Here is a 115343-nt window from a genome sequence, read left to right on the forward strand (position 1 = left end):
GACAAGGTCGTGAGCGCCCCTGCAGGCGTGACGGTGGAGGGTCTCGAGGCGCTCGCAGTCGAGACCGGGTTCTCGCGCTTTCCCGTGGCCAATGGCGACGGCTTCGTGGGCTACCTGCACATCAAGGACACGCTCTTCTCCAGGGCCACCGAGCGAGAGGAGCCCATCCATTCGTGGCGGGTGCGCGACCTCCCCGTGGTGGGCGCGACCGACGAGGTCGAGGACGTTCTTGCGCGCATGCGAGGCACCGGCGCGCACATCGCCCTGGTGGTCGGACCCGATGGTCCGGTGGGCCTGGTTTTCCTCGAGGACATCATCGAGGAGCTCGTTGGCGAGGTCAGCGGCACACTTTAGGGAAGTGTGAGATGTGCGACACCTGTAGTTATCTCGCCTGGCGCCAATCGTAACCATTCGGTTACCATTGTCGAGCCTTCCAGTTCGTGCGCTCGTGGCGGTTGCGCGCGCTGGCGGGTACTGAGGCGGATACGAGGCGAAACGGAGGTGGCATGAGTTCGCTCGTCGAAGCGCCGGTCACCTCCGGCGAGATCGCGGTAGGCACGCGCAGGGAGCGCCGCGTTGTGGAGACCCAGGAGATCCGGGTCCGTTCCACGCACCGCAGGCGCAAAGTACTTACCCGTAGCGGCGTGCTCGTTGGCTTCGCTCTCGCCATGGTGATCTACCCCGTTTACGGGACCATCGCACCGTACGCGGATGCCGCAGAAACGCTTCCGGGAGTAGTCAAGGGCCAGTCGCCGACAACGGCGGCGGCCCTTCTTGGTGGAGGGCCCCAGCTGCTCTCCGCGGACCTGCCCCTGCCTTCTGTTGACGAACTCTCGCAGGCGACCATCGCCGCCAACATCGACGTCCTCAACGTGCCGGGCACAACGTGCAACGAGACGGCTCCCATCAAGGGCTCGAACGGCCGGCTCGCGAAGTCTTCTCTGTGCGCCCTCCCGGAGAAGGGGGAGTCCCTGCAGGCCGAGGCCGCGGGAGCCTTCATCGCCATGAACCAGGCGTACAAGACGGTGTTCGGCCGCAACATCTGCCTCGACGACTCGTACCGCTCGCTCGCCAACCAGTACAGCGTCCGTGCGACCCGCGGCTACCTCGCGGCAACGCCCGGCACCTCGATGCACGGGTGGGGCCTCGCGGTTGACCTCTGCTCCGAAACGCTGCGAGGGGCCTCCGGCAAGTGGATCCAGTCGAACGCCCACGTGTACGGCTGGGAGAACCCGCCGTGGGCCAAGAGCTCCAAGTACGAGCCGTGGCACTGGGAGTACATCTCGCTCACCCAGAAGTACTACGACACGTCGTGGGGCAGCGGCAACTACTCCGACGGCGGCACCTCAAGCAAGTCGTCCTCGAGCTCGTCCAGCTCGTCGTCGAAGTCGACGACGACGACCAAGACGACGACCGAGGACACTGACACCGATACCGCTACTGAGCCGACTCCGGCTCCGACTGCGACTGCTGGGTCCTGACCCCGCGCGTCGTCGCGGGTTACGAACCCGCCGCGTCCACCCGAATCAGCACCACTTCCTCGGGATCCAGCCCCGGCGCCTGCACGCCATGAACGCCTAGCGCGCGCCCGGTGAGCTCAACGGGAGACCCGGCCTCAGCGTCGGACCACCAGGCTGGCTTGGCGCGCATTCCCGCCTCGCTCAGCCGCACCGGCCCGACCGGCGCCACGCGATAGGTGCGGTCGGGATCCAGGCCCGGCAACCGCAGCAGCCCCGTAGGCTGCTCCACCACGGAGTCGATCGACGCGAACGAGTAGACGGCCCGCGACCGGTCCCGCGCCACCACGCCCTGGAGGATGCGCCCGTCCACGGGCAGGTCGCTGCGCACCACGTCACCGGTGTGCAGCAGCTCGCGGAACTCCTTGTGCAGCGCCACCCACTCGGTGATCGCGGCCCGCACCTCCGGCGCGGACGCCTCCGGCCCCGCAACGTTCCACTCGATCCCCAGATGCCCCCAGAACGCCGTCCCCGCGCGGAAGTCCAGCGACGACGCGCGATGGGTGGTGTGCGCCACGGGAGGGCCGATGTGTGCGCCCATGTACTCGGGCGGCACGATGAGCGACGTCCACAGCTGCATGCGCTGCCGCTCCAGCGGGTCGTTGCAGTCCGAGGTCCACACGCGCTGCGTCCGCTCGAGCACACCCAGGTCAATGCGCGCCCCGCCGCCGGAGCAGGATTCGATCTCGAGGTCAGGGAACGCCTCGTGCAACCCGTCCAGCAGCCGGTAGAACGCGAGCGTCTGCTCGTGGCCGATCGGGCGGCCCGTGGCCGTGTTGGCGGCCTCCAGCAGATCCCGGTTGTGGTCCCACTTGATGTACGCGGGCCGCAGTTCGCCGATCACCGCATGCAGGCGCTCCTCGATGTACGCGAATGCCTCTGGATGCGTGAGGTCCAGCACCTGCTGGGTGCGCGCGCGAATCGGCAGGCGGTCGCCGCCCGGCCCCGCGATCCACTCCGGGTGCTCCCGCGCCAGGTCCGAGTCCTCGTTGATCATTTCCGGCTCGAACCAGATGCCGAACTCGAGTCCCTTGCCCCGCACGTAGTCCGCGAGCCACCCGAGCCCCTCGGGATAGATCTCCTCGTCCACGAACCAGTCGCCGAGCCCGGCGTTGTCCGCCCGGCGGTGCCGGAACCAGCCGTCGTCAAGCACAAAGCGCTCCGCGCCCACCGCCGCCGCGGCATCCGCGAGGGCGCGCAGGGCGTCGTGGTCGTGGTCGAAGTACGCGGCCTCCCAAGTGTTCACCAGGACGGGTCGTGGGCCCGACGGGTGCGCCGGGTGGGTGCGCAGCCACCGGTGGATTCGGGTAGAGGCCGCGTCGAGCCCGGCGGGGGAGTAGGACGCGTAGACCCAGGGGCTTTCGTAGGTCTCGCCGGCCGCGAGGCGCACCTCGCCGGGTAGAAGCAGCTCGCCGCCGCCGATCAGCCCCGTGCCGTCGTTGGCCCGCTCCGCGAGGTGCCGCGAGTTCCCCGACCAGCCAACGTGCGTGAGCCACACCTCGCCGGTGCGGAAGCCAAAGCCGCTGGTGCCGGCGGCAATGAGGAACGCCGAGTCGTGGCCCGGCTTGCCGCGCCGTGACTCGCGCAGGTGGGTGCCAGTCAGGAACGGCCCGCGCTGGGGCGTGCGCTCCCGGATCCAGCGGCCCGTGAAGTCCAGCAGTTCGGTGGCCTCGCGCGGCACGGGAAGCAGGAGCGTGAGCTGGTCGAGCTGGTAAGGCTCGTTGCCCTGGGTGCTCGTCACCGCCGCCTTGGTGCGCACCAGGCCCGTGCCCAGCATCTCAATGGTGACCGTGAGCGCCAACCCGGCAACGCCGTCGGCCGCCTCTACGACCACCCGGTCAACCGAGCTGTCCTCGTGACCCTCCCCCGAGCGCGCAACAGACGTCACCGTGAACCGCGTGAAGTTGTCGCTGCCGGCGCGGCTTCCGCTGAGCCCCGGCGTGTGCATCCAGCCCCACGAGTGCTCCGGCAACACGGACAGCGCGTGCCGCTCGTCGAGCTCGCCTCCAACACGCGGCTCCACTGAGGCACGGGCCACGCCGTCAAGCTCCCCCTCGCCAAGTTCCGCGCCCCAGTGCAGCACGCGAGGGAGACGGCCTTCGCCGACGTCGAGCAGCAGGGAGACTCCGGAGGCATGCAGGTGGATGAGGTCGCTCACGCGCCCAAGCCTAGAGCCGCCGCATGAGCAAAGATGGAGGCATGCTCATCACCATTCCGGCAGAGACGAAGGTGGCGGAGACGCGCGTGGCGCTCACGCCCGACGGCGCGCGGCAGCTGATCGCCGACGGACACGAGGTCTGGGTACAGGAGGGCGCCGGGGCGGCTCGGCGCTGCCGGACGGCGAGTACGTGGCCGCGGGCGCTCGGCTCGTGTCCGTGGATGACGCGTGGTCCGGCGAGCTCGTGCTCAAGGTGAAGGAACCCACCCCGGAGGAGTACTCGCGGCTCAGTCACAACACGTTATTCACATTCCTCCACCTGGCCGCCAACGAGCCGCTCGCTCGCGCCCTGATCGACGCCGGAACCACTGCCCTCTCCTACGACACCGTGCAGCTCGCGGACGGGTCGCTGCCCCTCCTCGCCCCCATGAGCGCGGTCGCGGGGCGGATGGCGCCCATCGTGGGCGCGTACCACCTGTTCAGTTCCGAGGGCGGGCGCGGAGTGCTCCTCGCCGGCGCACCGGGCGCGCCCGCAGGCGAGGTCGTGGTGATCGGCGCGGGCGTCGCGGGCTCCCACGCGGTCGAGGAGTCCGTTGGGCTCGGCGCGCACGTCACCGTGCTGGACCTGTCCGTGCCGCGCATCGAGGCGCTCGCGGCCCAGTTCGGCACTGCCGTCACCGCGGTCCCGTCAACGCCCGACGCCGTGGCCGAGGCCGTCGCGAACGCGGACCTGGTCATCGGTGCGGTTCTGCTCCCCGGACGCCCCGCGCCCAAAGTGGTCACCCACGCCATGGTCGAGGCGATGAAGCCGGGCTCGGTGGTCGTGGACATCGCGATCGATCAGGGCGGCTGCTTCGAGGACTCGCACCCCACCACCCACGCTGACCCCGTGTATATAGTCGCGGGCACGGTGTTCTACTGCGTCACGAACATGCCCGGAGCGGTTGGCGCGACCGCCACTGCCGCCTTGACCACCGTGACGCTGCCGTTCATCCTCGAACTCAGCCACGGCGTCGGGCCTGCTATTGAGGCGAATCCGGCGTTGGCGAAGGGAGTGAACGTCGCTGAAAGAACGCTGCGACACCCCGCGGTCGCGCAGGCTCATCCGGGGCTGCCGGCTCAACTGGCTCCGTAGCTGGACTCGCCGACTCCGGCCGCGGGTTGACGATCGGGTAGTCCGCGAGGGCGAGTTCGGCCGCCTCGCGACCCAGCTGCACCAGGCCCGGAAGGTCGCGCGCCACCCACTGTGAGCGGTGGCGCAACCGCGGCGTGATCAACGTGACGTCATCGCGGATCTCGTACTCGTGGACGCGCAACGCGGTGCGCATGCTTGGCAGGTAGTCCCACTCCGGCGCCAAGCGCACACCAATCACGTGCGTGGCGCCCATCGTGAAGGCAGCCTCGAGCGGGAGGTTCTGGATGACTCCGCCGTCCACGAAGGTGCGGCCGTCCAACTGCTTTGGCCGGAACAGGCCGGGCACCGCGATGGACGCGCCGATCGCCTCCACGAGGGAGCCGTGGTCGATGAGGACCGACTCCTCGGTGCCAAGGTCCGTGGCGACGGCCGCGAACCTGATGGGAAGGTCCTCGATCATCGAGTCGTGCCCGATGCGGTCCACGGTGTCACGGAGGCCCTCCGTGTCGAGCAGTCCGAGGCCCGGCGTCATGGAGAACGTGCCGAAGTCGCCCCAACTCGCCTGGATCACGAGCTCGGTGAGTTCGTAAGGGTCGCGGCCGTTCGCGTAGGCGCCCCCGGCTATCGAGCCCGCGGACGTGCCGACCACGATGGTGGGCACGATGCCGCGCTCGTGCAGCACCTCGAGCACCCCGCAATGCGCGGCGCCCAGCGCGCCGCCACCGCCGAGGGCGAGCCCAAGGTGCGGTTCGTAACGGAGGTCCGCCCCTGCCATGCCGTCATGCTACGCGTGCGGCCCACTGCCAGGCCCGACGTAGGCTTTACCGGTGACCCAGCCCCAGCCGGACGAGGCGCCCCGCACCTGGCTTCCCGTGACCATCGCCGGTTGCGTCGCGCTCCTGGTGATCGTCGGCGCCCTGATTGCGCACGCGGTGCGCGCGGACCTGTCGCCCGAGAAGCAGGCCGCAGCCGACGCGTGCGAGGCCGAGTACAAGGCCCAGCACCCCAAGGGACCCGGCATCACCGGCGGCGACATCTTCGCGGCCACCGAGTGGCAGGAACTCGACGCGCGCATGGTGAGTCTTGGCGTGGCGCAGGAGCAGACGCTTACTGGCGAGCAGCAGGACGCTCGCGATCGCGAGGCAGAGGACCTGGTCGCCTCGGGCGGCGAGAAGATGACCGTGGTGTGGCAGCTCAATGACGAGTCCCACGCGCAATGCGTTGCCGAGATGCAGGACGGCAAGGTCACCTCGGTGACGGTGACGTCCCTGGTAGAGCCCACCACTTCCCCATCCCCATCCCCAAGCCCAAGCCAGCCTTAAGGAGACACCATGCAGCAGCGTCGGATAGGCGACCGGACCGTCAGCGCCATAGGCCTAGGCGGCATGCCCATGTCGATCGAGGGGCGGCCGGACCGCGAGCGCTCGATCGCCACGATCCACGCCGCGCTCGACGCGGGCGTCACGTTCATCGACACCGCGGACGCCTACAACCGGGACGAGAATGAGACGGGGCACAACGAGATCCTCATCGCCGAGGCGCTGCGAACCTATGGCGCGGACACCTCCCACGTGCTCGTTGCCACCAAGGGCGGACTGATCCGGCCCGGCGACGGCTCGTGGCTGCGGAACGGGCATCCCGAGTACCTGAAGGCCGCGGCGAAGGCGTCCTGTTTGCGACTTGGGGTGGAGGCCATTGGGCTGTACCAGTTCCACCGCGCGGATCCCTCGGTTGCCTACACGGACTCGGTGGGCGCGCTCGCCGAGCTGCTTGACGAGGGCGTCATTCAGATGGCGGGCGTCTCGAACGCGGAGATCGCCATGATTGCCGCCGCCGATGAGGTGCTCGGTGGGCGGCTGGTGTCGGTGCAGAACCAGTTCTCGCCGCGATTCGCGACCACCTATGGCGAACTCCAGTACACCGTGGAAAACGGGATGGCGTTCCTGCCGTGGTCGCCGCTTGGCGGAATCTCGTCTGCCGGTGCTCTGGGGTCCCGGCACGCGGCGTTCGGTTCTGTTGCGACCGCGCACGGGGTCTCGCCCCAGCAGGTGGCGCTCGCGTGGGAGCTCTCGCTGTCCGATTCCGTGGTGCCGATCCCTGGGGCGTCGCGTCCGGAGTCGGTCACCGATTCCGCGCGTGCCGGTGAGGTGGAGTTGACGGCCGAGGACTTGGCCGCGCTCGATGCCTCGGTGGGGCTGACGCGCTAGCGTCACCCTGCGCCGCGTCGCTAGACCCCCCGCACCCACGGTTTAGGCAAGGTGCGCATACCGCGGAGGCGAACCCGGGCTCGTTTAGGCACGTTGCGCATACTTTGCGCGTGTGAATGGGTAGGCGGAGCCTCGCACGCCGCGGAGGGGATCGCTCGTGGGATCGGTCGCCGCCTCGGTGGGGGAAGGTATGCGTAGCGTGCCTAAACCAGGGAGATTGTGGCCCGGAGGTATGCGCAGCGTGCCTAAACACAAAGTGCCCCCGACAGGAATCGAACCTGCGACCTTCGGTACCGGAAACCGGCGCTCTATCCGCTGAGCTACGGGGGCATGCCGCACCGAAATGCGGCTCACCGAGGATACCAGCAGGCGCGGCGGTGCCATGATGTCCGTATGGCGCTCAGGACACCCGCGAAGATGCTCGCAGCCCTCACCATCGCACTAGCTCTTGCGGCCTGCGGCGGCGGCAAGGACGACGACGCCGTCACCCAGGAGGGCACCGTCTCCTCCGTGCAAGAGGGCGGCGACCCGCTGGTGTTCGTCTTCTCCACAGTGCCGCAGAGCAGCCTCAACAACGCGATCATCACGGTGGCAGCGCGGGACCTCGACGGCGCCAAGCCAGAGGAAGTTGAGCGCGGCGACGAGGTGAAGGTCACCGTGTCGGTCTGCACCGCATCGATCCCCGCGCAATGCACCGCGACGCACGTCGAGGTTACGAAGTAGTGGGCGTCGCAGCGTGGGCGTGACCGCTGTAACCGCCACCCTCGTCGGCGGCCCCACCCTCGTCTTCACCTACGCAGGCCTCACCGTCATCACCGACCCCACGTTCAGCGAGCCCGGCGAGTACGGCGGCCTCACCAAGACCCGCGGCCCCGCGCTGCCCGTGCAGCGCCTTGGAGCGATCGACCTCGCGCTCGTCTCCCATGACCACCACCCGGACAACCTCGACCCCGAGGGCCGCGCCGTCTTGGCGCAGGTGCCCGTAGCGATCACGACCACGGCCGGCGCCGCCCGCGTGCCAGGCACGATAGGCCTCGAGCCGTGGACGTCGGTGCAGGTTGGCGCCGCCACGGTCACCGCCGTGCCGGCGCTCCACGGCCCGCCGCACGTCGCCGAGCACACAGGCCCCGTCATCGGCTTCGTCCTTGAGGCCGACGGCGCGCCCACCGTCTACTTCTCCGGAGACAATTCTGAGGTTGCGGTGGCGAGGGAGATCGCGGCCGCATTCCCTGAGGTCGCGCTCGCGATCCTGTGCGCGGGAGCGGCCCGCGTGGCCAACCGCGGCCCGGACCCGCTGACTCTAGACGCGGCCCGCGTCTTCGAGGTCGCCAACCTGTGGCCGGACGTGCTCATCGTTCCCGTCCACACCGACGACTGGGCCCACTTCAGCGAGCCAGGGGCGACGTTGCAGGAGAACTGGAGCGGAGCGTCGGGCCGGCTGAGAATCCTTGAGCCGGGTGTCATAACCGACCTGGCGTGACGCTCAGTCCTCCGCAAGAACGATGATGAGGTCGCCCTCGTTGTAGACGCGCTCCTCCTGCTTGGCGGGGTTGATGCGAATGGTTGCGCGGGCGTCGCCCAAGCCCTCCGGTGTCACGTCGCGGTAGCCGATCGCCGTCTCGGAGCGCTTCGCGGCGCCCGCGGCAACCGTGAAGAAGTTCACCGGGACGCCCAGCTCGACGTACCACTCCGCAGGACGCAGGTAGATCTCAGGGCCGTCCGAGGAGAACAGCACTCCGTACACTTCGTTGAGCTGAGGGTTCTCGGAGATCTGGGCCATCATCAGGCTGATCAGGTTGTCGCTGACGATGAAGTCGTCTGCCTTGGTGACCTCGGCGAGGCGGCGATTCCTGTCGTCGAGCATCTCCGAGACGATATTGAAGTTGGTGCCCGCTTCCGACGCCAGCTCGCGTAGCTGAAGCAGCGTGACCAGGGTCCGGGAGTCCGCTGTCTCCATATCGAGGTGATCGCGGTACGCGAGCACCAGGATGTGATCGTAGGTCTCCGGCGCTAGGGCCTCAAGGGCGGCCCGGTTGGTCGTGTTGGCGCGCTTGATCTCCACCTCGAGCCCGGGCGTCTCCGCGAGCTTGGGGAGCTTGTAGTCCGTCACGATCGTCACCACTGAACCCGCGGGCGCGTACTCGTGAAGCTCGCCGACGATGAGCGGCAGCTGCGAGTGCGAGCCGAGAATGAGGGTCCGTTCGGGAGCCATCTCCACTGCGGGCAGACCCGTGACGTGGGCGTCGTTGGCGACGCCACGCTGGGCGGCGAGGGCGATCGTCGAGTCATCCTCCGCGATCACGATCAGCTGCTCGCCCTCACCCAGCGTGCGGTCGGCTGCCGGGTTCAGCAAGGCGCCTTCCTGTGTGATGACGCCGATCACGGTGGACGAGTCAAACCGCATCTGGCACTCGAGGTACGTGAGGCCAACGAGCGACGGCTGGTCGGTGAAGTAGATCTCGTCGCCGTCGAACTGGAGCAGCTCCGTGTAGACGCGGGACAGGCCCGACTGGCGGCAGGTCTGCACGGTCACCTTGGAGATCGTCTCGAGCGGGAGGATCCACTGGGCCTCGTCCTTGCCAACGAGCTTGGCGATAGGGAGGTTCTCCGGCCTATTGATCTCGCCGACCACCGTGATCTCGCCCTCCGGGCGCTCCGGGTGGTTGGTGAGGGCGAGTGCGGTCTTGATGGTGGTCGCGTCGGTGTCAGGGGCGTCCTCGTCGCCGAGCACGATGAGCGACTTCGCCTCGAACGGGTTGGCGCGCAGCAGCTCGTCCTGATCCAGAGGGTTGCCGGATCGACACACGACCTTGGTGTTCTTCAACTGGGGGACCTTCTCCGCGATGGCCTCTTCCATGTCCACGCGGTCGCGATCGGCGAGCACCACAACCACGGGCTTGCTCTCCGATTCGTTGGCGATGACCAGTTCCGAGATGATGGTGAAGACCTTGGAGTTCCACCCCAGGATCACGGTGTGGCCATTCTCGACCACCGCGGAACGGCCCTTGCGGAGAGCCGCGATACGGTCGTCGAACGCCGCGGACACGACACCGATGAGGCTCGCGACCACGAGCACACCGAACAGCGTGGTGAGGAGCGACAGCAGCCGCCACGGCCAGCCGATGTCACCCGAGAAGGTCCCGGGGTCCAGCGTGAAGGTCAGCTGTCGCCAGATGGCCTCGATGAACGTGTAGCCGCCGGAGTCGGAGGGAAACACGTTGAAGATGAAGGCGACGAGGCCGGCGACGATCACCCAGATGAGGCTGATCAGCCCCAGCAGTCCAATGACGGCGACGTTGCCTCGCGCCATCAGGTTGTCGAAGCGGTAACGCAACCGAGCGCTGATACCTGGCTTGGCCATGGGGGTCCCCTCGTTGGGCCGAAACGTTCCAGCGCATGCTAGCGGCAAGGCCTCTAGGAGGGAAGATGCCTGTGACGGGCTCGCGACTAGACTTGACGGGTGACCCCAGAGGAACTGACCGCAACCATCCTTGCCGCCATCGAGGCGGGCGTCGCCGACGGCACGTTCGCGATCGACGGCGACATCGGCGAGGTGCGCGTGGAGCGCCCGCGCCAGCGGGACCACGGCGACTGGGCAACCAACGTCGCCATGCAGCTCGGCAAGCGGGCCGGCCTGACTCCCCGGGAGTTTGCGGAGAAGCTCGCCGCGCTGCTCGAGGCCGAGCCCGGCATCGAGTCGCTCGAGGTGGCGGGCCCCGGTTTCCTCAACATCCGGCTCCGGGCCGACGCTGCCGGCGAGCTCGCGCGCGGAATCGTCGAGTTCGGCGAGGGTTACGGCTCGGGCGAGTCCCTGCACGGCAAGCACGTGAACATCGAGTTCGTCTCAGCGAACCCCACTGGCCCCATTCACCTTGGGGGTACCCGCTGGGCCGCGGTCGGCGACTCGCTCGCGCGGCTGCTCGAATTCCACGGTGCTCAGGTCACTCGCGAGTACTACTTCAACGACCATGGCGCGCAGATCGACCGCTTCGCCGCGTCGCTGCTCGCCGCGATCAAGGGTGAAGAGGCGCCCGAGGACGGCTACGCGGGCGAGTACATCCAGGACATCGCGAACGAGGTCATGGTGGAGGCGATGGCCGCGGGCGACGCGGACCCGCTGGAGCTCCCCGAAGACGAGGCCTTCGAGTTCTTCCGTGACCGCGGGGTCGGCCTCATGTTCGAGCAGATCAAGAAGTCGCTCCACGACTTTGGCGTGGACTTCGACGTGTACTTCCACGAGGACTCGCTGCACAACTCGGGCGCCGTGGACAAGGCGATCGCCCACCTCAAGAAGACCGGCGCGCTCTACGAGTCGGAGGGCGCCTGGTGGCTGCGCTCCACTGACTATGGCGACGACCGCGACCGCGTGGTCATCCGCTCCGACGGCCGTCCCGCCTATATCGCCGGCGACCTCGCGTACTTCCAGGACAAGCGCCACCGCGGCGCCGACCTGTGCATCTACCTGCTCGGCGCCGACCACCACGGCTACATCGCGCGGCTCAAGGCCGCGGCCGCCGCGTTCGGCGACGACCCCGAGAACGTCGAGGTCAAGATCGGCCAGATGGTCAACCTCGTCAAGGACGGCGAGCCGGTGCGGATGTCCAAGCGCGCCGGGACCGTGGTGGCGCTCGAGGACCTCGTGGAGGCCGTTGGCGTCGACGCCGCGCGCTACGCCCTGGTCCGCTCCTCGGCGGACTCGAACATCGACATCGACCTTGACCTGCTCGCGTCCCAGTCCAACTCCAACCCCGTGTTCTATGTGCAGTACGCGCACGCGCGCACGGCCGGGGTGGCCCGGAACGCCGCCGAGTACGGCATTCGCCGCGAGGACGGCTTCGCACCCGAACTGCTCACGCACGAGTCCGAGGCCGCCCTGCTGGGCATCCTGGGCGAGTTCCCGCGCGTCGTCACGCAGGCCGTCGAGTTCCGTGAGCAGCTCCGCGTTGCCCGCTACCTCGAGCAGCTCGCGGCGGCGTATCACGGCTGGTACGACCGCACTCGCGTGACCCCGCTCGGCGACGAGCAGGTCTCGGACCTGCACCGCACCCGCCTGTGGCTCAACGACGCCGCTGGCCAGGTGCTGCGCAACGGGCTCGCTCTGCTCGGGGTCTCGGCCCCGGAACGGATGTAGCGCGTGGAAAGCCCCTGGTCACACTCGGCGGTCCGGGGCGCGGACGGCGCCATCAGCGTCGGAGGCGCGGACCTTCGCGAACTCGCGGGCCAGTTCGGCACCCCGCTCTACGTCATTGACGAGGCGGACTTCCGCACGCGCGCCGCGGACTTCCGCGACCACTTCGCCGCCGCGTTCGGCCGCCACGGCGCCGAGGTGGACGTCTACTACGCGTCGAAGGCGTTCCTCTCGTCGCGCGTCTCGCGGTGGATGTTCGACGAGGACCTGCACATGGACGTCGCGTCCGGCGGCGAGCTGGAGCTGGCGCTGCGCGGCGGGATGCCCGCCTCGCGCATCGGCCTGCACGGCAACAACAAATCGGACGCCGAGTTGCGCCGCGCCCTCGAGGTGGGTGTGGGCCGCATCGTCGTTGACTCGTTCACGGAGATCGAGGTGCTGGACGCGATCGCGCGCGAGAAGGGGGTTACGGCACCCGTGCTTGTGCGCGTGACCACGGGCGTCCACGCGGGCGGCCACGAGTACATCGCCACGAGCCACGAGGACCAGAAGTTCGGCCTCTCACTCGCCGCGGGCGACGCGTACGAGGCGCTGCTCGCGTGCCACGACGCTCCGGGCCTGCGACTCCTCGGCATCCACACCCACATCGGCAGCCAGATCCTGTCGCTCGACGCCTTCCGCGAGTCCGCCGAGCGCATGATGCGCCTGCGCGCGGCCTTCACGGTGGAGACCGGCGTGGAGCTCCCCGAGGTGGACCTCGGCGGCGGCTACGCCATCCGCTACACGCCCCACAGCGAGGAGCTCGCTCCCCGTGACGCTGCCTTCGGCATGGCCGACGCTGTTGCCGCGGCCGTGGAGGCGTCAGGGGGTCGTGGCCTCACCTCTCCATCGAGCCTGGTAGAGCCATTGCCGGGCCTGCGGGCCTGACTCTGTACCGCGTCGGCGTGGTGAAGCACGTGGCGCTCGAAGACGGGGGCTCGCGTCAGTACGTGGCCGTCGACGGCGGCATGAGCGACAACATGCGCACTATCACCTACGGCGCCGAGTACACGGCGGCCATTGCCTCGCGTCTCTCGGAGGCCGAGCCGACGCTGTCGCGCGTGGTGGGCAAGCACTGCGAGAGCGGCGACATCGTGGTGCGGGACGTGGAGCTGCCCGCGGACATCGCGCGGGGAGACCTGCTCGCCGTGCCCGCCACGGGCGCCTACGGCCGGGTGATGGCGAGCAACTACAACGCCGTGCTGCGGCCCGCGGTGGTGTCCGTCAAGGACGGCGAGCCGACGGTGCACATCCGCCGCGACACCATGGAGGATCTGCTCAACTGGGACGTTTGGTAAAGCGTTCCCTAAGGAACGCCCAAGTTGCGCTTGCTACCAGCGGTCAGCGGGGCCATACTGTGGCCAAGCAAGGGAAAGGGGCCCTCCGATGGACTCGAACGACGACGACCGTCCCATCATGACGGACCTTGACTCCGCCGATGCCCCCGACGAAGTGACACTCACGCCGCAGCCATGGCTGCGGCGTTTTGCGTCCATCGTGGGATTCGCGTCGGCGGGTGTTGGCGGGCCGGGCGGCAACCAGTCAATGGTGTGACGCCCACTCCGGGAGCGGGCTCGCTCGTCGCGCGCGCCAGGGGTTGGCCCTGCCCCCGCTAGAGTTGGTGCCGTGTCTGAGCCTCGACCCCTTGCCCTGGCCGTCCTTGGCCCGGGCACGGTTGGGCGCGAGGTGGTGCGCCTGCTCACGGAGCACGCCGATGACCTCACGGCTCGCGTGGGTGCCCCACTCGAGTTGGCGGGCGTCTACGTTCGCGACGCGTCAGTGCCCCGGGAAGGCATCGACTCGAGTCTCCTGACGGAGGACGCCTTCGGACTCGTCGCCCGCGCCGACGTGGTGATCGAGCTCATGGGCGGCATCTCGCCCGCGCGCGAACTCATTCTCGCGGCTCTCGCCGGGGGAGCGTCGGTCGTCACCGCGAATAAGGCGCTCCTCGCCGCGCACGGCCCCGAGCTCTTCGAGGCCGCCGACGCCGCCGGGACCGACCTCTACTTCGAGGCCGCCGTCGCGGGCGCCATCCCCATCGTCCGTCCGGTCCGCGAGTCGCTCGCCGGTGACCAGGTGGAGCGCATCCTCGGCATCGTCAACGGCACCACCAACTTCGTCCTCGACGAGATGACCCAGCGCGGGCTCTCCTACGAGGTCGCGCTCAAGCAGGCGCAGGACCTCGGCTACGCCGAGGCGGACCCCACCGCGGACGTCGATGGCTTCGACGCTGCCGCCAAGGCCGCCATCCTCGCCTCGCTCGCGTTCCACCAGCGCGTCTCGCTCGCGGATGTCTACCGCGAGGGCATCTCTGGCATCACGGCCGCCGACGTCGCCTCCGCCCGCGACAACGGCCAGGTCATCAAGCTTCTCGCCATCGCGGAGAGGGCCGACGGCGCGGTCGCCGTTCGCGTTCACCCTGCCTTGGTGCCCGCCTCCCACCCGCTCGCTGGCGTCCACGGCGCCTACAACGCGATCTTCGTGGAGGCGGCAGCGGCGGGTGAGCTCATGTTCTACGGCAAGGGCGCGGGAGGGGGTGCCAACAGCGTCGGCCGTCTTGGGTGACGTTGTGAGCGTGGCCCGGCACCGCGCGTTGGGCGGCAAGGGTCCCCGCGAGTCCAACTATGCGGCGAATGCCGTGGTTCCCATTGATGACGTGTTTACCAGGTACTCCGTGCGGATGAACGTGCCCGACAGGCCCGGCGTGCTGCAGCGCGTTGCCGAGGTGTTCGCCGGGCACGGGGTGTCGATAGAGACCGTTCGGCAGGTGTCGGGGCAGGGGACCGCGGGGCTCGTGATCTCGACGCACCGAGCTCGTGAACGCGACCTCGCCGCGACCGTCGCGGACCTGCGCGGGCTTGACGCGGTGGCCGAGGTCACGAGCGTGCTGAGGATTGAAGGGGAGTAATGGCTCACCAGTGGCAGGGCGTTGTCCGCGAGTACCTGGACTTCATGCCGTTCGCGGCCGAGGACCGGGTGGTGACCCTCGGCGAGGGCGGCACGCCGCTCGTCTACGCCGAGTCCATCTCGCGCGAGGTTGGCGCGGAGGTCTTCGTCAAGGTCGAGGGGATGAACCCGACCGGATCGTTCAAAGACCGCGGCATGACGGCGGCGCTCACCCAGGTGGTGAAGGAGGGCGACCACACGGTCGTGTGCGCCTCGACGGGCAACACCTCCGCCTCCGCAGCGGCCTACGCGGCTCACGCTGGGTTGCGGTGCGTCGTGATGATCCCCCAGGGGAAGATCGCGGCCGGCAAGATGGCCCAGGCGATCATGCACGGCGCGGACCTGGTGCAGGTGGACGGCAACTTCGACGAGTGCCTCGACATCGTGCGGTCGCTCTCGAACGACTACCCCATTGCACTGGTGAATTCGGTGAATCCGTATCGGCTGCACGGGCAGAAGTCAGGTGCCTTCGAGATCGTCGACACCCTGGGCGACGCCCCTGATATTCACATGCTTCCGGTGGGCAACGCGGGCAACATCTCGGCGTATTGGATGGGTTTCCGCGAGTACGCCGCCGCTGGGGTCGCGACCAAGCTGCCCAAGATCTGGGGCGTCCAGGCGGCCGGGGCCGCGCCCTTCGTCGCCGGCCACCCCATCAAGGACCCGGAGACCGTCGCGACCGCCATCCGCATCGGCAATCCCGCGTCGTGGGACCTGGCCGTAGCCGCGAGGGACGAGTCCGGCGGCTGGATCCGCGCGGTCTCCGATGCCTCGATCCTCTCGGCGCAGGCGCGCCTCGCTGCCGACGTCGGCGTGTTCGTCGAGCCCGCGTCCGCGGCCGGAGTTGCCGGGCTGCTCGCGGCCGGCGCGCTCGGCGAGGTGCCGCGCGGGGCCAAGATCACGATCACCGTCACTGGAAACGGTCTCAAGGACACCGCGACGGCGCTCGCGGGGCGCGAGATCGAGCCCGTGGTGATCCCCGTTGATGTTGAGGCGGCGGCGGCCGCGCTGGGGCTGTAGCCATGCGCCTCGTCGCCGATCACGTCGTCGTCTCGGTCCCGGCAACGGCCGGCAACCTGGGTCCCGGCTTCGACGCTCTCGGCATGGCGCTTGGCGTTCGCGATGAGGTGGAGGTCAAGGCCGTCGCCTCCGGCGAGACCACCATCGAGATCTTCGGCGAGGGCGCTGAGACACTCGCTCGGGACGAATCGCACCTGGTAGTCCGCGCTTTGCGCGAGGCGCTCGACTCGGTGGGCGCGTCGCAAGTGGGTCTCGAGATCCGCGCCACCAACCGCATCCCGCACGGGAAGGGGCTCGGGTCGTCGGCGGCTGCCGTCGTCGCCGGCATCACGGCCGCGCGCGCGATGCTCGCCGAGCCGGAGGCCCTTGACGCCGCGGCAGCGCTGCGCCTGGCCACCGCCTTCGAGGGACACCCAGACAACGCGGCGCCCGCCATCTACGGCGGCGCCACGGTCGCGTGGGTGGATTCCGAGGGCGCGCACGCCTCGGAACTCGCGCTCGACCCCGCGATCGAGACCGCCGTGCTGATTCCAGAGTCGACGCTTCCCACCAAGGAGGCGCGCGCGGTGCTCCCGCCCCAGGTGCCGCACACCCATGCGGCGTTCAACGTCGGTCGAGCCGCGCTGCTCGTCAACGCCCTCGGCGGCCACCCGGAGCTGCTCCTGCCCGCCACCGAGGACAAGCTCCACCAGACCTATCGAGCGGACGTCATGGCGCCCGCGGTCGCGATGCTGCAGCACCTGCGGGCCCAGGGCCTTGCGGCTGTCGTCTCCGGAGCCGGCCCGTCCGTGCTGGTGCTGGGCACGGACCTTGCCGGCCTCACCTGGCCAGAGGGCATCGGCGAGCAAACGTGGGAACTGATCCACACCGTCGGGCCGGTTGCGGGGGCCAGGGCCAGGCGCCTCTAGCGGCGCGCTCGCCTACGGACTCGCCGTGCCCTCGCGGTTGGCGAAGCGCTGCTGCAGGATGACCGCGACCACGATGATCACGCCTTTGGCCACGAGCTGGACGGACGTGGACAGGTTGTTCTGCGTGAACACGTTGGTCAAGGTGGCGAAGAGGAGCACGCCGAGCACCGTGCCGCCGATGGTGCCGCGGCCGCCAACGAGCAGCGTGCCGCCAACGACCACCGCAGCGATCGCGTCGAGCTCATACAGCTGACCGTGCGTGGACGTGCCGGCCGTGGTGCGCGACAGCAGCATCGTCGCCGCGATTCCCGCCGCGCCTCCCGAGAGCATGTAGAGGTACATCGTGTGGCGCTTGACGTTGACGCCCGCGAGCCGCGCCGCGGTGGCATTGCCGCCGATCGCCACGGTGCGGCGGCCGAACGTGGTCCGGTTGAGCAGGAACCAGCCGGCGACGGCAACGGCCGCAAAGATCCAGATGACCCAGGAGATGCCCAGCAGATCGCCGCGGAAGAACTTCAGGAAGCCCGTGTTGCTGATCACCTGGGTCTGCCGCTGAGAGATCAGCTCCGCCGCGCCGCGAGCGGCGACGAGCATCGCGAGCGTCGCCATGAACGAAACCACCTTGCCGTAGGCGATGATGAGCCCGTTCGTGAGTCCGGCGACAATTCCTGTGGCAAGTGCGGCAAAGACCATCAATGGCCAGAAGCCCGACGCTGCGGTCTGGACCGCGCCGAGCGTCGCCACCACGCTCGACAGGCCGAGCACCGAGCCCACGGAGAGGTCGATGCCGCCGGCCGTGATGACGAAGGTGACGCCGATCGCCACTACGCCGATCACCGAGGCGAGGCGCAGAATCACCAGGAAGTTGTCCACCTGCATGAAGGTGGAGCCCGCGGTGATCCAGCCCACCACCACGAGGACCAGCAGCGCGATCACGAGGCCGGCGTTGCGGCCCGCCGAGGCGGGCACCCGGAGGCGGCGGCCTGACTCCGCAGGTGGCGAGTCGATGCCAGGGGTGTCGCCGGGGCCGTCGCTACGGGTCTTGATCTCCTCGCTCACGCGGCACTTCCTTTCATCACGAGGTCGAGCACGCCGTGCTCGTCTAGTTGGTCTGCTGGACGTTCATCGATCACGTGGCCGTCGGAGATGACGAGCACCCGGTCCGAGAGGCCAAGGACTTCGTCGATCTCGCTCGACACCACGAGGATCGCGGTGCCACGAGCCGCGAGCTCGCGGATCAGGCCGTAGATCTCGACGCGGGCGCCGACGTCCACGCCACGGGTGGGCTCATCCAGCAGCAGCACCTCGGTGCCGTGGATGAGCCAGCGGGCGAGCATGACCTTCTGCTGGTTGCCGCCGGACAGGGTGCGGGTGACGCGGTTCGGCTCTGCGGGGCGAAGGTGCAGCGCCTTCATCTGCTCCGCGGTCGCCTGGCGCTCGGCTGCCTCGTCGAGGAACGGCCCCTTGGCGAACCGAGAGAAGGTCGAGAGCGTCGCGTTCTTGAAGATCGGCTCCTCGAGGAGCAGGCCCTGACTCTTGCGCTCCTCCGGAGACAGGCCCATGCCCGCCTCGACGGCGCGCTCAACGGAACCGTGCGGGAGGTCAGTTCCCTTGACGCGCACCGTGCCGGCTGTGGCCTTGCGATAGCCGGCGATCGTCTCGAGGATCTCCGAGCGACCGGAGCCGACGAGCCCGGCCAGGCCCACGATCTCTCCTGCCCGAACCGAGAGGCTCACGCCGCTGAACAGGCGGCCGAGCGAAAGGTCCTCGACCTCGAGGACCTGGGGCGCATCCGCCGCGACGCCCGGTCGCGGGGGAAACACCTGCTCGATGGTGCGCCCCGTCATGAGCGCGATCAGCTCGCGGGTGGGAGTCGTCGCCACCGGGAGGTTGGAGGCGGTGCTCGCCCCATCCTTGAGCACCGTGATGCGGTCGCCGATCCTCTCGATCTCCTCGAGGCGGTGCGAGATGTAGATAACGGAGATGCCCTGATCGGTGAGCTCCTCGACGATTCGGAAGAGGTTGTCCACCTCCTCCGAGTCGAGCACGGCGCTGGGCTCGTCCATGATCATCAGCTTGATGTCGTGACTGAGCGCGCGCGCCATCGCCACGATCTGCTTGTTGGCGGGGGAGAGGCTGCCCACCTCGCGCGATGGTGTGAGGTCGGGGTGGCCGAGGCGAGCCATGAGTTCGCGAGTCGCCTTGTTAGCCGCCCTGCGGTTCAGCACGCCGCCGGTCGAGAGCTCGTGGCCCAAGTAGATGTTCTCGGCGACGGTGAGGCCGTCGACCACGTCGAGTTCCTGGTACATCGTGGCGATGCCGAGCTCCAGCGCCGCGACCGGATTGGCGATTGTGACGGCTTCGCCCTGCCAGCGGATCTCGCCCTCGTCCGGCTGATGCGCTCCCGAGAGCGTCTTGATGAGCGTTGACTTGCCTGCGCCGTTCTGCCCGAGCACGCAGTGCACCTCGCCGGGGCGCACGTCAAGGTCTACCCCCTTGAGCGCCTTCGCGGGGCCGAATGACTTGGTGAGGCCCCGCACCTCGAGTAATGACGCGGGGTGGTCGTCTTCGATCACGGACACAACATAACACACCAATCTTTTACCGGGCGAGTACCTGATTTCCCGCGATTGAGCCGTGTCCTGAGCGAGAAACACGTACAAATTGCGGCCTGAGAGAAGGCCGCGTCGTTGCAGAATCGTTATGTCGATGAACATGCATAAGTTGCGCGAGGGACATCACTTTCTGTTACATTGACCAGGTCAGTGTGGACATCGAAGGCCGACGGACCGAAGCGGCTCCACCTTGGGTGGCCTCTGATTGCTGGCAAAGACGACAGTGATTGATCGAGGAGAAACCATGAACACCAAGCTCTCGACTCGCAAGAGGCTCGGGATCGCCGCGGCATCCGCGGTGACCGTTGTGGCCCTGCTTGCGGGCTGCAGCAACGACAGCGGCAATGACGGCCCCGTCAACAGCGCCAACCCTGGAGACAATGCAGCCGCGGGTGACACCGTGGTGATCGGGTTCTCCGGACCCGCGGCCGACCACGGCTGGCTCGGCGCCATCAACTCGGCGGCGAAGGAGATGGCAGACAGCTTCCCCGACGTCGAGTTCAAGATGGCTGAAGGCACCAACGACCCGGCGCTGCAGATCAGCCAGGTCGAGACGTTCGTCAACGACGGCGTCGACGCCATCGTGCTGCTCCCAACGGACGGCGCGGCACTCACCGAGGCCGCAATCGCGGCGATGGACGCCGGCATCCCGGTCATCAACGTCGACCGCGAGTTCTCGTCTGACGACGCCGCTCGCGTCACGATCCTTGGCGACAACTACGGCATGGGCGTCAGCGCAGGTGAGTACATCTGCGGCAAGCTCGGCGGCAAGAGCGACGCCATCGTGGCCGAGATCGCGGGCATCGACTCGCTGCCCCTGACCCAGGACCGCACGCGCGGCTTCAACGACGCTCTCGCCGACTGCGGGCTCAAGGTCAGCGCCCGCGTGGCCGCCGACTTCACAGTCGCAGGCGGCCAGGCCGTCACGGAGCAGCTGCTCTCTGCCAACCCGCACATCGACGCCATCTGGAACCACGATGACGACCAGGGTGTGGGCGTGCTCGCTGCGATCGACGCGGCCGGACGCGATGAGATGTTCATGGTCGGCGGCGCCGGCTCGCTCAACGCGATGAACGCCATCAAGGCCGGTGACACCGTGCTCGAGGCGACGGTCATCTACCCGTCCACCCAGGCGGCGGACGGCGTTGCGCTTGCCCGACTCCTTGTCCAGGGCAAGAGCCTCTCCGACCTCGCATCCCCCGGGGTCCCTCACCGCATCGTGCTCGACGCACCCGTGGTGACCAAGGACAACGTCGACCAATACCTGCCGATCGGCTTCAAGTCCTAGCAGAGGAAGGAGGCGGCCGCGCCATCCGGTGGGCGCGGCCGCTCCTACTCACCCCTCTCACACAGACAAGGAGACTGAGCCATGCCTTCGCCACTCAAGGTTGCGATGATCGGCAATGGATTCATGGGGGCCGCGCACTCGCAGGGATGGCGGGTGGCCCCTCGGTTCTTTGAACTTCCCCAACAGCCCCAGATGAGCGTTCTGGTTGGCCGCGACGCGGCCAAGAACAAGCACCTGGCCAGCTCGTGGGGCTGGGAAGAGGCCAGCGAGGACTTCGCGGCGACGATAGCCCGTGACGACATCGACATCGTCGACATCGTCACGCCGGGAGACACGCACTGCGACATGGCGATCGCCGCCCTCGAGGCCGGCAAGCACGTCATCTGCGAGAAGCCGCTCGCCAACACGGTCGAGGAGGCTCGGCGCATGGCCGACGCTGCTACGGCCGCGGCGGCAAACGGCGTGCGGTCCATGGTTGGCTTCACCTACCGGCGCGTGCCGGCCGCCACGTTCGCGAGGGATCTCGTCAGGCGCGGCGCCGTTGGCAACATTCGTCAGGTGCGCGGGCAGTACCTTCAAGACTGGCTCATGGACCCCGAGGCCCCGCTCACGTGGCGCCTCGACAAGGCGAAGGCCGGGTCCGGAGCTCTCGGCGACATCGGCGCCCACGCGATCGACCTCGCCCAGTTCATCACTGGGCAGCGCCTCACGGATGTCTCTGGCGTCCTGCGCACCTTCGTCACCGAGCGCCCCGTTCTGGGTGAGGGCCACGGTCTGTCCGGTTCGGCGGGAGCAGAGCGCGGGCCCGTCACGGTGGACGACTACGCGGCCTTCAACGCCCAGTTCGACGGCGGCGCAGCCGGGCTGTTCGAGGCCAGCCGGTTCGCCACCGGGCGCAAGAACGCGCTCCGGATCGAGGTCGCCGGCGACAAGGGCGCGATCCTCTTCGACCTCGAGGACATGAACGCGCTCCAGTATTACGACGCAACCGCCCCGGGTACGGAGCAGGGCTTCCGCCGCATCTTCGTCACCGAGGCGGATCACCCCTACATGCAGGCGTGGTGGCCAACGGGCCACATGCTCGGTTACGAGCACGCGTTCTCGCACCAGGTGAAAGACTTCGTGGAGGCGGTCGCGGGCAACACGGATCCCACGCCATCCTTCGCCGACGGGTACCAGGTTCAGCGGGTGCTCGACGCCGTGGAGCGCAGCGCGGGCAACGGCAGCGCGTGGACCGGCACCGACTAGACGGACACTCAGCAACCGCGATCGAAAGGACTCTTCGCAATGGCGCGACCAATCACGCTCTTTACTGGCCAGTGGGCAGACTTGCCGCTCGAGGAAGTGGCGCGCCTAGCGTCGGGCTGGGGGTATGACGGACTGGAGCTCGCCTGCTGGGGCGACCACTTGGATCCCTGGCGCTGGGACGAGGACGGCTACGTCGAGGGCAAGCTCGAGCTGCTCGCTAGGTACAACCTCAAGGTCTTCGCGATCTCCAACCACCTCAAAGGCCAGGCGGTCTGCGACGACCCCATCGACCACCGCCACCAGGACATCGTCGGGTCTCGCGTGTGGGGCGATGGCGACCCGGACGGCGTGCGTCAGCGCGCCGCAGAGGAGATGAAGCACACCGCTCGGCTGGCGAAGAAGCTGGGCGTCGACACGGTCATCGGCTTCACCGGGTCCGCGATCTGGAAGTACGTGGCGATGTTCCCGCCCGTGAGCCAGGAGGCGATCGACGCGGGCTACCAGGACTTCGCCGACCGCTGGAATCCCATCCTCGACGTCTTCGACGAGGTGGGCGTGAGGTTCGCGCACGAGGTGCATCCAAGCGAGATCGCCTACGACTACTGGACCACGGTGCGGACCCTCGAGGCCATTGGCCACCGGCCCGCGTTCGGCCTCAACTGGGACCCCAGCCACATGGTGTGGCAGGACCTCGACCCTGTCGGCTTCCTGTGGGACTTCAAGGACCGCATCTACCACGTGGACTGCAAGGACACCCGCAAGCGCATGGTCAACGGCCGCAACGGGCGACTCGGCTCGCACCTCGCATGGGCGGACCCGCGCCGTGGCTGGGACTTCATCTCCACGGGCCACGGCGACGTGGCGTGGGAGGACGCGTTCCGGATGCTCAACCAGATCGGCTACACGGGCCCCATCTCGGTGGAGTGGGAGGACGCGGGCATGGACAGGCTGCTTGGCGCCCCCGAGGCGCTTGCGTTTGTGCGACGGCTCGCCTTCGATGCGCCCGACGCTGCATTCGACTCCGCGTTCAGCAGCTCCGACTGACAGCGTCGCGGCGAGGCGCGCGCTCGGCTTGCGGAGTGAGTGCTCACTCACTTACAGTGCGTAGGTGGCGACCCGGACCGTGCGAGCGACCCCGCTATCCCCTGAGGAGCGGCGGAATTCGATCCTCGACGCGGCCGTGCCCTTGTTCATGGAGCATGGCTCCGACGTCACCACGCGACAGATCGCGGACGCCGCGGGCGTCGCCGAGGGCACGCTCTTCCGCGTCTTCGAGGACAAGCAGGCCATCATCGACGCCGTCGTCTCGCGCTTCATGGACCCGGCGCCCACGGCGGCGGCGATCGCCGCGCTCGACCCCGAACTGCCGCTCGAGCGTCTCGTCGCGGAGCTTGTCACGCTCATCACGGCGCGCTTCCAGGGGGTCATGGGCATCATGAGCGCACTCGGCCTGCGCGAGCCACCGCAGGCGCCCACCCGGCCGCCGAGCGTCGGCGCTCACGGCGCCTCCCTGATCTTCGAGCATCACCGCGACCGCCTCCGCGTGGACCCGGCGCTCGCCGTCCAACTGGTCCGCATGCTGTGCTTCGCCAAGGCGCTGCCTGCGATCGAGACCATCTATCCCGTCACCAACGAGGAACTCGCCGAGTTCGTAGTGAACGGCATCACCAAGGAAGGGGCATAGCCCATGCTCTGGAATCTGCTCGTGGAGTCCGTGCGCCCGTACTGGAAACTCCTCACCGGGGTCGTTGTCTTCCAGCTCGCGCAGTCGATCGCCAACCTGTTCCTGCCGACCCTCAACGCGGACATCATCGACAACGGCGTGGCGACCGGCGACATCGGCTACATCTGGAAGACCGGCGGGACCATGCTCGTCCTCAGCTTTGCCCAGATCATCTGCTCGATCATCGCCGTGTACTTTGGCGCCAAGCTCGCGATGAGCGTTGGCCGCGACCTGCGCGGGGGACTCATGACGCGGGTCCTCACCTTCGCGGAGTCCGACGTCCAGAAGTTCGGCGCTCCCTCCCTCATCACGCGCTCGACCAACGACGTGCAGCAGGTGCAGATGCTTGTGCTGATGACCGCAACGCTCCTCGTATCCGCCCCGTTCATGGCCATCGGCGGCGTCATCATGGCCCTCCAGCAGGACGTCACGCTGTCGTGGATCATGGTGGTCGCCGTGCCGCTCCTGCTCCTCTTTGTCGCCTTCGTCGTGAGCCGGATGGTGCCCCACTTCCGCCGCATGCAGAAGCGCATCGACGTCATCAACAGGGTCCTGCGCGAGCAGCTCACCGGCATCCGCGTGGTGCGCGCATTCGTGCGCGAGCCGCAAGAGACCGCGCGCTTCGGCAAGGCCAACGAGGACGTCACCGAGTCCGCCTACAAGGCAGGCATGTACATGGCCACGATGTTCCCCGTGGTGATGCTGATCATGAACCTCGGCTCGGTCGCGGTGCTGTGGTTCGGCGCCCCGCGCGTAGAGTCCGGCGAGATGCAAGTTGGTGCCCTCACGGCGTTCCTCACCTACCTCATCCAGATCCTCATGTCCGTGATGATGGCGACCTTCCTCTTCGTGATGATCCCGCGCGCCGCCGTTGCGGCCGACCGCATCAGCGAGGTGCTTGGCACCGAGACGACGGTCAACAACCCGGCCACGCCACGCACTGAACGTGCCCGACGCTGGCTCACTTGAGTTCCGCGACGTCACCTTCTCCTACCCCGGCGCCGAGTATCCGGTCCTGTCGCACGTGAGCTTCACGGCGACGCCCGGAACGACGACGGCGATCATCGGCTCCACCGGCGCGGGCAAGACCACCCTCGTCAACCTCATCCCGCGCCTGTACGACGCGACGGGCGGCGAGGTGCTGCTCGGCGGCGTCAACATCCGCGAGCTCGACCTCGAGACCGTGTGGTCGCAGATCGGCCTCGTGCCGCAGCGTCCGTATCTCTTCTCCGGGACCGTCGCCTCCACGCTGCGCTACGGCGCTCCGGACGCGACGGACGACGACCTGTGGGAGGCGCTCACGGTTGCCCAGGGGCGCGACTTCGTGCAGGCGATGCCGGAGGGCCTCGAGAGCGCCGTTGCGCAGGGCGGCACCACCGTCTCGGGTGGTCAGCGCCAGCGCCTGTCGATCGCGCGCGCACTGGTGCGCAAGCCGCCGATCCTGGTCTTCGACGACTCGTTCTCTGCGCTCGACACCGCCACGGATGCGCGCTTGCGTGGCGCGCTCGCGAAGGCGGCGGCCGACGCGACGATCATCGTCGTTGCACAGCGCGTGTCGTCGATCATGAACGCGGACCAGATCCTCGTGCTCGAGGACGGCGTGGTCGTTGCCCGAGGCACCCATGAGGAACTGCTCGAGTCGAGCGAGACCTACAAGGAGATCGTCAGTACCCAGCTCCGAGCGGAGGAGGCGGCGTGAGCGCGCAGCCAACAGAGCGTCGGGTAGACGACGAGACCAAGCGGAACGCCCGTCCTATGAACCGCGGGCCGTTCGGCGGTGCCAACCTCCCCGCAGAGAAGGCCATGAACTTCAAGGGCTCGTCGAAGCGCCTCGCGGCACTTCTCAAGCCCGAGCAGGTGCTCGTCTATCTGGTCATCGTCCTGGGAGCCGCATCGGTGGGGCTCGCGGTGATCGGCCCTAAGGTGCTCGGCAACGCCACCACCATCATCTTCGAGGGACTCATGTCGGGAACCGGCATCGACTTCGGGCACCTTCACACGATCCTGCTGTGGGTCGTCGTGATCTACGTCCTCTCGTCGCTGCTGTCGCTTGCCCAGGGCTGGATCCTCAACGGCGTCACCCAGCGCACGGTGCTGCGGCTGCGCGCGCAAGTGGAGGACAAGATCCACCGGCTGCCGCTGAGCTACTTCGATCAGCACCCGCGCGGCGAGCTCCTGAGCCGCGTGACGAACGACATCGACAACGTGTCGCAGACCCTCCAGCAGACGCTCAGCCAGCTCTTCACGTCGATCCTCATGGTCATCGGCGTGCTGATCATGATGATCTACATCTCGCCGTGGCTCGCGCTGATTGCGGTGGTGTCCATCCCGTTGACCCTGGCGATCGTCACAGTGGTGGCCAAGCGCTCCCAGGTGATGTTCGTGGAGCAGTGGACCAAGACGGGGCAACTCAATGGACAGATCGAGGAGGACTTCACGGGTCATGCCCTCGTCAAGGTCTTCGGCCGTCAGCAGCGCTCGCAAGCGGAGTTCGACGAGACCAACGAGAAGCTCTTCAAGGCGAGCTTCGGCGCGCAGTTCGTGAGCGGGATCATCATGCCCGCGACGATGTTCGTCGGGAACCTCGTCTACGTCGGCGTCGCGGTTGTGGGCGGCATCATGGTGGCGCACGGCACGCTGCCGCTCGGCGACGTCCAGGCCTTCATCCAGTACTCGCGGCAGTTCCAGCAGCCGCTCTCGCAGCTCGGCTCGATGGCGAACCTCCTGCAGTCTGGCGTGGCGAGCGCGGAGCGGGTGTTCGACCTCCTCGACTCTCCGGATGAGACCGCTGACAGGCCCGACGCTCCCTCGCCTTCGGAGGGCAAGGGCAGGCTGGTCTTCGAGGACGTGAAGTTCTCGTACTCGGAGGACAAGCCGCTGATCGAAGACCTGTCCCTCACGGTCGAACCAGGGCGAACGGTCGCGATCGTGGGTCCGACGGGTGCGGGAAAGACGACGCTCGTCAACCTCATCATGCGGTTCTACGAGTTGAACGGCGGTCGCATCACCCTTGACGGGGTCGACATTGCGCACATGTCGCGACAGGACCTCCGGTCGCGGACGGGAATGGTGCTTCAGGACGCGTGGCTCTTTGGCGGCACCATCCGGGACAACATCGCCTACGGGAACATCGACGCGAGCGAAGAGGAGATTCTCGACGCAGCCAGGGCCGCGTACGTGGACCGCTTCGTGCACTCGCTGCCGGACGGCTACGACACCGTGCTCGACGACGACGCGACGAACGTCTCCGCAGGCGAGCGCCAGCTCATCACGATCGCGCGCGCGTTCGTGGCCAGGCCTCAGGTGCTCATCCTCGACGAGGCAACGAGCTCCGTGGACACGCGCACCGAGCTGCTGGTGCAGCACGCCATGGCGGACCTGCGCAAGGACCGCACGGCGTTTGTGATCGCGCACCGACTCTCGACCATTCGCGATGCGGACGTGATCCTGGTGATGGAGCACGGCGCGATCGTGGAGCAGGGAAACCACGCCGAGCTGCTCGCCGCCAAGGGTGCCTACGCGCGCCTCTACGAGGCTCAGTTCACCCAGCCGGTGGACGAGGTGGGCGCGGTCAGTTCTTAGAGCTCGGTCGCATTCGGGCGCTCGCTATTATGACTGCCATACCTGAGTGATGAGGCGAAGGGACAGGGATGCGCAAGCCGTGCTTGGTCGTAAGGGGAGGATGGGCCGGCCATGACCCGGTGGCAGCGACGGACGTATTCCTGCCGGCGCTCTACGGAGCCGGTTTCGCCGTCGACATCGAGGACACTCCAGAGATCTACGCGGACGCAGCGGCGATGGCCCGCTACGACCTCGTAGTGCAGTGCATGACCATGGGCAGCATCACCGTTGACGAGGTAGCGGGGCTCCGCCAGGCCATCGCCGCAGGAACGGGCTTCGGCGGCTGGCACGGCGGCATCATCGACTCCTTCAGGGCCCAACCCGACTATCTGCAGCTGGTGGGGGTCGAGTTCGCAGCACTCCCCCATGCCGCTAAGGACCGCGGTCGCATCGACGTCGAGGCTTACCGCGACTACACGGTGCACATCACGCCCGCGGGAGCGGGTCACGAGATCATCGGTGATGTGACGGACTTCGACGTCTCCACCGAGCAGTATTGGGTGCTCGCAGATGGGCTGAATGAGGTGCTCGCGGACTGTGAGCTCGTTCCCGACGACGGGGACGAGTGGCCGCGGGCCGTGACGATGCCCGTGGTGTGGACACGTCAATGGGGCAGGGGGCGCATCTTCGCGACCTCCCTCGGCCACACCGTGGACGTCCTGGAGCTGCCGGAGGTCCAAGGCATCATCGAGCGAGGGCTCGTCTGGGCCGCTCGCTGATCGCTACGCCGCCGCGTCCCTCACGAGAGCCTCCACCGACTCGACAGACAGCACTTGCTGGATTGCCATGGCGGACGCTCCGGACACGGCGGCCATCGCCGCTCCACGGGAACGAACGATCTGCAGATTGCTCGTCGACAGGGGCGCAGAGCGCGTGTAGATGATCTCGCGCGCGCCTGCGAGCAGGTGGTCGCCGGCGTTCGAGATGGGGCCGCCGAGCACGATGACTGCGGGATTGATGAGGCTCACGCACGTGGTGAGTACACGGCCGATGATGCGGCCCGCCTCGCGCACCTCTCGCACAGCCTCGATGTCGCCACGCAAGACGGCCGCGACGACGTCGCCGGTGCTCGTCGCGTCCATCCCATGGGCCTGGAGCTTGGCAGCGATGGCCGGTCCCGCGGCGATCGCCTCGAGGCAGCCGATTGAGCCGCAGCGGCACAGGACGCCTTCGGCCTCGGGCACCCACACGTGCCCGATGTCGCCCGCGATGCCCTGGGCGCCGCGATGCACACGGCCGCCGACGATCACGCCGGCGCCGATGCCCGTCGCCACCTTCAGCAGCAGCAGGTCCTCGACTTCCGGCCAGTAGTCGTGGTGCTCGCCGACTGCCATGACGTTGACGTCGTTGTCGACGAGCACGGGCACTCCGAGCGCGTCCGCGACCATGCCTGGCACGTCGAATCGATCCCAGCCGGGCATGATCGGCGGGTCAACCGGCCTGCCCGTGGCGTGCTCAACGGGCCCCGGAAGACCGATCCCCACCGCCCTGAGGCTGATGGACTTGGCGCGTTCTGCGAGCAAACGCGCGCCTTCGTCGATGACCCAGCCGAGCACCTTGTGCGGCCCCTCGGCGACGGACAGCTCCACCTGCGTGTCCACGAGCATCGTGCCGTGCAGGTCCGTGAGCGCTACGTGCGCGTGCGTGGCGCCGATGTCGACGCCGAGGACGCAGTGTCGAGTGCCGTCAAAGGCGAACTGGCGGGAGGGCCGACCCCCGGTGGAGGCAGCGTCGGCGACGGGAGAGATGAGCTTGGCGCGCAGCAGGGCGTCCACGCGGGCAGCCACCGTCGAGCGCGCGAGTCCGGTGAGGGTCGCGAGTTCTGATCGGGTTCGCGGCTGGCCATCGCGCAGAATCTGGAAGACCTCCGCCTGGGCCGCCCCAGTGAGGGTCTCCTGGCCTCGTGCGTCGATCATGGCAAAATCTTACCGCCCTGCTACGCACGGATCGGGCCGCGCCGGACGGCCATGTGCAACTTTTGCCTATGGCTCGTCAAAAGTGCGCCCGCTCAGTCCGCCAGGACTATCGAGTGCTCGGTCTCCTCGATCTCCGCGAAGACGGGCCGCTCGAGCGGCGTCTGATTCGGTTGGTGCAGGGTCACGAGCAGGCGCCCGTCTAGAGCCCTGACGATCATCCCGTGCCCGCCGTCGTCCGCCCACAGCGGCTCTGCCTGGTGTTCCCAGGGGCCAAGGACGTCGCCCGTGAGCGAGCGTGCGATGCCCATCGCATAGCTGCCGCTCGTGTTGCCGCTCGACCACAGCATGATGAGGGTTCCCGACGCGAGCCGGTGGAGCCACGGGCCGTCGGTCACGTACGCGGGCTCGTCGTACAGCCCGGCGGGATCGCCGGCGCCCACCCACGGCGCGGACGACGCGCGGAAGAGTTCGACGGGCTCGCCCGTGGTCTCGAGCAGATCTGGGGTGAGCCGCTGCGCGATCATGCGGCCGTCGACCACCTGCAGCCACTCGTGGCAGTAGACGATCCACGGCTCGCCATCCGGGTCCACGTAGAGGGTGCCGTCGAGGCATTCCCAATCGCGCGGGGTGACGGGCCCGTCCGACCAGGGCACGTACGGACCCGCGGGAGAATCGGCGGCCAGTACCGCGGTGCCGCGGGCGGCGTCGGTCGCCTTGAAGGACGCGAACATGAAGTAACGCCCCTGGTAGAAATGGACTTCCGGAGCCCAGAATTTGCGATCGGCCCAGAAGTCCGGGGAGGGCGGAAGGCCGCGATGGGACCCTCCCACTCCACGAGATCGGCGCTCCGCCAGCAGTCGAAGCCGAGGCCGGGCGGGTTCCATGGGTCCGGGTCGGTGCTGCCGAACAGGTACGTCACGCCCTCATCCGGGACGGGCAGCAGGAAGGGGTCGCGGAGGTGGATGCTGGACAGTCGCGGCACCCATCCATTGTGCGCTGGCACGCAAACGGCCGGGCGCCCGAAGACGCCCGGCCGTTGTGTCTGCTGCTAGGAGAGCAGCTTCGCCTTGGCGGCGGCGAACTCCTCTTCGGAGAGCACGCCGGCGTTCTTGAGGTCGGCCAACTGCGAGAGCTTCGCCATGAGGTCGTCGCCGGCCGGGGCAGCGGCAACCTGAGGCTGCTGCTGAGCCGCCTGCATCTGCGCCATCTGCTGCTGCATAGCGGCGAGCTGCTGGGCGTTGTAGTCAACCTGCTGCGCCTCGTAGGCGGCCTGGTCGGCGGCGGCCTGCTGGCCCGCCCACTTCTGCTGCTGACGGTGCTGCATGTTGCCGGAGACTGCGGTGGCGGTTCCGGCGACGACAGCGGTGCGAGCCATGGTGCCCACGAGCCCGGGGCGGCCAATGCGTCCAATGGGCATTGCTTACTCCTCTTCTTCGAGCTCGGCGAGTTCGTCGAGCAAAGCGTCAACTGCTGGTCCGGGAATCCGGACGGTGTCGAGCAACACGCCACCGGCGTTCGCAATCGCGTCGCGGACCGGGATGATCCACGTGTGCTCAAACACGAGCACGGCGGCGGCGCTTCCCACGGGGAGGTCGTCGGCGACGGCGTCGACGTCTTCATCCGAGATGAGGCCCTCGACGCGCGCGACGAGGCCAACGAGGTCCCCATATTCGGGGTCCTCTGACAGTTCCGCGATCTCGAAACTGTGCTCACCTGTCTTGTGAACAAACACTCCGTCGATAAGGGTGATGGTGCCTGCGCTGACCACCTTCGACAGCTCCTCGATGATGGAGCCGTCGAACTTCCCCTTCTCGAACCCGATCGTGACGATCTCTACGGGTCCTGCACCCACGGGCGCACCTCCTGTTGGAATAGGACGGGCCCGATGCCCGTTCTATTCGTGAGCGTAGGCCCCCACGGGGGTCTCGGCAATGGCTGGCGCGCATGGTCTCGGATTGTTCAGAATCCGACGCCGGTGCTACGCTGAATACGCTTCCCCCGGACGGCTAAGAATGCCCCGGCGGACAGCAATCCACGTTGAAGGCGCCCGCGGGCGATGAAGTCCTGCCGAGCGTACCCACGTGGACAATCTCGCACTTCTGGAGCCACCCGGGCTCGTGCGATGGAGGGAAACCAAGGTGACAGACACCACCACAGCGGCCGCGGACAAGAGCGCGGCCCTCAGTGCCATGAAACTTCCCCAGCTGCAGGCGCTCGCCTCAGAACTGGGCGTCTCTGGCACGGCCAAGATGCGAAAGAGCGACCTCGTGGAAGCTATCAAGAACGGCGGAGCGCCCGTAGTGACGCCCCAGCAGGTTCAGCAGCCCGCAGAGCAGCAGGCCGCCGAGCAGCAGCCCGCCGAGCAGCCGGCTTCCGAGCAGCCCGCCGCAGAACGCCCCGCCACCGGCCAGCAGGACCAGGAGGACGCGGCAGACCGCGCCCGTCGTGCCGCGCTCGCCGTGACGGAGGCCGCCGCGAACGACGGCGTGCGCGTCGAGGCGCCACGTGCCGAGGGCGAGCAGCAGCGCGAGCCGCGCCAGAACAACCAGCGGCAGAACAACCAGCAGCGCGGCCAGAACCAGGGCCAGAGCAATCAGGGCCAGACCAACCCGCAGCGACAGAACAACGAGGGCCAAGCGTCGGGCGGCGACGCCGACGACGACGACCGCTCAGGGCGCCGACGCCGTGGCCGCGGTCGCGGTCGTGGTCGCCAGGGTGAGCCTCGCCAGGCCGGGCAGATCGTGGACTTGCCGGATGAGGACGAGGTGCGCGAGGACGAGGAGCTGACCCCGGTCGGCGGCATCGTCGACGTGCTCGACAACTACGCCTTCATCCGCACCACCGGCTACCTGCCAGGCAAGTCGGACGTGTACGTCTCGATGAACCAGGTCCGCAAGTACGGCATTCGGCGCGGCGACGCCGTCACGGGCACCGCCCGGGCGCCCCGCCCCGGCGAGCGTGGCCAGCGCCAGAAGTTCTCTGCGCTCGGCTCGATCCTCACGGTCAACGGCATGGACCCGGAGGCCGCCAAGCTGCGTCCCGAGTTCGGTGACCTCACGCCGCTCTATCCGCAGACCCGCCTCCACCTTGAGACGGACTCGCGCAACATGACCAACCGCGTGATCGACCTCGTGGCCCCCATCGGCAAGGGTCAGCGCGGCCTGATCGTGTCCCCGCCCAAGGCGGGCAAGACGCTCGTGATGCAGTCGATCGCGAATGCCGTGGCGGTCAACAACCCCGAGGTTCACCTCATGATCGTCCTGGTGGACGAGCGTCCGGAGGAGGTCACCGACTTCCAGCGCTCCGTCAAGGGCGAGGTCATCGCGTCCACGTTCGACCGCCCCGCGGCCGACCACACTATGGTCGCCGAGCTCGCGATCGAGCGCGCAAAGCGCCTCGTCGAAATGGGCCAGGACGTCCTGATCCTGCTCGACGGCATCACGCGCCTTGGCCGCGCTTACAACCTTGCCGCACCAGCGTCGGGCCGTATTTTGTCCGGTGGTGTGGACAGCTCCGCGCTGTACCCGCCCAAGAAGTTCTTCGGTGCGGCGCGCAACATCGAGCACGGCGGTTCGCTGACGATCCTGGCGACCGCGCTCGTCGAGACCGGCTCCAAGATGGACGAGGTCATCTTCGAGGAGTTCAAGGGCACGGGCAACATGGAGCTCAAGCTCTCGCGCCAGCTCGCCGACCGCCGCATCTTCCCGGCCGTGGACGTCAACGCGTCCGGCACGCGCCGCGAGGAGATCCTCATCAGCCCAGACGAGCTCAAGATCTCGTGGAAGTTGCGTCGCGTCCTGTCCGGGCTCGAGACCCAGGCGGCGGCGGAGCTGCTGCTCGGTCGCCTCAAGGAGAACAAGACCAACGCCGAGTTCCTCATGCAGGTCGCCAAGACCACGCCTGACAGCTCGTTCGACGCAGACAAGTAGCCCGCGGCGGCACCGGCCGCGCTCGCGAACGGCCCGACGCGTTGCGTCGGGCCGTTTTGCGTGTTGCCGGGGAGTTCGCACGCAGCGGCGTGGAACTCACTGACGGACGAGGCCGCGACGACCGCGCGGTAGGACGAGAGTTTCTGAAGGAGGGTTGGGCGACTGAGTCCGCGGAGGACACCAAGGGAAGCGCTCGCGCCCAGCCGCCCCAGCGTCGGGCAGAAAGTGCGGAGTTAAGCGACGCGACAAAACGGATATCGCTCTCGAAATGCGCTAACAGCAAAAACTGTGCAAGATGGAGGAACCGTCGCGTCCGCAAGGACGTGGGGGTGAGCACATCACTGGGGACAGGGCGTTACGGCGCCCTGTCCCCAATGTGCGTCTTGGGCGCAACCAGCGCACCGGACGCTCAATCCAACGGGAGGAAACGTGCGCAGAACAGTAGTTGCAGTGACCACAGCGGCAGTGCTTGGAGCCGGGCTCATCGTGGCGCCCGGCGCGGCGGCGGCACCGACCGTCGCACCCAAGGCAGCGGAGGCTGGCTCCTCCGATAACCTGCCCAATCCGCTAGAAGACAAGCGCACCGCGCTTAGGCAGACAGCGATCACCGGTGTCCTCGGTGGCAACCTCGAAACCGAGCAGCGCGGGGACAGCACGGTCGTGAAGGTCGGCTCGGAGACCGTGAGTGCGGCCAACCCGAACGCTCGCGGCACGGCAAAGTCGAAGAAGCAAGGGCAATACGTGGAGCTCTCTCGCGAGACCACGGACCGGGTCTTCGTGGTCCTCACCGAGTTCGGCGACCAGGCGTCGCCATACCCACCGGCCGACAACGCTCAGCGCACAGAAGGGCCGCTGCACAACCAGATTCCCAAGCCCAAGAGGAAGGTCGACAACAGCACCATCTGGCGCGCCGACTACTCGCAGGCGTACTTCCAGAACCTCTACTTCGACGACAACGCCGAGTCCCTGCGCGCCTATTACGAGACGCAGTCCTCCGGCCGCTACAGCGTGAACGGCGAGGTCACAGACTGGGTGAAGGTGCCGTACACGGAGGGGCGCTACGGAACCGACGCGTGTGGAGACACGGTTTGCACGAGCGTGTGGGACCTCGTTCGCGACGCGGCAAACGTCTGGTACCAGGATCAATTGGCGCAGGGGCGTTCGGAAGCGGACGTCAACGCGGATCTTCAGTCCTTCGACCAATGGGACCGCTACGACTTTGACGGCGACGGCGACTTCAACGAGCCGGACGGCTACATCGATCACTTCCAGATCGTGCACGCGGGCGGCGACGAGGCCGACGGCGATCCCGTCTACGGCGATGACGCCATCTGGTCGCACCGCTGGTACGCCTACGTGAACCAGGTGGGCAGCACCGGACCGGACGCCAACCCCCTTGGAGGAACCGAGGTCGGCACGTCCGGGGTGTGGATCGGCGACTACACGATCCAGCCAGAGAACGGTGGGCGCAGCGTGTTCTATCACGAGTACGGCCACGACCTGGGCCTGCCAGACGACTACAACGAGATCAACGGCGGGGACAACAACAACGAGTACTGGACGCTCATGGCGCAGAGCAGACTCTCCGCCAAGAACGACGCCGGTATCGGTGAGCGCGGGGGCGACCTCGGAGCCTGGAACAAGCTCCAATTGGGCTGGTTGAACTACAAGTATCTCGATTCTGGCACCAAGGCCAAGGTGGACCTAGGAGTGTCCGAGTTCAATACCAAGCGCCCGCAAGCGCTCATCGTTGGCCTGCCACTGAAATCCGTCACCGTGGACCTTGGCAGCCCCGCATCTGGGGACAGCCAGTGGTACAGCGGCACGGGCAACGACCTCACGAGCACACTTACTCGCACTGTTGCGGTGCCAACGGGCAGCTCGGCGCTCACCTTCAAGACTCGCTACGACATTGAAGAGGGGTATGACTACTTCTTCGTCGAGGTCGACAACGGCTCCGGCTTTGTTCCCATCGCCGGCAGCATCACCAACGCGACCGATGTGGTGGGCACGGACGGGACCCAAGCAGACTGGACCACCGCTAACTACGACCTAAGTGCGTTCGCGGGCCAGACCGTGCAATTGCGGTTGCGCTATACGACCGACGGCGGCGTCGCGGGCAACGACCCCGACGTTGTGGACGGCATCTTCCTCGACGACATCGCCATTGACGGCGTCTTCGCGGACGGCGCGGAGGACGGCGACAACGGATGGACTGTGGACGGCTTCGCGGCCGTCGGCGACACGAGCACCTTGGAGTACCCCAACTACTACATCGCCGCATCGCGCTCATACACGTCGTTCGACAAGTACCTGAAGACGGGTCCGTACTTCTTTGGATACGCGAGCACCAAGCCCAATTACGTGGATCACTTCGCGTATCAGCAAGGGCTGCTCATCTCCTATTGGGACCTCTCGTACGAGGACAACGACACGATCGAGCACCCCGGCAACGGCCGGAACCTCTACATCGACGCCCACCCCAAGCCGTTCAAGGACGTCAACGGCAAGCTGTGGCGGGCGCGCGTGCAGGTCTATGACGCTCCGTTCAGCCTGAAGGGGCCTGACTCCCTGACGCTCCATGTCAACGGGGTCACGAGCCGCATCAAGGGAGCCAAGGCGGCGCCGGTCTTCGACGACACCAAGAAGTACTGGTACTCCGAACTGCCCAACCACGGCGTGAAGCTGCCGGCGGTTGGGGTGAAGATCCGCGTGGACGCGCAGTACGCGAACCACATGATCGTCGCGGTCTCGTAGGGTGTGCGGCGGCTCCCGGATCGCCGGGAGCCGCCTGCCGTCCGTTTAGGCAGCCCAGTCCTGTTCGCGCTTCCCACCCGACGCTCCACTGGCTCGTGCGTGAAACGTGCCGCAGCGTCGGGCACCATCAGGACTGGTTTGCCCAGAACTGGACCACAGCCCGAGAAAATCAGGACTGAGCCGCCTAAACCGCTGGGCCGGGGAATGCCGAAGCGTTGTACTAGGTGACAGGTGGAGTTAGGCCTCCAAACCTGGCACAATAGAACGCTGGCCAGCCGGTTCACCGACCCCGAAGTACGAGCAAGGACCCGGCGGCACCTTTAAGGGAGATCATGAAGCAAGGAATCCACCCCGAGTACGTGGCCACCACTGTCACGTGCACCTGCGGCAACACCTTTGAGACGAAGTCCACCGTGACGAGCGGCGCGATCAACGTCGAGGTCTGCTACAACTGCCACCCGTTCTACACGGGCAAGCAGAAGATCATGGACACCGGCGGTCGCGTGGCGCGCTTCGAGAAGCGCTACGGCGCCAAGAAGTAACACCGTCCTCACGTGGCCGAGGCCTTCGCGGCCGTCCAGCCACTGCTGGACGAGTACGCCGACATCGAGCGGCAGTTAGCCGACCCCAGCGTCCATGCCGACGCTGGGCGGGCTCGCACGCTCGGGCGCCGCTTCGCGGAGCTCGGCCGGGTTGTCGCCGCCCACCGCGCGTGGGCGGCGGCGACTGAGGACCTCGCCGCCGCGCGGGATATGGCCGACGCCGATCCCGAGTTCGCGGCCGAGGTTCCCGCTTTGGAGCACGCGGCCGACGACGCCACCGAGCACCTCCGCCGCATCCTCATCCCTCGCGACCCAGACGACGCCCGCGACGCGATCCTCGAGATCAAGTCCGGCGAGGGCGGCGAGGAGTCCGCGCTGTTCGCGGGCGACCTGCTGAAGATGTACCTCAAGTACGCGGAGAGCCGCGGCTGGAAGGCCGAGGTCCTCGAGGCCAACCACACCGACATGGGCGGCTACAAGGACGTCTCGGTGGCGATCAAGGCCCCCGGCACCGTCCAGCCAGAAGACGGCGTGTGGGCCCACCTCAAGTACGAGGGCGGCGTGCACCGCGTGCAGCGCGTCCCCGCCACGGAGTCGCAGGGCCGCATCCACACCTCGGCCGCTGGCGTGCTGGTCTTCCCGGAGGCCGAGGAGGTCGGCGAGATCGAGATCGACCCCAACGACGTCCGTGTGGACGTCTTCCGCAGCTCCGGCCCCGGCGGCCAATCCGTCAACACCACGGATTCAGCGGTCCGCCTCACGCACGTCCCCACGGGAATCGTCGTGAGCTGCCAGAACGAGAAGAGCCAGCTCCAGAACAAGGAGTCCGCCTTCCGCATCCTGCGCGCGCGCCTGCTCGCCGCGCAGAAGGAGGCCGCGGAGGCCGAAGCGAGCGACCTGCGCAAGTCCCAGGTGCGCACCGTGGACCGTTCCGAGCGCATCCGCACCTACAACTTCCCCGAGAACCGCATCGCGGACCACCGCACCGGCTACAAGGCCTACAACCTCGACCAGGTGCTCGCAGGCGACATCGGCCCCGTGATTCAGTCGGCCATCGACGCAGACGAGGCGGCCCGCCTCGCAGGCAGCGGCGCCTAAGTGCCCACGATTGGCGCGCGCGTTCGCGCGACCGCCCAAAGACTGGCCGACGCTGGGGTCGCCTCTCCCGAGGTCGACACCATCGAGCTCATCGCCCACACGCTCGGCTGGGAGTCGAGCGAAGTTCGCCTCGCGGCCGCCCGTGACGACGACTGGCCGGACGGCGCGGACCTCGACCTCCTTGAGGCCCGCGTTACCAGGCGCGTCGACCGCGAGCCGCTTCAGCACATCACCGGCAAGGCCCATTTCCGCGGACTCACGCTCGAGGTGGGTCCGGGTGTGTTCGTCCCGCGGCCGGAGAGCGAGACCGTGGCGCAGGCGGCGATCGACGCGGCCATGACGTTCCTCGCCGCGGAAGACGCCGCGAGCGGAAAGCCCGTGCGCGTGACCGACCTGTGCGCCGGCTCCGGAGCGATCGGCCTCGCGATCGCCAACGAGGTGCCGAATGCCCTGGTGACGCTCGTGGAGGCGAGCGAGGACGCGTGGGTGTACCTCCGTCGGAACGTGCGCGCGCAGCCGCCGGAGGTGCAAGAGCGGGTCCGCACGGTGCTCGCCGACGCCCGCAACTGCCTGCGCCATATGGACGCGTGCGCGGACGTCGTGGTCGCGAACCCGCCGTACATCCCGAGCGACATGGTTCCCGTGGACCCCGAGGTCGAGCACTACGACCCGCCGCAGGCCCTCTACGGGCTCGGGCCCGACGGGCTCCAGGTGCCCAAGGACATCACCGATGAGGCGGTGAGGCTGCTCCGCATCGGCGGCGTCCTCATCGTCGAGCACGGAGACCGGCAGGGCCTCGCGATGCGGGAGTTCGCCAGCTCCTCCGTGTACTGGGAGGGCGTGAGCACCCTCAAGGACCTCACGGGGCGTGACCGGATGCTGGTGGCGCGCCGCATCGGCGCCTGAAGCGTGTCAGAGGGCTCAGGTCTGGGACACTGGTCCCCGTGATCCTGCCCTGCTTCGACCCCGCAACCTGGGGGCCGTCATTGGACGCCGCCGTCCAGGCGGTCCAGAACGGCCAGGTCATCGTGCTGCCAACGGACACCGTTTACGGCGTTGGCGCGGACGCCTTCCAGCCCGACGCTGTGGCGGCAGTTCTTGCGGCCAAAGGCCGCGGTCGCCAGATGCCGCCTCCCGTTCTGATTCCTAGTGTCAGAACGGTCGACGGGCTCGCGAGAGATGTGCCGGACAGCGCGCGCAAGCTCATGGAGCGGTTCTGGCCAGGAGCTCTCACCGTCATCGTGCTCGCGCAGCCGAGCCTCGCTTGGGACCTCGGCGAGACCCACGGCACCGTGGCCCTGCGGGTGCCGGACCACGCGGCCGCGCTCGCGCTGCTCGAACGCACGGGCCCGCTCGCGGTGACGAGCGCCAACAAGACCGGTGCGCCCGCGGCCACTCGCGCCGAGCACGCTCGCGACCAGCTCAAGGACGCGGTTGCCATCTACCTCGATTCCGGGGACAGCCCGCTCGGGGTGGCGTCCACGATCGTGGACGCCACGGGCCCGCGCCTGCGCGTGGTGCGCGAGGGCGGAATCAGCAGGGACGAGATCGTCGAGACCGTAGGAGCGGCGGCGATGGAGCCTGCAGGGAACACAGGACCCACTGCGCAACCTGGAACTACTGCGTGAAGGTCTACCTCATCCTGATGGCGATCGCTGCGCTGCTCGCCTACGTGGCGACGCCGGCGATGCGCCATCTGGCCTTCCGCACCGGTGCGGTGACCGCGGTGCGAGCCCGAGATGTGCACACCACCCCAACCCCGCGCCTAGGCGGGGTGGCACTGTTCATCGGCATAGCGTCGGGCATCATCTTTGCCAGCGCGGTGCCCTTCCTCGACCCCGTGTTCAATGCCAGCCGCATGGCGTGGGCCGTCCTCGGCGGCGCGGCGCTTGTGTGTGCGGTGGGAATCGCGGACGACATCTGGGACCTCGACTGGATGGCCAAGCTCGCCGGCCAGGTGCTCGCGGCGCTGCTCATGGCGTGGGGAGGGGTGCAGCTCGTCACGTTCCCCATCGCGGGGCTCACGATCGGGTCGCCGTGGGTATCACTGATCGTGACCGTCGTCGTGGTGGTGATCGCGATCAACGCGGTGAACTTCGTTGACGGTCTCGACGGGCTTGCGGCAGGCATGGTCGCGATCGGCGGCCTCGCGTTCTTCACCTATACGTATGTGCTCGCCCGCTCGGCCTCACCGGGTGACTACTCGTCGTTGGCCACCCTGATCATCGCCGTTCTCGTTGGTGCCTGCATCGGCTTCCTGCCCCACAACGTGCACCCCGCGCGCATCTTCATGGGCGACTCCGGCTCGATGGTGCTCGGTCTCACGATCGCCGCGGCTGCAATCATCGTGACGGGCAGCATCGACCCCGAGCTCGTCTCCCAGCGCGAGCGCATCCCTGCCTTCATTCCCATCGTGCTGCCGCTCATGGTGGTGGCCGTGCCGCTCATCGACATGTTCCTTGCGGTCATCCGGCGCACGCTCAAGGGCCAGTCGCCGTTCGCGCCGGACGCGCACCACCTCCACCACCTGCTCCTGCGCCACGGTCACACGCATCGCTGGGCGGTTGGCGTGATGTACCTGTGGACGTTCGTGCTCTCGTTCGGGACCGTCTCGCTCGTCTTCCTGCCTGGGTGGGAGTCCGCGCTGCTCATAGGGTGCGGGATTCTGGTTGCGTGCCTCGTGACGTTCTCCGACCGCGCGCGCCGCGGCCTCACCGCGGTGTGGGGACTTGTGCTGCGAGGGGTGCGCGCGGCGTCGGGCAAACCAAAGGAGGAGGCGTGAGCCCCCAAGAGAAGGTGTTCCGGCGCGGCTTTGTGTGGTCATGCGTCGCCATCGCGATCGTCGCGGTAGTCGGGTGTGTGATCGCGTACGCGGTCTCGGGGGTGCCCGGCTTCTGGAGCGCGCTCGCGGGCGCGGGCCTCGCGGCCATCTTCGGCCTCGGTACCCAGGCGGCCGCACTGCTGACCGTGCGGCGCGATCCGCTCGTCTTTGTGGGGGCCACCGCGGCCTCATCCATGGTCAAGATTCTGCTGGTGATCGTCGCCGCGATGATCGCCCAGGGCATCGACGCCCTGGTACGCCCCGCGTTCGGTGCGACGCTGCTGGCGGGCTCGCTTGCCGCGATTATCATCGACATCATCGTGTTCCAGCGTGGACGCATTCCGTACGTCCAGCCGGCACCGCCCACGGACGGCGGCACCCCCGACGATGGGGTACGCTAGAGCCCGATCCAGACCATTTCTTGGCCTGCCTCCATGCGCGGCCCAACTTCCGGAGAGTGTGCTCTGAACGTCGCGCCGATCTCGCGCCTCGTCACTGACGACGGCAACGGCTTCCACGCGCCCTCGATCAACGATTTCTACCCTGACGCCCTCTTCGGCGACGGCACGTTCTACGAGTTCAACCGCGTGATGCTGGTGCGGATGATCGCGGCCGTGCTGCTCGTGGGAATCATGATCTTCGTCGCCCGCCGCGCCACGGTCGTCCCCACGCGCGGCCAGTCCGTGGTGGAGATCATCATCGACTACATCCGCCAGAACGTCGTGTACTCGACGCTCGGCGAGGTCGAGGGCAAGCGATACGAGAAGATGCTGCTGACGATGTTTTTCGGCATCTTCGCCTTCAACATCACGGGCGTCATCCCCGGCCTCAACATCGCCTCCACGGGCCTCATCGGCATCTCGATGGTGCTCGCCGCGACCACGTGGGTCGTGTACGTCGCCAACGGCATCCGCAAGCACGGCGCCGGCGGCTACGTGAAGCACTCGCTGTTCCCGCCGGGCGTTCCCGGTGCGCTCAAGCCGCTGATCGCGATCATCGACTTCCTGCAGGTGCTGATCATTCGCCCCGCAACTCTCGCGCTGCGACTCACGATCAACATGATCGTGGGCCACCTGCTGCTCGTCCTCACCTACTCGGCGACCACGTACTTCTGGTACCAGGCGCCTTCGGGATTCAACCTTGCCTACGGCGTCCTGACGTTCATCGGCATCCTGTTCATCACGTTGCTCGAGGTATTCGTCGCAACGCTCCAGGCGTTCATCTTCGCCATCCTCTCGGCCGTGTACATCAACATGGCCATCAGCGAGGACCACTAACCGTCCGGGCCGCAACCGGACACGAAAGGAATCACCATGGCAGACGTCACGACGCTTGCTGAGATGACCGGCAACCTGAACACGGTCGGATATGGCCTCGCGGCCATTGGCCCGGCCATCGGCCTCGGCATCCTGATCGGAAAGGTCGTCGAGGGCACGGCTCGCCAGCCCGAGATGGCAGGCCGCCTGCAGGGCCTCATGTGGATCGGCATCGGTCTCATCGAGGTGCTCGCGCTCATCGGCATCGCCACCCCGTTCTTCCTCCCGTAAGCCATGACGACGCTCGCAAGCCTGGTTCTTGCGGCGGCGGAGACTGAAGAGTCGCATAACCCGCTGCTGCCTGAGCCATTCGAGATCTTCTGGTCGATCGTCGCGTTGGCGATCGTGTTCGGCGCGTTCTTCAAGTTCGTGCTGCCCGCGCTGCTCAGCACGCTCGACAAGCGCGCCGAGCTCATCGAGGGCGGCATCACCAAGGCGGAGAAGGCGCAGGCAGAGGCCGCAGCCGCCCTTGAGGAGTACACGGCGCAGCTGACCGACGCTAGGGCTGAGGCCGCGCGCATTCGCGAGGATGCGCGTGCTGAAGCTTCGCAGATTCTCAGCGAATCCCGCGAAAAGGCCAGCAAGGAGGCCGACCGCATCGCCGTCGGCGCGCAGAAGGCCCTTGACGCGGAGCGCCAGCAGACGATCGTCGCGCTGCGTTCCGAGGTTGGTGCGCTCGCAACCGAGCTCGCCTCGCGCATCGTCGGCGAGTCCCTGGCCGACGACGCCCGTCAGCAGCGCGTCATCGATGCGTTCCTGACCGAGCTGGAGAGCACCGTCAAGAAGAGCAAGGCGGAGGCGTAAGCATGCGCGGAACGAGTCAGGCGTCGCGAGACGCGGTGCTGGAGACGTTCGACCCCGTGGCCACGGCCGCGGGCAAGGACGCGCTCTTGATTGCGGAGCAGCTGTACTCCGTCGTCGACGTGCTTGACTCGTCCGGCTCGCTTCGCCGCGCGCTCACCGACCCCGCCCGCCTCGGCCACGACAAGGCCGAGCTCGTCGACGCCCTGTTCGGCAAGCTCGATCCCCGCGCAGTCGACGTCCTCAAGGACTTCGTGCACGCACGCTGGTCCGAGGACAAGGACCTCCCGGAGTCGATCGAGTACGCGGGAGCACACGCGCTCTTCGCCTACGCGGACACCGCGGGCCAGCTCAGCGCAGTGGAGGAGGAGCTGTTCCGTGTGGAGCGGATCCTGACCGCGAACCGCAGCCTCCTCACGGCCATGAGCAACCGCTCGGCCACGAAGGAGGCGCGCCTCAGCGTCTTCCACGACGTGCTCGGCGGCAAGCTCTCCGAGGTCACCGACGCCATGCTTGAGCGCACCGTTGGCGTCCCGCGCGGGCGTCGGCTGGTTCCCACCATCAACATCCTGCTGGAAGCCGCGGCGCGTCGACGCAACCGCATCGTCGCCAACGTCACCGCTGCGGTGGAGCTGAGCGCGGCGCAGCGCACCCGCCTCGCCAAGGTCCTTGGCGAGGCTTACGGCCGCGACATCCAGATCAACGCCTCCGTGGACCCCGAGGTCCTCGGTGGCATTCGAGTTCAGGTTGGGGCGGAGGTCGTGGACGGCACCGTCCTGGCCCGCCTCGACGACGCACGACGACGCCTGGTCGGCTAAGCCGACGCCGCATTGACAGGAGATCCACTCATGACCGACGTGACGATCAGCCCCGACGAGATCAGGGCCGCGCTCGACACCTACGTGAAGTCGTACGAGCCCAAGGGCGCCGTTCGCGACGAGGTTGGCCGCGTGACCCTCACGGCCGACGGCATCGCGCAGGTCGAGGGCCTTCCCGGCTGCATGGCCAACGAGCTGCTGCGCTTCGAGGACGGCACGCTGGGCCTCGCGCTCAACCTCGACGTCCGTGAGGTGGGCGTCGTTGTGCTCGGCGAGTTCACCGGAATCGAGGAGGGCCAGGAGGTCCGCCGCACCGGCGAGGTGCTCTCCGTCGCCGTCGGCGACGGCTACCTCGGCCGCGTCGTGGACCCGCTCGGCACCCCCATCGACGGGCTCGGCGAGCTGGAGACCACCGGTCGCCGCGCCCTCGAGCTGCAGGCTCCCGGCGTCATGCACCGCAAGTCCGTGCACGAGCCGCTCCAGACGGGACTCAAGGCGATCGACGCGATGATCCCGATCGGCCGCGGCCAGCGCCAGTTGATCATCGGCGACCGTCAGACAGGCAAGACCGCCATCGCGATCGACACGATCATCAACCAGAAGGCCAACTGGGAGACGGGCGACCCCACCAAGCAGGTCCGCTGCATCTACGTCGCCATCGGCCAGAAGGGCTCCACGATCGCCTCGGTGCGCGGCGCCCTCGAGGAGGCCGGCGCGCTCGAGTACACGACGATCGTCGCCGCCCCCGCGTCGGACCCCGCGGGCTTCAAGTACCTCGCGCCCTACACCGGCTCGGCCATCGGGCAGCACTGGATGTACGACGGCAAGCACGTGCTGATCATCTTCGACGACCTGTCGAAGCAGGCAGAGGCCTACCGCGCCGTGTCCCTGCTGCTGCGCCGCCCGCCGGGCCGCGAGGCATACCCGGGCGACGTCTTCTACTTGCACAGCCGTCTGCTCGAGCGCTGCGCCAAGCTGTCCGACGACATGGGCGCCGGCTCCATGACGGGCCTTCCCGTCATCGAGACCAAGGCGAACGACGTGTCGGCGTACATCCCCACCAACGTCATCTCCATCACGGACGGGCAGATCTTCCTCCAGTCCGACCTCTTCAACGCCAACCAGCGTCCCGCGATCGACGTGGGCATCTCGGTGTCCCGCGTCGGTGGCTCCGCGCAGGTCAAGGCCATGAAGCAGGTCTCCGGAACGCTCAAGATCGACCTCGCCCAGTACCGCTCGCTCGAGGCCTTCGCGATGTTCGCATCCGACCTCGACGCGGCCTCGCGCCAACAGCTGACCCGCGGCGCGCGCCTCATGGAGCTGCTCAAGCAGCCCCAGTACTCGCCGTACCCCGTGGAGGAGCAGGTCGTCTCCATCTGGGCGGGCACCAAGGGCAAGCTCGACAAGATCGCGGTGGCCGACGTGCTCCGCTTCGAGCGCGAGCTGCTTGACCACCTGCGACGCAACACCTCGATCCTCACCGACATCGCGTCCTCCGGCGTGCTGTCGAAGGAGGCCGAGGCGGAGCTCGAGGCCAACGTCGACGACTACGTCTCCACGTTCCTCGCCGGAACGGGTACGGAACTCAGCACGGCGTCGGCCATCGAGGGCGGCGGCGACGCCGAGGTGGAGCAGGAGCAGATCGTCACGGGCAAGAAGAAGTAGCCAATGGGTGGACAGCAGCGCGTCTACCGGCAGCGGATCCGGTCGACACAGTCGCTGAAGAAGATCTTCCGTGCGATGGAGCTCATTGCGGCTTCGCGCATCGGGAAGGCGCGAGCGCACGTCGCGGCGGCCGCGCCGTACTCTCGCGCGCTCACGCGTGCCATCAGCGCCGTCGCCACGCACTCCTCTGTGGACCACCCGCTCACCACGAAGCGCACGGACACCAACCGCGTAGCGGTGCTCACCGTCGCCGCCGACCGCGGCATGGCGGGCGCGTACACGGCCAACGTCCTGCGCGAGGCCGAGAGGCTTCGCGAGCGGCTCGAGCGTGACGGTCACGAGGTGGTGCAGTTCGCAGCGGGCCGACGCGCGGTGGGCTATTACGGCTTCCGTCGCCGCGCGCTTGCTGGCCAGTGGGTTGGCGGCTCTGACGCGCCATCGCACGCCACGGCCAAGGACATTGCGCGAGTGCTCTTCGCCGCCTTCACGGCGGCGCCGGAGGACGGCGGCGTGGCCGAGCTGCACGTGGTCTACACGCACTTCACCTCGATGGTGTCGCAAGAGACCCGCGTTGTCCGGATGCTGCCGCTCGAGATCGTCGAGGGGGTGCCCGAGCCCGGCGAGGGCGTGGCGCCGCTGTACGACTTCGAGCCCAGCGCGGAGGACGTGCTGGACGCGCTCCTCCCGCGCTATATCGAGGCGCGACTGTACTCGGTGCTGCTGCAGGCGGCGGCATCCGAGCTCGCGAACCGGCAGCGCGCCATGAACACCGCGGTGTCCAACGCCGAAGAGATCATTCGTAACTACACCAGGCTCGCCAACTCGGCGCGCCAGGCCGAGATCACCCAGGAAATCAGCGAGATTGTCTCGGGCGCCGACGCGCTCGCGGCCGCCTCGTGATCGGAGAGACCATGACCCCCACCAAGACCGCAAAGGCCCCCGCGAAGGAAGCCACGCCCGACGTCGTAGTCGGTCGCGTTGCGCGCGTCATCGGCCCCGTTGTGGACATCGAGTTCCCTGCGGACGCTCTGCCGGACATGTACAACGCGCTCACCACGGAGATCGACCTGTCGAGCCAGGGCGAGGACGAGGGCGTGCTGCGCATGACGCTCGAGGTCGCTCAGCACCTGGGCGACAACATGATCCGCGCCATCGCGCTCAAGCCCACCGACGGTCTCGTCCGCGGCGCTGTCGTCACGGACACGGGCGCCCCCATCTCGGTGCCCGTCGGCGACGTCACCAAGGGTCACGTGTTCAACGTGACGGGCGAGGTGCTCAACCTCGAGGAGGGCGAGAAGCTCGAGATCACCGAGCGCTGGCCCATCCACCGCAAGCCCCCGGCCTTCGACCAGCTCGAGTCCAAGACCACCATGTTCGAGACGGGCATCAAGGTCATCGACCTGCTCACCCCGTACGTGCAGGGTGGAAAGATCGGCCTCTTCGGTGGTGCCGGCGTCGGCAAGACCGTCCTCATCCAGGAGATGATCTACCGCGTCGCCAACAACCACAACGGCGTCTCGGTGTTCGCCGGCGTTGGTGAGCGCACCCGCGAGGGCAACGACCTCATCGCCGAGATGACCGAATCCGGCGTCATCAAGCAGACCGCACTCGTGTTCGGCCAGATGGACGAGCCGCCGGGCACGCGTCTTCGCGTCGCGCTCTCCGCGCTCACGATGGCGGAGTACTTCCGCGACGTGCAGTCGCAGGACGTGCTGCTCTTCATCGACAACATCTTCCGCTTCACTCAGGCGGGCTCCGAGGTGTCGACCCTGCTGGGCCGCATGCCTTCTGCCGTGGGCTACCAGCCCAACCTCGCGGATGAGATGGGTCAGCTCCAGGAGCGCATCACCTCCACGCGTGGCCACTCGATCACGTCGCTCCAGGCGATCTACGTGCCCGCGGACGACTACACCGACCCCGCGCCGGCCACCACGTTCGCGCACCTCGACGCGACCACGGAGCTCTCCCGCGAGATCGCCTCGCGCGGCCTCTACCCGGCCGTGGACCCGCTGTCGTCGACGTCCCGCATCCTCGACCCGCGCTACGTTGGCCAGGACCACTACACCACCGCGAACGACGTCAAGTCGATCCTGCAGCGCAACAAGGAGCTCCAGGACATCATCGCGATCCTCGGTGTTGACGAGCTCTCCGAAGAGGACAAGATCATCGTGGCCCGCGCCCGCAAGATCCAGCAGTTCCTCTCGCAGAACACCTACATGGCCACGCAGTTCACCAACGTGCCCGGCTCCACCGTCCCGCTCTCCGAGACGATCGAGGCCTTCGCCGGCATCGTGAACGGCAAGTACGACCACGTGTCCGAGCAGGCCTTCTTCAACATCGGTGGTATCGAGGACCTCGAGAAGAACTGGGATCGCATCCAGAAGGAGATCGGCTAAGCCATGGCCGACGCCCTCACCGTCGACATCGTCGGCCCGGACCGCGTGCTGTGGTCCGGGACGGCGGACCGCGTCATCGCACCCTCGGTCGAGGGAGACCTCGGCTTCCTCGCCAACCACGAGCCCGTGCTGTCAGTGCTGCGGCCGGGGGTTGTGCGCGTGCACGGCGCTGCGGGGGACACGAGCGTGGAGATCCAGGGCGGCTTCGTGTCCTTCGACCACAACGTCATCACGATCGTCGCGGAGCCCGTGGAGCTCGACACGCCTTCGGCGGAGTAACGCGTGAGAGTGGTCATCGCCCAGTGCGAGGCCCGCTACACCGGCAGGCTCAACGCGCACCTGCCCCTCGCCACGCGCGCCATCATGGTCAAGGCGGACGGCTCGGTGCTGCTTCACTCCGACGGCGGCTCCTACAAGCCCCTCAATTGGATGAGCCCGCCGTGCACCTTCCGCACCGCAGTGCCCGACGCTGAGGCGGGTTCTCGCGGCGTCACGGCCGTGTGGGTGGTTCAGCACGACAAGACAGACGATCGCCTCGAAATCGAGCTCTACCAGGTGCTTTCCGATACCGAGCACGAGCTCGGCGTGGACCCGGGCCTCATCAAGGACGGCGTGGAGGCGCACCTGCAGGTGCTGCTCGCGGAGCAGATCACGCTGCTCGGCGCTGGGCACACCCTTGTCCGCCGCGAGTTCCCCACCGCCATCGGGCCGGTGGACATCATGGCGCGCGACTCTGGGGGAGCCTCCGTGGCCGTCGAGATCAAGCGCCGTGGGGACATCGACGGCGTGGAGCAGCTGACCCGGTATCTGGAGCTGCTCAACCGCGATCCGCTCTTGGCGCCGGTCGCCGGCGTGTTCGCGGCCCAGGAGATCAAGCCCCAGGCGCGGGTGCTCGCGGAGGACCGCGGCATCCGCTGCATCGTGCTGGACTACGAGGCGATGAAGGGCGAGGACGACGCGGACAAGCGGCTGTTCTGAGGCGCGCCGCGGCACCCAGGCCCGACGCGCAGGCAGGGATAGAATTGCGCGGGGCCAGTGGCCGCCGGGGCACCAAGACTTCAGGAGAATTCCAGGGTGAATAAGCAGATTCGTCTGAACTTGATCTTCCACACCTCCGGCAGGCACGACGCTGGCTGGAAGACCTTCGAGGACCCCACCAAGCTCGTCGACGACATCGACCACCAGATCGAGTACGCGAAACTCGCGGAGTCGGCCCTGTTCGACGCGATCTTCCTTCCCGACACCCCGGGTTCGCTCGGCAACATCTTCCTGCGCAAGCCGCGCCGCGGGCTCGACCCCGCCGTGCTGCTCGCGGCGATCGCCATGGAAACCAAGCATCTGGGACTGATCTCAACAGCGTCGTCCATCCACGGCGACCCCTATCTCGTTGCGCGCTCCATTGCGAGCCTGCACCAGGTCAGCAAGGGGCGCGCGGGCTGGAACATCGTCACCAGCCAGGACGACGAGACGCTCTACGCGCTCGGCAAGCCCTTGGACTCGAAGCTGGACCGCGAGACGCGCTACGAGAAGGCCACGGAGTTCGTCGAGATCGTGACCGGGCTGTGGGACTCGCTGCCCGACGAGGCGATCACCGCGAACAAAGAGCACGACATTTACATCGACCCCGCGCTCACCCACCCCATCGACGCCCACGGCAAGTACTACAGCTCCACCGGCGTGCTGCAGATGCGCGGCCGCTACGAGGGCGAGCGCCCCGTGCTGTTCCAGGCGGGAATCTCGCCGCGCAGCCGCGAGTTCGGCGCCAAGTACGCCGACGCCCTCTTCACCTCCCAGCCGCACCTCGAGGCCGACCGCAAGTTCTACGCCGAGGTCAAGGACCACGCGGCGAGGTTCGGGCGCAATCCCGACCACCTGCTGGTGCTCCCCGGCCTCTATGCGGTGGTGGGCGACACCGAGGAGGAGGCGCGCCAGCACAAGGCCGAGGTGGACGAGCTCATGGACCTCGATTACCTCGTCAACCACCTCGCAAACCAGGTGGGACTGCCGGCCGAGGAGCTGGACCCCCACCAGCCGCTGCCGGTTGAGCTGTTCGAGACCATCCCTTCCGACGACGACGTCATCAACTACCGACGCAACGACATCGGCGGCGTGGCGCAGGCGAACAATTTCACCGTCAAGCAGCTGGTGCACCACAACCTCACGCGCGGGCAACGCACGATCTTCGGCACGCCGGAGCAGATCGCGGACACGATCATCGAGTGGCACGACACCGGCGTTGGCGACGGCTTCAACGTCAACGCGCACGTGCAGCCGTTCGGCGTGGAGCGCTTCAAGGACGTGATCGCGGAGCTCCAGAACCGCGGCCGGTTCCGCACCGAGTACGAATCGACGAGCTTCCGCCAGAACTACGGGCTGCCCGCTTAGGGGCGCCCCAGACGGCGTACCCTTGAGGCGTGGCCAACAACCTCAAGCCTTTGCGCAGGTCGGTACCTCAGTTTGAAGAGGGAGCCTTCCTCTACGCGCAGTTCGGCGTGCACTGGCGCGCTGGGGCCGCGAGCCTCATCCCGTTCGGGATCATCTACTTCACCACCCAGCCGTTCGGCGCCGCGATGCAGACGCTGACGATGGGCGGCTACGTCGTCGGGCCCGCGATTCTGGGCATCTTCGCGACCCTCTGGGCGCTCATGAGCTTTGGCCTGCTGCACTTGCTGCGCCACGACACTCGCACCTGGGTCCACTACACGGTGTACGCGGTAGCAGGGGCGATAGGGCTGTGGCTGCTCGCGATGCTCTCGCTCGTCGCCGTCCAGGCATACAACACCAGCGGGCAGCTCGACTTCTGGAACCACGCGTCCTTCACCGGCTTCGCGTGGGCCACGCCGCTGCTGGGAGCGATCAGCTCCATCGTGGGCCGGCGGGTGCTCGCGAGCGGCATTCGGTGGACCATCCTGATCGAGCGCGGCCCGCTGCCGAACGTCTTCGACTACGTCGAGGGCAAGCACGACCGCGACGAGTTCCAGCGGATGTAGAAACGTTTCGCACGCACGCCTACCGGGCGGTAGGCTACCCCGCATGACCTTCCCCACAGACTTCCTCTTTGGCGCCTCAACGGCGTCCTACCAGATCGAGGGCGCCGTCCACGAGGGCGGCCGCGGACCGTCCATCTGGGACACCTTCAGCCACACGCCCGGCCGCACGCTCGACGGCGACACCGGCGACGTCGCGTGCGATCACTTCCACCGCTACGCGGACGACATCGCGGCGATGGCTGAGATCGGCCTCACCGCCTATCGCTTCTCGCTCGCCTGGCCGCGCATTCAGCCCGACGCTGCCGGCGGCTTCAACGCTGCAGTTCAGTTCAACACCGAGGGCTTCGCCTTCTACCACCGCATCCTCGACGAGCTCGAGAAGCACAGCATCGAGCCCATCGTCACCCTCTACCACTGGGATCTGCCCCAGTGGCAGGAGGACAACGGCGGCTGGCCGGATCGCAGCACGGTGGACGCGTTCGTGGCGTACGCGCGCGCGTGCGCGGCCGAGTTCGGTGACCGCATCCGCCACTGGACCACGTTCAACGAGCCGTGGTGCACGGCGTTCCTCGGCTACGGCTCCGGGGCCCACGCTCCCGGCCGCAGCGACCACGCGGACTCGCTCGCGGCCGCGCACCACCTCAACCTCGCCCACGGCCTCGCCTACCGGGCCATCAAGGAGGTCGCGCCCAACGCCAAGGTCAGCATCGTGCTGAACTCGCACCTGCCGCGCCCGTGGAACGTGGCCGACCCCAAGGATCTTGAGGCCGCCCAGCTCATCGACTCGCTCGCGAATCGCGTCTTCCTTGAGCCGCTCGCCAAGGGGACGTACCCGGAGAACCTGCTGGCAGCGTCGGGCAGCATCACCGACTGGTCCTTTGTGCACGAGGGCGACCTCGACGCCATCAAGGGCACCGTCGACGAGATCGGCGTGAACTACTACTCGAGCCACTCGGTGCGGCACAACGACGGCCCGCGCCACGACACGGGCCAGGACGGGCACAAGACCACGCGCTTCAGCTGCTGGCCCGGCGCGGACCACGTGGAGTTCATGCCGCTCATCGGCAAGCGCACCACGATGGGCTGGAACGTGGACCCGAGCGGCTTCCACGCGCACCTGCTGCGCGTGTGGCGCGAGCTTGGGGTGCCGATGATCGTCACCGAGAACGGCGCCTCCTGGCCCGACGAGGTGAGCGAGGATGGGCGCATCCGCGACGTCGACCGCTACACCTACCTCCACGATCACCTGGCGGCGCTGCAGCTCGCGCGCGCCGAGGGCGCAGACATCCGCGGCTACATGGCGTGGAGCCTCATGGACAACTTCGAGTGGGGCTGGGGCTACTCCAAGCGCTTCGGCATGCTGCGCGTGGACTACGACACGCAGGCGCGCACGTGGAAGGACTCCGCGTACTGGTACCGCGAGACCATAGCGCGGCGCGCTCTCACGCCGGTGGACGCGATCGAGTCGCTCGTGGAGACGCCGCCGCGCAGCTTCTAGGCGCACTCGCCGGCCACGTGTCCGCACCCCTCGCGGGCTCCGCACGGAACGTGTGACTGTAGTGACGGTTGGGACTCAGATCAGGCTGGATCCGTGGTTTTGAGTCACACGAGTCACACCATCCGTGCGGAGCTGACGGGGTGGGGCGCGCCTAAAATGGTCACCATGCCCTCCGGTCGCCGATCCAACAAGCGCCCCTACGGCAAGCCGCACGAGGAGTTCGACGCCGACCGTGCCCTGGGCGGCGCCGCACGCGTCGAGACGGGGCCGCGGGGCGAGCAGTACTACGTGGCCACGCCAAGGCCCACGGACAAGACCTATATCTGCCCAGGGTGCAACCGCGAAATAACAGGGGAGACGCAGCACATCGTGGCGTGGCCGGTGGAGCACATCCTGGGTGAGGACGCAGCGGCGCAGGCCCGACGCCATTGGCACTCCGGCTGCTGGCGCGCCTTTGGCAGGGGTTGAGTGTGGCAGGGGTTGAGTTGGGCGACGCAGAGCTCCGCTCCATGACCGTGCTCCCCGCACACCGCGACGAGATCGAGCTGCGCACCGAGGACGGCCTCACGCTCGTCGGCGAGCTGGCGACGCCGGTCAGCGGCCCCATCGAGGCGACGCTCATCACGCTTCACCCGCTGCCCACGCACGGCGGATTCATGGACTCTCACGTCTACCGCAAGGCCTCCTGGCGGCTCCCGTACCTCGCGAACATCGCGGTGCTGCGGTTCAACACGCGCGGCACGCACTCGCCGCGCGGAACCAGTGCAGGGGAGTTTGGGGGAGGGCTGCCGGAGGCGGCGGACGTCCGCGCGGCCGTTGACTACGCGGTCACGCATGACCTTCCGAACCGGTGGCTCGTCGGCTGGAGCTTCGGCACCGAGCTCGCGCTCATGCACGGAGCGAGCCTCGATGTAGAGGGCGCCATTCTGCTCTCGCCGCCCCTGCACCGCGCGGGCGAGGAGGACCTCAAGGCGTGGGCGGCGTCGGGCAAGCCCGTGACCGTGCTGGTGCCCGAGTTTGACGACTACCTGCGGCCCGAGGCCGCCCGGGAGGCCTTCGCGCCCCTCACCCAGGCCACCGTGATCGGGGTCGATGGCGCTAAGCACCTGTGGGTGGGCGAGCCCTACGTGCGCCGCGTGCTGGACGAGATCGTGGCCGTGGTCGCGCCCCAGAAGGCGCCGCTGCCCACCCACGTGGACGCGTCCGTGGTCGAATAGAGCCGTGACCACTCCTCCAAACGGCACGCCCCTCGTCCTCCTGAATGCCTTCCCCGTGGACCGTAGCCAGTGGGAGGGGCTCATCGGTGTCTTCACGGGCGATGCCGCGGACTTCGACATCATCGCCTTCGACATTCCCGGCATCGGCGAGATGCCGATGACCCACGAGGAACCCTCGCTCGAGCTCATCGCCGACGCCGCCGTCGTCGCGATGCGCGAGGCCACGGGTCACGAGGCGGCGATCTGGGTCGGCTCGTCGATGGGCGGCTACGTAGCCATGGCGGTCGCCGAGCGAGAGCCGACAGCCGTGGCCGGCTTGGGGCTCATCGGCACCAAGTCTGTGGCGGACACCCCTGAGGCCGCGGCGAAGCGGCTCGAGATCGCGAAGACCGTCGAGGAGGCCGGGCGGCATCCCAACCCCCGGCTGGTCGCCGAGGACCTGATCGGCACCCAGGGGGACGAGCGCGAAACCCTAGTGAGTGCGATTACTGAGAACGTTGCGGCGCACTCCGGGGCCGGCATCGCGTGGGGTCAGCGCGCGATGGCGGCGCGCCCGGATCGCACCGAGGTACTGCGTTCCGTCGATGCGCCCGCGGTGGTGATCATCGGCGAGAACGACGCCCTGGTGCCACGCTCGGACGCCGAGGCGATGGCCGCCGCTCTCGGGGTAGAACTCATTGTCCTTCCTGGTATCGGCCACCTTGCGGCCTTCGAGGACCCTCACGCGGTGGCGCGGGCCCTCGCGCCGCTGTTCGCTTAAGGACCCGTCATGACTCGCCGCCGCCTCGTCGCCCGCGTGCCGCTCGAGCCCCTCGAGCCCACCTTCCGCGCGATCCGCGCGCGCCACGGCGTGAACGAGAACTACCCTGACGACGCGGTGAGCGAGGCGCGAGAGGCGGGCGCAGCGTCGGGCGAACTGGCGCACGTGCGAGGGGAGCGCGCGGACCGAACGGACCTGGAGCTCGTCACGATCGATCCACCTGGCTCGCGCGACCTCGACCAGGCGCTCGCCGTGGAGGCGGACGGGACCGGGTGGCTCGTGCACTACGCGATAGCCGACGTCGGCGCTCACGTCTCCCCGGGCGGCGCCCTCGATCGCGACACGTGGTCGCGCGGGGAGACCATCTACTGCCCAGACATGCGTGTTGGCCTCCACCCGCCCGGGATGTCCGAGGGCTTCGCCTCGCTGCTGCCGGGGCAACGCACCAAGGCCGCGCTGTGGACCATCTCCGTGCGCGCCGACGGGGCGCTCGGCGATGCCCGGGTCGAGCGCGCTTGGGTGTCCTCGCGGAGGCAGTACTCGTACGACGAGTTGCGCGGCGCGCCGCCGGAGGACGCGAAGCCGCTCGTGGCCGCGATGCGGGCACTTGGCGACGCGCGCCGAGAGCACGTGCGGCTCGCAGGCGGCGTGACGCTCCCGAAGCCCAGCCAAGAGGTGGATTCGGAGGGAGGGGAGCTGCGCCTGGTGTTCCGCGCCGCGACCGGCATCGAGGACGACAACGCGCAGGTCTCACTGCTGACAGGAGAGGCAGCGGCCCGGATCATGCTCGAGGCGGGCGTTGGCGTGCTGCGCACCATGCCGCCCGCGGCTGCGCAGGACGAGGAGCGATTGCGCAGGCAGGCGCTCGCTATCGGCGTGGCATGGCCGGCGGGCATGACCTATGGAGAGGTGCTCAAGACCCTCGACCCCGAATCGCCGAGGGCCGCGGCGTTCCTCACGCAGGCCACGCGACTGTTCCGCGGCGCGGCGTGGGAGCCGTTCGACGTACCGGGGCTCCCTGTTCCCGAACACACCACTCACGGCGCGCTCGCGCGCCCGTACGCCCACGTCACCGCCCCGCTGCGGCGACTCGTCGATCGCTACGGCACCGAGGTGTGTCTCGCACACTGCGCCCGGCAGCCCGTTCCCGCATGGGTGCACGCGGCGTTGCCCACGTTGGCGTCCGCGCTGACCGCGGGGGCGCGCACAGCGTCGGCCGTCGATCGCGAGTGCATCGACGCGGTGGAGGCCGCGGTGCTCGCGCCGCACGTCGGCGAGACCTTCAACGCCGTGGGACTGGACGACAGGACCATCCAGCTTGAGGAGCCCGCGGTCGTCGCCGCGTGCGCCGGCGACATCAAGGTGGGGGAGCGCCAATCGGTGCGCCTCACGCGGGCCGACGCTGCCGGCGCCGAGGGAGCGAAGGTCGAGTTCGCTACGGTCGGCTAAGCGGCCCGCCAGTCGTTCCCGGCGGCGAGGCGGCCCGCGAGGGCGTCCGTGAGCGGCATTGACTCGCCGTCGCGCGCCCCGCGACCGAGCTCGAGCATGGGCTCTCCGGGCTCGACGGTGACGCCCTTGAGTCGCGCGCCGAATCCGCCGGCCGTGGACAGCACGTAGAACACGCCGTCCGTCGAGACGCCAAGCGAGCGATCGCGCTTGAGATACCAGCCGGTGATCTGGGTCTTATACCTGGTAGATCCGTTGTATGCCCGTGCGGTGAGGCGCTCGGGGCGCAGCCCGGCCGCGATCGCGTCGCGGGCGAACTGCTCCACGAGAACCCTGGCCTTCGCGACCTCCGCATCGCGGGCGCGGGCCATCGCCTGCGCCTTGCGGAGGTGCGGGTTGTCCGTCACTGCAGTTCAATCACTGCTGCTCGGCAGGCTCCTCGGCGATCTCCGGCGCCTTGAGCTTCGCCGCGGCCGCGAGGTTGCCGATGGGGTCGTTCGACAGGAGCGAGCGAAGGTCGTCGAGGTAGCCGGTGATGGACTCGCGCTGACGGTTGAGCTCCTCGACCTCCTTCTGCGCGTTCGTGCGCTCCCGCTCGGCGTCGGCGACGGCCTCGGAGATGATGCCCTCCGCGTGAACGCGGGACTCGGAGACGATCTCGTCCGCGTTGTTGCGCGCGTTCGACAGCAGCGTCTGCGAGTGGACCTCGGACTCGCGGCGCACCACCTCGGCCCGCTCGAGCGTCGCGGCGAGCCGCTCCTCCGCCTCCTCTGCGCGCGCCTGGGCGTCGGCGACGAGAGCCTGCATCTCCGCCTGCACCTCTTGGTTGCGGCGGGTGAGCTCGCGCTCCGCGTCCTCGCGCTTCTTGGCAATCTCCATCTGGAGGTCCTCGCGGGCGCGACGCGCCTCCTCCTTGACGGCCTCCGCCTCCGCGGCGGCGGCGGAGCGCTCGCTAGCGGCGGCCTCTCGCGCCTCCACGAGGTGCGCGGTGGCCTCCTCGCGAGCGGCCTCGAGTGCCGCAGCCCCGTCGCGCTCGGCGTCCGAGCGAACGCGAGCCGCCGTGGCCGTGGCGGCCTCGAACGCGGCGGTCGCCTTGGCCTTGAGGCCGGCGACCGTCTCGTCCGTCTCCGCACGCAGGGCGGCGGTGTCGGCCTCCGCGCTCGCGCGCAGTTCGCCGGTCTCGCGCGCCGCCGCGTCGCGGAGCTCCGCAACCTCGGCGTCGACCTGCGCGCGCAGCTCTTGCGCATCCCGCTTGGCCTGCTTGAGCGCCGCGGACGCGTCGGAACGCTGAGAGGCGACGAGAGCGTCGTGCTCCCTGCGCTCGTTCGCGATCTGGGCCTCATGCGCCTCGCGGGCCGACGCGATGGTCGCCTCGTGCTCCGCCTTGGCCTTGGCGATGTCCGTGTTCGCTTGCGCGAGCGCGGCGGCCGTGGCCGCGCGCTGACCCGCAATGAGCTCGTCGTGCTCCTGGCGCTCCTGGGCGATCCGCGCCTCGTGAGCCGCGCGCTCGTCTGCGATAGCCGTCTCGTGCTCGCCGCGCTCCTGCGCGATGCGTGCGTCGTGCTCCTTGCGCTCCTGCGCGAGCTGTGACTCGTGGTCCTGACGGGATTCGGCGATCAGCGCGTCGTGCGCGGCGCGCGCCTTGGCGATCTCGCTCGCGCTGCGTTGGCGCTCCTGCTTGATCACGGCGTCGTGCGCGGCGCGCTCCTGGTCCACCTGGGCCGCGGCAGAGGCGCGCATCTCCGCGACCTCCTCCTCGGCGGCAGCGAAGGCCTCCGCGCTGTCGGCGCGCAGGCGGGTCGCCTCGGCGTCCGCGGTCGACCGCAGGTCCGCGGCCTCGGCCTCCGCCAGTGTGCGGATCTTCGCCGCGTCCGCCTCCGCGTTCTTGAGGAGCTCGTCCGCGTGGTCTCGCGCCTCCGAGAGCCGACGCTCCGCCTCGCTGGTGAGGCGCGTCGCCTCCGCCTGGGTCGACGCGGACAGCGTCTCCGCCTCGCTGTGGGCCGCGCCCAGAATCGCCTCGGCCTCGGACTGCAGCGCGTTCGCGTTCTCGGTGGCCTCGGCGACGAGGCGCTCCGCCTCCGCGCGCGCGGCCTCCACGCGCTCCTGAGCCTCTCGCTGGCTCGTCACGAGGGCCTCTGTCGTCTCGCGCTCTGTGCTCGCCCGTAGCGTGTGGAGCTCGCGCTCGGCCGTTGCCTTCTTGTCGGAGATCTCGGCGTCGGCGTTCTGGGCGTTCCGCTCGGCCTCGCGCTTGGCTCGCTCGAGGGTCTCTTGGGCCTGGCGCTCGCTCGCTTCCTTGAGGGCGGCGGCCGCGTTCTCGGCCTGGGTCTTGATCTCATCGGCCTCGCGACGGCTCTGCGCGAGGATCTCGGCGACCTCATTGTCGGCGCGGGCGCGCAGCTGCTGCGCCGCGACAGTCGCGCGCGCGACCGTGTCCTGCGCGTGCGTCGTGGCGCGGGCGAGAACGTCGGACGACTGCTCCTCGGCGGACCGCAGCAGGTTCTCGACGCGCGCGCCGAGGCCCTTGTACGTGGGCTTCTCCGCCTCGCCGAGCGCCTTGTTGGCGTCCTCGAGCGCCTTCGCTGCGCTCTGAGCCTTCTCGGCATTCTCCGCAGCCGCCTTCTTGGCGCTCGCCACGTCCGCCTCGAGTCGAGCGATGTGCGCTGCGACCGCATCACGGTCGTAGCCCCTCATCGTGACGGGGAAGGCAAGGTTCTCTTCGGACATGCGCGCTCCTTAAGTAACGCCGCGAAGGGCGCCGGTAACAGGGTAGTGCGCGCCAGGAGGAGGAACAAAGTGACGGTTGGCCCTGTTCGAGCGTTACTCCTAGAGTGTCTTGACGAATGTAAGGAGATCTACCTGTGACGTTGCGGACAGCCGGCCTCATTGCCGGCGTGCTCGGCGTGATCTTGCTGGTGGTGGGAGTCATCGCCAACCAGGTCAAGCCCGCCGCTATCGGCTCACCGAGTGCGAGCCTCGATACGACGGTCCTCGTGGTGCCCCCTGAGGTTCTCGCGATTTCCCCCGACGCTGTGCTCACCGTGGCGACGAGCGGCGCCTATGCGACGCACACGGCGCGCACGCAGGACGTCGATGCCTGGACCGAGGGCCGTGGCGCGATCACGCTGACGGGTATCTCCGACTGGGAGAGCCTCACGTACGACGATGCTCCCGCCGCGGTGGTGCCGTCGGTTTCGCCGATCCCGTCCGCAAGCGCCTCCGCAAGCAACTCGCCCAGCTCCTCGCCGAGCGCGTCGCCGTCGGCAAGCCCAACCGCCTCGGTAAGCCCGAGCGCTAGCCCCAGCCCCAGCGTCGGGCCTACGCCGCTTGGTTCCCAGGACATCTGGCGCGAGACGGCGCAAAGCGACGCGACGTACACGATCGAGACGGCGAAGGTCCCCGCGGGGCTAACGCTCGTGGTGGAGGCGCTCGGCGACACGAAGCTCACCAACGCATCGATCACGATTCCGCGCACGATCGACGACGACTGGATCACGCAGATCCTCTGGTGGGGAGCCGCGCTCGCGATTCTTGGCCTGATCGCGCTGATCGCGCTGTTCATCGACGTGCGGCCCGCGCAGACCAAGGGCGAGGAGTGGCTCGCGCACCGGTCCGGCATCGGCTCGGGCAAGGAGGAGCCAAGGCCGGGCAGTCGGCGCGCGCGTCGGCAGGCCGGCGCCGCCATCCCCGTGGTCGAGATCCCCGCGGAGCCCACGACCGGCCCGATTCCCGTGGTCGCCGAGCCGTCGGCACCGAGCGAACCGACGCCGATGATCGCGATCTCGCGTCCCGGCCAGTCATCGCCGCAGACGCCACCGGAGACCCCCGTGCCGCCGGCGTCGGCGTTCGAACCACCTGCCAAGGACGAGCGAGAGGAGGAGCAGTCATGAGACGAACCGTTGCCATAGCCGCTGCCCTCGCCGTCGCCCTGGGCGTCAGTGCCTGCACCCCTCCGGTGCCGGAGGTCTCGGCCGCGCCGTCGCCCTCGGAGGCGGCCGCCGTCGTCGACTCGCAGGCCGAGCGCATCCTTCCGGAGACGTTCGCCGAACTCGCTACGGCCGACGCCGCCAAGGACGCCTCCCTGCTCACCAACCGCGTTGGCGGAGATGCAAAGACGGTGCGCGCGGCAGAGTACAAGCAGGAGAAGGCCGACGCGAAGACCGTCCCCGACGTGCTTCCGGCCGACGCGCAGGCCGTGTACGTCTCCGCCGCCGACACGTGGCCGCGCGTGCTCGTCGCCGTGAGCGAGCAGCCGGCCGAGGACCTCACCCCCGTGGTGATGCTGTGGATTCAGGACTCGGTGGACGTCGACTACCAGCTGCGCGCCTGGGCGCACATGATCCCCGGGGCCACCCTGCCCGCGATGGCCGGTCCCGCGACGGGAGCCGCGCAGCTCGCGCTCGACGACCCCGACATGTCGCCCACACCCGGTGAGGCCCTTAAGAACTACGTGACGCTGCTGCAGCAGGGGACCGAGAGCGAGTTCAACGACGACTTCGCCCCTGACACGTATCGCGATCAGCTGTTCACCGCCCGCAAGGTGCTCACCGCGGCCGCGAAGAAGGCGAAGGGCTCCTACACGGACACGATCACCTACGACGAGAGCGGGGCGTACGTGCTCCAGACCGCCGACGGCGGCGCGCTCGTGTTCTCGCCGCTGACGATCCAGTCGACGTTCAAGGTGAAGGGAGCGAAGGTCTCCGTGCCCGCGGCGGACAAGGCGCTGCTCACCGGCGGCAAGCTGACGACGCAGGTGGTGCACACGTACCGCGACTTCATCGTGCTTTACCTCCCTGGACCCGCCGTCGGCTCCAACCCCGGCGTGGTCGCGGCAGACCACAACCTCGTGAAAGTGAGCCCTAAGTGAGCATTCCCCCTGTGCGAGGCGCCATAGACCTCGCCGCGCTCGCCGCGCAGGCCCGACGCTCGGAACGGGGGCCGCCTTCCGGCACCATCGAGATCACGGAGCAATCGCTCCAGGAGTTCGCGCAGCGGTCGCTTCAGGTTCCGGTGCTCATCGTGTTCGTGGCCGCGGCCTCGCCCGCGTCGAACGACCTTGCCGCCCGGCTCGCCAAGGTGAGCGCGGACGAGGGCGGCGACATCCCCGTTGGCGTGTGCGACGTGGACGCCCAGCCTGCGATCGCGCAGGCGCTGCAGGTCAACGCGGTGCCCACCGTCGTTGCGCTCCTCGGGGGCGTCCCGCGCCCATGTTCCAGGGCTCAGCCGACGACGAGCAGCTGCGTGGCGTCATCCAGCAGCTGCTGCAGGTGGCGCGCGAGGCGGGTCTCGCCGTGAGCGGTGCCCCTGCAGAGGCGGAGCCCGTTGAGCCGCCGCTCCCGCCGCTCCACCAGGAGGCGTACGACGCGATCGAGCGCGACGACCTTCCCGCCGCGATCTCGGCGTACGAGAAGGCGCTCAAGGAGAACCCGCGGGACGCGGAGGCGAAGGCCGGGCTCGCGCAGGTGCGCCTCATGTCGCGGACTCACGACGCGGATCCCCAGGTCGTGCGCTCGGCCGCCGCGGCGTCGGGCGGGAAGTCTGATGCCGACAGCGTGGCCGCGCAGCTCGCCGTTGCCGACCTCGACGTGCTCGGTGGGGCGGTGGAGGACGCGTTCGCGCGGCTCATCGACGTGGTCCGGGGCACGAGCGGTGACGAGCGGGACGCCGTCCGTGAGCGCCTCGTGGAGCTCTTCGACATCGTCGGCGCCGAGGACCCTCGAGTGGTCGCCGCCCGGCGCGCGCTGGCGGCGGCCCTGTACTAGGAGGGCCCGACGCTGTCGCGGCTTAGGCCGACGGCCGCAGGATGACGGCGCCGAGCGGGGGCAGGCGCAGCGTCGCCGCCGCGGGCTGGCCCTTCCACCCTTTGCCGTCGCCTCGACTCGGCCCATGTTGCCAACGCCTGATCCGCCGTAGATCTCGGAGTCGGTGTTGAGTACCTCGTCCCACGCTCCCGCGCGCGGCAGGCCAAGTCGGTACCCCTCGTGCGGCACTCCAGCGAAGTTCACGGCGATCACAACGGGCGACCCTGCCGAGTCGTAGCGGACGAAGGCGAGCACGTTGTGCTCTGCGTCCTCCGCGTCGATCCACTGGAAGCCGCCTGGGTCGCTGTCGCGCTCCCACAGGGCGGGGGTGGAGCGATAGAGCGCGTTCAGGTCCCGCGTCAGGTCCTTGAGGCCAACGTGTAGGCCGTCGTCGAGGTGCCACCAGTCGAGAGACCGCCCCTCGGACCACTCGGCCTCCTGGCCGATCTCGCAGCCCATGAACAGCAGCTGCTTGCCGGGGTGCGTCCACTGATAGGCGAGCAGCGCGCGCACACCCGCGACCTTCTGCCAGTGGTCGCCGGGCATGCGGTCCATGAGAGAGCCCTTGCCGTGCACCACCTCGTCGTGGCTGATGGGCAGCATGAACTGCTCGGAGAAGGCGTACATCAGCGAGAAGGTCAAGGTGTGGTGGTGGTAGGAGCGGTTGATCGGGGCTTCCTGCATGTAGCGCAGGGTGTCGTTCATCCAGCCCATGTTCCACTTGAGGCCGAACCCGAGCCCGCCGGCGTTGGTTGGCGCGGTGACGCCCGGCCATGCCGTTGACTCCTCGGCGACCATCACGATGCCCGCATTCGCGCGGTACGCGACCGCGTTGGCCTCCTGGAGGAACGCGATCGCGTCGAGGTTCTCGCGGCCGCCGTGCACGTTCGGGCGCCACTGCCCGGCCTCGCGCGAGTAGTCGAGGTAGAGCATGGACGCGACCGCGTCGACGCGCAGGCCGTCAGCGTGGAACTCATCCAGCCAGTACGAGGCGTTCGCCACGAGGAAGTTGTGGACCTCCGGCCGGCCGAAGTCGAAGATGAACGTCCCCCAGTCCGGCTGCTCTCCTCGCAGCGGGTCCGGGTGCTCGTACAGGGGAGTCCCGTCGAAGCGCCCGAGCGCCCACTCGTCCTTGGGGAAGTGTCCGGGCACCCAGTCGAGGAGCACGCCGATTCCCGCCTGGTGCAGCGAGTCGACGAGGAAGCGGAAGTCGTCCGGAGACCCGAACCGGGAGGTGGGCGCGTAGTAGGACGACACCTGGTAGCCCCAGGACCCGCCGAACGGGTGCTCCATGACCGGCATGAACTCCACGTGCGTGAAGTTCAGCTCCTTGACGTACGCGACGAGCTCGCGCGCTAGGTCGCGATACGACAGCCCCTGCCGCCACGATCCCAGGTGCACCTCGTAGACGCTCATGGGCGCTTGGTGCGGCTGGTGGTGGGGCCGGTCCTCCATCCACGCGCCGTCGCCCCACGTGTACGCAGACTCGGTGACGACCGACGCCGTCTGCGGTGGGCGCTCGGCGGACTTGGCCATGGGGTCGGCCTTCTGACGCCACCGCCCGTCCTTGCCGAGGATCTCGAATTTGTAGGTGGTGCCAGGGCCGATGCTCGGGACGAACAGCTCCCACACGCCGGAGGCACCGAGCGACCGCATGGCGTGGCTCGCGCCCTGCCACATGTTGAAGTCGCCCACGATGCGCACCGCGCGCGCGTTGGGGGCCCACACCGCGAAGGCGGTGCCCGTGACGTCGCCGAGCACGGAGGGGTAGCGCTTGATGTTCGCGCCGAGCACCTCCCACAGCCGCTCGTGGCGCCCCTCGCGGATGAGGTGCAGGTCCAGCTCGCCGAGCGTGGGCAAGAAGCGGTAGGGATCGTCCATCGTCACCGGCTCCGCGTCGTAGGTGACGTGCAGGCGGTAGTCGGGGGCGTCCGTGCCCGGCAGCTCGGCAACCCAGACCCCGTGGTGCTCGTGCGTAGCGGGGTACTTTCCGTCAAGCGTCTCGATGGTGACCGCAGAAGCGAGGGGACGCAGCACGCGAATGGTGACAACCCCGTCGGCCACATGCGGGCCCAGGATGGAGTGCGGCTGGTAGAAGGTGCCGGCGGCGACCTCCGCGAGGACCGACTTTTCGACACTAGCCACGGCGCACCACCAACCAGTAGAAGGAGTGCGGGGCAAATGTCAGCCGGAGCGTGCCATCTTCCGACACGTCCTGGAAGGGCGTCTTGTGCACGATCGTGCTCACCTTCCTTCCCGCATGTTCCGGCAGAGAAAGCAGGCCGGATGCCTGCCGCGACGAGAAGTTCATCGCGACCAGCACCGACTCCTCCGGATGTGTTCTAAGAAATGAGAATACTGACGGGCTGTCGCACGGGACGTCCTCATAGCCGCCATCGCTGAACGCGGGGTGCTGCGCGCGGGCAGCGAGTTGCCGCCGCAGCCAGAACAGGAGCGACGTGTCCTGCGCGAGCGACGACTCCACGTTGACGCCGTTGTAGTGGTGCACGAGCGACTGCACGATCGGCAGGTACAGCGCGCCGGGGTCGGCGTCGCTGAAGCCGGCATTGCGATCCGGGGTCCACTGCATGGGGGTGCGGACGGAGTCGCGGTCCGGCAGCCAGACATTGTCTCCCATCGCGATCTCGTCGCCGTAGTACAGGCACGGCGTTCCGGGCAGGCTCAGGATCAGCGCGTGGGCGAGCTCTAGGGCGTGGCGGGAGTTGCCCAACAGAGGGGCAAGCCTGCGGCGGATGCCCGAGTGGGCCTTCATCTGCGGGTGCGGCGCGTACCACTCGAGCATCTGGTGCCGCTCCTCGGGAGTGACCATCTCGAGCGTCAGCTCGTCGTGGTTGCGCAGGAAGGTTGACCACTGGCCGTTGGCTGGCGGCACGGGGGGTGTCGTGGAGGACGGCGCGAAGATGCGTCGCGTCCTCGGCCTTGATCGAGTAGAAGATGCGCGGCATGACGGGGAAGTGGAAGCACATGTGGCACTCGGGCTCCTCGTCGGTGCCGAAGTACTCCGCGGCCTCGTGTGGCGGCTGATTCGCCTCCGCGAGCAGCACCGCTCCGGGAGCCTCGCGATCCACGAGCGCGCGCAGCTCCCGCAGGAACGCGTGGGTGCGGGGGTCGTTCTCTCCCGCGTTGCCGTCGTCCTCGAACAGGTACGGCACCGCGTCGAGGCGGAAGCCGTCGATGCCCTTCGCGAGCCAGAAGCTCGCGACGTCAAGCATCTCCTTGCGCACCGCGGGGTTCTCGAAGTTCAGGTCCGGCTGGTGCGAGTAGAAGCGGTGCCAGAAGTACTGCTCGCGCACCGGATCCCACGCCCAGTTGGTGGTCTCCACGTCGGTGAAGATCACGCGCGCATCGGTCCACTTGTCGTTCGTGTCCGACCACACGTAGTAGTCGCCGTACGGCCCGTTGCGGTCGTGGCGAGACGCCTGGAACCAGGGGTGCTGGTCGCTCGTGTGGTTCATTACGAGGTCGATCGTGATGCGCATGCCGCGGTTGTGGACCTCGTCGATCAGCTGCTCGAAGTCGGCCATGGTGCCGTAACGGGGATCGACCGAGCGGTAGTCGGCCACGTCGTAGCCGCCGTCCCGCAGCGGAGACGGGTAGAACGGCGGGAGCCACAGCGCGTCCACGCCGAGCCATGCCAGGTAGTCGAGGCGCTTGATGAGACCGCGCAGGTCGCCGAGCCCGTCGCCGTCGCTGTCCCTGAAGCCCCTGACGAGCACTTCGTAGAAGACTGCGGTGCGGTACCACAGCGGGTCCTTGGTGAGGTCGCGCTCTCGCTTGGGGAGGGCCCTGAGCAGCTCCTTCACGGCGCCACAGTCCCCGGCCGCACCGCGGCCGCGTGCGCCAAGGTGACCCATGGCTCGAACTTCACGAAGAACTCGCGACCCCACTGGAACGTGGCTCCGGTGACCGCGTCGTCAACGGTGAGCAGAGCGTCTTCCGTGTACCCGAGCGAACCAAGGTCAAGCCACACGACGCCCTCCTGGACGTTGTGCGGGTCAAAGCTCACGGCGGTGATCACGGTGTCGGCGCGCCCGGTTGGCGACTCCTCGGCGCTGAGGTGGCGAGAGAAGCACAGGACGTTCGGGTTCGAGCTGGAGTGGACCGTGAGGCCGCGGAGCCGGCGCAGCGCGGGATGGCGGGAGCGCAGGCGGTTGAGCGTGGTCAGCAGCGTCTCGATGCCGTACGTGTCCGCCGTCGCCCAGTCGCGGGCCTTGAACTCGTACTTCTCGTTGTCGATCTGCTCCTCGACGCCGGGCCGCGGCACGTTCTCCACGAACTCGTAGCCGGTGTAGATGCCGTAGCTGGGGGAGCCGGTAGCCGCGAGGACGGCGCGCATTCGGTACAGCGGCACGCCGCCGTGCTGCATGTCCGGCGTCAGGATGTCGTGCGTGGTGGGCCAGAAGTTGGGTCGCATGTAGAAGGACGACGGCCCGCTCACCTCCGTGAGGTACTCCGCCATCTCGGCGGCGTTCTGGCGCCAGGTGAAGTACGTGTACGACTGGTGGAACCCGATCTTCGCGAGCGTGTGCATCATGGCGGGCCGCGTGAACGCCTCCGCGAGGAAGATCACCTCGGGGTGGTGCTCCGCGAAGTGCCGCAGCAGCCGCTCCCAGAACGTGAGCGGCTTGGTGTGCGGGTTGTCCACCCGGAACAGGGTGACGCCGGCCGACACCCAGTGCTCGAGTATGTCGCGAATGGCCTCGTAGATGCCCTCCGGGTCATTGTCGAAGTTGAGCGGGTAAATGTCCTGGTATTTCTTGGGAGGGTTCTCCGCGTACGCGATGGTGCCGTCGAGTCGCGTGGTGAACCACTCCGGGTGCTCGGTCACCCACGGGTGATCCGGGGAGCACTGCAGCGCGAGGTCAAGGGCCACCTCGAGGCCGAGCTCGCGGGCCTTCGCCGTGAAGTTCTTGAATTGGCGCAGGGTGCCGAGCTGAGGGTGGATCGCGTCGTGGCCGCCGTCAGGAGATCCGATCGCGTAGGGGCTGCCCGGATCGCCGTCCTCGGCCTTGAGGGAGTTGTTGCGCCCCTTGCGATAGGTGAGGCCGATGGGGTGGATCGGTGTCAGGTACACGACGTCGAATCCCATGGCGGCGATGGCGGGCAGCCGCTTCGCCGCGGTCGTGAAGGTGCCGGACGTCCACGTGCCCGTTCGCTTGTTGAGTTTCGCGCCCTCGGAGCGCGGGAAGATCTCGTACCAGGCCGACGCTAGGGCGCGTTCTCGCTGCACCTCGAGTGGGTAGTCGGGTGAGGTGGTGACGTAGTCGCGCAGCGGCGCGTCGTTGAGCACGGCGCGGACCTCGCGCGACAGCGCAGGGGCGAGACGCGACTCGGGGTCCTGCCTGCCGTCCTGAAGCGAAGCGATAGCGTCCCGCAGAAGCTGCTGCTTGGCGTCGGGCCTGCGAACCTCCGTGACGGCGCGGGTGAGAACGGCGACGCCCTCGTCGAGCATGAGCTGCACGTCCACGCCCGCGTGGATCTTGACTCGCGCTGCGTGCGCCCACGTGCCGAACGGGTCCGACCAGGCCTCGACCCTGAAGGAGTGCGAGCCCTCGGCGGCGGGGATGAAGGTGGCCTCGTAGAGGCTGTTGCCCCACTCCTTGATGGGCATGGGGATCACCTGGGTGCGGCCGCTCGGTCGGGTGATGACCACGTTGGCGCCCTCGGCGTCGTGGCCCTCGCGGAAGATCGTCGCGGTGATGGGGACGGCCTCGCCGACCACGGCTCGCGCTGCCCAGCGTCCCCCTTCGAGCACCGGGCCCACTCCCACGATGGGGATGCGGCCAACGGACAGTACCTGGGGCGCTGGCATACACCGAAACTACTAGGGATTCCGTTGCAGGGGTACTGGGCACCACGCCGCACGGCCCGACGCTGTGGCTCAGTTGCGCGGCCCCGACGACTTGGAATGGGGCCTGGTGGTCGCGAAACTCTGATTTCGCGACCACCAGAACCCATTTCGGACAGGCGGCCGCGGGATGACGTCAGGTGCTCTGACGCACCACGAGCGACGTGGGCAGCACCACGGAGGGAGGCTCCTTGCCGTCGATTACGTGGAGCAGCACCTCGACCATGCTGTCCGAGACCTTGTCGAAGGGCTGGCGCATGGTGGTGAGCGGCGGCTCCAACGTCGCCGCGAGGCCGGAGTCGTCGAAGCCTGCGACCGCGACGTCGTCAGGTACACGCTTACCGTTTCGACGCAAAGTCGCCATCGCGCCGGCCGCCATGAGGTCGGAGGCCGCGAAGACGGCGTCGATGTCAGGGGCGCGGTCGAGCAGGCGTTGCATGGCGTCGGCACCCGACTCCGTGGTGTAGTCGCCGGCCTCGACGAGGGCGGGGTCGAAGCGCTCGCCGAGCTCCTCCTGGAAGCCGACGAGGCGGTACCGACCACCAGGCGTGTCAGGGGGCCGGTGATGGTCGCGATGCGCGTGTAGCCGCGATCGAGGAGGTGTCGGGTCATGATCCGCGCCGAGCCGATCTCGTCCACCTGGACGCTCGGCACGTCGTCTTCGCGGCCCAGTACTCCACCACACGCGACGGTGGGCACGCCGGCCGCGACGAGCAGGTCAAGGAGCGGCTCGGACTCGTGAGAGGAGACGAGCATGACGCCGTCGACGTGGCCTCCGGAGACGAACTGGGCGACGTTTTCCCGCTCAGCGCCGGTTCCGGCGACCAACAGCACGAGTGTCATGTGACGGCGGGCGAGGGACTCCGCTGCGCCGCGCAGGAGGATCGAGAAGGTGGGGTCCGCGAAGAGCAGGTGCTGCGGCTCCGTGAGGAGGAAGGCGAGCGAATTGGCGCGCCCGGTGGCGAGCGAGCGGGCGTGGTGGTTGGCGTGGTAGCCGGTGGATTCAATCGCCTCTTCTACCGCGCGCCGCGCATCCGGCGACACCCAGTGGCCGCCGTTGATGACGCGAGAGACGGTGCCGCGGGAGACGCCGGCCGCCGCGGCCACGTCGCGGATGGTGGGCTTGCGCTGCTTCGTTGGTGACGCCACAAGTGCCAACAGTAGCGGTCGAATCGATGCAGAACGTGATTTCGACTGGGAACGGTCACAGATCGATAACGGGACATGTATCAATTTGGCAACAAATCGATGTAACCGTTTACACTGGGACCGGTCACAGTGATGTGATGTGACAATGAACTGCCCGGGTGATCGGTCGATCGCCCCCGGACTCAATGGAGTGTCATGACCTCGCCAGCAGCGTGGCCTGCCGTCTCGGGCATCGCCTATGGAGGCGATTACAACCCTGAGCAGTGGCCGCGCGAGACCTGGCTTGAGGACGTGCGGCTCATGCGCGAGGCCGGCGTCAACCTGGTGTCGGTCGGCATCTTCTCGTGGGGGCTCATCGAGACCTCCGAGGGAGTCTTCGACTTCTCCTGGCTCGACGATCTCCTCGACCTGCTGCACCAGCACGGCATCGCCGTAGACCTCGGCACCCCAACCGCGTCGCCGCCTGCGTGGTTCTTCACGAAGTACCCGCATGCGCGCGCGGTCAACAAGGACGGCGTCCCCATGGGATTTGGGTCCCGAGGCATGGCGTCACACAGCGCGGGCGAGTACACCAAGGCCACCGCGAACCTCGCGGGCGAGCTTGCCCGACGCTACGGTCACCACCCGGCCGTGGTCATGTGGCACGTGCACAACGAGTACGGCGTCCCCGTTGGCGAGGACTACTCGGAGGCGGGAGTCGGCGCGTTCCGCCAGTGGCTGCGCGCTCGCTACGGCACCTTGGACGCGCTCAACGAGGCGTGGGGGACCGCCTTCTGGGGCCAGCACTACGAGGAGTGGCTGCAGATCGGTGCCCCGGCGGCCGTGCCCTCGGCGATCAACCCCGCGCAGAAGTTGGACTTCATGCGCTTCACCGACGCCCAGCTGCGCGAGTGCTTCGTGATCGAGCGCGACGCCATCCGCGCGTACGCGAGCCAGCCCATCACCACCAACTTCATGGCGCATCAGTCCTTCAGCACTGAGTATTGGAAGTGGGCGGAACTCGTCGACATCGTCGCGAACGACCACTACCTGACCGCCGCGGACCCCGAAGGCGAGATTGGCCTTGCGCTGGCGGCGGACTACACCCGCTCGCTCGCGGGTGGCAAGCCATGGATCCTCATGGAGCACTCGACGTCGGCCGTGAACTGGCAGCCGCGCAACGTCGCGAAGCGCCCAGGGGAGATGGCGCGGAACTCGCTGAGCCACTTCGGCCGCGGAGCCGACGCCATCCTCTTCTTCCAGTGGCGCGCATCGCGTTCGGGAGCGGAGAAGTTCCACTCGGCGATGGTTCCGCACGCGGGAACCGACTCACGCGTCTGGCGAGAGGTCGTCGACCTCGGGGCCGCGCTCGGCAAGTTGGGCGAGGTCAAGGGCTCGGAGGTCATCGCCGACGTCGCTGTCCTCTATGACCTGGAGTCCATCTGGGCCCAGGAGCTCGAGTGGCGGCCGTCGGAGGACCTCGACCCCCGCGAGCGGATTCGCGCTTACTATGAGCGGCTGTGGCTCGACGGGATCACCGTCGACCTCGCCCACCCGAGCGCAGACCTGTCCGCTTACAAGCTCGTGGTGGCCCCAGCGTCGTACCTCCTGAGCACGGCGGATGCCGCCAACCTCACCACCTACGTCGAGAACGGCGGGACCTTGCTGGTCTCATGCTTCTCCGCGATCGTGGACGAGCACGACGCTGTGCACGAGGGTGGCTTCGGGGCCCCGCTGCGCGACGCGCTTGGCCTCACGGTCGAGGAGTTCCTCCCGCTGCGCGAGAACGTCACGGTGACCGCGACGCTCGACGATGGCGCCGAACTGGCGCCGACGGTGTGGCAGGAAGACATTCGACTCGAGGGGGCCGCGGTGGTCGCCACCCATACGGACGGCCCCGGTGCGGGTGAGCCGGCCGTGACCCGCAACGTGTTCGGCGAGGGTCAGGGATGGTACGTCGGCACCGTGCTGTCCGTCGCCGATCTCAAGCCTGTGCTAATCCGGGTGTATGCAGATGCGGGCGTGACAGCGTCGGGCCTGCCAGAGGGCGTGGAGGTCATCACGCGCCACGGTGAAACAGAAGACTTCGTCATCGCGATCAACCATCGCGACGACGCCGTGGCGCTCGGCGTCACGGGTGAGGACTTGCTCTCCGGTAATCCGGTTGCCGGGGAGTGGGAGCTCGGGGCGGGCGAGGTCGCGGTGATCCGCAGCGAACCCGCCTCCGAAGGGGGTGGTCGCTGATCGACACCACCGCGTTAAGAGCGTCAGCGCTCGGCAGGAAACCACAACTGAAGCGGGAACACAGCCCGCACACCAACGTCGCAGTGACGCGGACCACCAAGGCCGTGCAATGTGGCACAACCCCTGGAAGGAACATTCCATGATCAAGAAGATCGGCATTGGCGCCGCGGTTGTCGCGGTCGCCGGTCTGCTGGCAGCGTGCAGCTCCAGCGAAGAACCGACGTCGGCGGCCCCGTCGGCGTCCCCGACCGAAACGGGCATCGACGGCACGGGCGCGACCCTCACCATCTGGGTCGACGAGAACCGCCAGCCCGCCATCCAGGCCGCCGCGGCGACCTTCGAGCAGGAGACCGGCGCGAAGGTCGAGCTTGTCGTCAAGAACTTTGAGGACATCCGCTCCGACTTCATCGCCCAGGTTCCCACCGGCGAGGGCCCGGACATCACCATCGGCGCCCACGACTGGCTGGGTGCGCTCGTGACCGCCGGTGTTGTTGCGCCGGTTGACATCAGCGCCGTGGCCGACCGGTTCGAGCCCGTCTCGACCGCGGCCTTCACGTACTCCGGCCAGACCTATGGCCTGCCGTACGCGACCGAGGCCGTTGCGCTCATCTACAACACGGACCTTGTTGGCACCGATGCGCCCACCTCGTGGGACGATATGATCGCCAAGGGCAAGGCCGCTGCAGGTGTTGAGCGTCCGTTCGTGATCAACGTCAACGCTCCGACCGGCGACGGCTACACCATGTACCCGTTCCAGACGTCGTTCGGCGCTCCCGTGTTCGTTCAGTCCGCTGACGGCTCGTACACCAACGAGGTCGGCATGGGCGGTCCCGAGGGCATCGCGTTCGCGAAGTGGCTCGGCGAGAACGGCGACAAGGGCACGAAGATCATCTCGAGCTCGATCGACTACGACACGAACAACACGCTGTTCGCCGACGGCAAGGCCCCGTACACCGTGGCCGGACCCTGGGCGATCGCGGCGCTGACCGCCAATGGTGCGAAGATCGCGGTTTCCGCGGTTCCGTCCGCCGGTGGTGAGGTTGCGGCTCCGTTCGTGGGTGTGCAGGGCTTCTACGTCTCCGCACAGTCCAAGAACGCGCTGCTCGCGCAGGCGTTCCTCACGCAGTACATGGCCACCCCCGAGGCGCAGATGGCGCTCTACGAGGCTGACCCGCGTATCCCCGCCATGATCTCGGTCGAGGATGAGGTTGTTGCCTCCGACCCGATCGTTGGCGGCTTCGCTGCTGCTGCCAAGACCGGTGTTCCGATGCCGTCCATCCCCGAGATGGGTTCGGTGTGGGACCTCTGGAACGCTGCTGAGATCAAGATCATCACCGGCGCGGACCCCGAGTCCACGTGGACCAAGATGATCGACGACCTCAACGCCGCGATCGGCGCCTCCTAATCCGAGGCTGGTGGGGCGGGACCCGAGCTCTTTGGGTCCCGCCCCACCAACACCCGCTCTACGGGGCACAATGAGTTTTGGGACACCGAGTCACCTCGGACACTGAGTTCTTTGAACTACCGCAGGAGAGCAACGATGCCATCCACCGCAGTTGAGACGCCGGCCGCACCCCCTCCCACAACGTCGCACGCCCGACGCTGGAGCGGAGTCGGCTGGGGGTTCCTGGGCAAGCTCGCGCTGATGATGATCGTCAACGCGTTCGGCATCGCGGCGATCCTGTCCGCTGTCAACGCGGAGGCGTGGGGGATCCTCGTCGCGCTCGTGGTGTTGTTGGTGGTCGCGGACTTCGTGTACTTCACCAAGCGCTCCGTCCCGCTGAAGTACATCCTCCCCGGTCTGATCTTCCTGCTGGTCTTCCAGCTCTTCACCATGGCGTACACGGCCTACGTCGCCTTTACCAACTACGGCACGGGGCACAACCTCTCGCAAGAGCAGGCCGTGGACGCGATCCTCATTCAGAACGAGAAGAAGGTCGACGGGTCTCCCACCTTCCCGTTGACGATCATCGAGGCGCGGGGCGAGCTCGGCTTCGCGATCGTCGATGAGGGCGTGGCGAAGGTTGGCACCGTGGAGCAGCCTCTCGAGGAGAGGCCCGACGCCACAATCGCCGACGGGAAGGTCACGGCCGTCCCCGGCTACGAGGTCATCCCGGTGACCAAGATCTACACCGACCAAGCGCTTCAGGCCCAGGTCGTCGTGCTCCGGGTGCCGGTGTCGGAGGACGCGGACGAGGGTTCCATCAGAACCGCGGACGGCACCACGGGAGCCATCTACCAGTCCACGATCGTGTGGGACGAAGAAGCTCAGACGATGACCGACGTTGTGACCGGCACTGTCTACCACGCCGACCAGTCGACGGGCAGCTTCGTAGCCGACGACGGCTCAACGCTCAACGTCGGCTGGCACGTCGTGATCGGCTTCCAGAACTTCACGCGAGCGATCACGGACCCCAACTATTCAGAGCCGCTGCTCAAGGTGACCGCGTGGACGTTCGGGTTCGCGATCCTCACCGTGCTCTCGAGCTTCTTCGTTGGCCTTGTGCTCGCGATCATCTTCAACGACGATCGCATTCGCGGCCGCAAGGTCTGGCGCACGCTCTTCATCCTCCCGTACGCGTTCCCCGCGTTCATGTCCGCCCTGCTGTGGAAGGGCATGCTCAACCCTGAGTACGGAATCATCAACAAGTGGTTCTTCTTTGGCCAGGACATTCAGTGGCTCGGCGACCCGTGGCTCGCGCGCTTCTCCGTGCTCGCCGTGAACCTCTGGCTCAGCTATCCCTACTGGTTCCTGGTGTGCACCGGTGCGCTGCAAGCGCTATCCACGGAGACGATCGAGGCCTCGAAGATCGACGGCGCAGGCGCCACGCGCCAGTTCCGCTCGATCACGCTGCCGCTGCTCCTGATCTCGACCGCCCCGCTCGCTATCGCGTCGTTCGCCTTCAACTTCAATAACTTCACCATCATCTGGATGCTCACGGGCGGCGGACCGCCAATGGTCGACAGCAGTACGGGGCTCGGCTACACGGACATCCTGATCTCCGCGATCTACCGGATCTCCGGTGTCCAGGGCGGCAAGGCTGATTACGGCCTAGCGTCCGCGCTGTCGATTCTCGTGTTCATCATCGTCGGCACAATCTCGGCGATCGCCTTCCGACAGACCAAGAAGCTGGAGGAGTTCTAGCCATGACGACCGTAGAAGAAGTCGCGCAGGCGCCCCGCAAAGTGCGTACGCCCACGAAGCGCTCCCGCTGGTTCATCGAGGTCGCATGGAAGTACGTCCTTGCGGTGGTCGTGGTCTTTATCGCCGCATTCCCCTTGGTGTTTGTCCTCTCGGCCTCGTTTGCGTCGCGGGGCTCGCTCTCGGGCTCGTCTCGGCTCTTCTCCGACCTGAGCCTCGTGAACTACCAGGCCCTCGGGGACACGCTTTATTGGACCTGGGTGGTCAACACGCTCGAGGTGTGCATTGCCACCGCCATCGGCGCCACGTTGATGGGCGCCGCCGCGGCCTACGCGTTCAGCCGCTTCCGCTTCCGCGGCCGCCGCACGTCGCTCACGAGCCTGCTCATCATCCAGATGTTCCCGCAGACGGTCGCGTTCATCGCCGTGTTCCTGCTGCTCATCGCGCTCGGCAACGTGATCCCAGCCTTGGGCCTCAACTCCAAGATCGCGCTGGTCTGCGTCTATCTCGGTGGGGCGCTCGGTGCCAACACCTTCCTGATGTACGGGTTCTTCAACTCGATTCCCACGGAGATTGACGAGGCCGCCAAGATCGACGGCGCCACCCACGCCCAGACCTTCTGGCGCCTCATCATGCCGCTCGTGACCCCGATCCTCGCGGTGGTGGGGCTGCTCGGCTTCATCAGCGCCTTCGGCGACTTCATCCTGGCGCGCATCGTGCTTGTCAAACAGGAGAACTGGACCCTCGCCGTCGGCATGTATGGATGGGTCTCCGATCAGCTCGTCGCCAAGTGGGGACTGTTCGCGGCCGGAGCCGTGATCGCATCGCTCCCGATCCTCGTGCTCTTCCTCGCGCTCCAGCGCTACATCGTCGGCGGCCTCTCCTCCGGATCGGTCAAGGGGTAGGGCGATCGCACGTGAACACCTTCTGGCGTGGAGCCGCAGCAATCCTGGGAGCGGTCACAGTCGTGGCCGCTGCCGCGGGGTGCAGCGACGACTCCGGTCCCGTTGAGGCCGGGATCGTGGTGAAGAAGGTGGAGAACCTCCCGGAGGACTTCGCGGCGGGCGTTGACGTCTCCACGGTGCTCTCGCTCGAGGAGTCCGGGGTGGTGTTCAAGGACGACGCAGGCAAGCCGGCGGACCTCTTCACCGTTCTGAAGGACCACGGGATCACGCACGTGCGCGTGCGCGTGTGGAACGACCCGTTCGACGCCGAGGGCAACGGCTACGGCGGCGGCAACGTCTCGCCCGAGCGCGCCACCGAGATCGGCAAGCGCGCAACGGACGCGGGCCTCAAGGTGCTCGTGGACTTCCACTACAGCGACTTCTGGGCCGATCCCGCCAAGCAGATGGCGCCCAAGTCGTGGAAGGACATGTCCAACGCCGAGGTGGCCAAGGCCGCTGGGGACTTCACCAAGCAGACGCTCACCCAGATGAAGGACGCCGGGGTGGACGTGGCGATGGTGCAGACGGGCAACGAGACCAACAACGGCGTGGCGGGCGTCACCGCATGGGACGGCATGTGCGCGATCTTCAACGCGGGCGCCGCAGCGGTCCGCGAGGTGTTCCCGAAGGCGCTTGTGGCCGTGCACTTCACCAACCCCGAGCAGGCCGGCTCCTACGAGCGTATCGCCCAGATCCTCGACAACTTCGACGTGGACTACGACGTCTTCGCGAGCTCCTACTACCCCTACTGGCACGGGACCACGGACAATCTCACGGCCGTGCTCAAGGACATCGCGGACACCTACGGCAAGAAGGTCATGGTCGCGGAGACGGCGTGGCCGAGCACTCTCGAGGACGCGGACGGCTACCCCAACACGATTGGCTCCGCCGAGGACGCGACGCAGTTCCCCATTTCCGTGCAGGGCCAGGCCGACGCAGTGCGCGCCGTGATCCAGGCCGTCGCCGACGTGGGGGAGGCCGGGATAGGCGTCTTCTCCTGGGAGCCCGCGTGGCTGCCCGTGGGGCCCCCGGACCAACTCGCGAACAACCAGAAGCTGTGGGAGCAGTTCGGCTCCGGGTGGGCGACGAGCTTCGCCGGATCGTATGACCCGGCGGATGCGGGCGCGAACTTCGGCGGCAACTCATGGGACAACCAGGCGCTCTTCGCGCCAGACGGCACGCCCCTCGAGTCGCTCAACGTCTTCGAGTACGCGCGCCGGGGCGCCACCGCCCCGCTCGCCGTCTCGCAGATCGATTCTCCGCAGCTCAAGGTGCAGGTTGGCGGCACGGTGGAACTGCCGGCGACCGTCACGGTGCACTACAACGACGGCACCAGGGCGGACGTCCCCGTCGCGTGGACCGAGATCGGCGTCGACACCTCCAAGGAGAGCACCCAAACGGTGAGCGGCACCATAGCCGACGGCACCCAGGTCACGGCGACCATAGCCGTCGGGCCTATAAACGTGCTGGCAAATCCCGGTTTCGAGGATGACGACCTCTCGATGTGGACACTCACCTCGGATGCCGCGACGTTCCGCGTTGTCGACGACAACGTGCCCGCGGCGATGGACCAGCGGGTGCTCAACTTCTGGAGCGACAAGAACTTCACCTTCTCCGTGGCGCAGACCGTGACCGGGTTGGAGCCCGGAACGTACAACGTCAGGGTCTCGGTGCACGGGGAGGACAAGGACCCGGCGGGCGCCCAGATTGCGCTCAACGTCAAGGGTTCGGAGGGGCAGTGGAACGCGCCGCTTGAGCTGAACGGCTGGCAGGCGTGGTTTGAGGGGGTCATTGAAGGCGCGGTTGTTGGGGCCGACGGCACGCTCACCGTGAGCGTGGACGGCACCGCGGGCGCGGAGGACTGGGGATTCATCGATGGCTTCGTCCTGGAGCCGGTCGACTAGATAAGGGAAAGGAACGAAGCAATGAGGCTTCGCAACAAACTGGGAGCGGTCACAGGCCGATCCTGCGTGGCGGCTGCCGCGGCGGCGGCGACGGTAGCGACCGTTCTCGTAGCGGCGCCGGCCGTCGCGGACGATGACGGGCCCGTGGACGCCGGCATCACCGTCCACAAGATCGACGGGCTTCCCGCCGACTTCATCAACGGTGTGGACATCTCCACCGTTCTGTCCGAGGAGGAGAGCGGGGTCGTCTACCGCGACTTCGCGGGCAACCCCGCCGACATCTTCGACGTGCTCGCGGACGCCGGCATCAACTACGTGCGCGTGCGCGTGTGGAACAACCCGTACAACGCGGGGGGTGACGGCTATGGCGCGGGCAATGTGGACGTTGCGCGGGCAACGGAGATCGGCGAGCGCGCGACCGCGGCAGGCATGAAGGTGCTGGTCGACTTCCACTACTCGGACTTCTGGGCGGACCCCGGAAAGCAGAACGCACCAAAGGCGTGGGCGGGCTATGACCTCGCGCAGACCACAACTGCCGTTCACGACTTCACCGAAGACGCGCTCCAGCAGATGGAGGACGCCGGCGTGAACGTGGGCATGGTGCAGGTGGGCAACGAGACCAATGGCGCCATGGCGGGCGTGACCGGCATCGCCAACCTGACGGGCCTGTTCTCCGCCGGTTCCGAGGCGGTTCGCGACGTGTTCCCCGACGCGCTCGTGGCCGTGCACTTCACCAATCCCGAGACCGCGGGTCGGTATGCGGGCTACGCCGCGGCGCTCGACGCGGCTCACGTGGACTACGACGTCTTCGCGTCGTCGTACTACCCGTACTGGCACGGAACCACGACGAACCTCACCAACGTGCTGAGCGACATCGCCACCACGTACGGCAAGAAGGTCATGGTCGCGGAGACGTCTTGGGCGTACACCAACGCGGATGGCGATGGCACCACCAACACCATCACGTCGTCGAGCGACACGTCGATGTATCCCGTCTCCGTGCAGGGTCAGGCGACCGAGATCCGTGACGTCATGGCGGCCGTGAATGCGGTTCCGGGCGGCGCGGGGCTTGGCGTCTTCTACTGGGAGCCCGCGTGGATCCCGGTTCCCGGCACGGCCGAGCAGAAGGAGGCCAAGTGGGCCGAGTTCGGCTCTGGCTGGGCCACCTCGGCGGCTCACGAGTACGACGCCGGCGCGCCCACGAGCGGGGCCGAGGGCTCCGGCTGGGACAACCAGGCGCTGTTCGACTACACGGGCAAGCCGCTCGAGTCGCTGCTCGCGTTCACGTACGCGCGCACCGGCGCTCAGGCTCCCCTCGCTGTCGAGACCGTTGAAAGCCCAACCGTGACGCTCAACGAGGGTGACGCGGTCACGCTTCCCTCCACGGTTCAGGTGACCTACAACGACAGCTCAACGGCGAATGTGGCCGTTACCTGGGATGACGTACTGTCCTTCATCACATCGCCCGGAACCTACACGGTCCACGGCGTGACCGTGGACGGCGACAAGACCACCGCGAAGGTCATCGTCAAGGCGCACAACTACCTGGTGAACGGGGACTTCGAGACCGGCGACAACTCGGGCTGGAGCTTCTCTGCCAGCCCGTGGCCAAGCACGTTCTGGATCTTCGACTCTCCGGGCAACAACGCACAGGGCACGTATGCGGTCAACGCCTACGACGCCGCGGCGTTCTCGTTCCACTTCCAGCAGACCGTCACGGGACTCGAGCCGGCCACGTACATCGCCACGGGTCAGGCCCACGGGCAGAACGTGACGCCCGAGTTCTTCGTGACCACGTCCGACGGCACGCAGACGCAGACGCCCACGCTCACCGGCTGGCAGGCGTGGAAGAAGCCCCCAATCACCGTCACGGTTCCGGCCGACGGTGCTGTCACCGTTGGCGTCAACGGCACCGGTGCCGCGGCCGGCTGGGCGTGGTTCGACGAGTTCACCCTGGTGAAGGCTCCGGCCAGCGCGGCCGATACGAGCGACCTTGAGGAGCTCGTGGACCAGATGAACGGTCTCGTTCGCTCGGTGTACTCGAGCGAATCGCTCGCGGTGCTCGACTCGGCGCTTGAGATCGCGAACATCGTGCTCGCGGCCTCGAACCCGACCGAGGGCCAGGTTGATGCCGCGACCACGGCGGTGAGCGACGCGTTCGACGCACTCGTGGTCGTCGGCGACGTCCCGGACCCCACGGTCAACGCCGTGGCGATCACGGTCACGGATGGCAACCCCATCCTGCTGCCGGAGACCGTGACGGTCACCGCCTTCGACGGCCGCACTCACAGTGAGTCGGTGACGTGGACCGAACCACTGTCGTACATCGACGGCACCGGCACGTACACGATTCACGGGACCAGCGAGAATGGCTACCCGGCGATCGCGACCGTGACGGTCACCCAGCGCAACTGGGTGGTCAACGGCTCGTTCGAGGCCGACGACACCTCGATGTGGACCGTTGACGGCGCGGGCGCCGCGATCGGCTGGTCGGGCGACAGCTCGGACGGCGACAAGTCCGTGGCGTTCTGGCTCGGCAGCGACTACACCTTCTCCGTGTCGCAGCAGGTCACGGGCCTCCCGGCTGGTCGGTACGTGCTGTCCGCGACCACGCAGGGCGACGGTGAGTCCGGCAGCGACACCCACGAGGTGACGCTGTGGAACGGCGAGACCGGTCAGTCCGCTGTGCTGGGGCTCGACGGGTGGCAGGCGTTTGCCACCGCCACCACCGAGCCCGTCGAGGCCGCGCCCGACGGCACCCTCACGGTCGGCGCGGAGTTCACGCTGACCTCGGGTGCGTGGGGAACGGTCGACGACTTCAGGCTGGTGAAGGCGGAGAACAACGCCGACCTCACGGACCTGAACGCCGCTGTCGCGGAAGCGAACGCCATTGACCGCTCGCTCTATGAGCCTGCGTCACTGGTGGACCTCGACAACGCGCTTGGGGCATACGCCCTGGTCACGCAGGCCGACGACCCAAGCCAGGCGACGGTGGACGCGGTGACGCACTGGATCCGGGACGCCCTGAGCGCCCTCGACCTCATCGACGTGCCGTTCACCACCGCTCCCACGCCCACGATCACCGGCACCGCCAAGTACGGAGCCACGCTCACGGCGAACGCGGGCACCTGGGTGCCAACGCCGTCGGGCATCGCCTACCAGTGGAAGCGCAATGGTGCGGCGATCGCGGGAGCCAACGGCACGACCTACTCACCGGTCTATGGCGACATCGGCGCCAAGATCACGGTGACGGTCACGGCGACGAAGGCGGACTACATCACGGCGTCCAAGACGTCGGGGTCGGTCACGATCGGCAAGGGTGTGTTCACCACGCAGCCGACGCCCAAGATCAGCGGCACACCCGTCGCGGGCAAGAAGCTGACCGTTGTCACCGGCACGTGGTCGCCCAAGGCGTCGGCGTACCAGTTCCAGTGGTACCGCGACGGCAAGGCGATCTCCGGGCAGAAGGGCAAGACCTATACGGTCAAGTCCGCGGACACGGGCCACAAGATCACGGTCAAGGTCACGGCGCTCAAGACCGGGTTCACCTCGGCGTCCAAGACGTCGGCGTCGGTCACTGTGGTGAAGAGGTTCTGGAGCACGGGCTACGCGACGATCTCAGGTGTCGCGAAGTCTGGCTCCACGCTGACCGCTCACCGCGGGCTGTGGAACCCCTCACCCACGTCCTACTCCTACCAGTGGTACCGGAACGGGGTGGCGATTCCGGGCGCCACCCACGCCACCTACAAGCTCACGTCCGCGGACAAGGGCAAGAACGTGGCGGTCAAGGTGACTGCGAAGAAGTCGGGCTATCTGCCGACCTCTGACATGTCGCCGGCGAAGAAGGTGGCAGCGAAATAGTCCCAGCGCCGCCATGACGCTGCGGCCCGGGTTGCCTTGAGGCGACCCGGGTCGCTTGCGTGCTGGCGGTGCGTCCTAGAACCCGCCGGAGATTCCGGCCAGCGAGACGCAGCGCGTGGGATCGAATCCTGGCGGCGCGCTGCCTTCTTCCGCGGAGTCGAAGCCAGCCCAGATCGCAGCGCTAACGTCGTCTGGAGTGGGGTCGCCGGTGAGGGGTAGCAGTCCTTCCTCGCGCAGGCACGCAATGAGTACGGGTTGGGCCGCTAGGAACGCGCGCTCGAGCGCCTCGGTTGAGGCAGGCTGAGCCTGGTAAAGCTCCGCGACGAAAGCGGAGTGCGCCCGCTCGCAGTCGGTGGCTTCCGGCAGCGGTCCCGACTCGGGACCCGCGATGCTGTAGTCGATCCAGGGGAACCCGCGGCTGTTGTCTACGCCGTTGCTGCGATAGTCGATGCCGTGTTCACGGAAGCACTCGAACGTTGCTTCAACGGCAGCCTTGTAGGGCTCAAACTCGAGGACGCCTTCTTCTTGGGCCGCGCGGAGAATTGCCAACTGCGCGTCGCTTGCGCCACCCGCCTCCGCCCCCGCGATGGCTGATGCGACACGAGTTGAGAATTCGGCGTCAGCGGAGGACGTGGGTTCAGGTGCTTCTGAACTGCACCCTGCGATCAATAGCGCGCACGTCAGTGCGACGACCGCCGCCCCCACTCTCATGGCATCAGGATGACACGGGCTGGCTGATATACAGCCGGATCGTCATGGGCCGCAGCTCTTGGGTGTCGCCCGGCTTGACCTCGCCCTGCGGAATCTGGTCCGGGCGGTCCACGGCCGAGTCCCACACGAGCGTCCACGGTGCGCCGTCATCCTGCGGGATGGTGACCGATGCCGCCTCGCGGGAGCCGTTGATGACCAGCAGGGCGTCGGCCTCGTCCTCTTCGGACAGCGACCGCATGAACTGCACCACGCGAGTCTTGGGGTCCTCCCACCAGTCCTCGTCCTCGTGCTCGCCGTTGGCCTGGAACCAGGCGGAGTCCGCGCGGAACAACTCGTCGCGGGGGTCGTCGTCCACCCCGTCGTAGAAGCGGCTTGGCCGCAGCACCCTGTGCGCGCGCCGCAGCTCGATGAGCCGAGCGACCGAGGCTCGCAGGTCCAGCTGCCACTGCTCCAGGTTCCAGTCGATCCACGCGATCTCGTTGTCCTGGCAGTACGCGTTGTTGTTGCCGCGCTGGGTGCGCCCCATCTCGTCGCCGCCAAGCAGCATAGGCGTCCCCGCGCTGAGCAGCAGGGTCGCGAGCAGGTTGCGGCCCGACCGCAGGCGCGCACGCCGCACCTTGGGATCGTCCGACGGCCCCTCGACCCCGTGGTTGAAGGACCGGTTGTTGTCGGTGCCGTCGCGGTTGTTCTCGCCATTCGCCTCGTTGTGCTTGTTCGTAAACATCACCAGGTCGCGGCCCGTGAAGCCGTCGTGCGCGGTGATGAAGTTGACGGAGGCGAACGGGCCGCGCATGCCGTATGGGTCCGAGTGGCCGAACATGTCGCTCGATCCGGCGATGCGGGTCGCGAGTTCCGGCGCCGTGGGGTGGTGCCGTTCGCCCACCTTGCCGGAGCCCCACTCAAGCCAGAAAGAGCGCGCGTAGTCGCGGAAGCGGTCGTTCCACTCACCCATGGGCTGCGGGAAGTTGCCCACCTGCCAGCCGCCCAGGCCAACGTCCCACGGTTCGGCGATGAGCTTCACGGCGCCAAGCACGGGGTCCGTGGTGAGCGCGGTGAGGAACGGGTGGTTCGTGGAGAAGCCCTGGCCGGTGCGCCCCAGGGTTGCCGCGAGGTCAAACCGGAAGCCGTCGACGCCCATGGACGTGGCCCAGTACCTCAGCGAGTCGAGCGCCATCTTCACCACCGTGGGATGCGTGAAGTCGAGGGTGTTGCCGGTGCCCGTGGTGTCGTCGTACTGGCCAGGATTGTTTGGATTGGAGCGGTAGTACGTGCGGTTGTCGAGGCCCTTCCAGCTGAGCACGCGATCGGTCGCCGATCCCTCGGCCGTGTGGTTGTACACAACGTCGAGGATGACCTCCAGGCCGCCGCGTGCAGCAGGTCCACCATGCCGCGAAACTCGTCCTGGACGGCCTGCGCGCCCTTGGCCCTAGCGTCGGCCGTTGCGTACGCAGGGTGCGGCGCAAAGAATCCGAGGGTCGAGTATCCCCAGTAGTTGGTGAGTCCAAGGTGCTCAAGGTGAGGCTCGGAGGCGAACGCGTGGATGGGCAGCAGTTCCACGGCGGTGATGCCGAGCGAGGTCAGGTTCTCGATGCTCGCCGGATGGGCGAGGCCCGCGTACGTGCCGCGGAGCTCCTCGGGCACGCCAGCGAGCTGCTTGGTGAAGCCCTTGACATGGATCTCGTACAGGATCGTGTCCGTCCACGGAGTGCGCGGCTTGGGAGCGGGCAGGGGATCGGTGGGCTCGACCGTCACCACCGAGCGCGGCATGAACGGCGCGGAGTCGGTTCCGTCCCGCGTGGACAGCAGGGCCGACGCCCCGGTATCGGTGGCCTTGGCGAGGTTGCCTTCGAGCCCGCGCGCGTAGGGATCCAGCAGCAGCTTGTTGACGTTGTAGCGCAGCCCCTGCTTGGGCTTCCACGGGCCCGACGCTCGGAAGGCGTAGCGCTGACCCTCCGTGATCTGGGGCACAAAGGCGTGCCACACCCCGTTGATGGGGCCGTTCAGCAGGTGCCGGGTTTCCTTGCCCGCGTCGTCGAAGAGGCACAGGAAGACGCCGGTTGCGTGCGCGGCCCAGACGCCTACGGTGGCGCCGCCGTGGACGAGGTGAACTCCGAGCCTGTGGGGGGTGGGGGACTCGGCAAGTGCGCTCTTGGCCATGGGCCCATTGTGCCGGAGCGATGTGTCAGGGGGATTGCGGGGTGGCCGAGTGGCGCTGGCTACGGGAGTGTTGTCACCAGCCGCTGTGCGAGCCGAGCGAGAGGCTCGCTCATTCGAGATGCGAGTTCTTTGGAGTCAGCACTCTTCACCTGCGAGAGCGCGGAGAGGATCGCCTCCGGCGCGTGGCTCGCGAAGTACGCGACGCGCTCACTCACGTAGTCGATATCCAGGCGAGTGTCGCGCGCAAACGTGCGCCAGGAGTCGGGCGTGATCTGGTCGAGCGCGAACTGGTCGCCGATCGCCATTGCGACCTTGGGTGACGCACCGCCGGCGCGGGGGTACGGCGCGCCCGTCGCAGCGTCGTACATCGGGGCTAGGGTCACCGAGTCGCGAGCAAGGAGCACTGCATAGTTGCGCGCATGGGCGTCCGGCGCAGCCACAACGGTGTTGAAGACGACCATGTCGGCGAACCTGGCTACGGCGTCCTCCGCCTGCGCTGAGGTTGCAGCGTGTTCGCGGAACAGTCGGGCAATCTGCCCGACGCTAGGGCCGCCTTGGTCTTCATACTTCTCGGAGATTCCAAGGGCTTGGCACACGTCTTCCTGGTGGGTGCGCCGCAGCCCGCCGTCCGGTGTCGGCGCGCGATCAAAGCGTTCGACGACGAGAGCCGTCTCGGAGAGGAACTCCCGATACTCGGTTCGTGCAGCCGCGATGCCGAGGCTCGCTGCGGCAGCCATGGTGACGTGTTCGGCGAGCGCCTGCAACCTCATCCGCCTGATGCCGGGCTTGACGATGTGGCTCGTAGGCTCCGCGCCGTGGGCGGTGAACCAGTGGCCGTTCTGCTGACGCAACGCGAATTTCTGCTGAGTGCCGCCGAGAGACCAGTGTTCGTCGGGCATGGTCCAAGACGCGGCCTCGTCCATGTCCAGTGCTGCGAGCCGCGCCTCGATGTCCGCGTCGGTGCAGGGTACTAGCGAGCCCGATCTGGCGAGGGTCTCATCGACTTCGCTTTCGAGGCAGAACTGGACGGCCCCTGCGCAGTCCTTGCCGATCGCGTGGAGCAGGCCCATGAGGTTCGACGGCTCGACGCCATGCTGGCGAGCGATCGCCGCGCGTGCGTTGGCATCCTCAGGCAGAAGACCGCTCACGAAGCGCGAGACGCGGGCGCCGGTGTATGCCGTCCCGCGCGCAAGCGCCAGCGACAGGGGGGTGTCATGAGATGCGTCGTCCAGGTACTCGAGACGAAAACTGGCTCTAGTCTGTTCGAGCGTGGCGACGTGATCGCCTTCCAGGAGGACTGCGAGCCGTTTGGGGCTGTTCACAGGGGACTCCGGTCGTCGCGGATCAGGAGCGAAGCGTCGAGTGCGTTGAGCACTGCGAGGAGAGCGCCGAGCTCGGCGTTGTCCTTAGCGCCGTTCTCCAGTTGGTTGAGCCATGTCCGTGACACTCCCGCAGCCGAAGCAAGTTCTTCCTGGGTGAGTCCTCGCCGCGTGCGCAGGAGGCGTACCGACTGACCGATGCGAGTCATGGAGCGGGCGGGCAGGAACTCATCCATGGTTGTTACCGTACGTGAACACCGCGACGATGTCAACGTACATGAACATTGCGACCATGTTCATGTACGTTAACAGGGAACTAGAATCCCGCGTTCATCATGCAGGTGCGGACGGGTCCCAGCGAGCCGTCTGGGAGGAAGCCCTCCTCGCTGCCCATCTCATGGAGTTTCGTGGCGATCTCATCTGCGCTCAGGCCCTCAGGGTCGAACGGGATGCCGGCTCCCTTAAGGCATTCGGAAATCTCGGGGACGGCGTCCAAGATCATCTGATTGCCGGCATCCACCGACGAGGGTTGCATCTGGTAGAGCGCCTCGACGGCTTCGGAGTTCTCCCGGATGCACGCTTCCGCGGTGGGGTTGCCGCTCGCGGGGCTTTCGTAGCTGTACGAGATGAACGGAAAGCCGTATGACTGGTCGTTCATGTCCACTTGGGTGCGGATGCCCGCCAAGTTGATGCACTCGAGCGAGGTCGTGACCGCGGTCTTGTAGTCCTCGAAATCAACAGCGCCAGTGTCGAGCGCCGACTTGAGCAACGCCACCTGCTCGGCGGAGTAGCCGGAGTCTTTGGCTTTGCCGATGTACCCCTTCACGAGGAGCTGGAACGCCCCCAGTTCGCTTGTTGGGGACATGCTGGCCGACGAACCCCCATCGCATCCCGTGAGTGACGCTGCCGCCACGACAAGGCAGATGAGAGCGATGCCGACTCTCGTATATCCCGTCGCCGTCACCGGTCCTTGAGCGCATTCAGCAGCGTGCCGGTGGGCCTGAGTCCAAGCAGGATCACCACGATGGACGCCCCGAGCACGGTCAGCAGCGCGTGCGCGGTCACCTGCGTCAGCGCCTGTTCCACGCGCGCGCCCATCGCGACGGCGCCCACCACGCCAAGCGACCAGCCAACGAGCAGCCCCACCAATGCGACGACGCCCCACTCGGACGCCTGCGCCATCAGGCGCGAGGGCGCGCGCATTCCGAATGTGGCATAGATCGCCACGTGGGAGCGGCGGAACCACTGCAGCATCGCCCACAGCAGGCCCAGCAGCGCGGCGGTTGCCACCCACAGGTAGCGCAACTGGCGGTCCTCGTAGGCGTGGGTGTAGTCCACGGTGAAGTCGGACTCGAACAGGCGAGGGTTGGGGATCGCCGGCAGCCCGTTGTATGCCAGGTAGGAGGGGAGTGCCGCCTCCACGGCGCTGTGGTGGGCCGCGTCGGTGCGCACGTAGCACGTGTCTGCGGTGTCGGTCAGTTGGGAGGGCATGAGCATGGCGCCGTCGAACTCCTCTCCCATCACGGCCGAGTCGGCGACGCGCAACGTCAGGGGGTCGGACTCGCCGGCTGGCGCGGAGAACGACGCCCGCTGCGTCACGCGCACCACGTCGCCGTCGTGCGCGCCCGTGCGCTCCGCGAAGCCCAACGTGCCGATCACGATGCCGTTCGTTGCCGGAGCCACACCAAGGAACGTCGAGACCCCGGAGGACACCGCGTAGATGGACGCCCGCCCACCGGGGATGTACGACAGCGACCCGTTCGCATCTCCGCGCGTGAGCGCGAACGAGCCGTCGATCCCGTCAACCCTTGCCAGCCGGTCGCACACGTCCGCGGGCACGGGGTTCTGCATGCCGTCCTGCCGCGCGCCGGTCACCACGAACACGTAGCCGCCTGCGTCGATCCACGCCTTCTCGCCCTCTACCAGGCGCGTAACGCTCACCGCGTCCGCGGCGCCCGCGGCCACGGACCACGCCACGGCGACAGTCAGTAGCAGCGTTGTCCACCGCCCGGTGCGCGCGGTCGCGACGCCTTCGCGCGCGGCGAGCGACAGCGGCCACACCCGCCGCCGACTCATGCGCGCGCCCTTTCGTGGATCACGCCGTCTCTGAGCTCCAACACCAGATCGCAGCGCTCGGCCACCTCGGGGTCATGCGTGACGACCACCACGGTGCGCTCTCCATGCGAGCCGATCATCGCCTCCAGCACGGTCGCCGAGGTCTTCGCGTCGAGCTGCCCGGTGGGCTCGTCGGCGAGGATGATGGGCCGCCCACTCGCCAGCGCGCGGGCGATCGCCACGCGCTGCGCCTCGCCGCCGGAGAGGATTCGCGCGGGCTCGTCCTCTCGCCCAGCCAGCCCGACGCTGTGTAGGGCCTCCCGCGATCTCGCCGCAGCGTCGGGCCGGGAAGTCCCTGCTGAGTAGGCGCCGATCATCACGTTGTCCAGCGCGGTGCGGTCCGGGAGCAGGGAGACGGTCTGCAGCACCCACGAGGCGACGTCCTCGAGCGGCCGCTCGGTGGCGGAGTCGTCGATGGCGTGAATGGAGCCTGCCTGCATGGGCAGCAGGCGGCCCATGAGCGACAGCAGGGTGGTCTTGCCGGATCCCGACGGCCCGATGATCGCCGCGGACGTGCCGGGCGGGATGTCGAAGTCCACGCCGGCGAGCACCTGGTGATCCCCGTGAGGGTAGGTGTAGGCGACGCCGGTGGCGACTAGCCGCACGTGAGGTCCTGACGCACGTCGCGGGGGTTGATGAGCACCGCCTGACCCACGAGGGACTGGTCAAGGTCGACGGTGCCGAGCGTGCCGCCCGTCGGGGTGACGGCGACTGGCGCGCCGTCGACGCTGGGGAAGATGCAGGTGGCGCCGGTCTCGTCGCTGAAGACCGCGGAACTCGGGACAGTGCCCACCACCTGCGGGTCCACGAGGGCGACCGTGCCCACGCCCTCCGTGGTGGTGCCCATCGTCGCCGCGATCTCGGCCACAGCGTCGGGCTCCGTGACGGCACCCGAGCCGACCGTGTACGGAACCGTAACGCCGGAGACGGTAAGAGTGGTGTCGCCGCCAGTGGGCAGGTTGGGCGTCTCGGTGACCGCGATCGCCGCGAGTCCCGCGGTGGTCTTGAACAGTTCAGTGCCGGGGCTGACGGACTGGCCGAGGGTCACCGACAGCTCCGCGACCGTGACCGGTCCCTGCCCTACCCACACCAGGGACGCCAGAGACAGCGTGCCGTTGTCCTTGCCCCAGCCGTAGTGCTTGTTGAACGCCTTGATGGACTTCTCGGTGGCCGGGCCCGCGTCGCCGTCGACGGTGCCCGAGTAGAAGCCCAGCTCCTTGAGCAGCTGCTGCGCGGTCTTCACGTCCGAGCCCTTGAGCCCACGGTAAATGTCCTGGAACAGCGGCGCCTTGCTCGCGTAAGCCACGAGCTTCGCGTTGTTCACAGCACCGACGACGGTGCCCGTCTTGACGTCGCTCGTTGGCTCGATCTTGAGCGCGGTCAACGTGCCCGACGCGTTGGTTGCGGGGGCCAGCGCCGTCGCGAATTCCACGGTGATGGCCACGGTCGCCTCTTGATAGCGCTCGGCCCGCTCCACGGCGCCGACGAGCGGCGCAACCTCAGAGGCCGACTCCAGTGGGGACTCTCCCGACTTAGCGATGACCAGCGCGATACCTGCGGCGAGCGGTGCAATCAGCGCGAGCGCGACGGCGATCGCGAGCCCGCCCGAACGTGTCTTGCTTGGCATGCTGCCTGATCAGCCCCCTTTGACGGCGCGACGATGCGTTGAGTGTGAGTGTACTGACACGTCAACCTCTGTCTCCGTCAAGGCACACCTGGACCGCGCCTAGCGGTTCGTCGTTGGAAGCGCGAGACCTTGCATACAGTCGGTTGCCGGGTAGATCTCGAAGTCGCCGTACTGGTTGTACAGCCTTACGGCTGCCATCACGATTTCCTCAGTGCTCTCGCCAATCAAGTCTTCGGGTATGTCGTGATCGCGCAAGCACTGGGCGATCGAGGAAGCCTTCTCGTCGGCGGCGAGCCAGTAGGACTCCTTGGCCTGCGGCTGGAAACTGTAGACGCGACTGATGTACTTCACCGTCTCCGCGTCGCACGACTCGATGATCGCGGACTGCTGGTTGGTGTCCATTGTCGCGGGACCAGTGATGTACTCAATGCGCGGGAACGGCGGATACCAGGTGTCGTCCGCGATGACGGTTCCCGTTGTGAATCCGGCGTCACGAAGGCACTGCTGGTTGTCTCGCTGTGCGTCCATCATGTCCGTTATGGTTACTTCCCCGCGCGCATCGGCGGCATCTAGTAGCGCCAGTTGAGCCTCGTCGACGCGGTAGTCGGCGGCAGCCATCTTCTGGGTCTCCGCCATTACTTTCGCGAAGAGTTCCTTGGTGCTGGGGCTAGGGGAGGGTTGGGCGCTCTGTGCGGAACAACCGACCAAGGCAGTGGCCAACACTGCTAGTGCTACGGCTGTTGCGATGCGACTCATGGAGTGTTCCCTTCCGCACATGCAGGAGGAGCCGTCGCAACACGGCTCCTCCTGCCGTGGCTAGTGTGCGATGAACGCGAGGTACGAGGTGGGAGCGGCCGTGCTTGAGTACTCCACGTTGCTCTTCGAACCGTCGAGGTTGACACCGCCGATGGACTTCGGCGAGTACGAGATGATTGTCTGCTGGTCGATGAGGTTGTCGGACCATGGGCCGTATCCGGTCCATGTTTCGCCGCCTACGTAGTCGTAGCGCCCGTTGCTCCGGGTCTCGATGCATCCCTTCTTGGTGTACACCGTCGCGATTCCTCCAGAGTCCTTCGAGCCGGGGCTATACGCACATGTTGCTGCCTCGGCGGGGCTGCCGAATGCGAACACTGCTGCCATCACCAGCGCGGCGATGCTCGCGCCGACTCCACCCTTCTTGGTAACTGCCATGGTCACCCTCCATATTTGGTTGTGGACCCTCGTTGGTCCGCTCGTAACGTTATGAGTGAGGGAGGGGGGGGGCGTCAAGCCCCCATTTATGGGGACACGGCTAACCCCGAGCCAAACGTGGAGCTGTTGCCGACGTCGGGCATGGGTGGTCAAGCAAAGAAGCCCGACGCGTAGGTTGCGGGGGCGAGCGCCGTCGCGAGTTGCACGGTAATGACCACCGTGGCCTATTGGTAGCGCTCCGCGCGCTCGAGAGCGCCCTCGTGAGGCTCAACCTGGGACGCGAACTCAAGTGGAGACTCGCCGGACTTGGCGATGACGAGAGCGATTCCCGCGGCGAGCGGGGCGATGAGCACGGTCGCCGCTATCGCGGGCCGTTCTGAGCGGCAAGGAACCCCGTGGACATGACACACGGTTGTGACGTGGGATCATTGAGAGCGTGGAACGCGTCGGAGTCCACCCGGACGATCTCGTCTATCGGCGCTGCGGGATCAACGTCCACGCCTGCATTCTCGAGGCAAGCGATGAGTTTGTCGCGGTACTCAGCAGCGAGCGTGTTGTACGCCTCTATTGCCGAAGGTTGCGAGGTGTAGAGGTCGCTCACGAGTGATACTTCGCTCTGGTAGCAATTCTCTCTCACCACCTCATCGCCTTCTGTACGTCTTCGCCCTCGGGCATGACGATGCCAACTTCGATGATCGGCAGGCCGAGTTGTTCGTACTGTTCACTAAAGTCCACCCGGCCTTGGATCGAGCCCTCCAGGCAGGCAACGTAGGCCTGCATTCTCTCCTTGTAGTCCTGATACGTGACTTCGCCGGATTCAAGGGACTGCCTAAAGATAGCGAGCTGAGCCTCGTTCGCCTCGGGGTAATGGGGGAGAGTGGATTGCGCGTCCGTCTGCCATTGTTTCGTGATCTCTTCGTGTGAGGGCCCAGATGCTGTTGAGCATCCCGCGACCAACACGCAAGACGCTGCCACGAGCAGTCCAGTGCGGAATCCGTTTTCCACGCCGCCTCCCGTCGAGGTGGGAACCTGCGCGCGAGCGTACACCGAACTCCGATATTCTGGCTGGTGTTACCAGTCGGTAAGCGAAGAGTTGAAGGATCTCGATGGAGAGCATCACCAAGAACCGGCAGTCGCTGGATACCCTGCGCGCGATGGTCGCGCGAGCCTACGGTCCGGGCGCGGTTCCCGGCGGCGACGACTTCGCCGAGGAACTCGGCCACGGCTGGTTCAACGTCGCCTACGCGATCACGCTCGCGGGTGGCCGCAGGGTGGTGCTCAAGATCGCACCGCCCGCCGGGGTGCGCGTCATGACCTACGAGCATCAGATGATGCGCATCGAGCTCGCGGCGCTGGACCTGATCCGCGCCCAGACCGCCGTGCCGGTTCCCAAGGTGGACTTCGCGGACACGACCGGCGAGATCATCGAGGCCGACTGGTTCTTCATGGACTTCATCGACGGCGACAACCTGGGGATCGAGTCGCAAGAGGGGCGCATCTCGGACGCGGAGCGTGCCGACTATGCCCGCCAACTGGGCGCGCTCAACCGCGAACTCAACCGACCCGTCGGGCCGTGGTTTGGGCCGCTCGCCGGACCCGGTTTCGCCACGTGGCGCGAGGCGTTCCTATCCATGATCGAGGACGTGCTGAAGGACGGCGAGGCCCTGGGCGTGGACCTGGCCCGCGACTACGCCGAGATCCGTGCGGCGATCGCTCGCGACGCCGGTGCCCTGGACGCCGTCGCCGAGCCGCGGTTCATCGAGTGGGACCTGTGGGACTCCAACGTGATGATCCGTGACGGCCGAATCGTGGCGATCATCGACCACGAGCGCGCGTTCTATGGGGACCCTCTCATGGAGGCGTGCTTCACCGCTCTCGACCTGCCGGCGTTCGGCGACGCGACCGCGTTCCGCGAGGGCTACGGGCTGGGCGCGCTCGATGCCCCGGCGCGCACGCGACGCCGCCTCTACACCCTTTACCTGGTGCTCATCATGATCATCGAGACCCGCTATCGCGGCCACACCGACGACGACGCCTACGACTGGGCGCGCGAGCGCCTCACCGAGATCCTGTCGCTGCTCGGCGAGCCGGCCGGAGACCCGGCGTGACCGCCCAAGCCGCCCCAGCGTCGGGCATCGCGCGCGCCCGCAACGCCGACTTCGTGGTCTTCGGCATGAGCGGCTTCGCGTTCGCCACCTGGATGTCGCGCGTGCCGGACGTCAAGCAGATGCTCTCGCTGACCCCGGGCATGCTTGGCGTGATGCTCCTCGCGGTGTCGGTCGGCTCGCTTGTTGGCCTGCCAACGGCCGGGCGCATCGCCCACCGCTGGGGAGCTGCCACGGCCGTCCGGCTCGGCGCGCTCGTGTCTCTGCCAGGGCTGATGCTCGCCGCGATCGCGGTTCAGTACGGCGACACCATGTACTGGGTGATGCCGGGCCTGTTCCTGCTTGGGCTTGGCGTTGGCGTGTGGGACGTGGCGCAGAACCTCGAGGGCACCATCATCGAGCAAGGCCTCGGCCGCGCGATCATGCCGTGGTTCCACGCGGCGTTCAGCGGCGGCACGGTCGCGGGAGCGCTCATCGGCGCCGGTCTGGTGTGGGCGGGGGTGCCGCTCGTGCCGCACCTCGTGGCCGTTGCGGTGGCCGCAGGGCTCGCGGTGCTGTGGGCCACGCGCCGGTTCCTGCCCGCATTCGACGAGGGCGGCCACGAGCCCGACGCTGCGGCCGGGTCCGCGGCGCCGGTCAAGCAGCGCTCGGCCTGGCTTGAGCCGCGCACCTTGCTCATTGGGCTGGTGGTGCTCGCGGCCGCCTTCACGGAGGGCACGGCCAACGACTGGATGGCGGTGGCATTCGTGGACGGGCACGACGTCTCGAACGCGTTCGGGGTCGTTGCGCTCGCGGTGTTCCTGAGCTTCATGACGGCGGGGCGCATCCTCGGAACCGGGCTGCTGGACCGGTACGGACGCGTGATGGTGCTGCGGGTCCTCTTTGGCGCCGCGATCGTCGGCTGCCTGCTGGTGGTGTTCGGCAACGTGTGGGTGGCGCTCATGGGATCCGCCGTGTGGGGGCTCGGCGCGAGCCTCGGCTTCCCCGTTGGCATGTCCGCCGCCGCGGACGACCCTCGCCGCGCCGCCATGCGACTGTCTGTGGTCTCGACCATCGGGTACACCGCGTTCCTGGCTGGGCCGCCGCTGCTCGGGTTCCTGGGCAACCACGTCGGAGTGCTCGACGCCCTGCTGGTCGTCGGCGTCGTCTCGGTGCTCGCTCTCGCCGTAGTGCCGGCCACGCGGCCGCTGGAGCCCGACGCGTAAGCCGGCCGCAGCGTCGGGCCGCGCCCCGTCCCGACCTGCTGAAATGGGTTCTGGTGGTCGCGAAATCTGCGCTTGGCGACCACCAGGCCCCATTTCAGGTCGCCGCGGAAGCGGGACGCAACCGCGAAGCGGCGGGGGCACGGGAAGTAGCCAACCCGGGCCCCGCTAGGCTTTTCCCATGCGCGTCCTCGTCACCGTCAAGTTCACGCCCGACCTCCAATCCCACCGCTCGTTCACCGACGGCGCGGTCACGCGCACCGCCGACGACGGCTCCATGAACGAGCTCGATGAGAACGCGGTCGAGGCCGCGCTCCAACTGGTCGAGGCCGCCGGTGAGGGCGAGGTCATCGCGCTCACCGTTGGTGGGCCCGACGCTGTGGCCGCCGTGCGCAAGGCGCTTCAGTTGGGCGTGGGGCGGGCCATTCACGTTTCGGACCCGGCCATCGCGGGCTCCGACGTGTTCGGCACCGCGCGGGTGCTCGCCGCCGCGATCCGGACGGTGCACGAGGACACGCCGTTGGACCTGGTAATCACGGGCATGGCCGCGCTCGACGGGCTTACCTCGATGCTGCCGACCGCGCTCGCGGTGGAGCTGGACTGGGCGCAGCTGACGCTCGCTTCCACGCTCACGGTGAGCGACGGCGTGGCGACCATCGAGCGCCACCTGCCCGATGCGCACGAGACGGTTCAGGCGCCGCTTCCGGCCGTCGTGTCCGTGACCGACGAGGCCAACAAGCCCCGCTACCCCAACTTCAAGATGATCATGGCCGCGCGCACCGCAGTCATTCCCCAGTGGTCTCTTGAGGACATCGGCGTGGTGCCGTCCACGGTGGGCGCGGGCGCGGCGCGCGTGAGCGTGGTCGAGGCGGCGCCGCGAGAGCCGCGCACGCCGGTCATCGTCACTGACACGGGGGAGGGCGGCCGCCAACTTGCCGACTTCCTGCTCGAGAGGGGGCTCGCATGAGCGACGTGGGGCAGAACACTGTTGCGGTGCTCGCGGAGCGGCATGGCGAGCACGTGTCGCAGCCGACGCTCGAGGCGCTCACGCTGGCGGACACGCTCGGCACGCCGGTCGCGGTGTGGCTTGGCGGGGCGCCGTCGAAGAGGCGGTGCAGCAACTGGGCGACTACGGCGCGGTGCAGGTGCGCGTGATCGATGCCGACGTGCGCGTTCCCTCGGTTGCGGCCGCGGCGCTCGCGGCCGCCGGGCATGACGCCGAGGTGTTCATCGTCGTCTCGACGTTCGTCAACAAGGAGATCGTGACCCGGCTGGCGCTCGCGACGGGGGCGGGCGTGGTCGTGGACGCGGCCGGCGCCGAGGTCGTGGACGGTCGCGTGGAGACTACCCAGACAGTCTTCGCGGCCACGTGGAACGTGCGCTCGCGGATCAACAGGGAGCTCGCCATCGTCGCCGTGCGGCCCAACACGACCAACGCGGTCCTCATCGAAGACGCCGCGCTGCCGGCCGTCGTGGACGTTCCCTTCGAGCCTCCGACGGCGCGCGAGACGGTGGTGCACGTCGAGGCCGTGGAGGAAGAGGAGGGCGTGCCTCTGGCCGAGGCGCCCGTGGTGGTTTCCGGCGGACGTGGAACGGGAGGCGACTACACGCTCATCCGCGAGTTCGCCGAACTGCTCGGCGGCGCCGTTGGAGCCTCGCGTGACGCGACGGACGAAGGCTGGATCAGCCACGAACACATGGTGGGCCAGACCGGCACAACGGTGACCCCGGCGCTCTACGTCGCCGCTGGTATCTCAGGGGCGGTGCACCACCGCGGGGGCATGCAGGCGTCGGGGACCATCGTCGCCGTGAACCTGGACCCGGACGCGCCGATCTTCGAGATCAGCGACTTTGGGGTTGTGGGGTCGCTGTTCGACGTGATACCCGACGCGATCGCGCGCATCCGCGAGGTGCGAGGGGCGTAAGTACGGCAGGAGCCGTAGGCAACCCGCGTCCCCAGGCGAGGTAGCGTCGGGCCTTTTCCACAGATTTGCCCTGGTATATCCGCTATGTCAGTGGTCGATGCTTGACTTGACGCATGCAGATTTCCACGGACGCGTTGATCGAGCACGCGACGAGTGTCGCCGCGCTCAACGGCGTGGATCCGGGTTCCTTGAGCGGCGATCAGGCCTCCGATCGGCTGTCCGCGCTCGCGCGCGTGAGGACGGCCACTGAGGCCGTGATGGCGACGTTGGCGCGCCGGCTTGAGGAGCTGTCGACCGTCGACGTGGGGCGCGATCGCTATGCCCGCGCCCAAGGATTCGCGGGCGCGCCAACCTTGGTGGCGCAGAAGGGCCAGATGTCCACGGGCGAGGCCGGCCGGCTCCTTTCGCTCGGCCGGGCAATGGCCGACGCTGATGCCGGGTTGGGCGAGAACGTCCTGGTGGTTGGTGGCGCGGGTGGCAGCTACGACGACTCCGACGTGCTGTTCGAGACCATGTCGCGGGCGGTCGCGGCTGGGGTGCTCGCGTGCGAGAAGGCCACCATGATTCGGGGATTGTTGGAGACGTTGACCGAGCCCACCGTGGCGTTGGAGCAGTCACTGGTGCGGGTGGGCATCCGGTTGGAGCCGAAGGAGCTAGCGCGCCGCTGCGATCGGGAGCTTGCTCGAGATCATGAGGCGCTGCGGGCGCGCGATCGCCGTCAGAAGAAGCAGCGCAGGGTGGCGTTCTTCCGCGATGACGACGGCATGATCGGGATGCGAGGCCGGTTCGACGTCACCACGGGCATCCCTTTGGTCAGTGCCATCGACGGGGAGGTGCGTCGGCAGATGATTGCCGAACGGGAGTTCCCTGAGGATCAGCGCCGAACCGAGGGACAGATTCGTGCGGACGTGTTCGCGGCGATCGCGAACCATGCGATGGGGTGCACCGACGAGGCATCCGGCACCAAGACCGTGATGGTGGTGCAGGTGGACCAAGACGCGCTTTAAGCTGGGGTGGGAGCCGCGACGTGCCAGTCGTGGTCCGGCCCCATCAGCCTCGAGGCCCTGCGGCTGTTCGCGGTGGACATCGCGATCATGCCCGCGGTGATGGGTGGGGCGTCGCTCGCACTTGATCTGGGGCGCGCGAACAGGTGTTTCACCCCGGCGCAGCGCCTCGCGATCGCGCTGCGCGACAAGGGATGCGCCAAGTGCGGCGTTCCGGTGAACTGGTGCGACGTGCACCACATCGTCTTCTGGTCCATGGGAGGCGAGTCGAACATCGACAACGGAGTGATGCTGTGCGTGGGCTGCCACCACCGCCTCCACGAGTACGGCTGGGAGATCGCCGTGGTCGACGGGCACGTCTGGTTCCTGCCGCCCGTGGGCGCCTACCTCGCCCGGGAGTGGATCCCTGCCGTCGCCACTCCCCACGATGCCAGCCCACCCTTTAGCCCCCGCCCCGTACCCGCCTCCGTCTGAGGCGGGGCGCTGGCGTGCGCCAGTTGCGGCGCACAGTGGGGGAGCAGCGCGCAGAGTTCGCCCGGCGGCAAGCGAATCGTCACCCGAGGTTCACCCGCTCGGCGAGCGCATTCGGCGCGAGTCGCATATGGTCGAAGTAGGACAAATTGGACTATGTCCTCATCGCCGTACGGACCAAAGGAGTTCCCATGCGCGCCCACTGGAGCATCTCGCAACGAGCCCTCGCAGGGCTGTCCGCCCTACTGCTGGCCGCAATCGGCGGCGTCATCGCCGTGGCCGCGCCCGCACGGGCGGCGGCCTCGAGCCTGTTCTTCTCCGAGTACATCGAGGGCTCCTCGAACAACAAGGCGCTCGAGATCTACAACGGCACCGGCGCCGACGTGAGCCTCAGTGGCTACAGCGTGGCCCAGTACTTCAACGGCAGCGCCACCGCAGGCCTCACGATCCCGCTCAGCGGCACCCTCGCCGCGGGGGACGTCTACGTCATCGCGCACTCGAGCGCCGACCCCGCGATCCTTGCCCAGGCGGACCTGACGAACGGCTCGGGCTTCTTCAACGGCGACGATGCGATCGCGCTGGTGGGGCCAAGCGGCACCGTTGACGTGATCGGCCAGATCGGCGTGGACCCCGGCACGGAATGGGGGACCGGCCTCACCTCGACGGCCGACAACACCCTGCGCCGACTGCCCACCGTGTGCTCAGGGCGGGCCGACGGCACCACCGCCTTCGACCCCGCAGCCGAGTGGGAGGGGCTCGCCACCAACACCTTTGACGGGCTGGGCGCCCACACTGCTACCTGCGGAGGTGAGCCGAGCGACACCGCCCCCAGCGTCGTCGCCACGTCTCCCGCGAACGGCGCCACCGGCGTCGACGCCGGTGCCCAGATCACGGTGACGTTCAGCGAGGAGGTGACCGTAGCGTCGGGCGGCATTGGCCTCGCGTGCGCCGGAAGCACGGTGGCGGCGACGCTCGCCGGCGGCCCCACGACCTACACGCTGACGCCCGACGCGCCACTGCCCGCTGGTGTCACCTGCACGGTGACGATCGCCGCGAGCGCCGTGAGCGACGTGGACGAGATTGACCCGCCCGACAACCTCGCGGCGGACTTCGCGAGTTCGTTCACGGTGGCGGGCGTGGCGCCCGTGACGCCGATTAGCGCGGTCCAAGGCTCGGGCGAGACTTCGCCTCTCGCGGGCCAGACGGTGACGATCGAGGGCGTGGTCGTTGGGGACTTCGAGGGCCCAAGCCCCGCGCTGCGTGGGTTCTACGTGCAGTCTCAAGACGCAGATGCGGACGCCGATCCCGCGACGAGCGAGGGCGTGTTCGTGTTCAACGGGAACGCCGATTCGGTGAGCCTTGGCGATGAGGTGCGCGTCAGTGGCGCGGTGAGCGAGTTCCAGGGACAGACGCAGCTCACGGCCTCTGGGCCGGTGCAGGTTCTGTCCTCGGGCAACACCGTGACGCCCGCGGAGGTGGCGCTGCCGGTGGCCTCGGCCACGGCTCTCGAGGCAACGGAGGGGATGCTCGTGCACTTTGCGCAACGCCTCTACGTCACCGAGTACTTCCAGTTGGCGAGGTTTGGCGAGGTGGTGCTCTCCGGTGGCGGTCGTCTGGACCAGCCCACCGCCGTCGCCGAGCCGGGAGCGGCGGCGAGCGCCGTGCAGGCGGCCAACGACCTGAACCGCATCAAGATCGATGACGCGACGCAGGCGCAGAACGCGGCGACCATCCTGTTCGCCCGCGGCGGCAACCCCCTCAGCGCCGCCAACCCGCTCCGGGGAGGTGACTACACCGATGGGCTCACCGGCGTGATGACCTACACGTGGGGTGGGGCGAGCGCATCCCCCAACTCGTATCGCGTGCGGCCCGTTGGCGACCTCAGCGACTCGGGGCTCGTGCCGGGCGGCACGGTGCCGATCTTCGACGCGGCCTCGCCCCGGCCGTCGGCCCCCGAGAGCGTTGGTGGCACCCTCAAGGTGGCGAGCTTCAACGTGCTCAACTACTTCCTCACGCTCGACGTCTCCGGCAACGTGTGCGGTCCCGTTGGGTACGAGCAGGAGTGCCGCGGTGCCAACAGCGCCCAGGAGTTTGAGCGTCAGCGCACCAAGCTGCTGAGCGCACTAGACGCGCTCAACGCCGACGTCGTGGGCCTCATGGAACTCGAGAACACGCCCGGCGTGGACGCGGCCGCGGACCTCGCGGCGGGCCTCAACGCCCTCCAGGGAACCGACGTGTGGCACGCGATCGACACCGGGGTACAGGGAACTGACGTGATTCGCGTCGGAGCCATCTACCGGAGCGACAAGGTGACGCCCGCGGGCGCCTTCACGATCCTCGACTCGAGCGTGGACCCGCGCTTCGACGACACCCTCAACCGGCCGACGCTCGCGCAGAGCTTCACGGAGACGGCGACCGGAGAGGACCTCACGCTCGTCATGAATCACCTCAAGTCCAAGGGCTCGTGCCCCGCGGCGGGAACGGATCCCGCCAACGAGGACCACGGTGACGGCGCCGGATGCTGGAACGCGGCCAGGGCGAGCGCCGCCAGCGCCATCGTCGACTGGATCGCCGCCGGCCACGCCGGCAACGGGGACCAGGACGTGGTGCTCATGGGAGACATGAACTCCTACGCCAAGGAGGACCCGATCGACGTCTTCGCGGGCGCCGGTTTCACCGACCTCAGCGCGGGCGGCTACTCGTACGTCTTCGACGGCCAATGGGGCTACCTCGACTACGCGCTCGTCTCGCCGAGCCTGCTGGCCCAGGTCAGCGGCATCACCGAGTTCCACATCAACTCGGACGAGGTTCCGGCGCTGGACTACAACACGGAGTTCAAGTCGGCGGCGCAGATCGACGACCTCTACGCACCGGATATGTATCGCACCTCCGATCACGACCCCGTGCTCCTCGGCGTAGCGCTGCAGGGCGAGCCGAGCCCCGTCTGCTCGGTGGACTACGACGCGTACAGCCTGCTGCGCCCAACCGCCGCCAGCAAGAAGCACCCGGCCACGCCGGGCGCATTCGTGGCGACCGTGCGCGTGACGAACCTGACCGACCAGAAGCTCACCTCGTGGAAGCTCGAGTGGAGCTACGCAAATGGCGAGAAGGCCCTTGTCGCGCTTCCCGGCATCGTCTCCCAGCGTGGCGCCGACGTGACTCTCAAGAACCTGCCATTCGCCGGCACGATCAAGCCGGGCAAGGACACGACCGTTGGACTGCTCGGCACCTATCCAACGTCGCTCGGCGAGCCCACCGAGTTCCGGCTCAATGGAGAACCGTGCGTGGTGGAGTGAGCGCCTCAGCTTCCTAGACTGAGGCCGTGACCGCCCGCACAACCCACTACCTCGACCACGCCGCGACCACGCCCTTGCGCACAAGCGCGCGCGAGGCATGGGCGAGCGCGAACAGTCAGGTGGGCAACCCGTCGTCCCTCCATGCGGCCGGCAGGCGGGCGCGCGCGATCGTAGAGGACGCGCGCGAGTCGGTAGCGGCGAGCCTCGGCGCGCACCCAACCGAGGTGGTGTTCACCTCGGGCGCCACCGAGGCGAACAACCTGGCAATCCAGGGTTCCGCCGCCGCGGTCATCGTCAGTTCGCCCATCGAGCACCACAGCGCGCTCGACCCCGTGAAGTGGCTCGAGTCCGCGGGCGTGGCTCGCGTTCACTGGCTCCCCGTGAGGCCCGACGGCGTGGTTGAGATCGGCGACCTGCCGCCCCTTGGTGACGGGGCCGGGCTGGTGAACCTGCACCTGGTCAATAACGAGACGGGGGTCGCGCAGCCGCTGGCGGAGGCCGTCGAGGCAGCGAGCCGGGCGGGCTATCGCGTCCACACTGACGAGGTGCAGGCCGTCGCGTACCTGCCGGTGGACTTCGCGGCGAGCGGCGTCACGACCATGGCGGTCAGCGCGCACAAACTGGGCGGCCCGGTGGGAGTGGGTGCGCTGCTGGTGCGCCGCGATGCGCGGCTCGCGCCTCTCGCGTATGGGGGAGGGCAGCAGCGCTTCCGCTCGGGGACCTTGGACGCGGCAGGGGCGGCGGCGTTTGCCGTCGCTCTCGCCGAGACGGTCGCGGAGCGGGAGGCCGAGTCGCTGCGACTGCGCGCGCTTCGCGACGGCCTAGCCGCCTGGGTGGCCGGCAACGTGCCGGGCGCGCAGGTCACGGGCTCAGCTGTGGCGACGAGTCCGCACATCCTGCACATCGTCCTGCCTGGCAGATCGGCGGAATCGATGCTCACCGCGCTGGATCTTGCCGGGATCGAGGTCTCGTCCGGCTCCGCCTGCACCGCGGGCGTGGTCGATGCCAGCCACGTGCTCCTGGCGATGGGACGCTCCCAAGCCGATGCAGCGTCGGCCCTGCGCGTGAGCCTTGGCCGCACCACCGTGCCTGAGGACATCGAGGCGCTGAAGCGTGCGCTGCTCGCCCTAGGCTGACCCGCGTGAGCAGCCGGTTCCTCACGCATTGCGGCACCGAGCCCACGACTTCGGCGTCGCGCGGAAGATTGCGCGTCTGGTTCGTGTTGGGACGTGCGAGCGGAGGAGAACTATGCGCGTAATCGTGGTGGGCGGGTCCGGGGCCATTGGCCGCCAGTTGGTGCCCTTGCTGGTAGCCGCGGGGCACGAGGTGGCCGGCACCACCCGGCGACCGGAGCGGGTCGCGGAGATCGAGGCGGCTGGGGCAACGGCCATCGTCGCCGACATCTTCGATGAGGGCTTTGGCGCCGCGCTCGCCGGTTTTCGGCCCGACGCGGTGATCAACCAGGTCACGGACCTCCCGCAGTCTGCGGCTGAGTTGGCGCTCAAGACCGAGGACCAGATTCGCGTGCGCACCCTGGGGTACGACGCCGTGGTCGCAGCCGCACGGGCGGCCGGGGCCGTGCGCTACCTGGCTCAGTCGGTGGCGTTTGACCTCGAGGGCGACGCTGGCCGGGCGGTGCTCAGCCTTGAACGCGGGGCGCTCGAGTATCCGGGAATCGCCATTCGGTACGGCTACTTCTACGGGCCGGGCACCTGGTACGACGGCCCTGCGCCCGAGGGCAAATGGGTGCACATCCGCCACGCGGCCGCGCGGACCGTGGAGCTGCTCACGGCGGAGCCCGGCATCTACGAGGTGCTCGACCCCGCCTGACCGTCCGGCCGTAGCCGGATCCCACGTACCCTTGATGCCGTGAAGGTTCTGGCGGCTTTGAGCGGTGGAGTGGACTCCGCCGTCGCCGCCGCGCGCGCGAAGGACGCCGGTCACGACGTGGTCGGCGTCCATATGGCGCTGTCCCGCAACCGCGACGAGTTCCGCACCGGCAGCCGCGGCTGCTGCTCCATCGAGGACTCGAACGACGCCCGCCGCGCCGCCGACCGCCTCGGCATTCCGTACTACGTGTGGGATCTCAGCGACGAGTTCCATGATCGCGTCGTCACCGACTTCGTCGCCGAATACCAGGCGGGACGCACCCCCAATCCCTGCGTTCGCTGCAACGAGCACATCAAGTTCGACACCCTGCTAGAGCGCGCGGACGCCCTCGGGTTCGACGCCGTGGCAACCGGCCACTACGCGCGCATCGTGATCCGCGAGGACGGCACGCGAGAGCTGCACCGCGCTCGCGACCTCGCCAAGGATCAGTCGTATGTGCTCGCGGTGATGGGCCCGGAGAAGCTGGCCCGCGCCATGTTCCCGCTCGGCGAGTCGGAGTCCAAGCAGGCCGTGCGCAACGAGGCGGCCGCGCGGCTGCTCGGGGTTTCCAACAAGCCGGACTCCTACGACATCTGTTTTGTCGCGGACGGCGACACCAAGAGCTTCCTCGAGCGAGCCATTGGAGAACAGCCGGGGGAGATCGTTGACGAGAACGGCGAGGTCGTCGGCGCTCACGCCGGCGCCTACGCCTTCACGGTTGGCCAGCGCAAGGGCCTTCGCCTGCCGCGGCCGGCCGCCGACGGCGCCCCCCGCTACGTGACGGGCGTCGACACCGTGCGCAACGTCGTCACGGTCGGGCCGGAGACCTTGCTGAGCGTGCGTGAGCTCACGGCCGACGCTGTTGTCTGGCTCGCGCCCGACGTTCCGGCGAGCGAGCCCACCCGTTGCGAGGTGCAGGTGAGGGCGCACGGCGAGGCCGTCCCGGCGTCGGCCGTTGTCAGCGGCGACCGCGTCACGGTGACGCTCGACGAGCCGATGCGCGGCGTTGCTGCGGGGCAGTCGCTGGTGATCTACCAGGGCACCGTGTGCTGGGCCAGGCGACCATCACTCGCTAGGGCTGCGCAGGATCGATGCTTTCGTCCTGGATGAGGAAGTAGGCGTCCGCGGCGGGAAACTGATCCATGCACGCCTCGGGAATGTCGCCGAGGTTCCTGCCAGGGGATCCGCCGCCGGCAGAGAACGAGTCGCCCATGCGGAACTCGTGACCCGCGTAGGTGAGGACCTGTTTGTCGTTGTCCCACGAGGTCAGGCTTCGTGGAAAGACGAGCACGCCGTGCACCGCATCGCCATCCGCGTCGCCCATCACGAGACAACCGTCGTGGAGCACGAGCGTGCCCTGCGCGAGCGCCTCCATCGCGGATCCTCCGTCCCAGTCGTACCTAGCCACGGGGCTATCCGGCGCGTCAAGATCCCCCGAGTCGTGGCCGCAGCCGTTCAGCAGCGCGGCGAGCGCCGCCCCAGCAACTGCGAGCACCACTGGACGCATGCGTAGACCCTGCCACAGCGTCGGGCATAGCCTCAAGGGAAACGGCGTTGGCACAACCGAAGCCCAGCCCCTCAAAGGAGAGAAACCGTGACCTACCAGGCCGATCCCAACCGCTACGACGGTCGCATGCTTTACCGGCGCTCGGGCCGTTCCGGGCTGGACCTGCCCGTGCTGAGCCTTGGCCTGTGGCACAACTTCGGCGGCGACAGGCCGCTCGACGGCCAGCGGGCAATCCTCACGCGCGCGTTCGACCTGGGGATCACGCACTTTGACCTCGCGAACAACTACGGGCCGCCATACGGCTCGGCGGAGGAGAACTTTGGGCGCGTGCTGGCGAGTGATCTCGCGCCGTACCGGGACGAGCTCATCATCTCCACGAAGGCCGGCTGGGACATGTGGCCCGGGCCCTACGGTCAGGGCGGCGGCGGGCGCAAGTACGTGCTCGCGAGCCTGGACCAGTCGCTCGCGCGGATGGGCCTCGACTACTTGGACATCTTCTACTCGCACCGTTTTGACGCGACCACACCCCTCGAGGAGACGGCGGGCGCGCTCGACGCCGCGGTGCGTGCGGGCAAGGCGCTCTACGTGGGCATTTCCTCATACGACGCGGACCGCACCCGCGCCATGGCCGGTCTGCTGCGCGAGCTCGGCACCCCGCTGCTCATCCACCAGCCCAGCTACAACATGCTCAATCGTTGGATCGAGACGGAGGGGCTGCTCGACGCCGCAGACGAGGTGGGCGCTGGGGTCATTGGCTTCACGCCGCTCGCGCAGGGCATGCTGACGGGCAAGTACCTGGGCGGCATCCCGGAGGACTCGAGGGCCGCGGAGGGCTCGTCTCTTGACCGCGACTGGCTCACCGAGGACGTGGTGAGGCGGCTCAACGGGCTCAACGACATCGCGGCGGCGCGCGGTCAGTCGCTCGCGCAGATGGCGATCGCGTGGACGCTTCGCGATACGCGCGTGACCTCGATCGTGACCGGGGCGAGCTCCATGGCGCAGCTCGAGGACAGCGTGGGCGCGCTCGCGAACCTCGAGTTCTCTGCGGACGAGCTGGCCGCGATCGACGCCCTCGCCGAGGACGCCGGCGTTGACCTGTGGGCGGCGCGCGCAAGGGCGAGGTCTAGCCGCTCAGCCCCCGCTGCACGAGCTCCCAGGCCGCCGCCGCCGCCACTTGGGGCCGCGCCTCTCGCGGCGACTGCATGACGATGCCGGCCACCATGCCGATGGCCAGCATGAGGTCGTCAAGCGTGGCCGACGGCCCCAGCAGCCCGTCGTCTGCCGTCATCTTGGTCTCGAGTACGGTTCGAAGCTGCCACTCGAACACGGCCATCCGGTCGTCGGCGTGCTCGGCGCCCACCACGGACAGGAACGCGGCGGTGCCCTCGGTCTGGTGGGTCACGAGGTCGCAGATGTCACGCAGCGTCGAGGCGGGCGACGCCGCGAGCTCGGCGATCTGGGCCATGTTCTCCTCGAAAACGGCCAGCGCGAGCGAGATTCGATCGGGAAAGTGGCGGTAGAGCGAACCCTGGCCAACGCCGGCCCGTCGCGCGACCGCGGACAGGGGAGCGGACATGCCCTGCTCGTCGAACACGGCGCGCGCGGCCGCGATGAGTGCCGCCCGATTCCCCGGGCCCGCGCTCGGTCCCCGGTTGGACTTGCTGGTCTTCGCCGCACTCGTCACAGGCGTAGACTAGCAACCGGACAACGTTGTCCGGTATAGCTGGGAGGAACAGACATGCCAGAGTTTGACGAGGAGGTCGACCTGCTGGTCGGCGGCTCCGGAGCGGCCGCGATGAGCGCGGCGATCGCGGCAAAGAATCAGGGCCTCACGGTGCTCATCGTGGAGAGCACCGACAAATGGGGCGGCACCACATCCATCAGCGGCGGCGGCCTGTGGTTCCCCAACCACCCGGACATGGCCAAGCTGGGCAAGCAGGACTCAATCGAGAAGGCCCTCGAATACATGGACGTCTGCATCGGCGACGTGGGCCCCGCAAGCAGCCTTGAGCGCCGTCGCGCCTACCTCGAGACCATCCCCACGGTCTTCAACCTGTTCCGCTCGCTCGGCCTGAAATGGGCCCTGAGCGCGGACTACCCCGATTACTACCCGGACCGCCCCGGCGGCATGGACGGCGGCCGTGCGGTCGAGACCGAGCCCTTCGACTCCAAGCGCCTCGGCGCGTGGTTCGACGTCTCGCGCGCCAAGGAGGGCGGCGTGCCCATGCCGCTCAAGACCGACGACGTGTGGCTCATGACCCGCTCGTGGTCCACGCTGCAAGGGTTCGGCCGCGCCGCGAAGGTCGTTGGCCGCACCGCGAAGGGCGCGCTCACCGGCAAGAAGCTGGTTGGCCTCGGCGGCGCCTACGCGTCCGGCCTCATGAAGATCGTTCGCGACCTCAAGATCCCCGTTCGCCTCAACACGGCGATCACCGGCCTGGTCAAGGAGGACGGCGTCGTCGTCGGCGCCACCGTGAGCACGCCCGACGGCCCGCGCACCATTCGCGCGAAGGCCGGGGTCATGCTCGGCACGGGTGGGTTTGCGCGCAACACCGAATGGCGCGAGAAGTACCACGGCGTGTCGGGCTTCACGAGCGCCCCGGTCGGCGACATCGGCACCGGCATCCAGGCGGGCATCGACGCGGGCGCTGACGTTGCCCTCATGGACGACGCCTGGTGGGGCGCGAGCATCCCGCTTCCCAGTGGCGAGGCGCTGTTCGTGCTCAACGAGCGCTCGGACCCGTACTCGATCATGGTCGATCAGTCGGGCCGCCGTTTCGTGAACGAGTCGGCCAGCTACATCGACGTTGGCCACGCGATCCTCGAGCGCAACAAGGAGATCCCCGCGATCCCGAGTTGGCTCATCATGGACGCGCGGCACCGCCGCAAGTACCTGTTCAACGCCGCTCTCACGGGCCTCAAGCCGCTCAAGGCGGCGGGCATCTACGTGACCGCGCCCACGCTCGAGACCCTCGCGATCAAGCTGGACATGGAGCCGAGCGTGCTTGCCCAGACCGTCGAGCGCTTCAACGGCTTCTGCGCCACCGGCGTGGACGAGGACTTCGACCGCGGCCGCACCGCTTATGACAACTACTACGGCGACCCCGGAGTCAAGCCGAACCCCAACCTGGGTCCCATCGAGAAGGGCCCGTTCCACGCCGTCCAGATCGTCCCCGGCGACCTCGGCACCAAGGGCGGACTGCTCACCGACGAGCACGCGCGCGTCATCGACACCGACGGCAACGTCATCGAGGGCCTCTATGCCGCGGGCAACACCACCGCGTCGGTCATGGGCCGCACCTACCCGGGCGCAGGCTCCACCATCGGCCCGGCCACCGTATTCGGCTACCTCGGCGCCATCCACGCGGCAACGCGCGTCGGCGTTGCAGCGGCCACCAGCAAGTAAGGGAGGAGACAGCGATGTCAACCACAGGACTCTCAGGCGACACCAGCATCGGCGACTGGTTCAACCACCCGCAGGGCGGCCCCGTGCTGCGCAAGATGCTCGCGGAGAACGGCCAATCCGAGGCCGTCATGAAGCCCGTGCGCCGCTTCGCCATGAAGCGGCTCATCAAGCTCAGCAAGGGCCAGTTCACGCAGGAGATCATCGACGACCTCGTCGCCCAGGCGGAGGCGTATGTGCCCGACGCTGGGGTTACCTCGGCGCCCGAGGTCACCACAGCGTCGGACGCCGCGGCGCCCGCTGTGCCAGAGGCCCCGGAACTTCCCGAGTGGCAGGAGGCCGTCACGGCCGGCCGCTTCACGGGCAAGACCGTCATCATCACGGGCGCCGGTTCAGGCATCGGCAGGGCCACCGCTAGCCGCGTGGCTCGCGAGGGCGGCCGCGTCATCGCGGTGGACGTGGTGGAGGCGGGTCTCAACGAGTTCGCCGACGAGCACAAGACGCACGACGTGGTCGCCGTCCGCGGCGACATCACGAGCGAGGCCGACGTCGCGAAGATCGTCGCGGCCGCCGGTGACACCATCGACGGGCTCGCGAACATCGCGGGCATCATGGACAAGATGGGCGGGCTCGCGGACGTCACGGACGACGTCTGGGATCGCGTTATCGCGGTCAACGTGACGGGCATGATGCGCCTCACGCGCGCCGTGCTCCCGAAGATGCTCGCCGCGCACAAGGGCTCGATCGTGAACATCGCGTCCGAGGCCGGCCTGCGCGGCTCCGCGGCCGGCGTCGCCTACACGGCGTCCAAGCACGCAGTGGTGGGCATGACCAAGTCCACGGCCTTCATCTACGGCCCGCAGGGCGTGCGCGTCAACGCCGTGGCGCCCGGGCCCGTGGCCACGGGCATCGAGGGCACGTTCTCGGATCCCGTTGCCGCGGAGCGCATCATGGCCGCGATGGCCGTGCTGCCTCCCATCGCGGATCCCGAGCAGCTCGCGGCCTCGATCACCTTCCTCCTGAGCGACGACGGCACCAACGTCAACGGCGTGATCCTGCCCTCCGACGGCGGGTGGTCGGCGGTCTAGGCGCACTAGCCTTGAGGGCATGACCTCCCTGGTACTGCGCCGCGTCCGGCTCGTCGGCGAGCAGCACGAGACCGATGTCTCGATCGTCGACGGCCGGATCGCGGCGCTGGGGCCCTCGGTTGCCCGCGCTCCGGGCGCCGAGGAGCTCAACCTCGAGGGGCGCTGGCTCATGCCAGGGCTGTGGGACGCGCACGTGCACTTCACCCAGTGGGCGCGGCACGTGGGCAGGATCGACCTGTCTGGTGCCCGTTCGGCGGCCGACGCTGCCGCCACCCTGCTCTCTCACGTCGGCTCGGCGGGTGGCGGTCCGGTAATCGGTCGCGGCTTCCAGGATGCGCTGTGGTCCGACGCCCTCACCGGCGAGGCGCTCGTCGCGCCCGTTCCCGTGGTCGCCCTCTCGCACGACCTCCACTGCGTGTGGCTCAACGAGGCGGCCGCCAGGCTGCTTGGGGCTCCGCACGCAGGCGTGCTCAGGGAGTCGGATGCGTTCGCCGCGGAGATCGCGCTCGACGCGGCGATGGGCGATGCGGAAGGGCTCGTCACGGCCGCGGCGGCCGTCGCCGCGGCTCGCGGTGTGGTCGGGGTCCGCGACCTCGAGTTCGCGGACAACGTGCCCGCGTGGGCCGCACGGGTTGAACGGGGCCTCACCTCGCTGCGCGTCGAGGCGTGCGTCTACCCCGAGCACCTCGCGGACTCGGACGCGCGCGGACTTCGCGGCGGAGCCGCCGTCCCCGGCACCGAGGGACTCGTGACGGTCGGCGGACTCAAGGTCTTCACCGACGGCGCGCTCAACACGCGAACCGCGCTCACGCACGAGCCGTACGGCGCAGCGGGAGGCGAGCGGGGCGTCGGGCATGCCGCGCACACGGCCGGCGAGCTCGCGGAGCTGTTCACCGCGGCCAAGCAAAGGGGCTCGAGGTGGCCGCTCACGCGATCGGCGACCTCGCGGTGACGCGCGCCCTCGATGCGTTCGCGGCGACCGGTGCGCGCGGCACCATCGAGCACGCTCAGCTCGTCGCCGCTTTGGACCTGCCGCGATTCGCTCAGCTGGGGATCGCGGCGTCCGTGCAGCCCCGGCACGCGATCGACGACCGCGACGTCGCCGACGCCGTGTGGCCCGACCGCGCCGAGCGCGCCTTCCCGTACCGCAGCCTGCACGACGCGGGCGCCCGGCTCCTGCTCGGCTCCGATGCGCCGGTGGCGACCCTGGATCCGTGGGTCACGATCGCCGCGGCCGTCTCCCGCACGGGCGACGAGCGCGAGCCGTGGCACCCCGAGCAGGAGCTCTCCCGCGAGGTCGCGACCGCGGCGTCGGCTCGCGGCGAGATCTCCGTGGGCGCGGTCGCGGACCTGATTACCGTGGAGCTCGATCCGCTCACGGTCGATGCGGCCTTGCTGCGCACCATGCCGGTGGCGCTCACGCTGCTCGGCGGCCGCGTGACGCACGCTGCGATCGGCTGAGCTACTCCTCGTCGTAGGGATCGGCCGCGCCAGGAAGCGGTCGGGCGACGTGGCCGAGCCACGCGACGCTCACGATGATCGCGCCCGCAGCAAGCAGCCCCCACCCGATGTCAGCCTTGAGCAGAGCGGCGCCGGTGAACGCGCCGAGCGCGATGAGCACGATCGCCCCCGCGCGGCGCCGCCACGGCTGGCCCTCGCCGCGGCCGAGCTCGGAGTCCGACGCGAGCCCCGTGAGCGTCGACGTCACCACCACCGTGGTGACGTCCTTCACGGCGATATGCCTGGCAGTTGCCGCCTGACAGCCCATCGCGAGGCCGAGCGCGGCCGTGATCGCGTACTGCAGCGATCGCCCCGGCACCCCGTGCCGAATGTTGCGGCCGCGGCCGCCAAGAGCACCAAACCCACGCCCGCGAAGAGCCAGGTGTGTCGCGAGGTCCAGCCATGAGCGTCGGACCTCAGCACGCGGCCCCCGACCGCCGCACCCACCATGAAAGCCGCGAGGGCCACGACAGGGCCCAGCACCGGCAGGCCCGTGCCGCCAACGAGAGCCATGCCGAGGATCACCACGTTGCCCGTCATGTTTCCCGTGAAGACGCGGTCGAGCCCAAGGTAGCCGACCGCGTCGACGATGCCGGTGGTGAAGGTGAGCGCGAGCATGAGGCCCAGGTGCGTGTTCGCGGGATGACGGCGCAGTGTCTCGACCACCGATTACCTCGCCGTCTTCTCGCGCCTTCGGCGCAGGTGCGCCTTGCAGCAGTAATGTCGGAGCCAAGAATACGGGGGCACCGAGAGGGCGGCGATGACCGAGCCACGCGTCACCACCGATGACGGCTCTGCGCCGCCGCCGGGGCTGGTGGAGGCGGTCCTGTCTCACGAGTCCGCGCGCGTCTCCGGAGACACGAAGGCGCTCGCGGGATTCCTTGAGCGCGGACAGGCCACGCTTCGCGTGGACACCTCCGGCCTGGTTCAGGGGCCCGACGCCATTGCGGCTCAGCTCGCGACGCTCGGCGAGGCGGGGGCGAGTTCCGCGATCGACCTGGTAATCCACCGTGCGGGGCCGGGCGTCTCCCACGTGGTCAGCACGCATCTGTCCGCTCGCGGGGGCAGGGCTACGGTCTCGCAGCTGTGGCGGCAAGGGGATGACGGCCGCTGGCGCATCGCCACCTCGCACGTGTCGACGCCCGGTCCGGCGATCGACTCGCGCGTGTGGCGCCTCGTCGGCTCGCCTCTCGTAGCCGGTTCGGGTGAGGGACCGCTGCGCGGTCTCACCGTCGCGGTCAAGGACCTGTTCGCGGTCGCGGGCGTGCGCCGAGGGGCCGGCGTGCGAGCCGCCCTCGCGTCTGCGCCGCTCGAGTTCGTGACCGCCCCCGCGGTGCGCGCGCTGCTCGATGGGGGAGCCGACGTGGTCGGCATCGCGCAGACGGACCAGTTCGCCTACTCGATCGCGGGGCTGAACCCGGACTACGGAACGCCCCCCGAACCCTGCCGTTCCCGGCTCGATCCCCGGTGGATCGTCGAGCGGTCCTGCGACGGCCGTTGCGCTGGGCCAGGCGAGCATCGGGCTGGGCACCGACACGGCGGGCTCGATCCGTGTTCCGGCCTCGTACCAGGGGCTTTGGGGACTGCGACCCACGCATGGCGCGATCCCGATGCAGGGAGTGGTGCCTCTCGCGCCCTCCTACGACACCGTCGGCTTTCTCACCCGCGACGGCGAGACCCTCCTTGCCGCAGCGTCGGTGGGGCTCGCCGGGGCTCCCTTCGCGCGTCCCGGCCAGCGCGTCGTGGTGCCCGACGCTCCCGTCACCCCGTACCCCGAGGTTCAGGCCGCGTTCCGCGAGGCGACCGCGGCGCTCGCACCCAACGCGGATCGCGTCGCCTTCCCGCCCTTCAACGAGCTGTTCGAGGCGTTCCGCACCACTCAGCAGGCCGAGGCGTGGCGAGCGCACAGCGCATGGGTCTCCGCGCACCCCGGCGCGCTCGCGCCCGACATTGCCGCGCGCTTCTCCGAGGCGTCGAGCGTCACGAGCAGCCACGAGGCACAGGCCATCATCCAGCGCGACCGGCTCGCGGAGATCCTCGACGAGCTGCTTGGCGACTCGCTGCTGCTCATCCCCGCGGCCGCGTCGGCGGCGCCGCCGCTGTCCGCGAGCGACGAGGAGCTCGAGCACGCCCGGCAGGCCACACTCGGCCTGACCACCATCGCCGGGCTGACCGGGCGGCCGGCGGTGTCGATTCCGCTCATGCGGGTGCCGGCCGGGCCCGTGGGCATCTCGCTCGTAGGCCCGCGTGGGAGCGACATGTCGCTCATCCGCACCGCGATCACGTGGGCGCGCAACATCGGAGTCATCCGCGTAGGTTGACCAGATGGGCTCGCTCGTCTACCTGATGATCACGTCGGCCGACGGGTACACCGCGGACGCCGACGGCAACTTCGACTGGGCCACGCCAACGCCCGCCCTCCACGCCCACGCCGAGCACTTCACGCGCGGCCTCAGCGGGCAGATCTACGGCCCGCGGATGTGGGAGACCATGCGGGTCTGGGAAGACATCCGCCCCGGCGACGGGCAGGACTACGGCGACATGGCCGAGGTCATGTACTCCTATGGCGAGGCCTGGCGGTCCCTTCCGACCCACGTGTTCGACAGAAGCCAAGGCAACCCCCTCACGGGTGACCGTCTGCGCGAACTCAAGGCAGCGTCGGGCGGGCCGTTGAGCATTGGCGGCCCCGGTCTCGCGGCGGTGGCTGTGCGCGAGGGCGAGGTAGACGAGGTGGCGCGCTATGTGGTGCCGCATGTGACTGGCGGGGGACGCCATGGTGGCCGCGCGATGTGGGCGCGAGGCTCGAGCTCGTAGGGCATGCGAGGGTCGACGCGGGGTGGGTCTACCTGCGCTACCGGGTCCTTTGATACGGTCAACCAGGCACCAAGAGGGGGGTGAAGGAGGCACCCTCGTGGGAAGGCTCGTGTACTCGATGCTCGTCAGCGCGGACGGGTTCGTGAACAGCCCGGACGGCTCGTTCGACTGGGCCGATCCAGACGACGAGGTGCTCGATTTCATCACCCAGCGCATGCGCATGGTTGGCACCTACCTCTATGGCCGCCGCTACTACGAGACCATGACAAGTTGGGCGAACCTCCGTGCGGTCCCGGGCCTCAGCGAACTCGACTATGCGTTCTCGGACCAGTGGAACGCGACCACGAAGTACGTGTATTCGCGAACGCTCCAGGATGCGCCGACGCCCAACACCCACATGCGTGCGGCGATCGACGTTGACGAGATCGCCGCGCTCAAGGCCGCGAGCGAGAAGCACATCACCGTGGAGGGCACTCAGATCGCGCGCGCATGCCTTGAGGCGGGAGTCGTCGACGGAATCTCCGCGTACGTTGTCCCCATCGCGACCGGAGGCGGGACGCCGCTTTTCCCGCTTGGGCTGCCGCTGGAGTTGACCCTCGTCGATGAGGTGCGGTTCCCGAGCGGCATCCTCAATCTGCGGTGGGACGTGTCGAGGTAGGTCCGCGCCTCACAGGTTGTTCGCCGAGAAGTGCATCCAGTCGTCGAACGTGCCCCAGTTGCCGCCCCACGACCAGCCGATTTTGTTGAACTCCGTGATGACTTGGCGCTGCGACTCGATCATGCCCGGCCGGATCCATGACCGATCGGTGTACGCCGTGGCGAGTTCCGGGAAGACGTTCTTGTCGCGATACCAGGGGTTTTGGAACGGATTGATGTCGATCGCGAGCCCGCTCGCGTGCGCGGACCACGTGGTGTAGCCGCCCGTAGTGCGGCGGCATTCGAAGGAGATGGTGACGTTCTGGTCGCCGAAGTGCTCGCCGTTCACCTCTTCGTTCGTCGTGACCCGCATCTCCTCGATGGGGAAGCGGTGCTCGTACATGTACTTGAAGACGCCGACGGCCTTCTTGGCCCAGGCCGCGCTGATGAGCATCTCGCCCGTGTGCGGCTTGTTGTCGAATCCCCAGAAGGGCATCACCACGTAGGAGAGGTCGCTGCTCTTCACCGGGCATTCCTTGCGCCAGCTGGAGCGGGCGAGCACATCGTCCGGAACCGGGGAGATCGTCGCGAACCATGCGTCGTCCTCGGGATCGGGGAGCGCGCTCGGTCCGGGCTCGAGCTGCCTGTTGACGAGCTCCGGGGGAGTGGCGCCCGGCTTCGCGAGCCCGTTCTTGCGCAAGGGAAGCGCCTCGGTGCCGAGAGACTCCGGCCGCGCAAAGGGATTGGCGACGAGGGTCGGGTCCGAAGAGATGCTCACCACGGGTTCGGGCGTGGCCGTCGCCGTGGTCGTGGCCTGGACGGTCACCGTAGCGGTCGGCACGGGCGCCGGCGAGTGCGTGCAGGCGGACAGGGCGAGGCCCACGACGGCAGCACCGCCGAGGGCCCGCATGAGTGTCCGCATTGGGACACGGTACCCGGCCCAGCGGCATGTCAGGGGGCCGTGGTGGAATAGAGAGGTGACCGACCCTCGCGCGCGCCACCAAGAACTCATTCAAGAGATCGAGGCGCACCGTCATGCCTATTACGAACTCGATCAGCCCACCGTTTCCGACTCCGAGTACGACGCGCTCGAGCGCGAGCTGCGCGCGCTCGAGGCCGATTACCCCGAGCTGGCGACGCCGGACAGCCCCACGCAGACGGTGGGCGGCGCGGTAGCCTCCGGCTTCGCGTCCGTGAAGCACCGCGAGCGCATGATGAGCCTCGACAACGCGTTCTCGATCGCCGACGTCGAGGCCTGGCTCGCGCGCGTCTCCCGCGATGCGGGGAAGCAGGACTTCGTGTGCGAGCCCAAGATCGACGGGCTGTCGATCTCGCTCACGTTCGAGGATGGCGAGCTGGTGCGCGGGGTCACCCGCGGCGACGGCACCGTGGGTGAGGACGTCACGGCGAACGTCATGACCATCGCCGGGCTCCCGCATGCGCTCAGCGGTGACCACGTCCCGCGACTGGTCGAGGTTCGTGGTGAGGTCTACCTGCCCGTCGCCGCGTTCGAGGCGCTCAACGAGGCGCTGCTCGAGGAGGGCAAGGCGCCGTACGCGAACCCGCGCAACACGGCGGCGGGATCCCTGCGGCAGAAGGACCCAACTGTCACCGCCGGCAGGCCGCTGGCCGTGACCACGTACGCGCTCGGCGCGCTCGAGTGGGGGGACGCGGCCGCAGACGAGCGCCTCTCCACCCAATACGGCATCTACGAGGTGCTTTCCTCGTGGGGGCTGCCGGTGACGGACCTCGCAAAGGTGGTGGGCAGCGTCGGGCAGGCGGAGAAGTACCTGCGGGAGCTCGAGGACAAGCGGCACTCGCTCGTCCACGAGATCGACGGCGCGGTGCTCAAGGTCAACGACCGATCGGTGCAGGCGCAGCTCGGCTCCACGAGCCGCGCGCCCCGGTGGGCCATCGCGTACAAGTTCCCTCCCGAGGAGGTCCACACCGTCCTCGAGGACATCCGCGTCGACGTCGGCCGCACGGGCCGCGTCACGCCCTACGGCGTCATGACGCCCGTGACCGTGGCCGGGTCCACGGTGACCTTCGCGACCCTGCACAACGCGCATGAGGTCAAGCGCAAGGGCGTCCTCATCGGCGACACGGTGGTGCTGCGGAAGGCCGGGGATGTCATCCCGGAGATCGTGGGCCCGGTGGTCGCGGCGAGGACCGGCAAGGAGACCGAGTGGGTCATGCCGACCGACTGCCCCGCGTGCGGCACCACGCTCGCGGAGCAGAAGGCGGGAGACAAGGACCTGCGTTGCCCCAACAGTGAGTTCTGCCCCGCCCAGATCGTGGACCGCATCGCGTTCATCGGTTCAAGAGGAGCGATGGACGTCGAGGTGCTCGGGGAGAAGGCCGCAGCCGCGCTCGTGGACTCGGGGGTGCTCGCGAACGAGCGCGGGCTGTTCTCGCTCTCCGAGGAGGAGCTGCTGCGGGTGCCCCTGTTCGTCACTAAGGACGGCGCGCTCGCGGCCAACGGCCACAAGCTGCTCGCGAACCTCGACGCGGTGAAGGCTCAGCCGCTGTGGCGCGTGATCGTGTCGCTCAGCATCCGCCACGTCGGGCCAACCGCTTCGCGCGCGCTCGCCGCAGCGTTCGGGTCCATGGCCGACGTTCGGGCCGCCTCGATCGACGAGCTCGCCTCTGTTGACGGAGTGGGTCCCGTGATCGCCGAGTCCGTGCAGGCATGGTTCGAGGTGCCATGGCACGTGGACATCGTGGACGCGTGGGCCGCCGCAGGGGTGCGGATGGAGGACGAGCGCGACGACTCGACTCCGCAAACCCTCGCCGGGCTCACGATCGTCGCCACTGGCTCCCTTGCGGGCTTTACCAGGGACTCCGTCACCGAGGCGATCGTGAGCCGCGGCGGCAAGTCGGCATCGTCGGTGTCGAAGAACACCGACTTTGTGGTCGTGGGGAGAACGCAGGGTCCAAGGCAGCCAAGGCCGAGCAGCTGGGCGTGCCGATGCTCACGGAGGAGCAGTTCG

The 115343-nt window shown here is 68.1% G+C and carries 94 protein-coding genes, 1 tRNA gene and 14 pseudogenes (2 of these 109 only partly in view); 74 read left to right on the forward strand and 35 right to left on the reverse strand.

What is annotated here, in order from left to right; genetic code table 11:
• Positions 1-354, forward strand: a pseudogene (locus NVV57_08760) (hemolysin family protein); it begins 667 nt to the left of the window's first position.
• Positions 355-506: 152 nt separating this feature from the next.
• Positions 507-1481 carry a M15 family metallopeptidase gene (locus tag NVV57_08765; protein ID MCR6712771.1) on the forward strand — a complete coding sequence of 325 codons (975 nt, stop codon included), beginning with the start codon at positions 507-509 and terminating at the stop codon, positions 1479-1481.
• A gap of 19 nt (positions 1482-1500) precedes the next feature.
• Here NVV57_08765 and NVV57_08770 read toward each other — a convergent pair whose 3' ends face one another.
• Positions 1501-3675 carry an alpha-galactosidase gene (locus tag NVV57_08770; GenBank protein ID MCR6712772.1) on the reverse strand — a complete coding sequence of 725 codons (2175 nt, stop codon included), beginning with the start codon at positions 3673-3675 and terminating at the stop codon, positions 1501-1503.
• 41 nt (positions 3676-3716) lie between these two features.
• Between NVV57_08770 and ald the strand changes: the two are divergent.
• Positions 3717-4810 (forward strand): annotated as a pseudogene (gene ald, locus NVV57_08775) (alanine dehydrogenase).
• Here ald and NVV57_08780 read toward each other — a convergent pair.
• Complete coding sequence (locus NVV57_08780; protein ID MCR6712773.1) at positions 4698-5585, reverse strand: patatin-like phospholipase family protein; 888 nt, start codon at positions 5583-5585, stop codon at positions 4698-4700. The pseudogene ald and the gene NVV57_08780 overlap by 113 nt on opposite strands.
• 52 nt (positions 5586-5637) lie before the next feature.
• Here NVV57_08780 and NVV57_08785 point away from each other — a divergent pair, with 52 nt between their 5' ends.
• Together NVV57_08785 and NVV57_08790 are read left to right on the forward strand one after the other, a co-directional pair.
• Positions 5638-6132, forward strand: a complete 495-nt coding sequence (locus NVV57_08785) for a hypothetical protein (GenBank protein ID MCR6712774.1) — start codon at positions 5638-5640, stop codon at positions 6130-6132.
• A gap of 9 nt (positions 6133-6141) precedes the next feature.
• The gene (locus tag NVV57_08790) at positions 6142-7017 is read left to right on the forward strand and encodes an aldo/keto reductase (GenBank protein ID MCR6712775.1); all 876 of its coding nucleotides are present in this window, start codon (positions 6142-6144) and stop codon (positions 7015-7017) included.
• 257 nt (positions 7018-7274) lie between these two features.
• Here the strand turns inward: NVV57_08790 and NVV57_08795 are convergent.
• Positions 7275-7347, reverse strand: a tRNA-Arg gene (locus tag NVV57_08795).
• 63 nt (positions 7348-7410) lie between these two features.
• Here NVV57_08795 and NVV57_08800 point away from each other — a divergent pair.
• Together NVV57_08800 and NVV57_08805 are read left to right on the forward strand one after the other, a co-directional pair.
• Positions 7411-7740, forward strand: coding sequence for a hypothetical protein (locus NVV57_08800; protein MCR6712776.1), 330 nt, complete (start codon positions 7411-7413; stop codon positions 7738-7740).
• Between the two features lie 19 nt (positions 7741-7759).
• Positions 7760-8497 (forward strand): MBL fold metallo-hydrolase, encoded by a 738-nt coding sequence (locus NVV57_08805; GenBank protein MCR6712777.1) that lies wholly within the window; start codon positions 7760-7762, stop codon positions 8495-8497.
• 3 nt (positions 8498-8500) lie between these two features.
• Here NVV57_08805 and NVV57_08810 read toward each other — a convergent pair whose 3' ends face one another.
• Positions 8501-10378 carry an NAD-binding protein gene (locus NVV57_08810; protein MCR6712778.1) on the reverse strand — a complete coding sequence of 626 codons (1878 nt, stop codon included), beginning with the start codon at positions 10376-10378 and terminating at the stop codon, positions 8501-8503.
• 99 nt (positions 10379-10477) lie between these two features.
• Between NVV57_08810 and argS the strand changes: the two genes are divergently transcribed.
• The 6 genes and pseudogenes from argS (at position 10478) to thrB (ending at position 17058) form a co-directional block, all read left to right on the forward strand.
• Positions 10478-12148: an arginine--tRNA ligase gene (argS, locus tag NVV57_08815; protein MCR6712779.1), complete on the forward strand. Its 1671-nt coding sequence runs from the start codon at positions 10478-10480 to the stop codon at positions 12146-12148.
• A gap of 3 nt (positions 12149-12151) precedes the next feature.
• Positions 12152-13482, forward strand: a pseudogene (lysA, locus tag NVV57_08820) (diaminopimelate decarboxylase).
• An 88-nt stretch (positions 13483-13570) separates the two neighbouring features.
• Positions 13571-13738 (forward strand): hypothetical protein, encoded by a 168-nt coding sequence (locus tag NVV57_08825; GenBank protein ID MCR6712780.1) that lies wholly within the window; start codon positions 13571-13573, stop codon positions 13736-13738.
• Positions 13739-13810: 72 nt separating this feature from the next.
• Positions 13811-15092 (forward strand): annotated as a pseudogene (locus tag NVV57_08830) (homoserine dehydrogenase).
• Positions 15092-16150 carry a threonine synthase gene (gene thrC / locus NVV57_08835; GenBank protein MCR6712781.1) on the forward strand — a complete coding sequence of 353 codons (1059 nt, stop codon included), beginning with the start codon at positions 15092-15094 and terminating at the stop codon, positions 16148-16150. The pseudogene NVV57_08830 and the gene thrC overlap by 1 nt, the downstream one beginning before the upstream one ends.
• 2 nt (positions 16151-16152) lie before the next feature.
• Complete coding sequence (gene thrB / locus NVV57_08840; GenBank protein ID MCR6712782.1) at positions 16153-17058, forward strand: homoserine kinase; 906 nt, start codon at positions 16153-16155, stop codon at positions 17056-17058.
• Positions 17059-17070: 12 nt separating this feature from the next.
• Here thrB and NVV57_08845 read toward each other — a convergent pair whose 3' ends face one another.
• Both NVV57_08845 and NVV57_08850 read right to left on the reverse strand, forming a co-directional pair.
• Complete coding sequence (locus NVV57_08845) at positions 17071-18066, reverse strand: ABC transporter permease (GenBank protein MCR6712783.1); 996 nt, start codon at positions 18064-18066, stop codon at positions 17071-17073.
• 47 nt (positions 18067-18113) lie between these two features.
• Positions 18114-19634 (reverse strand): sugar ABC transporter ATP-binding protein, encoded by a 1521-nt coding sequence (locus NVV57_08850; protein ID MCR6712784.1) that lies wholly within the window; start codon positions 19632-19634, stop codon positions 18114-18116.
• A 283-nt stretch (positions 19635-19917) separates the two neighbouring features.
• Between NVV57_08850 and NVV57_08855 the strand changes: the two genes are divergently transcribed.
• The 7 genes and pseudogenes from NVV57_08855 to NVV57_08885 all read left to right on the forward strand — a co-directional run bounded on the left by NVV57_08855 (position 19918) and on the right by NVV57_08885 (position 28272).
• Positions 19918-20961 (forward strand): substrate-binding domain-containing protein, encoded by a 1044-nt coding sequence (locus tag NVV57_08855; GenBank protein MCR6712785.1) that lies wholly within the window; start codon positions 19918-19920, stop codon positions 20959-20961.
• An 81-nt stretch (positions 20962-21042) separates the two neighbouring features.
• On the forward strand, positions 21043-22209 hold the full coding sequence (locus NVV57_08860; protein ID MCR6712786.1) for a Gfo/Idh/MocA family oxidoreductase: 1167 nt from the start codon (positions 21043-21045) through the stop codon (positions 22207-22209).
• Between the two features lie 39 nt (positions 22210-22248).
• Complete coding sequence (locus NVV57_08865; protein ID MCR6712787.1) at positions 22249-23253, forward strand: sugar phosphate isomerase/epimerase; 1005 nt, start codon at positions 22249-22251, stop codon at positions 23251-23253.
• Positions 23254-23317: 64 nt separating this feature from the next.
• The gene (locus tag NVV57_08870; GenBank protein ID MCR6712788.1) at positions 23318-23893 is read left to right on the forward strand and encodes a TetR/AcrR family transcriptional regulator; all 576 of its coding nucleotides are present in this window, start codon (positions 23318-23320) and stop codon (positions 23891-23893) included.
• A gap of 3 nt (positions 23894-23896) precedes the next feature.
• Positions 23897-25631 (forward strand): annotated as a pseudogene (locus NVV57_08875) (ABC transporter ATP-binding protein/permease).
• Positions 25632-25687: 56 nt separating this feature from the next.
• Positions 25688-27514, forward strand: a complete 1827-nt coding sequence (locus tag NVV57_08880) for an ABC transporter ATP-binding protein/permease (protein MCR6712789.1) — start codon at positions 25688-25690, stop codon at positions 27512-27514.
• A 68-nt stretch (positions 27515-27582) separates the two neighbouring features.
• The gene (locus NVV57_08885; protein ID MCR6712790.1) at positions 27583-28272 is read left to right on the forward strand and encodes a ThuA domain-containing protein; all 690 of its coding nucleotides are present in this window, start codon (positions 27583-27585) and stop codon (positions 28270-28272) included.
• Between the two features lie 3 nt (positions 28273-28275).
• On the opposite strand, the gene NVV57_08890 is transcribed toward NVV57_08885, so the two are convergent.
• The 4 genes from NVV57_08890 to NVV57_08905 all read right to left on the reverse strand — a co-directional run bounded on the left by NVV57_08890 (position 28276) and on the right by NVV57_08905 (position 31321).
• Positions 28276-29469 carry an ROK family transcriptional regulator gene (locus NVV57_08890; protein ID MCR6712791.1) on the reverse strand — a complete coding sequence of 398 codons (1194 nt, stop codon included), beginning with the start codon at positions 29467-29469 and terminating at the stop codon, positions 28276-28278.
• Between the two features lie 92 nt (positions 29470-29561).
• Positions 29562-30200: a glycoside hydrolase family 43 protein gene (locus NVV57_08895; protein ID MCR6712792.1), complete on the reverse strand. Its 639-nt coding sequence runs from the start codon at positions 30198-30200 to the stop codon at positions 29562-29564.
• 317 nt (positions 30201-30517) lie between these two features.
• Complete coding sequence (locus NVV57_08900) at positions 30518-30886, reverse strand: SHOCT domain-containing protein (GenBank protein ID MCR6712793.1); 369 nt, start codon at positions 30884-30886, stop codon at positions 30518-30520.
• 3 nt (positions 30887-30889) lie between these two features.
• On the reverse strand, positions 30890-31321 hold the full coding sequence (locus NVV57_08905) for a DUF6325 family protein (protein ID MCR6712794.1): 432 nt from the start codon (positions 31319-31321) through the stop codon (positions 30890-30892).
• Between the two features lie 286 nt (positions 31322-31607).
• Between NVV57_08905 and rho the strand changes: the two genes are divergently transcribed.
• The 24 genes from rho to NVV57_09025 all read left to right on the forward strand — a co-directional run bounded on the left by rho (position 31608) and on the right by NVV57_09025 (position 55526).
• Complete coding sequence (rho, locus tag NVV57_08910; GenBank protein ID MCR6712795.1) at positions 31608-33398, forward strand: transcription termination factor Rho; 1791 nt, start codon at positions 31608-31610, stop codon at positions 33396-33398.
• A gap of 450 nt (positions 33399-33848) precedes the next feature.
• Positions 33849-36155: an immune inhibitor A gene (locus NVV57_08915; protein MCR6712796.1), complete on the forward strand. Its 2307-nt coding sequence runs from the start codon at positions 33849-33851 to the stop codon at positions 36153-36155.
• Positions 36156-36487: 332 nt separating this feature from the next.
• Entirely contained in the window at positions 36488-36697 is a 210-nt protein-coding gene (gene rpmE, locus NVV57_08920; GenBank protein ID MCR6712797.1) for a 50S ribosomal protein L31, read from the forward strand.
• 12 nt (positions 36698-36709) lie between these two features.
• On the forward strand, positions 36710-37795 hold the full coding sequence (prfA, locus tag NVV57_08925) for a peptide chain release factor 1 (protein ID MCR6712798.1): 1086 nt from the start codon (positions 36710-36712) through the stop codon (positions 37793-37795).
• The gene (gene prmC / locus NVV57_08930) at positions 37796-38701 is read left to right on the forward strand and encodes a peptide chain release factor N(5)-glutamine methyltransferase (protein MCR6712799.1); all 906 of its coding nucleotides are present in this window, start codon (positions 37796-37798) and stop codon (positions 38699-38701) included.
• 38 nt (positions 38702-38739) lie between these two features.
• Entirely contained in the window at positions 38740-39423 is a 684-nt protein-coding gene (locus tag NVV57_08935) for an L-threonylcarbamoyladenylate synthase (protein MCR6712800.1), read from the forward strand.
• A complete protein-coding gene (locus NVV57_08940; GenBank protein ID MCR6712801.1) occupies positions 39420-40577 on the forward strand; it encodes an undecaprenyl/decaprenyl-phosphate alpha-N-acetylglucosaminyl 1-phosphate transferase in 1158 nt (385 codons plus the stop codon). The genes NVV57_08935 and NVV57_08940 overlap by 4 nt, the downstream gene beginning before the upstream one ends.
• Positions 40574-41017 carry a hypothetical protein gene (locus NVV57_08945; GenBank protein ID MCR6712802.1) on the forward strand — a complete coding sequence of 148 codons (444 nt, stop codon included), beginning with the start codon at positions 40574-40576 and terminating at the stop codon, positions 41015-41017. The genes NVV57_08940 and NVV57_08945 overlap by 4 nt, the downstream gene beginning before the upstream one ends.
• Before the next feature lie 33 nt (positions 41018-41050).
• On the forward strand, positions 41051-41893 hold the full coding sequence (gene atpB, locus NVV57_08950) for a F0F1 ATP synthase subunit A (protein MCR6712803.1): 843 nt from the start codon (positions 41051-41053) through the stop codon (positions 41891-41893).
• Positions 41894-41929: 36 nt separating this feature from the next.
• On the forward strand, positions 41930-42163 hold the full coding sequence (gene atpE / locus NVV57_08955) for an ATP synthase F0 subunit C (protein MCR6712804.1): 234 nt from the start codon (positions 41930-41932) through the stop codon (positions 42161-42163).
• 3 nt (positions 42164-42166) lie between these two features.
• The gene (locus NVV57_08960) at positions 42167-42736 is read left to right on the forward strand and encodes a F0F1 ATP synthase subunit B (GenBank protein ID MCR6712805.1); all 570 of its coding nucleotides are present in this window, start codon (positions 42167-42169) and stop codon (positions 42734-42736) included.
• A gap of 2 nt (positions 42737-42738) precedes the next feature.
• The gene (locus NVV57_08965) at positions 42739-43551 is read left to right on the forward strand and encodes a F0F1 ATP synthase subunit delta (protein ID MCR6712806.1); all 813 of its coding nucleotides are present in this window, start codon (positions 42739-42741) and stop codon (positions 43549-43551) included.
• Between the two features lie 30 nt (positions 43552-43581).
• Positions 43582-45216, forward strand: a complete 1635-nt coding sequence (gene atpA / locus NVV57_08970; protein ID MCR6712807.1) for a F0F1 ATP synthase subunit alpha — start codon at positions 43582-43584, stop codon at positions 45214-45216.
• 3 nt (positions 45217-45219) lie between these two features.
• On the forward strand, positions 45220-46116 hold the full coding sequence (locus NVV57_08975) for a F0F1 ATP synthase subunit gamma (GenBank protein MCR6712808.1): 897 nt from the start codon (positions 45220-45222) through the stop codon (positions 46114-46116).
• A gap of 11 nt (positions 46117-46127) precedes the next feature.
• Positions 46128-47612 carry a F0F1 ATP synthase subunit beta gene (gene atpD, locus NVV57_08980; protein ID MCR6712809.1) on the forward strand — a complete coding sequence of 495 codons (1485 nt, stop codon included), beginning with the start codon at positions 46128-46130 and terminating at the stop codon, positions 47610-47612.
• A gap of 3 nt (positions 47613-47615) precedes the next feature.
• On the forward strand, positions 47616-47891 hold the full coding sequence (locus tag NVV57_08985; GenBank protein MCR6712810.1) for a F0F1 ATP synthase subunit epsilon: 276 nt from the start codon (positions 47616-47618) through the stop codon (positions 47889-47891).
• Positions 47892-47894: 3 nt separating this feature from the next.
• Positions 47895-48590 (forward strand): endonuclease NucS, encoded by a 696-nt coding sequence (nucS, locus tag NVV57_08990; GenBank protein MCR6712811.1) that lies wholly within the window; start codon positions 47895-47897, stop codon positions 48588-48590.
• A 96-nt stretch (positions 48591-48686) separates the two neighbouring features.
• Positions 48687-49997 (forward strand): NtaA/DmoA family FMN-dependent monooxygenase, encoded by a 1311-nt coding sequence (locus tag NVV57_08995; GenBank protein MCR6712812.1) that lies wholly within the window; start codon positions 48687-48689, stop codon positions 49995-49997.
• Between the two features lie 29 nt (positions 49998-50026).
• Positions 50027-50602 (forward strand): hypothetical protein, encoded by a 576-nt coding sequence (locus NVV57_09000; protein MCR6712813.1) that lies wholly within the window; start codon positions 50027-50029, stop codon positions 50600-50602.
• Positions 50603-50645: 43 nt separating this feature from the next.
• Positions 50646-52100 carry a GH1 family beta-glucosidase gene (locus tag NVV57_09005; protein MCR6712814.1) on the forward strand — a complete coding sequence of 485 codons (1455 nt, stop codon included), beginning with the start codon at positions 50646-50648 and terminating at the stop codon, positions 52098-52100.
• 165 nt (positions 52101-52265) lie between these two features.
• Positions 52266-52568 (forward strand): hypothetical protein, encoded by a 303-nt coding sequence (locus NVV57_09010; protein MCR6712815.1) that lies wholly within the window; start codon positions 52266-52268, stop codon positions 52566-52568.
• A 41-nt stretch (positions 52569-52609) separates the two neighbouring features.
• On the forward strand, positions 52610-53317 hold the full coding sequence (locus NVV57_09015) for an alpha/beta fold hydrolase (GenBank protein MCR6712816.1): 708 nt from the start codon (positions 52610-52612) through the stop codon (positions 53315-53317).
• Positions 53318-53321: 4 nt separating this feature from the next.
• Positions 53322-54077 carry an alpha/beta hydrolase gene (locus NVV57_09020; protein ID MCR6712817.1) on the forward strand — a complete coding sequence of 252 codons (756 nt, stop codon included), beginning with the start codon at positions 53322-53324 and terminating at the stop codon, positions 54075-54077.
• A gap of 9 nt (positions 54078-54086) precedes the next feature.
• Positions 54087-55526: an RNB domain-containing ribonuclease gene (locus NVV57_09025; GenBank protein ID MCR6712818.1), complete on the forward strand. Its 1440-nt coding sequence runs from the start codon at positions 54087-54089 to the stop codon at positions 55524-55526.
• On the opposite strand, the gene NVV57_09030 is transcribed toward NVV57_09025, so the two are convergent.
• Both NVV57_09030 and NVV57_09035 read right to left on the reverse strand, forming a co-directional pair.
• Entirely contained in the window at positions 55523-55930 is a 408-nt protein-coding gene (locus tag NVV57_09030) for a hypothetical protein (GenBank protein ID MCR6712819.1), read from the reverse strand. The genes NVV57_09025 and NVV57_09030 overlap by 4 nt on opposite strands.
• A 10-nt stretch (positions 55931-55940) precedes the next feature.
• Positions 55941-58247, reverse strand: coding sequence for a hypothetical protein (locus NVV57_09035; GenBank protein MCR6712820.1), 2307 nt, complete (start codon positions 58245-58247; stop codon positions 55941-55943).
• A 134-nt stretch (positions 58248-58381) separates the two neighbouring features.
• Between NVV57_09035 and NVV57_09040 the strand changes: the two genes are divergently transcribed.
• The 4 genes from NVV57_09040 to NVV57_09055 all read left to right on the forward strand — a co-directional run bounded on the left by NVV57_09040 (position 58382) and on the right by NVV57_09055 (position 61282).
• Entirely contained in the window at positions 58382-59410 is a 1029-nt protein-coding gene (locus NVV57_09040; protein ID MCR6712821.1) for a hypothetical protein, read from the forward strand.
• Complete coding sequence (locus NVV57_09045; GenBank protein ID MCR6712822.1) at positions 59407-60387, forward strand: hypothetical protein; 981 nt, start codon at positions 59407-59409, stop codon at positions 60385-60387. Before NVV57_09040 ends, NVV57_09045 begins: the two co-directional genes overlap by 4 nt.
• A complete protein-coding gene (locus tag NVV57_09050) occupies positions 60384-60815 on the forward strand; it encodes a hypothetical protein (protein MCR6712823.1) in 432 nt (143 codons plus the stop codon). Before NVV57_09045 ends, NVV57_09050 begins: the two co-directional genes overlap by 4 nt.
• Positions 60816-60991: 176 nt before the next feature.
• Positions 60992-61282, forward strand: a complete 291-nt coding sequence (locus tag NVV57_09055) for a tetratricopeptide repeat protein (protein MCR6712824.1) — start codon at positions 60992-60994, stop codon at positions 61280-61282.
• Between the two features lie 22 nt (positions 61283-61304).
• On the opposite strand, the pseudogene glgB reads toward NVV57_09055, so the two are convergent.
• The 4 genes and pseudogenes from glgB to NVV57_09075 all read right to left on the reverse strand — a co-directional run bounded on the left by glgB (position 61305) and on the right by NVV57_09075 (position 68339).
• Positions 61305-63466, reverse strand: a pseudogene (glgB, locus tag NVV57_09060) (1,4-alpha-glucan branching protein GlgB).
• Positions 63459-65145: pseudogene (treS, locus tag NVV57_09065) on the reverse strand (maltose alpha-D-glucosyltransferase). The pseudogenes glgB and treS overlap by 8 nt, the downstream one beginning before the upstream one ends.
• Positions 65142-67154, reverse strand: a complete 2013-nt coding sequence (locus NVV57_09070; GenBank protein ID MCR6712825.1) for an alpha-1,4-glucan--maltose-1-phosphate maltosyltransferase — start codon at positions 67152-67154, stop codon at positions 65142-65144. Before NVV57_09070 ends, treS begins: the two are co-directional and overlap by 4 nt.
• Positions 67155-67326: 172 nt before the next feature.
• Positions 67327-68339 (reverse strand): annotated as a pseudogene (locus NVV57_09075) (LacI family transcriptional regulator).
• Positions 68340-68534: 195 nt separating this feature from the next.
• Between NVV57_09075 and NVV57_09080 the strand changes: the two are divergent.
• The 6 genes from NVV57_09080 to NVV57_09105 all read left to right on the forward strand — a co-directional run bounded on the left by NVV57_09080 (position 68535) and on the right by NVV57_09105 (position 80413).
• A complete protein-coding gene (locus NVV57_09080) occupies positions 68535-70562 on the forward strand; it encodes a beta-galactosidase (protein ID MCR6712826.1) in 2028 nt (675 codons plus the stop codon).
• A 139-nt stretch (positions 70563-70701) separates the two neighbouring features.
• Entirely contained in the window at positions 70702-71967 is a 1266-nt protein-coding gene (locus tag NVV57_09085) for an extracellular solute-binding protein (protein MCR6712827.1), read from the forward strand.
• A gap of 135 nt (positions 71968-72102) precedes the next feature.
• Positions 72103-73707 (forward strand): ABC transporter permease subunit, encoded by a 1605-nt coding sequence (locus NVV57_09090; GenBank protein MCR6712828.1) that lies wholly within the window; start codon positions 72103-72105, stop codon positions 73705-73707.
• A 2-nt stretch (positions 73708-73709) separates the two neighbouring features.
• Positions 73710-74609: an ABC transporter permease subunit gene (locus tag NVV57_09095; GenBank protein ID MCR6712829.1), complete on the forward strand. Its 900-nt coding sequence runs from the start codon at positions 73710-73712 to the stop codon at positions 74607-74609.
• Positions 74610-74620: 11 nt separating this feature from the next.
• Complete coding sequence (locus NVV57_09100; protein ID MCR6712830.1) at positions 74621-76552, forward strand: glycosyl hydrolase 53 family protein; 1932 nt, start codon at positions 74621-74623, stop codon at positions 76550-76552.
• Between the two features lie 21 nt (positions 76553-76573).
• A complete protein-coding gene (locus NVV57_09105; GenBank protein MCR6712831.1) occupies positions 76574-80413 on the forward strand; it encodes a glycosyl hydrolase 53 family protein in 3840 nt (1279 codons plus the stop codon).
• 75 nt (positions 80414-80488) lie between these two features.
• Here NVV57_09105 and NVV57_09110 read toward each other — a convergent pair whose 3' ends face one another.
• The 14 genes and pseudogenes from NVV57_09110 to NVV57_09175 form a co-directional block, all read right to left on the reverse strand.
• The gene (locus NVV57_09110) at positions 80489-80962 is read right to left on the reverse strand and encodes a hypothetical protein (GenBank protein ID MCR6712832.1); all 474 of its coding nucleotides are present in this window, start codon (positions 80960-80962) and stop codon (positions 80489-80491) included.
• 166 nt (positions 80963-81128) lie between these two features.
• Entirely contained in the window at positions 81129-82463 is a 1335-nt protein-coding gene (locus NVV57_09115) for a hypothetical protein (GenBank protein ID MCR6712833.1), read from the reverse strand.
• Between the two features lie 578 nt (positions 82464-83041).
• Positions 83042-83281: pseudogene (locus NVV57_09120) on the reverse strand (glycogen debranching enzyme GlgX).
• Positions 83282-83340: 59 nt separating this feature from the next.
• Positions 83341-84603 carry a HipA domain-containing protein gene (locus tag NVV57_09125; GenBank protein MCR6712834.1) on the reverse strand — a complete coding sequence of 421 codons (1263 nt, stop codon included), beginning with the start codon at positions 84601-84603 and terminating at the stop codon, positions 83341-83343.
• A complete protein-coding gene (locus NVV57_09130) occupies positions 84600-84836 on the reverse strand; it encodes a helix-turn-helix domain-containing protein (GenBank protein MCR6712835.1) in 237 nt (78 codons plus the stop codon). The genes NVV57_09125 and NVV57_09130 overlap by 4 nt, the downstream gene beginning before the upstream one ends.
• An 80-nt stretch (positions 84837-84916) precedes the next feature.
• Entirely contained in the window at positions 84917-85465 is a 549-nt protein-coding gene (locus NVV57_09135) for a hypothetical protein (protein ID MCR6712836.1), read from the reverse strand.
• A gap of 95 nt (positions 85466-85560) precedes the next feature.
• Positions 85561-86676, reverse strand: a complete 1116-nt coding sequence (locus tag NVV57_09140) for a hypothetical protein (GenBank protein ID MCR6712837.1) — start codon at positions 86674-86676, stop codon at positions 85561-85563.
• Positions 86673-87320, reverse strand: a complete 648-nt coding sequence (locus tag NVV57_09145; protein MCR6712838.1) for an ATP-binding cassette domain-containing protein — start codon at positions 87318-87320, stop codon at positions 86673-86675. The genes NVV57_09140 and NVV57_09145 overlap by 4 nt, the downstream gene beginning before the upstream one ends.
• On the reverse strand, positions 87311-88342 hold the full coding sequence (locus NVV57_09150; GenBank protein MCR6712839.1) for a peptidoglycan-binding protein: 1032 nt from the start codon (positions 88340-88342) through the stop codon (positions 87311-87313). The genes NVV57_09145 and NVV57_09150 overlap by 10 nt, the downstream gene beginning before the upstream one ends.
• Before the next feature lie 99 nt (positions 88343-88441).
• Positions 88442-89098, reverse strand: coding sequence for a hypothetical protein (locus tag NVV57_09155; protein ID MCR6712840.1), 657 nt, complete (start codon positions 89096-89098; stop codon positions 88442-88444).
• Between the two features lie 60 nt (positions 89099-89158).
• On the reverse strand, positions 89159-89533 hold the full coding sequence (locus tag NVV57_09160) for a hypothetical protein (GenBank protein ID MCR6712841.1): 375 nt from the start codon (positions 89531-89533) through the stop codon (positions 89159-89161).
• Between the two features lie 224 nt (positions 89534-89757).
• Positions 89758-89886, reverse strand: a complete 129-nt coding sequence (locus tag NVV57_09165) for a hypothetical protein (GenBank protein ID MCR6712842.1) — start codon at positions 89884-89886, stop codon at positions 89758-89760.
• Between the two features lie 8 nt (positions 89887-89894).
• The gene (locus tag NVV57_09170) at positions 89895-90134 is read right to left on the reverse strand and encodes a hypothetical protein (GenBank protein ID MCR6712843.1); all 240 of its coding nucleotides are present in this window, start codon (positions 90132-90134) and stop codon (positions 89895-89897) included.
• Between the two features lie 32 nt (positions 90135-90166).
• Complete coding sequence (locus tag NVV57_09175) at positions 90167-90538, reverse strand: hypothetical protein (protein ID MCR6712844.1); 372 nt, start codon at positions 90536-90538, stop codon at positions 90167-90169.
• A gap of 101 nt (positions 90539-90639) precedes the next feature.
• Between NVV57_09175 and NVV57_09180 the strand changes: the two genes are divergently transcribed.
• From NVV57_09180 to mnmA, 11 genes and pseudogenes are all read left to right on the forward strand, one after another.
• Entirely contained in the window at positions 90640-91641 is a 1002-nt protein-coding gene (locus tag NVV57_09180) for an aminoglycoside phosphotransferase family protein (protein MCR6712845.1), read from the forward strand.
• Positions 91638-92843: an MFS transporter gene (locus NVV57_09185; GenBank protein ID MCR6712846.1), complete on the forward strand. Its 1206-nt coding sequence runs from the start codon at positions 91638-91640 to the stop codon at positions 92841-92843. Before NVV57_09180 ends, NVV57_09185 begins: the two co-directional genes overlap by 4 nt.
• A gap of 178 nt (positions 92844-93021) precedes the next feature.
• Entirely contained in the window at positions 93022-93807 is a 786-nt protein-coding gene (locus NVV57_09190; protein ID MCR6712847.1) for an electron transfer flavoprotein subunit beta/FixA family protein, read from the forward strand.
• Complete coding sequence (locus NVV57_09195; GenBank protein ID MCR6712848.1) at positions 93804-93995, forward strand: hypothetical protein; 192 nt, start codon at positions 93804-93806, stop codon at positions 93993-93995. Before NVV57_09190 ends, NVV57_09195 begins: the two co-directional genes overlap by 4 nt.
• Complete coding sequence (locus NVV57_09200) at positions 93953-94765, forward strand: electron transfer flavoprotein subunit alpha/FixB family protein (protein MCR6712849.1); 813 nt, start codon at positions 93953-93955, stop codon at positions 94763-94765. The genes NVV57_09195 and NVV57_09200 overlap by 43 nt, the downstream gene beginning before the upstream one ends.
• 113 nt (positions 94766-94878) lie before the next feature.
• Positions 94879-95772 (forward strand): 13E12 repeat family protein, encoded by an 894-nt coding sequence (locus NVV57_09205; protein ID MCR6712850.1) that lies wholly within the window; start codon positions 94879-94881, stop codon positions 95770-95772.
• Positions 95773-95778: 6 nt separating this feature from the next.
• Positions 95779-96243: an HNH endonuclease gene (locus NVV57_09210; GenBank protein ID MCR6712851.1), complete on the forward strand. Its 465-nt coding sequence runs from the start codon at positions 95779-95781 to the stop codon at positions 96241-96243.
• Positions 96244-96431: 188 nt separating this feature from the next.
• Positions 96432-99536 (forward strand): ExeM/NucH family extracellular endonuclease, encoded by a 3105-nt coding sequence (locus NVV57_09215; protein MCR6712852.1) that lies wholly within the window; start codon positions 96432-96434, stop codon positions 99534-99536.
• Between the two features lie 26 nt (positions 99537-99562).
• Positions 99563-100672: a cysteine desulfurase gene (locus NVV57_09220; GenBank protein ID MCR6712853.1), complete on the forward strand. Its 1110-nt coding sequence runs from the start codon at positions 99563-99565 to the stop codon at positions 100670-100672.
• A 112-nt stretch (positions 100673-100784) separates the two neighbouring features.
• Positions 100785-101366 carry an NAD-dependent epimerase/dehydratase family protein gene (locus tag NVV57_09225; protein MCR6712854.1) on the forward strand — a complete coding sequence of 194 codons (582 nt, stop codon included), beginning with the start codon at positions 100785-100787 and terminating at the stop codon, positions 101364-101366.
• A 39-nt stretch (positions 101367-101405) separates the two neighbouring features.
• Positions 101406-102481 (forward strand): annotated as a pseudogene (mnmA, locus tag NVV57_09230) (tRNA 2-thiouridine(34) synthase MnmA).
• On the opposite strand, the gene NVV57_09235 reads toward mnmA, so the two are convergent.
• The gene (locus tag NVV57_09235) at positions 102478-102912 is read right to left on the reverse strand and encodes a hypothetical protein (protein ID MCR6712855.1); all 435 of its coding nucleotides are present in this window, start codon (positions 102910-102912) and stop codon (positions 102478-102480) included. The pseudogene mnmA and the gene NVV57_09235 sit on opposite strands and share 4 nt — an antisense overlap.
• 87 nt (positions 102913-102999) lie before the next feature.
• On the opposite strand from NVV57_09235, the pseudogene mgrA reads away from it, so the two are divergent.
• Positions 103000-104013, forward strand: a pseudogene (gene mgrA / locus NVV57_09240) (L-glyceraldehyde 3-phosphate reductase).
• A gap of 22 nt (positions 104014-104035) precedes the next feature.
• Here mgrA and NVV57_09245 read toward each other — a convergent pair.
• On the reverse strand, positions 104036-104596 hold the full coding sequence (locus NVV57_09245; protein ID MCR6712856.1) for a TetR/AcrR family transcriptional regulator: 561 nt from the start codon (positions 104594-104596) through the stop codon (positions 104036-104038).
• 54 nt (positions 104597-104650) lie between these two features.
• Between NVV57_09245 and NVV57_09250 the strand changes: the two genes are divergently transcribed.
• The 3 genes and pseudogenes from NVV57_09250 to NVV57_09260 all read left to right on the forward strand — a co-directional run bounded on the left by NVV57_09250 (position 104651) and on the right by NVV57_09260 (position 108864).
• A complete protein-coding gene (locus NVV57_09250; protein ID MCR6712857.1) occupies positions 104651-106318 on the forward strand; it encodes an FAD-binding protein in 1668 nt (555 codons plus the stop codon).
• Between the two features lie 14 nt (positions 106319-106332).
• The gene (locus tag NVV57_09255) at positions 106333-107403 is read left to right on the forward strand and encodes an SDR family oxidoreductase (protein MCR6712858.1); all 1071 of its coding nucleotides are present in this window, start codon (positions 106333-106335) and stop codon (positions 107401-107403) included.
• Between the two features lie 169 nt (positions 107404-107572).
• Positions 107573-108864 (forward strand): annotated as a pseudogene (locus NVV57_09260) (amidohydrolase family protein).
• Position 108865: 1 nt separating this feature from the next.
• Here the strand turns inward: NVV57_09260 and NVV57_09265 are convergent.
• The gene (locus NVV57_09265; protein MCR6712859.1) at positions 108866-109171 is read right to left on the reverse strand and encodes a DUF1275 family protein; all 306 of its coding nucleotides are present in this window, start codon (positions 109169-109171) and stop codon (positions 108866-108868) included.
• A complete protein-coding gene (locus NVV57_09270) occupies positions 109132-109569 on the reverse strand; it encodes a DUF1275 domain-containing protein (protein MCR6712860.1) in 438 nt (145 codons plus the stop codon). The genes NVV57_09265 and NVV57_09270 overlap by 40 nt, the downstream gene beginning before the upstream one ends.
• Positions 109570-110068: 499 nt before the next feature.
• On the opposite strand from NVV57_09270, the pseudogene NVV57_09275 reads away from it, so the two are divergent.
• From NVV57_09275 to NVV57_09290, 4 genes and pseudogenes are all read left to right on the forward strand, one after another.
• Positions 110069-110275 (forward strand): annotated as a pseudogene (locus tag NVV57_09275) (amidase).
• An 88-nt stretch (positions 110276-110363) separates the two neighbouring features.
• Complete coding sequence (locus NVV57_09280) at positions 110364-111224, forward strand: amidase family protein (GenBank protein ID MCR6712861.1); 861 nt, start codon at positions 110364-110366, stop codon at positions 111222-111224.
• Between the two features lie 4 nt (positions 111225-111228).
• Positions 111229-111717 (forward strand): dihydrofolate reductase family protein, encoded by a 489-nt coding sequence (locus NVV57_09285; protein ID MCR6712862.1) that lies wholly within the window; start codon positions 111229-111231, stop codon positions 111715-111717.
• 97 nt (positions 111718-111814) lie between these two features.
• Positions 111815-112375 carry a dihydrofolate reductase family protein gene (locus NVV57_09290; protein MCR6712863.1) on the forward strand — a complete coding sequence of 187 codons (561 nt, stop codon included), beginning with the start codon at positions 111815-111817 and terminating at the stop codon, positions 112373-112375.
• A 9-nt stretch (positions 112376-112384) separates the two neighbouring features.
• On the opposite strand, the gene NVV57_09295 is transcribed toward NVV57_09290, so the two are convergent.
• A complete protein-coding gene (locus NVV57_09295) occupies positions 112385-113275 on the reverse strand; it encodes a M15 family metallopeptidase (protein ID MCR6712864.1) in 891 nt (296 codons plus the stop codon).
• Positions 113276-113330: 55 nt separating this feature from the next.
• Between NVV57_09295 and ligA the strand changes: the two are divergent.
• A pseudogene (gene ligA, locus NVV57_09300) lies at positions 113331-115343 on the forward strand (NAD-dependent DNA ligase LigA); it runs 38 nt beyond the window's last position.

It is taken from the genome of Demequina sp. (assembly GCA_024707205.1).
GTDB lineage: Bacteria > Actinomycetota > Actinomycetes > Actinomycetales > Demequinaceae > Demequina.

Coding starts and splice junctions, on each gene's coding strand:
- NVV57_09035 (MCR6712820.1), bottom strand. CDS start 58,247: ATGTCCGAAGAGAACCTTGCCTTCCCCGTCACGATGAGGGGCTACGAC.
- NVV57_09130 (MCR6712835.1), bottom strand. CDS start 84,836: ATGGATGAGTTCCTGCCCGCCCGCTCCATGACTCGCATCGGTCAGTCG.
- NVV57_08790 (MCR6712775.1), top strand. CDS start 6,142: ATGCAGCAGCGTCGGATAGGCGACCGGACCGTCAGCGCCATAGGCCTA.
- NVV57_09015 (MCR6712816.1), top strand. CDS start 52,610: ATGACCGTGCTCCCCGCACACCGCGACGAGATCGAGCTGCGCACCGAG.
- NVV57_09195 (MCR6712848.1), top strand. CDS start 93,804: ATGAGCGACGTGGGGCAGAACACTGTTGCGGTGCTCGCGGAGCGGCAT.
- NVV57_09255 (MCR6712858.1), top strand. CDS start 106,333: ATGTCAACCACAGGACTCTCAGGCGACACCAGCATCGGCGACTGGTTC.
- NVV57_09055 (MCR6712824.1), top strand. CDS start 60,992: ATGTCGCGGACTCACGACGCGGATCCCCAGGTCGTGCGCTCGGCCGCC.
- NVV57_08965 (MCR6712806.1), top strand. CDS start 42,739: ATGCGCGGAACGAGTCAGGCGTCGCGAGACGCGGTGCTGGAGACGTTC.
- NVV57_08860 (MCR6712786.1), top strand. CDS start 21,043: ATGCCTTCGCCACTCAAGGTTGCGATGATCGGCAATGGATTCATGGGG.
- NVV57_09095 (MCR6712829.1), top strand. CDS start 73,710: ATGACGACCGTAGAAGAAGTCGCGCAGGCGCCCCGCAAAGTGCGTACG.
- NVV57_09235 (MCR6712855.1), bottom strand. CDS start 102,912: ATGCGTCCAGTGGTGCTCGCAGTTGCTGGGGCGGCGCTCGCCGCGCTG.
- NVV57_09295 (MCR6712864.1), bottom strand. CDS start 113,275: ATGCGGACACTCATGCGGGCCCTCGGCGGTGCTGCCGTCGTGGGCCTC.
- NVV57_09085 (MCR6712827.1), top strand. CDS start 70,702: ATGATCAAGAAGATCGGCATTGGCGCCGCGGTTGTCGCGGTCGCCGGT.
- NVV57_08855 (MCR6712785.1), top strand. CDS start 19,918: ATGAACACCAAGCTCTCGACTCGCAAGAGGCTCGGGATCGCCGCGGCA.
- NVV57_08890 (MCR6712791.1), bottom strand. CDS start 29,469: ATGATCGACGCACGAGGCCAGGAGACCCTCACTGGGGCGGCCCAGGCG.
- NVV57_08895 (MCR6712792.1), bottom strand. CDS start 30,200: ATGTTCGCGTCCTTCAAGGCGACCGACGCCGCCCGCGGCACCGCGGTA.
- NVV57_08880 (MCR6712789.1), top strand. CDS start 25,688: ATGAACCGCGGGCCGTTCGGCGGTGCCAACCTCCCCGCAGAGAAGGCC.
- NVV57_09090 (MCR6712828.1), top strand. CDS start 72,103: ATGCCATCCACCGCAGTTGAGACGCCGGCCGCACCCCCTCCCACAACG.
- NVV57_09155 (MCR6712840.1), bottom strand. CDS start 89,098: ATGAGTCGCATCGCAACAGCCGTAGCACTAGCAGTGTTGGCCACTGCC.
- NVV57_09005 (MCR6712814.1), top strand. CDS start 50,646: ATGACCTTCCCCACAGACTTCCTCTTTGGCGCCTCAACGGCGTCCTAC.
- NVV57_09180 (MCR6712845.1), top strand. CDS start 90,640: ATGGAGAGCATCACCAAGAACCGGCAGTCGCTGGATACCCTGCGCGCG.
- NVV57_08885 (MCR6712790.1), top strand. CDS start 27,583: ATGCGCAAGCCGTGCTTGGTCGTAAGGGGAGGATGGGCCGGCCATGAC.
- thrC (MCR6712781.1), top strand. CDS start 15,092: ATGGCTCACCAGTGGCAGGGCGTTGTCCGCGAGTACCTGGACTTCATG.
- NVV57_09025 (MCR6712818.1), top strand. CDS start 54,087: ATGACTCGCCGCCGCCTCGTCGCCCGCGTGCCGCTCGAGCCCCTCGAG.
- NVV57_08975 (MCR6712808.1), top strand. CDS start 45,220: ATGGGTGGACAGCAGCGCGTCTACCGGCAGCGGATCCGGTCGACACAG.
- NVV57_09140 (MCR6712837.1), bottom strand. CDS start 86,676: ATGAGTCGGCGGCGGGTGTGGCCGCTGTCGCTCGCCGCGCGCGAAGGC.
- NVV57_08900 (MCR6712793.1), bottom strand. CDS start 30,886: ATGCCCATTGGACGCATTGGCCGCCCCGGGCTCGTGGGCACCATGGCT.
- NVV57_09285 (MCR6712862.1), top strand. CDS start 111,229: ATGGGCTCGCTCGTCTACCTGATGATCACGTCGGCCGACGGGTACACC.
- NVV57_09205 (MCR6712850.1), top strand. CDS start 94,879: ATGCAGATTTCCACGGACGCGTTGATCGAGCACGCGACGAGTGTCGCC.
- NVV57_09215 (MCR6712852.1), top strand. CDS start 96,432: ATGCGCGCCCACTGGAGCATCTCGCAACGAGCCCTCGCAGGGCTGTCC.
- NVV57_08800 (MCR6712776.1), top strand. CDS start 7,411: ATGGCGCTCAGGACACCCGCGAAGATGCTCGCAGCCCTCACCATCGCA.
- NVV57_08865 (MCR6712787.1), top strand. CDS start 22,249: ATGGCGCGACCAATCACGCTCTTTACTGGCCAGTGGGCAGACTTGCCG.
- NVV57_09105 (MCR6712831.1), top strand. CDS start 76,574: ATGAGGCTTCGCAACAAACTGGGAGCGGTCACAGGCCGATCCTGCGTG.
- NVV57_08765 (MCR6712771.1), top strand. CDS start 507: ATGAGTTCGCTCGTCGAAGCGCCGGTCACCTCCGGCGAGATCGCGGTA.
- NVV57_09070 (MCR6712825.1), bottom strand. CDS start 67,154: ATGCCAGCGCCCCAGGTACTGTCCGTTGGCCGCATCCCCATCGTGGGA.
- NVV57_09010 (MCR6712815.1), top strand. CDS start 52,266: ATGCCCTCCGGTCGCCGATCCAACAAGCGCCCCTACGGCAAGCCGCAC.
- NVV57_09225 (MCR6712854.1), top strand. CDS start 100,785: ATGCGCGTAATCGTGGTGGGCGGGTCCGGGGCCATTGGCCGCCAGTTG.
- atpB (MCR6712803.1), top strand. CDS start 41,051: ATGCGCGGCCCAACTTCCGGAGAGTGTGCTCTGAACGTCGCGCCGATC.
- NVV57_09250 (MCR6712857.1), top strand. CDS start 104,651: ATGCCAGAGTTTGACGAGGAGGTCGACCTGCTGGTCGGCGGCTCCGGA.
- NVV57_09135 (MCR6712836.1), bottom strand. CDS start 85,465: ATGTCCCCAACAAGCGAACTGGGGGCGTTCCAGCTCCTCGTGAAGGGG.
- NVV57_08960 (MCR6712805.1), top strand. CDS start 42,167: ATGACGACGCTCGCAAGCCTGGTTCTTGCGGCGGCGGAGACTGAAGAG.
- NVV57_08810 (MCR6712778.1), bottom strand. CDS start 10,378: ATGGCCAAGCCAGGTATCAGCGCTCGGTTGCGTTACCGCTTCGACAAC.
- NVV57_08780 (MCR6712773.1), bottom strand. CDS start 5,585: ATGGCAGGGGCGGACCTCCGTTACGAACCGCACCTTGGGCTCGCCCTC.
- atpD (MCR6712809.1), top strand. CDS start 46,128: ATGACCCCCACCAAGACCGCAAAGGCCCCCGCGAAGGAAGCCACGCCC.
- NVV57_08985 (MCR6712810.1), top strand. CDS start 47,616: ATGGCCGACGCCCTCACCGTCGACATCGTCGGCCCGGACCGCGTGCTG.
- NVV57_09265 (MCR6712859.1), bottom strand. CDS start 109,171: ATGGGCTGTCAGGCGGCAACTGCCAGGCATATCGCCGTGAAGGACGTC.
- NVV57_08825 (MCR6712780.1), top strand. CDS start 13,571: ATGGACTCGAACGACGACGACCGTCCCATCATGACGGACCTTGACTCC.
- thrB (MCR6712782.1), top strand. CDS start 16,153: ATGCGCCTCGTCGCCGATCACGTCGTCGTCTCGGTCCCGGCAACGGCC.
- atpA (MCR6712807.1), top strand. CDS start 43,582: ATGACCGACGTGACGATCAGCCCCGACGAGATCAGGGCCGCGCTCGAC.
- NVV57_09045 (MCR6712822.1), top strand. CDS start 59,407: ATGAGACGAACCGTTGCCATAGCCGCTGCCCTCGCCGTCGCCCTGGGC.
- NVV57_09150 (MCR6712839.1), bottom strand. CDS start 88,342: ATGCCAAGCAAGACACGTTCGGGCGGGCTCGCGATCGCCGTCGCGCTC.
- rpmE (MCR6712797.1), top strand. CDS start 36,488: ATGAAGCAAGGAATCCACCCCGAGTACGTGGCCACCACTGTCACGTGC.
- NVV57_09190 (MCR6712847.1), top strand. CDS start 93,022: ATGCGCGTCCTCGTCACCGTCAAGTTCACGCCCGACCTCCAATCCCAC.
- NVV57_09080 (MCR6712826.1), top strand. CDS start 68,535: ATGACCTCGCCAGCAGCGTGGCCTGCCGTCTCGGGCATCGCCTATGGA.
- atpE (MCR6712804.1), top strand. CDS start 41,930: ATGGCAGACGTCACGACGCTTGCTGAGATGACCGGCAACCTGAACACG.
- NVV57_09160 (MCR6712841.1), bottom strand. CDS start 89,533: ATGGCAGTTACCAAGAAGGGTGGAGTCGGCGCGAGCATCGCCGCGCTG.